The 115,343-nt window shown below is 45.0% G+C and carries 95 protein-coding genes and 3 tRNA genes (2 of these 98 cut by a window edge); 57 read left to right on the top strand and 41 right to left on the bottom strand.

Annotated elements, in window-relative coordinates:
* The 3 genes from lysA to ACTXGJ_RS02110 form a co-directional block, all read left to right on the top strand.
* Positions 1–673: the 3' portion of a diaminopimelate decarboxylase gene (lysA, locus tag ACTXGJ_RS02100; protein ID WP_443564942.1), read on the top strand. Its footprint begins 701 nt before the window's first position; the window shows 673 of its 1,374 coding nt (coding positions 702–1,374); the start codon falls outside the window, past its left edge; it ends in the stop codon at positions 671–673.
* Positions 674–901: 228 nt separating this feature from the next.
* The gene (gene dapF, locus ACTXGJ_RS02105) at positions 902–1,786 is read left to right on the top strand and encodes a diaminopimelate epimerase (RefSeq protein ID WP_439240289.1); all 885 of its coding nucleotides are present in this window, start codon (positions 902–904) and stop codon (positions 1,784–1,786) included.
* Positions 1,787–1,814: 28 nt separating this feature from the next.
* Entirely contained in the window at positions 1,815–2,795 is a 981-nt protein-coding gene (locus tag ACTXGJ_RS02110; protein ID WP_443564943.1) for a tyrosine recombinase XerC, read from the top strand.
* A gap of 173 nt (positions 2,796–2,968) precedes the next feature.
* Here the strand turns inward: ACTXGJ_RS02110 and ACTXGJ_RS02115 are convergent, their stop codons facing one another.
* A complete protein-coding gene (locus tag ACTXGJ_RS02115) occupies positions 2,969–3,841 on the bottom strand; it encodes a carbon-nitrogen hydrolase family protein (protein WP_443564944.1) in 873 nt (290 codons plus the stop codon).
* A 203-nt stretch (positions 3,842–4,044) separates the two neighbouring features.
* On the opposite strand from ACTXGJ_RS02115, the gene rpoN reads away from it, so the two are divergent.
* Positions 4,045–5,724, top strand: a complete 1,680-nt coding sequence (rpoN, locus tag ACTXGJ_RS02120; protein ID WP_443564945.1) for an RNA polymerase factor sigma-54 — start codon at positions 4,045–4,047, stop codon at positions 5,722–5,724.
* A 452-nt stretch (positions 5,725–6,176) separates the two neighbouring features.
* A complete protein-coding gene (hpf, locus tag ACTXGJ_RS02125; RefSeq protein ID WP_439240281.1) occupies positions 6,177–6,557 on the top strand; it encodes a ribosome hibernation-promoting factor, HPF/YfiA family in 381 nt (126 codons plus the stop codon).
* A gap of 351 nt (positions 6,558–6,908) precedes the next feature.
* Here the strand turns inward: hpf and thiS are convergent, their stop codons facing one another.
* The 4 genes from thiS to ACTXGJ_RS02145 all read right to left on the bottom strand — a co-directional run bounded on the left by thiS (position 6,909) and on the right by ACTXGJ_RS02145 (position 9,259).
* Complete coding sequence (gene thiS, locus ACTXGJ_RS02130; protein ID WP_439240279.1) at positions 6,909–7,109, bottom strand: sulfur carrier protein ThiS; 201 nt, start codon at positions 7,107–7,109, stop codon at positions 6,909–6,911.
* Between the two features lie 106 nt (positions 7,110–7,215).
* On the bottom strand, positions 7,216–7,581 hold the full coding sequence (locus ACTXGJ_RS02135; protein ID WP_439240277.1) for a DUF423 domain-containing protein: 366 nt from the start codon (positions 7,579–7,581) through the stop codon (positions 7,216–7,218).
* 69 nt (positions 7,582–7,650) lie between these two features.
* Positions 7,651–8,514, bottom strand: a complete 864-nt coding sequence (gene rpoH, locus ACTXGJ_RS02140; RefSeq protein ID WP_439240665.1) for an RNA polymerase sigma factor RpoH — start codon at positions 8,512–8,514, stop codon at positions 7,651–7,653.
* A gap of 274 nt (positions 8,515–8,788) precedes the next feature.
* Positions 8,789–9,259 carry a sulfurtransferase TusA family protein gene (locus ACTXGJ_RS02145; protein ID WP_443564946.1) on the bottom strand — a complete coding sequence of 157 codons (471 nt, stop codon included), beginning with the start codon at positions 9,257–9,259 and terminating at the stop codon, positions 8,789–8,791.
* A gap of 290 nt (positions 9,260–9,549) precedes the next feature.
* Here ACTXGJ_RS02145 and ACTXGJ_RS02150 point away from each other — a divergent pair, with 290 nt between their 5' ends.
* On the top strand, positions 9,550–11,142 hold the full coding sequence (locus ACTXGJ_RS02150) for a M48 family metalloprotease (RefSeq protein WP_443564947.1): 1,593 nt from the start codon (positions 9,550–9,552) through the stop codon (positions 11,140–11,142).
* Positions 11,143–11,203: 61 nt separating this feature from the next.
* Here the strand turns inward: ACTXGJ_RS02150 and ACTXGJ_RS02155 are convergent, their stop codons facing one another.
* Both ACTXGJ_RS02155 and rpsU read right to left on the bottom strand, forming a co-directional pair.
* Positions 11,204–11,653, bottom strand: a complete 450-nt coding sequence (locus ACTXGJ_RS02155; RefSeq protein WP_439240270.1) for a GatB/YqeY domain-containing protein — start codon at positions 11,651–11,653, stop codon at positions 11,204–11,206.
* Positions 11,654–11,855: 202 nt separating this feature from the next.
* Positions 11,856–12,071, bottom strand: a complete 216-nt coding sequence (gene rpsU, locus ACTXGJ_RS02160; RefSeq protein WP_025645021.1) for a 30S ribosomal protein S21 — start codon at positions 12,069–12,071, stop codon at positions 11,856–11,858.
* A gap of 432 nt (positions 12,072–12,503) precedes the next feature.
* Between rpsU and ACTXGJ_RS02165 the strand changes: the two genes are divergently transcribed.
* The 3 genes from ACTXGJ_RS02165 (at position 12,504) to ACTXGJ_RS02175 (ending at position 14,619) form a co-directional block, all read left to right on the top strand.
* Positions 12,504–13,034, top strand: a complete 531-nt coding sequence (locus ACTXGJ_RS02165) for a c-type cytochrome (RefSeq protein WP_443564948.1) — start codon at positions 12,504–12,506, stop codon at positions 13,032–13,034.
* 143 nt (positions 13,035–13,177) lie between these two features.
* Positions 13,178–14,215, top strand: a complete 1,038-nt coding sequence (gene tsaD / locus ACTXGJ_RS02170; RefSeq protein WP_443564949.1) for a tRNA (adenosine(37)-N6)-threonylcarbamoyltransferase complex transferase subunit TsaD — start codon at positions 13,178–13,180, stop codon at positions 14,213–14,215.
* Between the two features lie 32 nt (positions 14,216–14,247).
* Positions 14,248–14,619 (top strand): CrcB family protein, encoded by a 372-nt coding sequence (locus ACTXGJ_RS02175; RefSeq protein WP_443564950.1) that lies wholly within the window; start codon positions 14,248–14,250, stop codon positions 14,617–14,619.
* Positions 14,620–14,687: 68 nt separating this feature from the next.
* On the opposite strand, the gene ACTXGJ_RS02180 is transcribed toward ACTXGJ_RS02175, so the two are convergent.
* The 5 genes from ACTXGJ_RS02180 to potA all read right to left on the bottom strand — a co-directional run bounded on the left by ACTXGJ_RS02180 (position 14,688) and on the right by potA (position 19,364).
* Positions 14,688–15,068, bottom strand: coding sequence for a hypothetical protein (locus ACTXGJ_RS02180; RefSeq protein ID WP_439240260.1), 381 nt, complete (start codon positions 15,066–15,068; stop codon positions 14,688–14,690).
* Between the two features lie 337 nt (positions 15,069–15,405).
* Entirely contained in the window at positions 15,406–16,296 is an 891-nt protein-coding gene (locus ACTXGJ_RS02185; RefSeq protein ID WP_443564951.1) for a LysR family transcriptional regulator, read from the bottom strand.
* A gap of 79 nt (positions 16,297–16,375) precedes the next feature.
* The gene (potC, locus tag ACTXGJ_RS02190) at positions 16,376–17,182 is read right to left on the bottom strand and encodes a spermidine/putrescine ABC transporter permease PotC (RefSeq protein ID WP_443564952.1); all 807 of its coding nucleotides are present in this window, start codon (positions 17,180–17,182) and stop codon (positions 16,376–16,378) included.
* The gene (gene potB / locus ACTXGJ_RS02195) at positions 17,182–18,069 is read right to left on the bottom strand and encodes a spermidine/putrescine ABC transporter permease PotB (protein WP_443564953.1); all 888 of its coding nucleotides are present in this window, start codon (positions 18,067–18,069) and stop codon (positions 17,182–17,184) included. Before potB ends, potC begins: the two co-directional genes overlap by 1 nt.
* Positions 18,069–19,364: a spermidine/putrescine ABC transporter ATP-binding protein PotA gene (potA, locus tag ACTXGJ_RS02200; RefSeq protein WP_443565081.1), complete on the bottom strand. Its 1,296-nt coding sequence runs from the start codon at positions 19,362–19,364 to the stop codon at positions 18,069–18,071. Before potA ends, potB begins: the two co-directional genes overlap by 1 nt.
* A 449-nt stretch (positions 19,365–19,813) precedes the next feature.
* Here potA and ACTXGJ_RS02205 point away from each other — a divergent pair, with 449 nt between their 5' ends.
* The 4 genes from ACTXGJ_RS02205 to ACTXGJ_RS02220 all read left to right on the top strand — a co-directional run bounded on the left by ACTXGJ_RS02205 (position 19,814) and on the right by ACTXGJ_RS02220 (position 23,478).
* Complete coding sequence (locus ACTXGJ_RS02205) at positions 19,814–20,449, top strand: carbonic anhydrase (protein WP_439240251.1); 636 nt, start codon at positions 19,814–19,816, stop codon at positions 20,447–20,449.
* A gap of 143 nt (positions 20,450–20,592) precedes the next feature.
* A complete protein-coding gene (gene gloA / locus ACTXGJ_RS02210) occupies positions 20,593–21,144 on the top strand; it encodes a lactoylglutathione lyase (RefSeq protein ID WP_439240249.1) in 552 nt (183 codons plus the stop codon).
* Positions 21,145–21,201: 57 nt separating this feature from the next.
* Positions 21,202–22,194 carry a mechanosensitive ion channel family protein gene (locus ACTXGJ_RS02215; protein WP_439240247.1) on the top strand — a complete coding sequence of 331 codons (993 nt, stop codon included), beginning with the start codon at positions 21,202–21,204 and terminating at the stop codon, positions 22,192–22,194.
* 60 nt (positions 22,195–22,254) lie between these two features.
* Positions 22,255–23,478, top strand: a complete 1,224-nt coding sequence (locus tag ACTXGJ_RS02220) for a hypothetical protein (RefSeq protein WP_443564955.1) — start codon at positions 22,255–22,257, stop codon at positions 23,476–23,478.
* 93 nt (positions 23,479–23,571) lie between these two features.
* Here the strand turns inward: ACTXGJ_RS02220 and ACTXGJ_RS02225 are convergent, their stop codons facing one another.
* From ACTXGJ_RS02225 to ribA, 3 genes are all read right to left on the bottom strand, one after another.
* Positions 23,572–24,042 carry a c-type cytochrome gene (locus ACTXGJ_RS02225; protein ID WP_443564956.1) on the bottom strand — a complete coding sequence of 157 codons (471 nt, stop codon included), beginning with the start codon at positions 24,040–24,042 and terminating at the stop codon, positions 23,572–23,574.
* A gap of 384 nt (positions 24,043–24,426) precedes the next feature.
* Positions 24,427–25,422 (bottom strand): oxygen-dependent coproporphyrinogen oxidase, encoded by a 996-nt coding sequence (gene hemF, locus ACTXGJ_RS02230; protein WP_443564957.1) that lies wholly within the window; start codon positions 25,420–25,422, stop codon positions 24,427–24,429.
* A 67-nt stretch (positions 25,423–25,489) separates the two neighbouring features.
* Positions 25,490–26,143, bottom strand: coding sequence for a GTP cyclohydrolase II (gene ribA, locus ACTXGJ_RS02235; protein WP_439240239.1), 654 nt, complete (start codon positions 26,141–26,143; stop codon positions 25,490–25,492).
* A 621-nt stretch (positions 26,144–26,764) separates the two neighbouring features.
* Here ribA and dxs point away from each other — a divergent pair.
* Together dxs and ACTXGJ_RS02245 are read left to right on the top strand one after the other, a co-directional pair.
* Positions 26,765–28,888 carry a 1-deoxy-D-xylulose-5-phosphate synthase gene (gene dxs / locus ACTXGJ_RS02240; protein ID WP_443564958.1) on the top strand — a complete coding sequence of 708 codons (2,124 nt, stop codon included), beginning with the start codon at positions 26,765–26,767 and terminating at the stop codon, positions 28,886–28,888.
* A 75-nt stretch (positions 28,889–28,963) separates the two neighbouring features.
* Positions 28,964–29,791 carry an inositol monophosphatase family protein gene (locus ACTXGJ_RS02245; protein WP_443564959.1) on the top strand — a complete coding sequence of 276 codons (828 nt, stop codon included), beginning with the start codon at positions 28,964–28,966 and terminating at the stop codon, positions 29,789–29,791.
* Positions 29,792–29,956: 165 nt separating this feature from the next.
* On the opposite strand, the gene ACTXGJ_RS02250 is transcribed toward ACTXGJ_RS02245, so the two are convergent.
* Together ACTXGJ_RS02250 and ACTXGJ_RS02255 are read right to left on the bottom strand one after the other, a co-directional pair.
* The gene (locus ACTXGJ_RS02250; RefSeq protein ID WP_439240233.1) at positions 29,957–31,351 is read right to left on the bottom strand and encodes a WS/DGAT/MGAT family O-acyltransferase; all 1,395 of its coding nucleotides are present in this window, start codon (positions 31,349–31,351) and stop codon (positions 29,957–29,959) included.
* 99 nt (positions 31,352–31,450) lie between these two features.
* Positions 31,451–32,284 carry a thiazole synthase gene (locus ACTXGJ_RS02255; protein WP_439240231.1) on the bottom strand — a complete coding sequence of 278 codons (834 nt, stop codon included), beginning with the start codon at positions 32,282–32,284 and terminating at the stop codon, positions 31,451–31,453.
* Between the two features lie 313 nt (positions 32,285–32,597).
* Here ACTXGJ_RS02255 and gspE point away from each other — a divergent pair, with 313 nt between their 5' ends.
* A complete protein-coding gene (gspE, locus tag ACTXGJ_RS02260) occupies positions 32,598–34,121 on the top strand; it encodes a type II secretion system ATPase GspE (protein ID WP_439240229.1) in 1,524 nt (507 codons plus the stop codon).
* 245 nt (positions 34,122–34,366) lie between these two features.
* Here the strand turns inward: gspE and ACTXGJ_RS02265 are convergent, their stop codons facing one another.
* Positions 34,367–34,858 carry a RidA family protein gene (locus ACTXGJ_RS02265; protein WP_443564960.1) on the bottom strand — a complete coding sequence of 164 codons (492 nt, stop codon included), beginning with the start codon at positions 34,856–34,858 and terminating at the stop codon, positions 34,367–34,369.
* A gap of 113 nt (positions 34,859–34,971) precedes the next feature.
* On the bottom strand, positions 34,972–35,727 hold the full coding sequence (locus tag ACTXGJ_RS02270; RefSeq protein WP_439240225.1) for a DUF4442 domain-containing protein: 756 nt from the start codon (positions 35,725–35,727) through the stop codon (positions 34,972–34,974).
* A gap of 141 nt (positions 35,728–35,868) precedes the next feature.
* Between ACTXGJ_RS02270 and ACTXGJ_RS02275 the strand changes: the two genes are divergently transcribed.
* From ACTXGJ_RS02275 to ACTXGJ_RS02390, 24 genes are all read left to right on the top strand, one after another.
* Positions 35,869–37,305, top strand: coding sequence for an McrB family protein (locus tag ACTXGJ_RS02275; RefSeq protein ID WP_443564961.1), 1,437 nt, complete (start codon positions 35,869–35,871; stop codon positions 37,303–37,305).
* Positions 37,306–37,338: 33 nt separating this feature from the next.
* A complete protein-coding gene (locus ACTXGJ_RS02280; RefSeq protein ID WP_443564962.1) occupies positions 37,339–38,865 on the top strand; it encodes an McrC family protein in 1,527 nt (508 codons plus the stop codon).
* A 229-nt stretch (positions 38,866–39,094) separates the two neighbouring features.
* A tRNA-Pro gene (locus tag ACTXGJ_RS02285) sits at positions 39,095–39,171 on the top strand.
* Between the two features lie 99 nt (positions 39,172–39,270).
* Positions 39,271–39,347, top strand: a tRNA-Arg gene (locus tag ACTXGJ_RS02290).
* Positions 39,348–39,386: 39 nt separating this feature from the next.
* A tRNA-His gene (locus tag ACTXGJ_RS02295) sits at positions 39,387–39,462 on the top strand.
* A 415-nt stretch (positions 39,463–39,877) separates the two neighbouring features.
* Positions 39,878–40,813, top strand: a complete 936-nt coding sequence (locus ACTXGJ_RS02300) for a helix-turn-helix domain-containing protein (RefSeq protein WP_443564963.1) — start codon at positions 39,878–39,880, stop codon at positions 40,811–40,813.
* A gap of 376 nt (positions 40,814–41,189) precedes the next feature.
* Positions 41,190–42,179 carry a hypothetical protein gene (locus ACTXGJ_RS02305; protein WP_443564964.1) on the top strand — a complete coding sequence of 330 codons (990 nt, stop codon included), beginning with the start codon at positions 41,190–41,192 and terminating at the stop codon, positions 42,177–42,179.
* 132 nt (positions 42,180–42,311) lie between these two features.
* Entirely contained in the window at positions 42,312–43,514 is a 1,203-nt protein-coding gene (gspF, locus tag ACTXGJ_RS02310; protein ID WP_443564965.1) for a type II secretion system inner membrane protein GspF, read from the top strand.
* A gap of 354 nt (positions 43,515–43,868) precedes the next feature.
* Positions 43,869–44,318, top strand: a complete 450-nt coding sequence (gspG, locus tag ACTXGJ_RS02315; protein WP_443565082.1) for a type II secretion system major pseudopilin GspG — start codon at positions 43,869–43,871, stop codon at positions 44,316–44,318.
* A gap of 151 nt (positions 44,319–44,469) precedes the next feature.
* On the top strand, positions 44,470–44,991 hold the full coding sequence (locus ACTXGJ_RS02320; RefSeq protein WP_443564966.1) for a protein-disulfide reductase DsbD N-terminal domain-containing protein: 522 nt from the start codon (positions 44,470–44,472) through the stop codon (positions 44,989–44,991).
* 55 nt (positions 44,992–45,046) lie between these two features.
* On the top strand, positions 45,047–47,257 hold the full coding sequence (gene dsbD / locus ACTXGJ_RS02325; RefSeq protein WP_443564967.1) for a protein-disulfide reductase DsbD: 2,211 nt from the start codon (positions 45,047–45,049) through the stop codon (positions 47,255–47,257).
* Positions 47,258–47,747: 490 nt separating this feature from the next.
* Positions 47,748–49,172: a phospholipase A gene (locus tag ACTXGJ_RS02330; protein WP_443564968.1), complete on the top strand. Its 1,425-nt coding sequence runs from the start codon at positions 47,748–47,750 to the stop codon at positions 49,170–49,172.
* 22 nt (positions 49,173–49,194) lie between these two features.
* The gene (locus ACTXGJ_RS02335) at positions 49,195–50,043 is read left to right on the top strand and encodes a ComF family protein (RefSeq protein WP_443564969.1); all 849 of its coding nucleotides are present in this window, start codon (positions 49,195–49,197) and stop codon (positions 50,041–50,043) included.
* Between the two features lie 303 nt (positions 50,044–50,346).
* Positions 50,347–50,850, top strand: a complete 504-nt coding sequence (locus tag ACTXGJ_RS02340) for a pilus assembly FimT family protein (protein ID WP_443564970.1) — start codon at positions 50,347–50,349, stop codon at positions 50,848–50,850.
* On the top strand, positions 50,850–51,440 hold the full coding sequence (gene pilV, locus ACTXGJ_RS02345; protein ID WP_443564971.1) for a type IV pilus modification protein PilV: 591 nt from the start codon (positions 50,850–50,852) through the stop codon (positions 51,438–51,440). The genes ACTXGJ_RS02340 and pilV overlap by 1 nt, the downstream gene beginning before the upstream one ends.
* Positions 51,441–51,444: 4 nt before the next feature.
* Entirely contained in the window at positions 51,445–52,527 is a 1,083-nt protein-coding gene (locus tag ACTXGJ_RS02350) for a PilW family protein (protein ID WP_443564972.1), read from the top strand.
* Positions 52,527–53,333 carry a hypothetical protein gene (locus tag ACTXGJ_RS02355; protein WP_443564973.1) on the top strand — a complete coding sequence of 269 codons (807 nt, stop codon included), beginning with the start codon at positions 52,527–52,529 and terminating at the stop codon, positions 53,331–53,333. Before ACTXGJ_RS02350 ends, ACTXGJ_RS02355 begins: the two co-directional genes overlap by 1 nt.
* Before the next feature lie 105 nt (positions 53,334–53,438).
* On the top strand, positions 53,439–57,524 hold the full coding sequence (locus ACTXGJ_RS02360; protein WP_443564974.1) for a pilus assembly protein: 4,086 nt from the start codon (positions 53,439–53,441) through the stop codon (positions 57,522–57,524).
* Between the two features lie 9 nt (positions 57,525–57,533).
* Positions 57,534–58,049, top strand: coding sequence for a prepilin-type N-terminal cleavage/methylation domain-containing protein (locus ACTXGJ_RS02365; RefSeq protein WP_443564975.1), 516 nt, complete (start codon positions 57,534–57,536; stop codon positions 58,047–58,049).
* Positions 58,043–58,495: a type IV pilin protein gene (locus ACTXGJ_RS02370; RefSeq protein ID WP_443564976.1), complete on the top strand. Its 453-nt coding sequence runs from the start codon at positions 58,043–58,045 to the stop codon at positions 58,493–58,495. The genes ACTXGJ_RS02365 and ACTXGJ_RS02370 overlap by 7 nt, the downstream gene beginning before the upstream one ends.
* A 345-nt stretch (positions 58,496–58,840) precedes the next feature.
* A complete protein-coding gene (locus tag ACTXGJ_RS02375; RefSeq protein WP_443564977.1) occupies positions 58,841–59,197 on the top strand; it encodes a prepilin-type N-terminal cleavage/methylation domain-containing protein in 357 nt (118 codons plus the stop codon).
* Positions 59,198–59,272: 75 nt separating this feature from the next.
* Positions 59,273–61,102 (top strand): O-antigen ligase family protein, encoded by a 1,830-nt coding sequence (locus ACTXGJ_RS02380; RefSeq protein ID WP_443564978.1) that lies wholly within the window; start codon positions 59,273–59,275, stop codon positions 61,100–61,102.
* 136 nt (positions 61,103–61,238) lie between these two features.
* Positions 61,239–61,598, top strand: a complete 360-nt coding sequence (locus ACTXGJ_RS02385; protein WP_443564979.1) for a prepilin-type N-terminal cleavage/methylation domain-containing protein — start codon at positions 61,239–61,241, stop codon at positions 61,596–61,598.
* Between the two features lie 102 nt (positions 61,599–61,700).
* Complete coding sequence (locus tag ACTXGJ_RS02390) at positions 61,701–63,203, top strand: fused MFS/spermidine synthase (protein ID WP_443564980.1); 1,503 nt, start codon at positions 61,701–61,703, stop codon at positions 63,201–63,203.
* A gap of 98 nt (positions 63,204–63,301) precedes the next feature.
* Here the strand turns inward: ACTXGJ_RS02390 and fdxA are convergent, their stop codons facing one another.
* Both fdxA and mutS read right to left on the bottom strand, forming a co-directional pair.
* Positions 63,302–63,625 carry a ferredoxin FdxA gene (gene fdxA, locus ACTXGJ_RS02395; protein ID WP_443564981.1) on the bottom strand — a complete coding sequence of 108 codons (324 nt, stop codon included), beginning with the start codon at positions 63,623–63,625 and terminating at the stop codon, positions 63,302–63,304.
* Positions 63,626–63,717: 92 nt separating this feature from the next.
* Positions 63,718–66,693, bottom strand: coding sequence for a DNA mismatch repair protein MutS (gene mutS, locus ACTXGJ_RS02400; protein WP_443564982.1), 2,976 nt, complete (start codon positions 66,691–66,693; stop codon positions 63,718–63,720).
* Between the two features lie 220 nt (positions 66,694–66,913).
* Here mutS and secA point away from each other — a divergent pair, with 220 nt between their 5' ends.
* Together secA and ACTXGJ_RS02410 are read left to right on the top strand one after the other, a co-directional pair.
* Positions 66,914–69,718, top strand: a complete 2,805-nt coding sequence (secA, locus tag ACTXGJ_RS02405) for a preprotein translocase subunit SecA (RefSeq protein WP_443564984.1) — start codon at positions 66,914–66,916, stop codon at positions 69,716–69,718.
* A 363-nt stretch (positions 69,719–70,081) separates the two neighbouring features.
* Positions 70,082–70,612 (top strand): hypothetical protein, encoded by a 531-nt coding sequence (locus tag ACTXGJ_RS02410; RefSeq protein ID WP_443564985.1) that lies wholly within the window; start codon positions 70,082–70,084, stop codon positions 70,610–70,612.
* A 134-nt stretch (positions 70,613–70,746) separates the two neighbouring features.
* Here ACTXGJ_RS02410 and ACTXGJ_RS02415 read toward each other — a convergent pair whose 3' ends face one another.
* From ACTXGJ_RS02415 to ACTXGJ_RS02435, 5 genes are all read right to left on the bottom strand, one after another.
* Positions 70,747–71,409 (bottom strand): YsnF/AvaK domain-containing protein, encoded by a 663-nt coding sequence (locus ACTXGJ_RS02415; protein WP_443564986.1) that lies wholly within the window; start codon positions 71,407–71,409, stop codon positions 70,747–70,749.
* 166 nt (positions 71,410–71,575) lie between these two features.
* Positions 71,576–72,424: a DUF2382 domain-containing protein gene (locus ACTXGJ_RS02420; RefSeq protein WP_443564987.1), complete on the bottom strand. Its 849-nt coding sequence runs from the start codon at positions 72,422–72,424 to the stop codon at positions 71,576–71,578.
* Positions 72,425–72,904: 480 nt separating this feature from the next.
* Positions 72,905–74,086, bottom strand: a complete 1,182-nt coding sequence (locus ACTXGJ_RS02425) for a thiolase family protein (RefSeq protein ID WP_443564988.1) — start codon at positions 74,084–74,086, stop codon at positions 72,905–72,907.
* 187 nt (positions 74,087–74,273) lie between these two features.
* Complete coding sequence (locus ACTXGJ_RS02430) at positions 74,274–75,599, bottom strand: homoserine dehydrogenase (RefSeq protein WP_439240171.1); 1,326 nt, start codon at positions 75,597–75,599, stop codon at positions 74,274–74,276.
* Between the two features lie 385 nt (positions 75,600–75,984).
* Entirely contained in the window at positions 75,985–76,854 is an 870-nt protein-coding gene (locus tag ACTXGJ_RS02435; RefSeq protein WP_443564989.1) for a DsbC family protein, read from the bottom strand.
* 444 nt (positions 76,855–77,298) lie between these two features.
* On the opposite strand from ACTXGJ_RS02435, the gene ACTXGJ_RS02440 reads away from it, so the two are divergent.
* On the top strand, positions 77,299–78,231 hold the full coding sequence (locus tag ACTXGJ_RS02440) for a DUF808 domain-containing protein (protein WP_443564990.1): 933 nt from the start codon (positions 77,299–77,301) through the stop codon (positions 78,229–78,231).
* A 120-nt stretch (positions 78,232–78,351) separates the two neighbouring features.
* Here ACTXGJ_RS02440 and ACTXGJ_RS02445 read toward each other — a convergent pair whose 3' ends face one another.
* A complete protein-coding gene (locus ACTXGJ_RS02445) occupies positions 78,352–82,269 on the bottom strand; it encodes an Rne/Rng family ribonuclease (protein WP_443564991.1) in 3,918 nt (1,305 codons plus the stop codon).
* Positions 82,270–83,331: 1,062 nt separating this feature from the next.
* Here ACTXGJ_RS02445 and ACTXGJ_RS02450 point away from each other — a divergent pair.
* Positions 83,332–84,342, top strand: a complete 1,011-nt coding sequence (locus ACTXGJ_RS02450; RefSeq protein WP_439240162.1) for an RluA family pseudouridine synthase — start codon at positions 83,332–83,334, stop codon at positions 84,340–84,342.
* A gap of 57 nt (positions 84,343–84,399) precedes the next feature.
* Positions 84,400–85,104, top strand: a complete 705-nt coding sequence (locus ACTXGJ_RS02455) for an HAD family hydrolase (RefSeq protein WP_443564992.1) — start codon at positions 84,400–84,402, stop codon at positions 85,102–85,104.
* Positions 85,105–85,217: 113 nt separating this feature from the next.
* Here ACTXGJ_RS02455 and yihA read toward each other — a convergent pair whose 3' ends face one another.
* Positions 85,218–85,976: a ribosome biogenesis GTP-binding protein YihA/YsxC gene (yihA, locus tag ACTXGJ_RS02460; protein ID WP_443564993.1), complete on the bottom strand. Its 759-nt coding sequence runs from the start codon at positions 85,974–85,976 to the stop codon at positions 85,218–85,220.
* A 261-nt stretch (positions 85,977–86,237) separates the two neighbouring features.
* On the opposite strand from yihA, the gene ACTXGJ_RS02465 reads away from it, so the two are divergent.
* The 4 genes from ACTXGJ_RS02465 to ACTXGJ_RS02480 all read left to right on the top strand — a co-directional run bounded on the left by ACTXGJ_RS02465 (position 86,238) and on the right by ACTXGJ_RS02480 (position 89,336).
* Positions 86,238–86,573, top strand: a complete 336-nt coding sequence (locus ACTXGJ_RS02465; RefSeq protein ID WP_439240155.1) for a c-type cytochrome — start codon at positions 86,238–86,240, stop codon at positions 86,571–86,573.
* Between the two features lie 301 nt (positions 86,574–86,874).
* Positions 86,875–87,543: a c-type cytochrome gene (locus tag ACTXGJ_RS02470; RefSeq protein WP_439240153.1), complete on the top strand. Its 669-nt coding sequence runs from the start codon at positions 86,875–86,877 to the stop codon at positions 87,541–87,543.
* Positions 87,544–87,789: 246 nt separating this feature from the next.
* The gene (locus ACTXGJ_RS02475; RefSeq protein ID WP_443564994.1) at positions 87,790–88,953 is read left to right on the top strand and encodes a hypothetical protein; all 1,164 of its coding nucleotides are present in this window, start codon (positions 87,790–87,792) and stop codon (positions 88,951–88,953) included.
* Entirely contained in the window at positions 88,929–89,336 is a 408-nt protein-coding gene (locus ACTXGJ_RS02480) for an RnfH family protein (protein ID WP_443564995.1), read from the top strand. The genes ACTXGJ_RS02475 and ACTXGJ_RS02480 overlap by 25 nt, the downstream gene beginning before the upstream one ends.
* Here ACTXGJ_RS02480 and ACTXGJ_RS02485 read toward each other — a convergent pair.
* Positions 89,333–89,779 (bottom strand): outer membrane protein assembly factor BamE, encoded by a 447-nt coding sequence (locus ACTXGJ_RS02485; protein WP_443564996.1) that lies wholly within the window; start codon positions 89,777–89,779, stop codon positions 89,333–89,335. The genes ACTXGJ_RS02480 and ACTXGJ_RS02485 overlap by 4 nt on opposite strands.
* Before the next feature lie 300 nt (positions 89,780–90,079).
* On the opposite strand from ACTXGJ_RS02485, the gene fur reads away from it, so the two are divergent.
* Positions 90,080–90,511, top strand: a complete 432-nt coding sequence (gene fur, locus ACTXGJ_RS02490; RefSeq protein WP_439240147.1) for a ferric iron uptake transcriptional regulator — start codon at positions 90,080–90,082, stop codon at positions 90,509–90,511.
* Positions 90,512–90,600: 89 nt separating this feature from the next.
* On the opposite strand, the gene ACTXGJ_RS02495 is transcribed toward fur, so the two are convergent.
* Both ACTXGJ_RS02495 and ACTXGJ_RS02500 read right to left on the bottom strand, forming a co-directional pair.
* On the bottom strand, positions 90,601–91,722 hold the full coding sequence (locus tag ACTXGJ_RS02495; protein ID WP_439240145.1) for a PilT/PilU family type 4a pilus ATPase: 1,122 nt from the start codon (positions 91,720–91,722) through the stop codon (positions 90,601–90,603).
* A gap of 126 nt (positions 91,723–91,848) precedes the next feature.
* Positions 91,849–92,886: a type IV pilus twitching motility protein PilT gene (locus ACTXGJ_RS02500; RefSeq protein ID WP_439240655.1), complete on the bottom strand. Its 1,038-nt coding sequence runs from the start codon at positions 92,884–92,886 to the stop codon at positions 91,849–91,851.
* A gap of 248 nt (positions 92,887–93,134) precedes the next feature.
* Here ACTXGJ_RS02500 and ACTXGJ_RS02505 point away from each other — a divergent pair, with 248 nt between their 5' ends.
* Complete coding sequence (locus tag ACTXGJ_RS02505) at positions 93,135–93,845, top strand: YggS family pyridoxal phosphate-dependent enzyme (RefSeq protein WP_443564997.1); 711 nt, start codon at positions 93,135–93,137, stop codon at positions 93,843–93,845.
* A gap of 24 nt (positions 93,846–93,869) precedes the next feature.
* Here ACTXGJ_RS02505 and paeA read toward each other — a convergent pair whose 3' ends face one another.
* On the bottom strand, positions 93,870–95,144 hold the full coding sequence (paeA, locus tag ACTXGJ_RS02510) for a polyamine export protein PaeA (protein ID WP_439240141.1): 1,275 nt from the start codon (positions 95,142–95,144) through the stop codon (positions 93,870–93,872).
* Between the two features lie 146 nt (positions 95,145–95,290).
* A complete protein-coding gene (locus ACTXGJ_RS02515; RefSeq protein WP_443564998.1) occupies positions 95,291–97,003 on the bottom strand; it encodes an NAD+ synthase in 1,713 nt (570 codons plus the stop codon).
* Between the two features lie 989 nt (positions 97,004–97,992).
* Between ACTXGJ_RS02515 and ACTXGJ_RS02520 the strand changes: the two genes are divergently transcribed.
* From ACTXGJ_RS02520 to epmA, 3 genes are all read left to right on the top strand, one after another.
* Positions 97,993–99,135, top strand: coding sequence for an AI-2E family transporter (locus ACTXGJ_RS02520; RefSeq protein WP_439240137.1), 1,143 nt, complete (start codon positions 97,993–97,995; stop codon positions 99,133–99,135).
* An 86-nt stretch (positions 99,136–99,221) separates the two neighbouring features.
* Complete coding sequence (locus ACTXGJ_RS02525; RefSeq protein WP_443564999.1) at positions 99,222–100,325, top strand: 4-phosphoerythronate dehydrogenase; 1,104 nt, start codon at positions 99,222–99,224, stop codon at positions 100,323–100,325.
* Between the two features lie 102 nt (positions 100,326–100,427).
* The gene (epmA, locus tag ACTXGJ_RS02530) at positions 100,428–101,435 is read left to right on the top strand and encodes an EF-P lysine aminoacylase EpmA (protein ID WP_443565000.1); all 1,008 of its coding nucleotides are present in this window, start codon (positions 100,428–100,430) and stop codon (positions 101,433–101,435) included.
* A 73-nt stretch (positions 101,436–101,508) separates the two neighbouring features.
* On the opposite strand, the gene ACTXGJ_RS02535 is transcribed toward epmA, so the two are convergent.
* From ACTXGJ_RS02535 to ACTXGJ_RS02560, 6 genes are all read right to left on the bottom strand, one after another.
* Positions 101,509–102,147: an NAD(P)H-binding protein gene (locus tag ACTXGJ_RS02535; protein WP_443565001.1), complete on the bottom strand. Its 639-nt coding sequence runs from the start codon at positions 102,145–102,147 to the stop codon at positions 101,509–101,511.
* 216 nt (positions 102,148–102,363) lie between these two features.
* On the bottom strand, positions 102,364–102,813 hold the full coding sequence (locus ACTXGJ_RS02540; protein WP_443565002.1) for a YaiI/YqxD family protein: 450 nt from the start codon (positions 102,811–102,813) through the stop codon (positions 102,364–102,366).
* Entirely contained in the window at positions 102,813–104,162 is a 1,350-nt protein-coding gene (locus ACTXGJ_RS02545) for a 5-(carboxyamino)imidazole ribonucleotide synthase (protein WP_443565003.1), read from the bottom strand. Before ACTXGJ_RS02545 ends, ACTXGJ_RS02540 begins: the two co-directional genes overlap by 1 nt.
* Before the next feature lie 240 nt (positions 104,163–104,402).
* Positions 104,403–104,948 (bottom strand): 5-(carboxyamino)imidazole ribonucleotide mutase, encoded by a 546-nt coding sequence (purE, locus tag ACTXGJ_RS02550; protein WP_443565004.1) that lies wholly within the window; start codon positions 104,946–104,948, stop codon positions 104,403–104,405.
* A 143-nt stretch (positions 104,949–105,091) separates the two neighbouring features.
* Positions 105,092–106,036: a metallophosphoesterase gene (locus tag ACTXGJ_RS02555; RefSeq protein ID WP_443565005.1), complete on the bottom strand. Its 945-nt coding sequence runs from the start codon at positions 106,034–106,036 to the stop codon at positions 105,092–105,094.
* A gap of 105 nt (positions 106,037–106,141) precedes the next feature.
* A complete protein-coding gene (locus ACTXGJ_RS02560; protein WP_443565007.1) occupies positions 106,142–106,750 on the bottom strand; it encodes a rhomboid family intramembrane serine protease in 609 nt (202 codons plus the stop codon).
* Positions 106,751–107,222: 472 nt separating this feature from the next.
* Here ACTXGJ_RS02560 and ACTXGJ_RS02565 point away from each other — a divergent pair, with 472 nt between their 5' ends.
* Entirely contained in the window at positions 107,223–108,809 is a 1,587-nt protein-coding gene (locus tag ACTXGJ_RS02565; protein ID WP_443565008.1) for a hypothetical protein, read from the top strand.
* A gap of 383 nt (positions 108,810–109,192) precedes the next feature.
* Positions 109,193–110,872, top strand: coding sequence for an OmpA family protein (locus ACTXGJ_RS02570; RefSeq protein ID WP_443565010.1), 1,680 nt, complete (start codon positions 109,193–109,195; stop codon positions 110,870–110,872).
* Positions 110,873–111,014: 142 nt separating this feature from the next.
* On the opposite strand, the gene nagZ is transcribed toward ACTXGJ_RS02570, so the two are convergent.
* The gene (gene nagZ, locus ACTXGJ_RS02575) at positions 111,015–112,136 is read right to left on the bottom strand and encodes a beta-N-acetylhexosaminidase (RefSeq protein ID WP_443565011.1); all 1,122 of its coding nucleotides are present in this window, start codon (positions 112,134–112,136) and stop codon (positions 111,015–111,017) included.
* 456 nt (positions 112,137–112,592) lie between these two features.
* Here nagZ and ACTXGJ_RS02580 point away from each other — a divergent pair, with 456 nt between their 5' ends.
* Positions 112,593–114,815, top strand: coding sequence for a carboxy terminal-processing peptidase (locus ACTXGJ_RS02580; RefSeq protein ID WP_443565083.1), 2,223 nt, complete (start codon positions 112,593–112,595; stop codon positions 114,813–114,815).
* A gap of 430 nt (positions 114,816–115,245) precedes the next feature.
* On the opposite strand, the gene ACTXGJ_RS02585 is transcribed toward ACTXGJ_RS02580, so the two are convergent.
* Positions 115,246–115,343, bottom strand: the 3' portion of a protein-coding gene (locus tag ACTXGJ_RS02585) for an FKBP-type peptidyl-prolyl cis-trans isomerase (RefSeq protein ID WP_025646448.1). The gene runs 388 nt beyond the window's last position; only the last 98 of its 486 coding nucleotides appear in the window; its start codon lies beyond the right edge, outside the window; its stop codon occupies positions 115,246–115,248.

Consider the following 115,343-nt stretch of genomic DNA (forward strand, 5'->3'; position numbering starts at 1 on the left):
TCATATTGGCTCTCAGCTCACCGAAGTTGCGCCGTTCGTTGCTGCTTTAGATAAAATTATCGAGCTGGTGCATGCTTTAGCCGATCAAGGCATTGATTTGCAGCATGTTGATTTGGGTGGCGGACTAGGTGTGCGCTACATTGATGAGTCGCCAGTGTCTATCGCTGATTTTGCCGCGGCGCTGTTGCCGAAACTCACTGAGCTTGGGCTAAAAGTATTCTTTGAGCCGGGGCGTAGTATGGTCGCTAATGCCGGCGTGCTACTAACCAGTGTTGATGTGCTCAAGCCAACAGAGCATAAGAACTTCGCTATCGTTGATGCGGCGATGAATGATTTGATCCGTCCGGCGCTGTATCAAGCGCAAATGGCAGTGATTCCGCAGAGACTGCCGGATGCTGGTATAGCTACAGCTAACACCCAAGCTTGGGATATCGTCGGCGCTATTTGTGAGACGGGGGATTTTTTAGCTAAGGATAGAGTGCTATCGCTTGCAGCAGCTGATATTCTAGCTATCACTGGTGCTGGCGCTTACGGTTTTACTATGAGTAGTAACTATAATTCGCGCCCGCGTGCAAGCGAGGTTATGGTGGCAAAGGATCAGCATCAATTGATTCGCAAGCGCGAAATGATCGAAGACTTATACCGTGATGAGATGCTTTGGCAAGATCAATAGCGAAACGGCTAGCTTGTGATTAGCTAAGTCATAAAAAGTAGCATCTAAAAATGTCATAGCGATTTAAAAGAACCCATTTTAAAAAACCCACTGTCATGATGACAGTGGGTTTTTTATGGCGACTACTTCATGGCTATCTCTACCATTCATCACACGCTGATAGTTATCATTGTATAGGGTAGCGTGCTAATATAACCGACATATAAAAACAGCATAGGACACAAGGATATGTTAATAGAATTTACAAAAATGCATGGGCTAGGTAACGATTTTATGGTTATCGACTTGGTGACTCAGCGCTTGGATTTAACCAAAGAGTTAGTAGAATTATTGGGAGATCGGCACTTAGGTATAGGCTTTGATCAGCTGCTAGTCGTTGAGCCGCCAATGCGTCCGGATGTTGATTTTAGCTATCGTATTTTCAATACTGATGGTACTGAGGTTGAGCAGTGCGGCAACGGCGCGCGCTGTTTTGCCCGTTTTGTACAAGCACGTAAGCTGTCATTCAAACAGCGGTTGCGGGTTGAGACTGCTAGTGGTGTTATTGCTTTGACCACCGACCGCTATGGCTGGGTTGAAGTTGATATGGGTAAGCCCAAGTTTGAGCCGGACGAGATTCCTTTTACCCCAAAAGCCACTACTAAAATCCAAAACGCTTATCACCTCGATGTGGCAGGCACGCCGGTACAGCTTTATGTGGCCAATATGGGCAACCCGCATGCAGTTATTAAGGTCGATGATGTGCTAGATGCTGAAGTTGCTACTTTAGGTAAAGCTATTGAGTCGCACCGAGCGTTTCCCAATCGGGTCAATGTCGGCTTTATGCAAGTGATGAATCAGCGTCATATTCGTTTGCGGGTTTATGAGCGCGGGGTTGGCGAGACTCAAGCTTGCGGCACCGGCGCTTGTGCGGCAGTCGCTATCGGTATCCGTGAAGGCTGGCTCGATGAAGGCGAGGATATACGAGCGCAGCTTTATGGTGGCAGTATGATTGTGAAGTGGCAACCGGGCTATGCGGTGATGATGACCGGCCCCACCGCCTTTGTATATGAAGGGGTATTCAGTCCCGATGGTATTATGGCGCAAGCGGGCATCAAGCCTAGTACGTCCTAGCTAATACGGCCCAGTTAAGAGAGCATTTATGAGCGTCAAAGACTATGCCAATCCGGCAACGGATATAGAGCCAGATGCGGTATTACGCGAGCTATTGACGCCGGTGAACCGTTGGTTAAATATCTTATCAGTACGCAATCACTCTGAGCATACTTTAGCGGCGTATTTTGCTGGTGTTAATCAGTTGGCATTATATCTGCGCGGTAAGCGTCTGACTTGGACGCGCTGCGATAAGCGGCAATTGGCTCAGCATATCTCTCAGCGCCTCGATGAAGATAAGCTTGCTCTAGCTAGCGTGCAGCAAGAGCTCTCCGCGATTCGTCATTTTTATAGTTGGCTTATCGAAGAGGATATAGCGCGTATCAATCCGACGACTGGCTATCAGCTCAAGCGTAGTCCGCGGCCGCTGCCCTCTATTGCCGATATTGATTTGCTCACCCAACTTCTAGAGCAAGAACTACCCGATACCCCCGAGCAGGCGCGATTGTGGCTGCGTGATAAGGCTATGTTTGAGCTGCTCTATAGCAGTGGTTTACGGGTAGGCGAGCTGGTCGCGCTCGATATGATGGATATCGATTTAGCTGATCTACGCGTTCGGGTGACCGGTAAAGGTAATAAAACGCGTCTGGTTCCTATCGGTAGCAAAGCCGCTGCAGCAATTGAGCGCTACTTACCGCATCGTAACCTTTGGGTCGAACAACAAGATAGCGCCTTATTTATCAGTGAAAAGCTCGGTACGCGGCTGTCCACTCGCGCCGTGCAGCAGCGTTTAAAGGTCGCGGCCAAACGCGCCGGTATCGCGCAAAATCTTTATCCGCATCTACTGCGCCACTGCTTTGCCTCTCATATGCTCTCTGGCAGCGGTGATTTGCGCGCGATACAAGAGATGCTCGGCCATAGCGATATTAGTACCACGCAGATTTATACGCATGTCGACTTTGCTAAGCTGACGCAAGTCTATGATCGCGCCCATCCGCGTGCGACTCATGCTCAGCAAGATAGTGAGTGATAGTAAAATTAAAAATGACACTGCATTTAATATACAAGTTATGTTCGTGGAACTGGGATGAATTTTATGCAGCCTCTGTGATAACAGCACGCCAGTAAAATTTATACCAGTTCTACGTGATAATATAGCGTTTTTAGTTCAATTGAATTTACACCCATTTCTTATAAATACTATTAGGCCAAGCGGTGACATTGAAAAATAGGCATTTTCTCACGGCCTTGTTGCTGCGCTGACTTATCCAAACTAGCAAATACTAAGGCATAGCCTTTGTTATCCTTAGCTTTAATCTCACTACTCTCATAACTATCGATAATCGTGCCGTCAAAAGCGGTAATGGCACTATGTCCCCAAGTCTGCCGCGTTTTATCGTCCTTATAATGATGCTCGCCCCCTTGCGCCGCGCCTATCACTAGACACTGACTATCTAGCGCCCGCGCTCGTAGCAGTAGCTCCCAATGCGCTTGTCCGGTCAGATATGTGAAAGCCGAAGGGGCGCTCAACAGCTCCGCACCGGCTTGGCGTAGGCGCTGAGCAAGCGCTGGGAAGCGCAAATCAAAACATACCATCATTCCTAGTTGATAGATCTCTCCTGCGACTTCTATAGGAGTGACTACTGTCTGGGTTCCTGGCTCAAATGTTGCCGCTTCGTTATAACTGCCTTGCTTATCGGCAACCGTCGCGGTGAATAGATGAATTTTGTCATAACGGGCTACTCGCGTGCCATCGGGCGCAAACAGCTGACTGACTTGACGTAACCTACTATCAGGAACGACAACGCCATCCGGACGAAACGGACAAGGTAGTGAGCCGGCTAACAGATGCACGTTATGCTCGCGGGCATAGCTGGCAAGCGTCGCTGATAACGACTCAAAACGCTCCGCAGTAGCAAACTGACGGCCCATGCTACAACAGTTCTCAGGCAAGACGACGAGCTGCGCGCCTTGAGTACTAGCTTCCCCAATCCCGGCTTTTATAGTGCTAAGATTGGCTTCGATATCTTGCTGACTATTCATTTGCAGCGCCGCGACGCTTAATAATTTATTCATATGGTTTCTCGTTTAATAGCAATAAACATTATTTTCTAGCAATAAAAAAGGCTATGACGCTATATATGTTATAAATTATCATAGCAAGATTACTATGAAAAATGCTATCGTCATGGCCCAATAGGGTTAATAGAGTTATAAGTCAATATCCACTGTTATTATTAAACACAACCACACCGATATTGGAGTGCAATAAACTGCTCATGAGTATGTCATTTGGCTTGGGCGCCACGCTAAACACCTCACAGAAGCTCACCCCGCAGATGCAGCAAGCTATCAAGCTCTTGCAGCTCTCTAGCCTTGAGTTAGCGCAAGAGGTGCAAGCCAAGCTCGAGAGCAACCCATTACTTGAGCGTATTGAGGATGAGGAAGACAGTTACGACAGTGATGATAATAGCGCTCTAGAAACGGCTGAAGATCCGTCAACGCTCGAGATGTGGAACAGTGGCACTAACGATAATGACGATAGTTATGACAGTTATGACGGTTACGATAGTCAAGACAGTGTAGATAGCTTCGATAAATTGCAGCAAGCCCATATCGACGGTAGCGCGATGGATATCGATAATGAAACGATGGCTGACCCTACTCATGATAGCGCCTACGCTGACCAGCACGCTTTCGAGACGACGAGTTTTACGGCAGCACCCTCAGATCAAGCCGCTTCCAGCCATATCGATTTTGATGATTTGGAGCGCTATCAAGGCGCAACAAACGCCAGTATCCAAGACTACATACGTTGGCAGCTCAATTTTAAACGCTTATCAGATACCGATACTATGATTGCCGATTATCTGATCGACGCTATGGATGAGATGGGTTTTATCCGTTTAGATATCGATGAGTTACTGCAGAGCTTTGCAACTATGGCAAGCTTTTATCAGTGGCCAGAGCCAATAGAGTACGATGAAATAACCGTCATGATTAGGGTCATTCAGTCTTGTGACCCCTTAGGGGTAGGAGCGCGTGATCTGAGTGAGTGCTTGGCCATACAGCTCAGCAAGCTTGATCTTAATACAGAACATCTAGCCGACGCGCAAGCCCTACTGTCTGCCAGCGAGCATTTAGTAAGCAATAATATTAAGGCGCTAACGCAGTCAACAGGCCTAAAAGCAGAACAGATCACCCCAGCGCTAAGCTTATTACGCCAGCTCAATCCTGCGCCGGGTCTCGCCTTTCAAAGTAATCAGCCCAGCTACGACCAAACTCCTGAGAGTTATGATATTCCGGATGTTTTGGTTACGCCCATTCGTCGCCACCGAACAGCGGCTCTTGAAGCGGATAGGGCAGTTGATGACGAGCGCTGGCAAGTCAGTCTTAATCCAGAGACGCTGCCGAAACTACGTATTAACAAAGACTACGCCAATCTAGTCAAGCGCGGTGATGATAGCTCGGACAATCAATATCTGCGTGAAAACCTCACCGATGCCAAACTATTTATTCGGAGTATTGAGGAGCGTAACCAAAACCTATTAAAGGTGGCGACCAGTATTGTGAGACGTCAGCAAGAGTTTTTACGTCATGGCGCCTCTGCCATGCAGCCTCTTATCCTAAAGGATGTCGCTGAAGAGGTGGGTTTACATGAATCTACGGTCTCCCGTTTAACCACCAGCAAATCCATCTTAACGCCTCAGGGGCTATTTTCGCTGAAGTACTTTTTTTCATCGCATGTTAGTAGCCGTGAGGGCGATATCTCGTCGACCGCTATCAGCGCTAAGATTCAACAGCTCATCGCTAATGAAGCTCCGAAAAAGCCTCTTTCTGACAGTCGTCTGCAGCAGCATTTGCATGAAGAGGGTATCGACATCGCCAGACGTACGGTAGCCAAATATCGCGAAGCTATGGGAATTGGTTCCTCCACCCAGCGCAAACAAAAATATTAGCGCGGGTGAGGATCAGTTTAGAAGATATAATAATCGCTACGAATAAAAATAAAATTTTTTGATTATATAGACTTTAGCAATAGATAACAGTTAACCTTACATTTAATTACAATATAGCGTCTTGCTACTCTTAGGTATTCATGACAAATTAGAAGGGCATCAACAGCGAAAACTGAGCGATATTTAGCAATTTAGAATCGGCGATTTAAAGCCTTTAAAAGACGGATTCAAAAGTATTCTAGGGCGTTAGTAAGGCCTGATAACGAGTTTTGACAAAAGGAGATTTGAAGAAGCGATACTTTATATAGAATGCAGTATTTGCTATATCGTCATTGATTTCTAGGACTCCCTTTTAACATCAGTTTTTGACAGTTTGATTGCACTAGCTGATAACGGTTCGTTTACCGTACTATCAGTTCACTATAAGTGGTAATAAATATAAGGATAAGTATATGAACGTATCTATTAGTGGTCACCATATCAGTGTTACCGATGCCATGAATACCGCAGTTCGCGAAAAGCTAGAAAAGATTGAACGTCATTTTGATCAAATTCAGAGCATTCAGGTTATTTTGTCTTTAGACAATAGTGGCGCTAGCGATGGTGGTAAAAAAAGCCACAAAGCCGAAGCTATCATGCGGGTCTCAGGTCAAGAAATGTTCGTTCAGGCAAAAGACGATGACATGTACAAAGCCATTAATGAGATGGCTGATAAGCTCGAGCGGCAAGTACGTAAATATAAAACTCGCCAACAGGATAAGAAGACTCGCGCGACTGGACGTGACAGCAGCTATAATAATAGCGAAGCTGCTGACGCTGCATCGGCGATGTAACGATAAACTTGCTATCAAGATAAGTCTATTATACAGATATAAACGCTTTGACTGGTTTGGTTGTACTTATAGCTAATAATAAACATAACAACAAAACTTAGTTATGCTTATGCCAGGCCAGTCAATCAGCTGTATGTAATGGACTACATCATTAATGAGTAGAGAAGTTAACCACAAGACTAGAAGTGAAATAACTAAAGGTGTAGCGCATTTTTAGCGCTAAATTTGTAGAGCAAGTTATTGCAGAAATAAAAAGACCTCAATCGTTTAGTCGGTTGAGGTCTTTTTTAGGCTTAGAATTTATCAATTGAGTTTACAAGAATAGAGCTTTATTTATAGACAATAAACGTTTTAGCCACCACCAACTGCTTGTACCACCTCGATAGTCATCCCTTCTACTACTCGCAGCTGCGCCAACTCGCTTTTAGGAATGAGATCACCATCGACCTCTACCGCATAACGCCCTTTACTTAAGCCAAGCTCATTGACTACTAATTGCACCGTTTGATGCGTGGTTTGTAAGGTCTTACCGTTGACGGTGATAGTGCTCATAAGATGCTCCGTAATCCTATTTTATAATAAGTAACCAGTGCTTTAGCCGTTTTAACCTGTTTATACTCGTATTGATATTGGCAGACAGTTTTAGCTTGCTGCAACGTTATTTACTTAAGTGAAAGGCGTTGACCGCTAGCCATAGCCAACCTGCTATCATTAGCACCCCGCCTATAGGGGTAATAGCGCCAAACCAACGCGGTGCTCCTAGGGTCATAGCGTAGAGACTACCGGCAAAAATGATAACTCCGAGCTGTAACAGCCAAGCCGTCGTCTGAGTGGCGTAATTAAGGCGCAATAATATGCCAACCAATAACAGTCCAAGTGCATGAATAAGCAGATAAAGCGTAGCGGTATGCCACCAAGCGAGCTGCTGCTCATTGACTAAGCTTTTGAGTCCATGAGCACCAAACGCGCCTAGAGCAACTGCGATAGCCATATTTATGGCAGCAATACCTATCCAATTAACCATTCTCAAACTCTTAGTTTTTATAAAAAATAGCGGTATGTATGATAAATAGTTAAACCACTAATTCAATCATTACTGGATATCGTCGGGCAAAATAACACTCTCAATCGTCATGGCATCGCGAATTTTGTCCATCGCGTTCTTTTCGATCTGACGCACACGCTCGGCCGATATAGAATAGACCGCTGCCAATTCATGCAAGGTGGATTTTTGCTCACTAAGCCAGCGCTGCTCAACGATATCACGAGAGCGATCATCCAACGTACCCATCGCTTCTATCAACGCGGATGAGTTATTGGCTTCCCAATCAGACTCTTCTATCATCTCAGCCGGGTCTATCCCGTCCTCTAAGAACAGCTGCGGCGCGTAACGTCCATCGTCATCATCGCTCGATTGGGTCTCAAAAGAGGCGTCATAAGAGGTCAGCCGCGATTCCATCTCTAGCACTTGTTTGCGCGTGACGTTGAGATCGTTAGCAATCGCGTCAGCTTCTTCTAAAGTCAGCTGGTTGTTGGTCTTTTTCAGGCTGCGCAGGTTAAAAAATAACTTACGATGCGCTTTGGTGGTAGCTACTTTGACAATGCGCCAGTTACGAATCACAAACTCATGAATCTCAGCTTTGATCCAATGCACGGCAAAAGATACTAAGCGCACGCCCTTATTTGGATCGAAACGCTTGACCGCTTTCATCAGACCCAAATTCCCTTCTTGAATCAGATCCGCTTGCGGTAGGCCATAGCCTGAATAGCTACGCGCGATATGTATCACGAAGCGCAGATGCGACATCACCAATAACCGCGCCGCCTCGACATCGCCCTCATCATAATAGCGGTGCGCAAGCTCTTGTTCTTGCGTCGGAGTGAGAATAGGGATTTGGTGCACGGTATTAATATAAGCGCCCAAATTTACCCCAGGAGCCGACAGATGAGTTGGCATGGCAGGAACTAAGTCGCGAGTGCTGGTCTTTTCTAAAGCACTAGCATCGTATGGCGGACGCTTAGCCGCTGCCTCCAATGCCGCTTTGCGCGCGGCATTTTGCTCAGTAGTCACCTTGTCATTACTACGAGTTTTTTTGGGTGGTGAAGATTTTTTTGTCGCAGAATCAGTGGTAGGAGTAGTCATATCTTTGACCTTAATCAAGTAAATAGGCAAATAAATAAACAAGTATGCAAAATAAAATAATTATGATAATTGTAAAGGATAGCAGTGCTTAGTTGCTATCGGTTTTGGTAATGATGAAGTGAAATATTGTATCGGCTGCTTGTGTCTTTTTGTCATCGCTAACGGCGTTATCAGTGACTGTATTCACTAAAATAACTAACGAAGCAGCACTATTAGCTTGAGATTGTCGACAAAAAGCAGTGATGTCCGCTTGCGAGTTGGGATCAGTAGCAACGATATATAAAGACTCACCTACCGCTACCTCTCGTAGAGCTACTTTAGTCTTTAATAATGGCATCGGACAAGCCAAACCGCGACCATCAACGAAACCTTTTATAATAATGGTAGAGTCAGTTTTTATGCTTGCTTCATCATTTAAGTTTGACTTTACCTCACTAATATAAGAGTCAGGTAATAGCGCTAACAAATTAGCGATGACTTGTTGCTCATCGGCAGACAAAGCCGATGATACCTTTATGCCATAAGGGGCAGATACAGGAGTTTTAGACGCAGCTGACATAAAACAAACCTTGAACGATAAATGCTTATTATAACAAACTGCTAGGCTAGGAGAGCAGTTGAATATCATCATCACTACGTTTGATAAATATAGCTTTAAATAAGCAAAAATATAAGGCAAAGCATTGCACAATAATGTTACTTAACCGTGACGCTTGCTGAGATATTAGTAGTTAATACTGGCGAATAATTGACGTTATACCGCCAAGCTTATATAGTCGAAAAGAGCCAACATACTTAAAGTAAGCGGCTGGGGCATTTGCTGGCGCTATTCAAAAATAGGATACTCATTTGAAGGTTATTCATCGTCCATCGACTCATAGTTTACTTATGCTGACACTGCTATTTAGTAGTGTTAGTTATGGTGCGAGCGTGCAGCAGAGTCGCTCTGAGCCACTAGCAGCGATACCAGCGGCGCAAACGTCAGCTTTTGGTACCTGGCAACAGCCGTCCAATGAGCTTGAGCTCCCCAACTTACAAGGACAGTCGCTCAGTTTTGCTGATCAATATCAAAATAAACTCATTGGTGAGTGGTCGCTACAAAACATCAATGGCCGTACTAAGATGGAGCATGATCCTTGGATTCAAGAGACGATCAAAGCGATGACTTGGCGACTCAACGCCCAAGCTCGTCAGCAAGCGCCGTTAGCTTTAGTTATTATTGATAATCCAAGTATTAATGCGTTTGCCGCGCCCGGCGGTATCATCGGCATCAATACTGGTACTATATTAGCGGCGGATAGCATGGACGAATTGGCAAGCGTCGTCGCTCACGAAGTAGCCCATATTAGTCAGCGCCATTATGAGAGCGGTGCAGACGCGCGCAAAAAAGCGCTACTGATGCAAATCGGCGGCATGCTAGCAGCGATTGCCGCCTCAGCGGTCGATGGCGATGCGGCCGCGGCAGTGATGATGGGCTCACAGACGGCGACTATGAATAGCAGTATGGCCTTTAGCCGTAGCAATGAGCGCGAGGCGGACCGGGTTGGCATGCAGATTATGACGCAAGCGGGCTACGATCCCCGGGCTATGCCTAGCTTTTTTGCGACGATGAACCAAAAAAGTCAGCTCAATCAAATTGAAAACCGTTATTTGCCAAGCTTTGCGCGCTCGCATCCTTTAAGCAACGAGCGCTTAAGCGAGTCGCAAGCCCGCGCTCAGCGGTATGCGCCTTTATCTTTGACGCAGCAGCAGCGCCATCAAGCTTTATTCGATTTATTGTATTGGCGGGTGCAAGTCATGGGCAAGCATACGTCAGAGACAGCGCTGACCACCGCCGCCAACAGCAGTAATGGCGCCAAGCTAGCATTAATGTATTGGTACAGTCAGCAGCAACGCTTCGACGATGCTGATAAGCTGATGAAAGAGCTTTCAGCGCTACCAGCATCCCAGCTACAAATACTAGAGCCGTTATTGTCTATCACCTATAGCCAAGTGCTCAGTGAACAAAACCGATGGCAGCAAGCGGTCGAAATCTTGAGCGCGCAGCAGCGCCTCTATCCGGAGCGCCGTGATTTGCGGCTATACTTAGCAGAAGCCCTCACCAGTAGTAATCAACCGCTGCAGGCGCAAGCGTTACTCAAGCCATTAACGCAAGAGCAAGCTAGTGACCGTTATGCTTGGCAAAGCTTGCAACTGGCTAACGAAAAACTCGCTAAAATGTCAAATTCAGCTTCTATAAAAGCGATTGCTACTATTAATGCCTTACGTTATCGCAGTCATGATCAGCTCTGGAATGGGCGCTATGACTCCGCGTTGACGTCTTTGACGCAAGCTGAGCAACTGGCTAAACAAATGCCAAACCCCTCTAGCCGCAGCCCTTTATTAGCCAGTATCAAAAAAGAAATCACAGAGGTAAAAACCGCCCAAGACTTTAAGCCTTAGGCGGTTATGATGCGCGCTCTCTAATTTGCTATAAAACCCATACCGTTTGATTGGTATAAATTTAGCCTTGCAGTGCTTCTTTGACAAGTCTTGAGATAACAGCAGGATCCGCGCGGCCTGCGGTTTTGGTTTTTAGGGCGCCCATGACACTACCCATATCGCGCATAGAGGTGGCGCCTTGTTCGCTAATCTCTTTATTAACTAACGCGGCAAGCTCGTCGTCATCCATCTGTTTTGGCATAAACTCATTGATAATATCAATCTCGAACTGCTCTTTACTTGCCAAATCATCGCGGCCATTTTCGGTAAAGATAGCCAAAGACTCTTGACGCTGTTTGAGCTGCTTTTGCAGTATCTCTAACACCCCTGCATCATCTAGCTCAATTTTGCGATCGATCTCGATCTGCTTGACGACAGATTGCACATTACGCATCACTTTGACGCGCTCAAGCTCGCGGGCTTTCATAGAAGTGACGATAGTATCTGCTAATTGTTGTTTTAGTGCACTCATGATGGTGGCTAATCCTTGTTCATGTTTTTATAGAGGTTTTAGTTAATCAGTATTGACCCAAAGTCATTACTAATTGGCAATAATAAAAATTGTAGCATAAAAAACGCCACTGATATCAATCGATAACAGTGGCGCTAGTCGCTGTACTATTATTAGTACTATCAATATTAGTACTAATAGTCAGTCATTCACTGACTTATTATTAGTACATACGCGTGGTACGAATAGTATCGCGTTGCAGTTTTTTCTTATAACGCTTTACGGCAGCCGCTTTTTTGCGCTTGCGCTCTTGCGTTGGCTTTTCATAAAACTCACGCTTACGTACATCTGACAATACGCCAGCTTTTTCACAAGCACGCTTAAAACGACGGATAGCGATATCAACGGGTTCGTTTTCTTTAACCTTAACTGCAGGCATGAAGACTCCTTATAGGGATGAGATACAAAGGCATTAGTTTGGCTGTGTATTAGTATTTAGCGGTAATATCTCAAGATTAACGCATCAGCTCAAACTAGGATAAGCTTGCACAGAAGTACAAGGGCGGTAATTTTACCTAAAATCATCAATAAAGTCAAGGATTTTGGAGCGTTTATCGTCACTCAGCGCTAGCCTATCAAAAGGCAAATTCTTCATTATTAGATTGTTTAGAGCTATATTATTTTATCAGACTTAATTCTCAATACCGTCTGTTTTACTTATTTACTTCATAAAATAATACTCGGCAAGTCACAAAAATGCCGATAAAACACCTTATGACGATAACGGCTTTAGCCGAATTTATGCTATGATAATTGCAATAATCCAGTAAGCTTTATAGGTTTTTATATCAATTTTGGTGAGGATGTTGGAATGAGAAAAACGGCACTAAACACAGCATTGTGGACGACTCTAGTGGTCAGCTTAGGCGTTAGTCTTAGCGCTTGTAGTGGTGGTCATGAAGAGGTAAAAGCGCCAGAGCGAGTCGAGGAGGCTGCTGAGATTGCTCGTGCCAATGCTCCTGAAGCAGAAGATATGGAGTTTGCAGAAACAGAGCCTATGGTCGTCGCGACTGCAGACACCGCCGGCACTGAAGATGAAGATGTAGATATGGCAGCGTCAGCAGTTGCAGAAGAGAGCGCTGGTGATTCTGAGGATCTAGCGGTAAACGTTGGGGCTGAGCTTTATGATAAGCAGTGTATGGCTTGCCATGCTACAGGTTTATTAAACGCGCCAAAATATGGCGACGCTGCGGCTTGGGCCCCGCGTATCGAAAAAGGCGTAGCCACGTTAACGGATCATTCAGCTAATGGTTTCAATCAGATGCCAGCGCAGGCTTATAATGGCGTGACCGAAGATCAGATCAAAGCTGCTGTAGAATATATGATTGCTGCTGCTAGCTAATAGCCATCATTCGCTCTTGAAATTTGTTAAATGAGCCGTCATTGTGTGCTAACAATGGCGGTTTTTTGTCATTAAGATCATGAGTGTTAAAACACTGAGAAACGTAAGTACACCGCGGTTACTTCAGAAATAAAGGCGATGGCATGAAAGTATTAGGCTTAGAGACTTCCTGTGACGAGACCGGTCTGGCTATTTTTGATAGCAAGCAGATCGATAGTGCCAATAAAGGCCTGATCGGGCAAGTGCTGTATTCGCAAATTGAGCTGCATGCGGTCTATGGTGGCGTGGTGCCTGAGCTGGCTAGCCGCGATCATATTCGCAAACTAGTGCCGCTGCTCGATGAGCTATTAGCGCAGTGCGATATGAGTAAAGATGATATTGATGCTATCGCTTATACTAAGGGTCCAGGGCTGATTGGGGCACTGATGACAGGCGCATTATTTGGTCGCAGTTTAGCTTTTGGTTTAGGTATTCCAGCTATTGGCGTGCATCATATGGAAGGCCATTTGCTTGCACCGCTGATGGGCGCTAATCCGCCGCCGTTTCCTTTTGTCTCCTTGCTGGTCTCTGGTGGTCATACTCAGCTTATTGCTGCTCGCGGCATCGGCGAGTATGAGATATTGGGCGAGTCCATCGATGATGCCGCTGGAGAGTGCTTCGATAAAGCGGCTAAAATGCTCGGTTTGCCGTATCCGGGTGGCCCTAATATTGCCAAATTAGCAGAATCGGGCAATCCGCAAGCTTACGATTTACCACGTCCTATGCTACATCGCGGTCTTGATTTCTCTTTTAGTGGGATGAAAACGGCGGTGCATAATCTCATAAAGGATACGGCAGGTTCAGATAGCGATGCACAAGTACGCGCCGATATTGCCGCGAGCTTCCAGCATGCAATGGTTGATACTTTAGTAAAAAAATGCGTAAAAGCGCTTAAACAAGCGGATATGAATCGGCTGGTTATTGCAGGCGGGGTGAGTGCTAATACTCATTTGCGTGAGACCTTAGAGACGGAATTGGCCAAAATCAATGCCACCGTACATTACGCACCGCCCGCTTTGTGTACAGATAATGGCGCGATGATTGCTTATGCAGGCTTTGAGCGCTTGAATGCGGGTCAGAGCGATGATTTGGCAGTGAGCTGCGTGCCGCGTTGGCCGATGACCGAGTTGCCTGCGGTATAAAGTTTAAAAGCTATATAAATTAAGGATAATCTATGCAGTGGCTTGCCATTGGTTTGGGAGCAGCATTTGGTGCGTGTTTGCGTGGCTATTTAGCGCGCTTTAACTCACTGCATCATTGGATACCGCTTGGTACGCTTGGCGCGAATGTGTTGGGAGGTTTACTAATCGGACTGGCGCTCGTTTGGTTTGAGCGCATGGGTAGCAACTTATCTCCCAATATCAGGCTATTTGTGATTACTGGGTTTTTGGGCGGACTGACGACTTTTAGCACTTTTAGTGCTGAGGTATTTACTTTTATTAGCGCCGGTAAACTGTTAGCTGGTTTGGGGTTGGTTGGCTTGCATGTTGGCCTGACTTTATTGGCTACAGCAGTTGGGTTTTATTTATTTAAGTTGGTGCTTTGAGCTTTTATATATATCACTTGCTTAATGAGTGGTCTGATTTAAATAGTTCTGTTGGAATATATGCTTTTTCACACACACATTTTACTGACTGTAATTTCATTTTCGTACTTACCGGTAGGCCCGTAACCACCTTCAGAGCCAATCACTCCAACCACGCAAGTTTCAAACAACTTGTAATACCCATCTTGACCAATTTCAGTAGACTTTTTCATCAAAAGCTGTTTTGGATCTGCTACATAGTAAATTTTGCCATTCGCCTCTAGCTCATGTACTTCAAAGCTTCTTTTAAAACTTCCATGTATCTTTACTTCTTCTGGAATTTGCTTTGCTATAGTTTCTAATGGGTTCTCTTTTACTTCATTGATGCTGTTAGACTCTTTTTTACTGCAACCGACATTTAAAAGCATAAGTGTCGCAAACCCTATTACTACCAATCTGAGGTTAGACATTGAGTCTTCCTTACCAATGTATTAGTGAGTTAGATTTCTTATAGTACAAAGTCAAAAAAGCGTTTTATAAATATAAAAATAGCTCTCCTTTAATAGATTGTTATTGACTAAATTAAGCAGTTGTACAATAAAGTTGACACCTTTTAACGAAAGAAACTTCATAAGTAAATTATAAATTACACTACCAATATCTAAACAGCTCAAACCACTGATACCATTAGCCCACAGTCAAAGGTTCAAGTCCTCACTAGGGAACCATCATTTACCACAACGCTCATCATAAAGTAACAAAGCGGAGGATATCTCATGACCAAAAAAAGTAATAGATAGTGAAATATTAAACCGGCTTAATAATCCCATCAAGCAAACTGGCAAACCCTTGCATATAAGCCGTATCTTGACTAGAAGTACGCGTAGCCGCATATAGCTGACAATGCACGCCTTCTCCTAATGGTCTTGAAACTACCCAGCCTTTTTTCTCATATTCGCTTACCACCCAATCGGGCAGGGCTGCCACGCCGCGTTCACTAGCCACTAACTGAATCAGCATCGCGGTGAGCTCAGTGGTGCGAATATCTTTAAAGCTGACCTCAGATGGCGTCATAAAATTAGCAATAATATCGAGGCGCTTGGCTTCTACCGGATAAGCGATCAAAGTTTCATCGACCAAATCTGTAGGCGTTACAAAGTCTCGTTCAGCCAAATCGTGAGTAGGTGAGAGTACCAAGCGACTCTCATACTCAAATAACGGCTGATAGCTAATACCCTCAAGGGGCAAATTGCTAGTCGTAATCAGCAGGTCAATATCACCTTCCATCAATAAGTGGTGCGGCTCTGGCTCAAAGCCAGTGGCAAAGTCCAGCTCGACATCCGACCACTCGCGGCGATAGTGATTGAGTATCGGCATCAGCCAATCAAAGCAGCTATGACATTCAGAGGCCAGACGCAGGCGACCGGCTTGGCCATGGGCTAAGCGCTTTAAGTCGTTTTTGGTACGCGTCACTTGCGGTATGATACTATCGGCTAAGGCCAGTACCGCTTTACCCGCAGGGGTGAAGGTGAGCGGGCGTGTGCGGCGATTGACGAGGCTGATATCGTAGTAATTTTCCAGCTCTTTGAGTTGATGCGAGACCGCAGAAGCGGTGACATGAAGCTCGTCAGCTGCTGCTGCTAGTGAGCCATGCGCACGTAGTGCGATTAAGGTATTGAGATGGCGAAGCTCTAGCATAAATAACTCAATAGTGAGGATGAAGTGGATTCATTATAGGTGATAAGGTGCTGAAATTCACTCATAAATATCAATAGGGCTAACGACGACGTAATAATAGCTGTGAAATAATTACTAATACTAATGAAGCGGCTAACAACAACGTACCTACGGCATTGACCTCAGGTTTCAGTCCGACACGCACCATAGAATAAATGCGTAGCGGTAAGATCTCATAGCTTGGGCCGGTCACAAAAGTCGAGACTACCACATCATCGAGCGATAAGGTAAAGGCCAATAGCCAGCCTGCCATCACCGCTGGCAAAATTACTGGAATAAGTACGGTGCGCACCATGGTTGCCTCAGACGCGCCCAAGTCACGCGCCGCTTCCATCAGCTTCTCATCTAAGCTACTCAAACGCGCAAAGACGGTAATCACCACAAAAGGCAAGCAAAAAGTGATATGCGCAAGCAATAAAGACACAAAACCAAGCTGCAAACCAATCAATAAAAACAGCGCCAATAACGAAATCGCTAACACAATCTCAGGCGACATCATCAGCACAAATAGTAAGCCATTAAGCAAACCTTTACCGCGAAAGTTATAGCGATGTAGCGCCATAGCGGTCAAAGTACCGATCAACGTAGAAACCGTTGCGGCGACCAATCCCAGAACGATAGAGTGCCAAAAAGCATCGAGCATCGCCTGATTATTAAACAGCGACTCATACCATTTTAGGCTGAAACCGCCCCAATTATAGCCCGTCTTAGACTCGTTAAAAGACATCACGACTAAGACGATAATCGGCAGATAAAGCAGCAGATAGATTAGACTTAGATAGCTCTTGGCAGCGATGCTAGCTAGTTTTAGCGACTTTTTTGGTTTATTCACTGAGTTAGCAGACATTAGGCCACCTCATTAAAATCAGTTTTGCCAATGCGTTTGCTACTAGCGCGATAAGCGAGCAATAATACCGCCATCGCTAGGGTCAATAATACGCTAGCTGCTGCGCCAAACGGCCAATCGCGCGCATCCAAAAACTGGTTTTTGATGATATTACCCACCAGTAAGTTACGCGAACCGCCCAAAATATCAGCGACGTAGAACATACCCATCGCCGGCAATAATACTAGTAGGATGCCGGAGATGATACCAGGGGTGGTCAGTGGCAGCACGACGTGCCAAAAGGTTTGACGTTTTGAGGCGCCTAAGTCCTGCGAGGCAAGTAACATATCATTACGCAAGTCGGTAAACACCGCATATAACGGCAGCACCATAAATGGGAATAATAGATAAGTTAAGCCTGCGATGACCGCGCCTTGGGTATAGAGCATGTTGATAGGCGTCTCGATAATGCCAATAGCAAGCAGCGCTTTATTAATCAGGCCATTAGTCGCAAGCAAAAGCTTGAGCGCATAAACGCGCACTAAGGAGTTGGTCCAAAACGGTAATATCAGTAGCAGCATAAGCAGTGGCTGCCAGCGCGGCTTGGCTCTAGAGACCAGCCAAGCAAAGGGATAACCGAGTAATAAGCACAGCAAGGTTGTGATACCTGCCATCCATAGTGAGTGGACAAACACCTCAAAATACAGCGGATCTAATAAGCGCAGATAGCTCTCAATAGTGACCGGCAGGCTAATAAAGTCGCTGGTATCGCGCGTCAAAAAGCTGACTGCAATCACTAATATGTTAGGCAATAGCGCAAAGATAAGCAGCCAGCCCCAAATCAGCCATAGGGTAACAGTGCGAAAGGGGCTATTAGTGCTAAGACTTTTAGGACTACTACGCGCCATTAGTCTCTATCCTTTTGCATTGTCTTGATAGGATCAGCAGTGTCGGTAGCTAGGCTCTCAGCGGCGGCATGATTAAACTTTACCTCATCGGCCACACCATCAATACTAGCGTCATCGTCCGCCAGCACCCACTCCCAACCATCGACCCAAGATACTTTTACCGCCTCATTGATTTTGTAATCAAAGCTCGGATCATCTTCATCAAAGAACTCTGAAGCTTTGATGATATGGCCGTTTTGCAGCTCGATAATAGAGTCAAGAGTGCTGCCTTTATAATTACTTTCGATCACTCGGCCTAATAATCCAGCATGAGTACTATCGGCGGGATCATAGATACGCAAATCCTCAGGCCGCAGCAGTAAGTTGACGATATCGCCGACTTGCACGGCATTGGCAAAGTCAGGACGGCGCAAATTACGTAAGTTAGTGGCTCCGTCTTGCGCCTGCGCTTCACAAACTTCTACTTCGATACGGCCATTAGAGATCTGGCCATTGCGATCTGGCTGTTCAGGATAGACGCCGCGCACCTCTGCTTTAAAGAGATTGGCCTCGCCGATGAATTTGGCAGTAAATAAGTTCGCTGGGGTCTCGTAGATCTCAATAGGGGTGCCAATTTGCTGAAACCTGCCGTCTTTCATCACCGCAATGCGATCTGACATCGACAGCGCTTCTTCTTGGTCATGAGTGACAAAGACAAAGGTGATACCCAGCTCGCGCTGCAGGCGTTTGAGCTCAGACTGCATCTGCAAACGCAGTTTATGATCAAGAGCGGAGAGCGGCTCATCAAGCAATAATAGTTTAGGACGATTGATGACGGCGCGCGCGATAGCTACGCGCTGCTGCTGACCGCCGGAGAGATCCTGCGGACGCCGATTGGCTAGATGCTCCATCTGCACCATCGCTAGCACCTCGCGCACCCGCGTTTGAATCTCAGCCTTGGGTACTTTTTTGATCTTTAAGCCATAAGCGACGTTTTGCGCTACGCTCATATGCGGAAACAAGGCGTATTGCTGAAACACGGTATTGACCGGACGTTTATCAGCAGGCAAGCCTGCCATTTGTATGCCATCTAGTTGAATTTTGCCAACGCTTGGTTGTTCAAAACCAGCAATCAGACGCAGCAGGGTGGTTTTGCCACAACCAGAAGGCCCAAGCAGAGTCAAAAACTCACCATGCTTGATGTCGAGCGTAATATCGCGCAATACTTCGGTCTGATCGTAAGACTTTTTGATCCCTGTCAGTTGCAGTAGCGTCTTGCCAACAGGGTCGGTGCTATCAATTTGCGCGCTATCCATCTTAGCAGACTGGGTAAAAGTAGAAGCGGCGGTCGCGGGCGAGTCAGTCATGAACGAAAGTCCTGATTATCCAAATCAATCTCATATTTAGCGAGAGACAAGTGTGGGTTATTATAACAAACCCGCTGAGCAAATAAGTGCAAGTTCGTTAGGGTCTGTTGAACATTCGCAAATGAGCACGGCCGAATGGTCAACAGACCCCTATAGATTGCAAGAGAGCGTCAAACTGATCACGTCCGCCGAAAATAGCAAACCGCTGTTAACCATAAAAAGCAAATTTTATTATTAATCGCTTTTTTATTACTATACAATTATTACGGTTACTGGTTTAAAGCAGATACCTTACCAGTTAACACTTTATGATTGAAATGAGCTGGTTTTAGAGCCAATGTTCTAAAGCTAGCTATTCAAATCTAATTATCTACCCGAAGGTTACTGAAGGATATCTTATGACAGCCGAGAACCGCCCAGCAACAGGTGCTGAAGCATTAGAGATGTTGAAACAAGGCAATATTCGCTATGTAGAAAACTTAACCGCCGAACCCTGCACACAAAAGCGACCGGAGCTAGTCAGTATCCAGAATCCTTTAGCTATTATTTTGGGCTGCTCAGATGCGCGCGTACCGGTAGAGATTGTCTTCGATCAAGGTTTAGGCGAACTCTTTGTCATTCGGGTCGCAGGTAATGTCGTGGCACCATCGCAGATAGGTTCAGTCGAGTTTGCGGCTGACAAGTTCGACACTAAGCTGGTCGTGGTGTTAGGACATTCGCACTGCGGCGCTGTTACCGCTTGCGTTGATGCTTTAATCAATCCTGAACAAAACTACTCTCCAAACCTACAATCTATCGTCGATCGTATTCGTCCTAGTGTTTATAATCTGCATGAGCTTGCCACCGCTGATGGTCAAGACGTCGATGCTGATGAGTTAATTGAGCGCTCAATACGCGCCAATGTACGTACTTCAGTGAGTCAGCTCAAGTACGGCTCACGTATTTTAGAGGATTTAGTAGGCAGCGGCCAACTACTAATCGTTGGCGCAGAATATGACTTGCAGACTGGCAAGGTAAGTTTTTTAGAGGAATAATGGTTGGTTATTAAAGTCTGTTGAACGGCCTAAGGACTGTTGAACAGTTGACCATGGCATCGACAGATCCTAATATAAGTACAATTATCATTATATTTTTTAACGTGATAGGGTAATTAACAACATCAATAATAGAGGCTATTATGTCAAACGATATGTCAACTCATCAGCAACCCGATAACAGTGTAAAATCAGCGGGCGTCCAGGCCATTGCTACGCAAACTGACGGCTTTACCTTCAATCACACTATGCTCAGAGTGAAGGATCCGGTCAAAGCTTTGCACTTTTATACTGGCATACTGGGCATGACTTTATTAGCGGTAAAAAAGTTCCCTGAAATGAAGTTTGATTTATATTTTTTGGCTAAGCTGACTGATGAAGAGCGTGACAACCTCCCCACGGGTGATGATTTAGCCATCTATACCTTTCGTCAGCGCGGAATTTTAGAGCTGACCCATAACTATGGCACAGAAGATAAAGCCGATTTTAGCTATCACGATGGCAACGAAGAGCCACAAGGCTTTGGTCATATTTGCTTTACCGTGCCTGACTTAGAAGCAGCGGTCGCTTGGTTTGATCAAAACCATGTCACCTTCAAAAAGCGTCCCGAAGAAGGCGGCATGAAAAACATTGCTTTTATTAAAGATGTCGATGGCTATTGGATTGAGATCGTCCAAGCGGACTTAATGGGCTAGCGTAGCGTTTATAGTGTACTGATCATAGCCAATACTAACTAAAGGATAACCTGTTTTATGTCGAGCCCTGTCGCTACTGCTGAACCCACTGCGGATACCGCAACGGATGTTGTGCCTACTGATGCTATGACTTATCACACTATCGTTGATACCGCCAACGAGCTAGTGATGAGCTTTGTCGAGCGCATTCCTTATTTTGTCGCCGCGATAATCGTTATAGTTATTTTTTGGTTATTATCGCTGTTGTTCAAAAAAGTGGTGCGCAAGATATTAGGAAGTCGGAGTCGCCATCAAAACTTAGTCAAAGTGTTCCAGCGCATAGGCGGCGCGCTGATATTTTTTATTGGTTTTATGATTGCGATGGTGGTTGCTATCCCAGGCTTTACCCCAGCCAAACTGATAGGAGCGCTCGGTATTGGTTCCGTGGCGATTGGTTTTGCCTTCAAAGACATCTTCCAAAACTTGCTATCTGGTATTTTACTGTTGATCTCCGAGCCGTTTCGTATTGGCGATCAGATTGTCTCAGGCGATTATGAAGGAACGGTCGAGGATATTAAGATCCGCGCGACTACAATTAAGACCTATGACGGTCGGCAGGTGGTCATCCCCAACTCTGATTTGTATACTTCAGCGTTGACAGTCAATACCGCTTACAAGCAGCGCCGCTTGCAGGTAGAGGTGGGTATCGGTTATGAGGATGATATCGAAGAAGCCAAGGCAGAGATTATCCAAGCCCTAAAAAAAGCAGATACAGTGTCAGTTAAAGCAGATCCAAGTATCATTGCCACAGGGTTTGGTGGCTCATCTATGGATCTAACGGTACGCTGGTTTATTGAAGATGGTACGCAAGCTAATAAAGTAGCCTCTATCCATCAAGTGATCGTTGAGATCAAAAAAGCGCTCGATGCAGCGGATATCAATATTCCTTTCCCTATACGCACGATAGATTTGAGTGATCCGTCAGTAAAAACTGTCGTCAATGACTTAAATGACTCAAATAAATTGGATCAAACACAAACGAGTGATGCCAATAAAACATCAATAGAATAACAGGATGACTGTAAGATCGCCGGGTCAGTTGCTATTGTCGCCTAACAGAAGCCTCCTTTTATGACCAATAGAACCATCGCCCTTGGTGTCATGAAACTTAGCATTGCTAAGAGGACAGACGATGCTAAGGCAAATGATTTGGTTGGCCTAAACACATCAACAAACACGTTAGATAGCTTGACCGAGGCGGCAATGGTCAAGTTCAATCAAGTCATACAAGAAAGGTTAAACATAGAAGTCGCGTCGTTTTCTTTTGCAGGGCCAGGCCTCACTCCTGATGAGAATGGCTACCGCGCGCTTGATTTTGTACAGATTGGCATCAATGAGAAGACCGAGCGCAAGCTGGCGTTTTTGCTGATTATCACCGATGTAGAGATTGCTGCCGCATCAATGTCCTACCTGCTAGCGCTGCCCTCCCAGCTCACCAATGTGGCAGTGATCTCTACGCGCCGGCTAATCGATAGTAGCGAGGACAAGCGTTCTCAAGAAGCACTACGTACCGAACGGTTGACGACCTTGATGTTGCACTGCTTTGGACGTCTGCTCAATCTAGACTACGCCGCAGATACAAGCAATTATTTGGCTCGCGTACAAGCAGCGGAGGATTTAGATGCTATGCAGCACTTTACAGAGGCTCAGCATCAGCAAATGGTTCAGAACCTGCCGCGCGAGGCCAATGACCGCTACTCCCAAAGCAGCGAAAAGGGCAGCAAACTTGCTTTTATTGTCCGCCATATCTTAGGTAATCTGCCGCGTATCCTACGCGGCGCGATCCGCGCCAACCCGTTACGCATCACTACCAAGCTACCCACTATGATCGCCGCCGCGCTATCGGTGATTATTGTGCTTATCTTTGGCGGCGAGACCTGGGACTTCGCCGCCTCGGTGTCTTATGCGCAGTTGGCTGTTTTTGTGCTGGCCAGTTTTTTGGCTGCCAGCTTTGTCCTTTATCGAGCTTTTTCTTTTCGGTTGATTTCCACACGGCGAGGGCAGACCTCAGAGAGCTCAGTGGTGACTGCTGCCGCCACTTATTTGGCGCTGATGCTGACGCTGATTTGTCTGTTTTTTATGTTCGGCGTGCTGATGTACGGCGTGGTGATCTTTGTCTTCCCAGACCCCTTGATGAGTACTTGGACATCGGATAAGGACGGCTCAACCTTAGGCGCTCACATGCGTCTGGTGATTTTTTTAGCTTCTGTGGGCGTGCTATCGGGCTCACTTGGTGGCTCGGCGGATTCGCGCTCAGTGGTACGCAATGTGCTGTTTGCCGCTGACGAGACTTAATGAGTGGCTTAGCTCAGCACCAAAAAACCGCTATATCAGCTGATATAGCGGTTTTATTTTTTACTCTATCAAGATTAATTTATGGTTGTAGTATTAATCAGTTTTTACTTTAAAGTCAGTATGACAAGATTTACAGCTAGCGCCTACTTCTTTGAAGGCAGGTGCAAAATCATCAACGCTAGTTGCAGTCTGAGCTGCATTATTCAATTCAGCAGTTACTTGTTGAAAGTTCTCTGACTCAGCGACAAAGCTTGGATTATCGCTCCAAACTGCTTCGGTAGCATTACCAATCGCTTCTTGGTTTTCGAAATGGATCCAAGGGTTTTGTGACGCTTCTGCCAAAAATGACGTTTGGTTTTTCAGAATTTCTGCATCAAAGGTGTCAGGCGCTTCCAACATATCGCCCATGATACCCATTGCATCACCATAATCTTTCATAATATCTTGACGAGCTTTTACGTCAGGGTCTACAGGGTCGCTGCAAGCGGTTATGCCTAAGGCGGCAGACATCAAAGCGATGCCAAAGATAGATTTTAGTGAGGTCTTGCGATGAAGGGATAGCATATGCAAACTTCCTTATTTAATGGCTATTGAATTAGGCGCACTATCTAATGCTTTGCCTAAAAATCGGCTGTCGTTAAAGAGGTGCTCTCAGTTAAAAAGTGTTACAAGTTAAAAAGTATGCTAAAAGTACAATGAACTTTTTTTATACTTATTGCTTTAAATATAAAGGGTGCAGCGATGAGTTGTGTAGAGTATTTGTGTAATAAGCCACTATAAAGCTTCTATAACGATAAAGGCCAGCTATAAAAGCTGACCTAAAAGTAAGTTTTCACTAATAGCTGACTGTAATTAGCTAACTACCATATCAACTCTCAATAACACCATATCATGAGCGATCGATAAAACACTTGTTTGTAAAAGTAGCGTTCATTGTAGCGGTAAAAGCTACAAAGTCAACCAATCACGCGGCTTTAAATAATAATCCGTCAGCTCAAATTCAGGCGTACCTTCAGCAGGTTCAAAGCGATAATGCCAGCTGGCAAGCGGCGGCATACTGACTAAGATAGACTCAATACGGCCGTTGCTCTGTAGGCCAAATAGCGTACCACGATCGTAGACTAAGTTATACTCGACATAGCGACCACGGCGATAAAGCTGAAACTGGCGCTGCTCATCGGTAAAAGGGGTGTCTTGACGCTGCTCAAAAATAGGCAAGATACCATCAAGATAGCCGTTACCTACGGCTTTCATAAAGTCAAAGCAGGTCTCAAAATCCCAACCGCGACTCTCAAAGTTGACATCGTCATAAAACAGACCGCCGATACCGCGCTGCTCATCACGATGACGCAGATAAAAGTACTCATCACACCACTGTTTGAAATCAGGGTAGACCGTATCGCCAAAGGGCGCGCACAGATCATGACAGACCCGGTGCCAATGCACACAATCCGCTAGTACCGGATAAAATGGCGTCAGATCGAAGCCGCCACCAAACCACCAAATCGGGTCTTCGCCTTCAGCCTCGGCGACAAACAGACGCACATTAGCATGGCTAGTGGGAACGTTAGGGTTTTTGGGATGGACCACTAAAGAGACGCCCATTGCTTGCGCCCTGCGACCGGCAATATTAGGGTGGCGCGCTGTCGCTGAAGCTGGCAAGTTATGTACGTGGATGTGGCTGAACATCACGCCTGCTTTTTCGATAACCTCACCATCTGCCAAAATACAAGAGCGGCCGCCGCCACCTTCGGGACGTTCCCAATCATCAGGAACAAAAGTGGCACTGCCGCCGCCCTTGCGCTCTTGTGCTTCTAACGCTTGACAGATACGCGCTTGTAGCTCAACTAAGAAGGCGCGTACTCGCGCAATATCATCGTGAGTAGGGGTAACAGGCTCAGTATGAGAATGGCTATTGGGATTAGTGCTATCAGAATAACTCATAAAAATATCTATAATATCTGGTGTGTTTAAGTGTGCCGTTTAAGGTCTGTTTACGCTAGCACAGACCTTATTTATTGAGATGGATTGCAGTATTGAATTCTTTGTCAAATAGATGCCCCATACGGTCGCGTTTGGTAGCCAAATAGTCAGCATTGGCGTCATTGATACCAACGACTAGGGGAATGCGCTTCGCAACTTTGATACCGTTTTCGCTTAGATAAGCGACTTTATCAGGGTTGTTAGTGATGAGATGAACCTCATCGACACCGACGTGCGCAAGCATCGGCTGACACATATCATAAATGCGAGCATCTGCTGGCAAGCCTAACATTAAGTTGGCATCTAAGGTATCATGGCCCTGATCTTGCAGCGCGTAAGCACGAATCTTGTTGGTCAAACCGATACCACGTCCTTCTTGGCGTAGATATAAGATAGCGCCGCAGCCATTTTCTTGAATGGCTTGCATCGCGGTATTGAGCTGCGGACCACAATCGCATTTCAAAGAGCCAAAAGCATCACCAGTTAAGCACTCAGAATGGATACGAACCAGTGGTACCGGCCGATTGGCTGCACTATTTTGCTTATCTTCATTGTGCTTATCTATGGGCAGGCCTATAGTCAGCATCACATGCTCTTGACCGTCTTCGTTCTCAAAGACATGAATATCAAAATCGCCATGATGAGTAGGTAGGGCTGCGCTAGTAATAAATTGGTATGACATTTAGGTCCTGCAAAGGCCAATCATCGGGTAATCAAAAACCGTTAAATCTAAAAGCGGCTTTATTATCAATGAGGGTTTATAATTAAGGTTTGTTTATCTGTTTACGACTTCGTACACAAATTATAAGTAGAGACATGGCAGCAACCATAAATACTGACTATATCCTTGCATAAGATAAGCACTGACTACAGAAATATGTAGAGTATAAAAATAGCTGCGTCTATAGGACTATATAGTTGCTTTTATCCAAAATACTAGGGTAGATGCCGATTGAGCAGAAAAACACATAAAGTTCACAGACAACGCACGATGATTAAAGCGACAGATTAAAAAAAATGCTATTATGCCATACTATTTTAACAGATACAGTGACAAGTCTCTGTCCTCATTCTACTGGCTCGTCAACATTGCTTGCTATAAATCCAAAGTAATGAGGTATGCTATCAGCGCGTGGTGAGACAGTAATGAGTCTATTAAGTCGATATCGAGGGCTGCAGACATAGCGTCGCCATCGCTTGATTGTATTTTATACAGCTCGTAGAGTCACTTGTAACATCTATATAATATAACGGTATGGTAAGGCGATGCCTTGTCAGCAGATTGGTAGGTATAGTACGGTTTATGCAGCAATCCCCTCATTCCTCACAGTCTTATTTATCAGCTGATTCGTCTACGTTACCAGCTCCCCATTCTGCTACGCCACTGTCAGCATTGCAACAGACTTATGCGCAGATTCCGCGTGTGCGTCCGAACACGCCACTGCTCGATGCTATTGACTCGCCAAAAGACATCAAATCATTAAATGCAGCAGAGCTGATAACCTTAGCCGATGAGCTACGACTGTTTTTGTTGTATTCAGCCGGACAAAGCGGCGGTCATTTCGGTGCTAATCTAGGCGTTATTGAGCTGACTATCGTGCTGCACTATTTATTGGATACGCCAAGCGATCAGATCGTGTGGGATGTTGGGCATCAGGCTTATGCTCATAAAGTCCTAACCGGCCGCCGTGAGCAGCTACACAGTATTCGCGCAAAAGATGGGCTAACAGCGTTTCCTGAGCGTGTAGAGTCCGTTTATGACACCTTTGGCGTAGGGCATTCTTCGACGTCTATCTCAGCCGGTTTAGGTATGAGCTTGGCGCTGCGTTATCAAGGCCTTGAGCAGACGGTCGCTTGTGTGATTGGTGATGGGGCGATGACCGGCGGTATGGCTTTTGAAGCGATGAATGATGCCGTACAACAAGATGCTGACTTGTTGGTAATTTTGAATGATAATGATATGTCGATATCTTGCTCTATTGGCGGGTTTTCGCGTCATTTAGCGATGCTATGGGAGTCAGGCTATCAAGTCGATATCTCAGATACTGGCGAGCCTATTTTATGCCATCGCCCTCATATGCAGGGCTTTGATCGCCGTAAACGTCACAAAGAACATCGTGATGTGCCGGTAATAGAAGATAATTTATTCAAAGCGATAGGTTTTACTTACTTTGGCCCTTTTGATGGTCATAATATCCCTGAGCTAGTGCGAGTGTTATCGCTAGCTAAGCAAGTATCAGGTCCAGTACTGGTACATATTTATACCACCAAAGGTAAAGGCTTTGCGCCAGCAGAAGCGGATCCTGTGGGCTATCATGCCATTAGCAAACTTCCTGTTGAGACAAGTCCTGAGGTGAATGCGACTCAAAAAAATGACACTAAAAATAATGAGGCCGATAGCGAAAAGAAAAGTGCCGAGCAAGCGCCTATTGCTACTTCTGCCTTAAAGTATTCGCAAGTTTTTGGGCAGTTTTTGTGCGATAAAGCCGCTACCGACGAGCGTTTACTTGCTATCACGCCTGCGATGGAAGAAGGCTCAGGCATGACTGACTTTGCACGTCAGTTTCCAGAGCGCTTCTTCGATGTGGCTATTGCTGAGCAGCATGCGGTCACTTTAGCGGCTGGTATGGCAACGCAAGGCGTCAAGCCGATCGTCGCTATTTATTCGACCTTCTTGCAGCGCGGTTATGATCAGCTTATCCATGATGTGGCGTTACAAGATCTCGATGTCACCTTCGCTATCGATAGAGCCGGACTCGTCGGTGAAGATGGCGCTACCCACGCTGGGGTCTTTGATTTTGCGTTTTTGCGCTGCGTGCCCAATATGATAATCGCCGCACCAAAAGACGAAAACGAGTGTTATCAGCTCTTGAATACTTGTTATGAGTATAAAGGCGCAGCCGCGGTTCGCTATCCACGGGGGCAGGGCATCGGCGCGGTCATTCAGCGCCCGCTGCAGCAATACAAAGTCGGAGAGGCAGTTATAGAGACTGTGCTGGGAGCCGATAATGCGACGACTAAGCTTACGATTTTAGCTTTTGGTACGACGGTTGCGACAGCACAAGATGCCGCGGTTAATATCATAGAACAAAGCCGCAACAGCGACAGTAACGATACGCTACAAGTACAAGTGGTCAATATGCGCTGGGTCAAACCGCTAGATAGCGAGCTGATTGAGTCAATACTAGCGCAAGGCGTGACTCATATTGCCACAATAGAGGAGCATATGCTTATGGGCGGCGCGGGTAGTGCAGTCAATGAATATCTACTCAACGACTCTACAGCTTTTAAACATCAGCGCCCTCTACTACGCAATATAGGTATTGCCGATCGATTTATCGCTCATGGCTCGCAAGCTGAGCAGTGGGCTGATAGTGGTCTGGATGTCGTAGGAGTCGTCAAGCAGCTTCAGCAGCTTTTATCGTAAGGCGGCTTGTTCTCTCAATATTATTTTCTTCAATGTTTTACATATTATTTTATCACTCAAGTAAATAGGTTATTTATGGAACCCATGGTCGTTATCGCAGCGCGTGCTGCCGAAAAAGTCGGTAAAGAGATACTATACGCGCATCAAAACCGTCACAAAGTCGAGCTAGATACTGAGTCAAAGGGACTCGATGGTTTAGTGACTCGTATTGACCGCTATAGCGAAGAGTTAACGATTGCTACGCTCAAAGCCAGCTACCCTGACCATTCTTTCTTAGGCGAAGAGTTTGGCAGGCAAGACGGGCGCGGTGAAGATGCTGATTGGTGTTGGATTATCGATCCGCTTGATGGCACTAAAAACTTTGTCCACGGTGTGCCGCAGTTTTGTGTGTCTATCGCTGTGCAGTATAAAGGGGTGACGGAGCATGGCGTCGTCTATGATCCAGTTCGTGACGAGATGTTTTCAGCCAGCCGCGGTAAAGGCGCGCGTTTGAACAACCGCCGTATGCAGGTCACCGATCGCAAAACTTTAGAGGGCGGCCTATTTACTACCGGTCATCCCCTAGAGCGCCATCGTGACGGCGAAGTGGTTTCTTATGCCAAGCAGCACTTTGAGAGTTTGCAAAAGGTAAGCGAAGCGGGCGGCCAAGTACGCCGTTTAGGCTCAGCGGCGCTAGATTTATGTTACGTAGCCGCGGGCCGTTTCGATGGCTATTTTGAGATGTCTATTAAGCCTTGGGATATCGCCGCAGGAGAGCTGATTGTGACCGAAGCACGTGGTACTGTGGTCGATCATACCGGTGCTCATAACTCTATGACCTCAGGCTCTATCTTTGCCTGTAACGTCAAGCTGTTAAAACCACTTATGAAAACGGTCGTTCCTTGCTGGAGTGGCGCGCTATAGTAATTAAACAGCGTTAGTTAAATAGCGCCGTACTTAAAAATAGCTAAGAAAAAGTAGTAAGAATTAATAGCAAAAAAGCTGACTTCATTATGAGGTCAGCTTTTTTATTTATTTGACATTGAGCAAATACTTAGCCTCAATAATTAGCGAATTGATGCCGTCAAATCAGTAGCGAACGCCTAAGCGCTTCTCTTCACAGATATCCTCAAGCAAGCTGAGCTCTTCTTCCATTAATAATAAAATATCCTGTACACGGGGTAGCAGCTTACTACAAGCAGTGATACAGAATTCAATCTTATCTAAGTAAGTTGCCAAGGTAATATTCATCGCTTGCCCATCGACCAAAATGGAGGCTGGATATAGTGCTCTTAGCGGCGCGCCGTTCCAGTATAGCGGCTCTTTTGAGCCTGGTACGTTAGAGATAATCAGGTTAAAAGCTTGTTTCTTGGGGAATATCCCGGTCAGAACGTTGAGCCCCTCCCAAGCGTAAGCGATGGCGCTATAGTTGATGACTTGGGCTTTATTCATCCTGCGAAAACGGCGCTTACCACTATTCATACTGTCGTGAATCAGTTGCATACGCTTGACGGGATCCTCTAGATGCGTTCCTAAATTGGCCATCAAAAAGGAGATTTGATTCCCCGAAGCGCTTTCATCTCTGCGTAGAGACATAGGAACGAAAGCAATTAAAGGCTTGCTCGGTAGCGCATCCATAGTCAGTAGATAGCGACGGATGGCACCGGCACAAACTGCGAGTACCACATCGTTTTGATTGACACTAAAGGCGGTAGCGATAGTATGAAAACGCTGTAAATCATAGGACTGAGCCGCAATACGACGTGAGGCGGAGATGCGCTGATTAAGCACACTCATAGGCGCATCAAAAGTACCGACATAATCCGGCTTGCCGTTGTGTTTGAAGTTATCGATAAGTTCCGTAAATACCGGTTTGATAGTCGATAATTGCTCTTTGACTATACGCGAAGCGGAGCGGGCAACGGGAAGCAAGTTTTCAGCTTTTTTGCCATGACGGGTGATGAGTGACCAGATAGGTAGCGTCACCGGCTCATTAGGTGATTGTGACAAAGCCTTTTGTACCAAGCGCATCGCGGCAATGCCATCGACTAATGAGTGGTGGATTTTGAAGTATAAAGCGAAACGCTGAGGCCTACCTTCGGCTTCTGGCAAAATACCTTCGATGACATGACACTCCCACAGTGGCATCGCGCGATCTAATAGACGGCTATGCTCTTTGGAGATGTACATTAGTAGCTCACGCACGCGGCCAGGATTAGGCAGCGCCACATGGCGAAAATGGTGCTCGACATCGAACTGATCATCTGTCTTCCAAAATAGCAAGTTTTCTAATACTTGGTTGAATGGAAAACTTGGCGGCACTTCAGAGTTTTGCAGTTGTTGGACAAGCTGATAAACAAAGTCGCTATCTTCTCCTTGTTCCTCTTCCGGTAACTCAAACAAAAACAAGCCGCCCACATGCATGGGCTGCTTACGAGACTCAAGAAGTAAAAAGAGTTGATCAACTGCTGTCATTAGTCGCATGCTAAATCCTTTTATGGCGATAGGGCAATACATAAGTATTATAACTAACTAAATCAATATTCACTAAAAATAATATAAAACTCAGCAGGCTCAAACTGACTATTGAAAGAAATAACCGGTTTGAGGCGAGCTGGCAGTAGCCATTCTGCGCATCGGCATACGGCCTGCTAAGAAGGCAGCGCGTCCAGCGCGAACCGCTTGTTTCATGGCCTGGGCCATCAAGACTGGGTTTTGTGCATGAGCAATCGCTGAGTTCATCAGCACCCCATCACAGCCCAGCTCCATTGCGATAGCGGCATCGGAGGCGGTGCCTACGCCGGCATCAACTAAGACTGGCACCTTAGCGTTATCAATAATTAAGCTCAAAGTATGGCGATTTAGCAGACCAAGACCTGAGCCAATCAAGCTTCCTAAGGGCATAATGGCGACGCAGCCCATGCTCTCTAACTCTTGGGCGACGATAGGATCATCTGAGGTGTAGACCATCACCTCAAAACCATCATCAATTAATAGTTTAGCGGCCTTTAAGGTCTCAGTGACATTAGGGTATAGGCTTTTTTCATCGCCTAATACTTCAAGCTTGACTAGGTTGTGACCCCCTAGTAGCTCACGAGCCAATTTACAAGTGCGTACCGCGCTATCGGCATCGAAACAACCAGCGGTGTTGGGCAGTATGGTATATTTATCTGGCGAGATGACCTCTAGCAGATTAGGTTCATCGCTGTTTTGACCGATATTGGTGCGGCGAATAGCGACAGTGACGATCTCAGCCTCTGAGGCGGTAATAGCTTTACCCGTCTGGGTTAAGTCTTTATATTTACCAGTACCGACTAGCAGTCTCGATGAAAATGTCCGGCTACCTACAGTGAAAGTATCTAAATCATCTACAGTGGCAGCGCTGTGGTCGTTAGCTGTCGTTATCGCTTGTGACATATCATGAGTCCTGATAGCTTATTCATAAAAGCAGTTTGAAGTATGGAGTTACTGAAATAAAAGTTAAAAAAAGGGATTGTTTAAGGGTTGTGTTGAGCTAAATAAGATAAATGTCATCAACATCGCATAGTGAATAAATAGTATAGTTTAGCTATTACTCACGCGCTCAAAAGTAGCAAAAGTGTTATTATAACAAAATCATAGAAGCTTACTAAAAAACTTTCAACGCTATAAAGTAACTGTTTATATGCAAGTTATACGCAAGCTATTTTATGATCCAGTTTTTAGATCCATTAGTTATTAGGTCACCATTATGACGCCACTGCCGTACAGCTTTGCTAAGCGCCATCAGTTATTGGCAATACCTGCCATCGACCCTGATATGCCGCCGACACTAGTGCTGACTAAAGCCACGCCTTTATCGGCTGTCAATGAAGCGATGCGGTTTTTGCAGCAGCAAGGGCTACGCACAGCTCCTGAGTATAGTAGCGTCAGTCCTGATGAGTTTGAAAAACGTATGAATGCCGCGTATGCAGGCAATACTGGTGAGTCACAGCATATTGCTGCAGGCCTTGAAGATCATCCCGATCTCGATAGTTTAGCGGATAGTGTTCCTGAGACCGAAGACCTTATGGACAGTCAAGACGATGCGCCTATTATTCGGCTGATCAATGCGCTGTTATCAGAAGCTATTCGCTTAAATGCTTCAGATATTCATATCGAGACTTTTGAGAAGCGGTTGGTGGTGCGTTTTCGCGTTGATGGCGAGCTCAAAGAGATTATCACTCCCAAGCGGCAACTGGCCCCATTACTAGTGTCGCGTATCAAAGTTATGGCCAAGCTTGATATCGCCGAAAAGCGCGTGCCACAGGATGGGCGTATCAGTTTGAGACTGGCAGGGCGCGAAGTGGATGTGCGGGTATCGACGCTGCCCTCAAGCTTTGGCGAGCGGGTGGTGATGCGCCTGCTCGATAAACAAGCGGGCCGGCTCAACATGACTTACTTAGGGCTCGCCGATAATGACTACAAACAGCTTGCGCATCTGATTCATCGGCCGCACGGTATTATATTGGTTACCGGCCCGACGGGTTCGGGTAAAACCACGACGCTTTATGCTGCGTTGACTGACCTCAATGATCAGACGCGCAATATTTTGACCGCCGAAGATCCGATCGAGTTTCAGCTCGATGGTATTGGGCAGACGCAGGTCAATAATAAGGTCGATATGACCTTTGCCAAAAGCCTGCGCGCGATGCTACGTCAAGATCCAGATGTGGTGATGGTGGGGGAAATTCGTGATCTTGAGACTGCTGAGATTGCGGTTCAAGCTTCTTTAACCGGTCACTTAGTGCTATCTACTTTGCATACTAATACCGCTATTGGTGCGGTGACCCGCTTGCAAGATATGGGTGTCGAGCCGTTTTTATTATCCTCGTCTTTGATTGGCGTTGTGGCGCAGCGCTTGGTACGTACCTTGTGTAGTCACTGCCATAGTTGGCAAGTCGCTGATATTGAGCAAGCCAAGCTATTTACCGAGATTGGCATTGAGCATCTTAGTACTATCAAGCTACCCAAACCTGTCGGCTGTGATAAGTGTAATCAATCCGGATTTAAGGGACGTACCGCTATTTATGAAGTCGTGCCTATCGATGATACCTTGCGGCGGATGATTCATAGCAATACTGCCGAGTTTGAGCTAGAAGCCTACGCGCGTGCGCAGACGCCATCGATTCGCGCTGATGGTTTGCATAAAGTGATCGCGGGTCGCACGACACTTGAGGAGGTGTTACGCGTCACGAAAGAAAGCGCCCTGCTAGAGGACGCTTTACCGATATAAATAATGACCGATATAAAGAATGCTAAAAAATAACGGTCTTCACACGATTTTTATAACGTACTATAGTTAATACATTTTAAAATGACATAGCATTACTGGGATAAATTTTGTTCAGCCTTTGGAGTGACGAAGTCGCACAGCAAGCAAGTAAGATTTATACCAGTAGCGCGTCTAAATTTATAACAGTTTTATTTTCAACAGACCCTATATTAGAGCGTATTGAACCTTTAAGACTAAGCTATTTACTACTTAGCTGCGATACATTCAATCTCAACGCTAGCATTGGCGGCTAAGTCTGCTACCCCAAAGGCTGAACGTACTGGATAAGGCTTGCTCAGCTCAGCTTTATACACCTCGTTGAAGTCGTCAAAGTCGCCCATATCCGTGAGCATAGCCATACATTTGACTAGGTCTGATTTTTGGTAGCCGTATTGCAACAGCACGCCATTGATATTATCTAGGCTCTGTTTGGCTTCTGCTTTGATGCCGCCTTCGACTAACTTACCGTCTTTAAAGCCAATCTGCCCTGACATATATAAGGTATCACCAACCCGAACCGCGGATGAAAAAGGATAGTCGCCACCATCCCCTAAGAATACAGGTTTCGATTGGCTCAAAGTAGGGTTAGCCGTTGCTGTTGCCGCCTGCGCACTAAAAGCTAAGCCTAGAGCTAGTGCTGCCGTGGGTAATATTTTGCCAAGTTTTGTGGCAGGTGATTTATGATATGTAATCATCATTTTATCCTTATTATTGCAGGTTTGGTTTTAGTCATATTTGACTAGCACTGTAAATGGTAAATTCCGTTGTTAGTGAACGTACTAATCAATAAATTCTAATCCTAGCTCTTGAGTTAAGTATCGGTTTGCTCTTTGTCCGTAGAGTTTGACTCACTATTCTCAGTGTTATTGGCTTTCGTTTCTTGCGCGGATTGCTCGCGGCCTTGACGACGCGCCTCAAGCTCAGATTTGGGTATCCAGGCCCAAGTCATCTCAACGGTGATAGGGTCGCGCGCACTTTCAGACTCGCGATCATTGATCACACAAGGGATAACCATCTCACCCTTTGGCGTATTTAGAATCTCTAAGCGCTGTTCATCAGACAAAGTAGCGATTGCAGCGACTTGGCCTTTTTTTAGCGGACGATAAAAATTGACCGAGTAGGATTTTATCAGCAGCATCCGATCGGTAGGTAAATTAAGCCCTAAGATAAACCCTGTCGCCGTTTCAGCCAGTAAAGTCACGGCGACCGCATGGATGGAGCCGATATGGTTCTGCACGCCTTTGTCGTTTTTTAAACTGACGACCACTTGGTTGGGCTCAACGGTTTCGTAATAAACGCCAGTAGTCCCAACATAAGGCACTACTTTGCCAAAGGCTTTGGATAAAATGGTAGAGCGGGCGCCACTAGGCAGATATTTAGTGACTGATAATAGCTTAGAGAATTGATTATTCACAGGTTTTAAGGTGCTGGTTGGCGCATTGGTCTGGTCGTCTTTATCCGTTACCGTATTGATGGCTTCTGCTACTTTTTCAGGCAGCTGACTGGGAACCTTTTCAGTGACTTTTTTGGTCAATTTACGGGGTAAGTTATTGAATAATCCTGACATATAATATTCCTAGAGTGACACCATTTAAAAGTCATATTGCAGTGAGAGATAAGCAAGATATGATAGCATTAAGCGACTTATCGTTTTGTCTATTAGCATAAACTACCACGCCATCAAAATACAGTGATATACAGTGACGTTATGAGATCTTTGACACCTACCGAAACCTTACCCGCTAACCAAAATCCCGTCAACGTCATCTATAGCGGTGTCGCTGGCACGGGCAAAACGTATCGGCTGCTACAAATCGCTAAACAGTACAGCGATTGTTTGCCCACCGTTGACCAACAAACGTGGGTGACGCAGTTGGTCAGTGAGTTGAGCTGGCGTGAAGTGGTCTGCCTGATCTTATTAGATAAAAAGGCTGAGCAAAAAGAGTTAGTGAAAGTACCAGAAATCGTGGCGCATGAGTTTTTTGTCACAAAAGCGGCGCAGAATGAGCGAATCAAAAATCTTAATAACACCGTCTGGTCGGTACTCCAGACTCATAGTCCGGTCAGTTCACAAACGGTCAGCTGTGATAAGCGCGCCAGCCAAGCTTATTTTGATAAAGATGAGAGCGGTGCTTGGTATTTGTTAGCCGATAGTGTGACTCTGCTAGAGGACTTACAGCAGCAGCTAACGGAGTATCGCCAGGCCCAGCAAACTAGCCAAGCTAGCAGCGCTCAACCCATGCGTAACGAGCGCTTCAGTATGGTGAGCTTTCATCAGGCCTATGGTTATGAGGAGTTTGTCGAGGGCATTCGTCCGGTGCTGGGCGCTCACAGCTCGGGGCAAGTCAGCTATCAAGTACAAGACGGCGCATTCTTGCAGCTGTGTCAGCGAGCAGCTCATGATCCTGAGCAGCGTTACGCTATGCTGATTGATGAGATCAATCGCGCCAACGTCGCTCGCGTGTTTGGCGAGCTTTTGAGTTTAATTGAGCTGGACAAACGTATCGGGATGCCCAATGCTATGTCTGTGACGCTCGCGTATTCTGGGCGCTCCTTTAGCGTTCCGGCCAATGTCGATATCTATGCCACGATGAACACCCAAGACCATTCGTTAGCCCCGCTCGATATGGCACTGCGCCGACGTTTTCGCTTCATTGATTGTCCGACGCAGCCTGAATTGCTAGCGACAATTCGCGTCGATGAGGAGGCTGTTGATTTAGGACAGTTATTGGCTGGGCTTAATCAGCGAATTACGCAGACGCTTGGGCAAGAGGCGCAGTTGGGCCACGCTTTTTTATTAACCGTAAACAACTTGCCGCAGCTACAAGCCGCGCTAGTAGAGCAGATCATTCCGCAGTTAGCACAAGCTACTGGCGGACAGCTAAGGGCGCTACAGTTTCTATTTCGTGATGAGGAGCAGCCTTTGGCGGCGCAGTTCATTCATAATGTACAGATAAGCCGTCAGCATATAGCAGATCATAATGCAGAGGCCCACAACGATATCGCCGCTCATCCTAATGTTTTGGCGTCTAACAGCATTTTTGGCTCACCTAATATCAGCAATAGCGGTTACGTTATCAATACTGACTTGCTAGCTTGTTCTGGCAAGTTTGCCCAAGCGGCAGTGTATCAGCGCTTATATTGAAGCTATAATGCAACCCTATTGAAAGAATAAACGATGGTATCTAAAACAAACATAGATAGTGCGGCCCAAGCAGTGATGAGTGTGTATGAGCACCAACGCCTAACGGTAGAAGATTTTGCTTATGCCAGCGATTTCACGTGGCTGATGGCGCAAGAGTTGCCTGTATTTAGTATCAAGCGTCAGCGCGGTCAATGGCAGCTCAAAGTCGGTCATTATATAGGCGTCATCCTTATGCCTAGTCATATCACTTTAGAGATACTACCAAAAACGCTTGCTAATACTCTCAGTAAAGCGCCTGCTAAAACCTCACACTCGCAGAATAATTCACACTCTGAGAATATAGTACAAACACGCCAGTGGGTTGGGCAAATGCTGAGCGCTTTGATTAATGCCAGTGATGCTCAGCATAATCAGCTGCCAACGCTCAAAAATTTCGGGCAAGCAAGCACAAGTTTGACGCCGCTACCGGTAGCAGACACTCCTATATCGCAATGGCTACTAGAGCAGTTTTTGCAGCTACTCAGTCGTTATCAGCCGAGTCAGCACTATCAAACCAAGGTTGAAAACCAAGCGACTTTACAAGGTAAACTGCTCATCAAAGAGCAGCTGCGAGATAACAGCTATCAGCCGCATAAATTTGTCAGCGAAGTCAGCACCTTAAGCGCTCAGATGCTCAGCAATCGGCTGATTAAAAGCGCTCTTCAGCTCATTGAGCCACTGCTTAACTATCCGCTGTTGCCCAAAGATGGGTTGGCGTGGCGCAGCATCACTGCTCTTAGCGCCCATGAGTATCGGCAGCTTGACTCGTTATACATCAGCGCTAAGCAGCAGCTTAGCCAGCAGCCTATTGGCAGACAGCAACGTCAGGCGTCTCAGCAGCTGCTAGCCTTCGCTCACTGGCTACTCAAGACTCAAGCGGCAACGATGCCGACGGGCAATATCATCAGCAGTCATAAAAGTAGTCGTCAACAGCAAGACCTTAATCATTCATCACCACTACGGCTGTGTTTATTACTCAATATGAACCAAGCCTTCGAGCAGTGGGCGAGCCTAAGTATTGCCGCTAGCTTTGCGAAGCTGCAAGGTCATTATCTGCCCCTTTATCAAGCTCAGCACGTTTGGCTCAAAGATCATTTAGGCCAAGCTCAGCTGTCTATGCGCCCTGATTTATTGATCTATCGGCAGGCGACAGAGCAGGGCGGCGCTCCCGGTATCGCTAGCCGCCATTGTAGCCATGTGATAGATATCAAGTGGAAGCTGTTGGCTAAGACTAGTGATATTAGCGCTAGTGATGCTTATCAGCTGAGTAGTTACGCGCAGGCTTATCAGGCCCAACAGGTGTGGCTGGTCTATCCCGTGACTGATAGCAGCCAGCGGCCGATCGCACTGCATCGTCAGCTTGAATCACGCTTTAGCTCTGTTACTAAGGTAGATAACAGAGCCGCAAACCGCACTCAAAATCAAAGCGCTTCTAGTGCTAAGCCGGTAGAAGGAACCCTTTGGTTGATGCCTTTTAATGTCTTGACGGGACAGATACTAAGCTCCATAGAACCTGTATAGAGCAATAACTATGGCAAAAGGTGGCCTCGATTAAAACAATCAATATGCCCCAAATGACTCTACAAAATAGCGCAAGATAAAATTATTTAAAAATAGGTGTTGACAGTATCGTCATTTCCCCTTAATATGTGCACCTCGATAGCGAGGAACACGAAGTAATTAAAAGCGCAGTTTATCTGATAGCCAATAATTATTTAAATGTTTTAACTGTCGAGACAATAGAGACTTTCGGAGTGTGGCGCAGTTTGGTAGCGCATCTGGTTTGGGACCAGAGGGTCGTAGGTTCGAATCCTATCACTCCGACCATCTATTTTAAGAGCCTTACAGGCTTTTTTTTATGTATAATGGTTTAGTTGCTTATATTTAAATAATAGCTCAGCCTAAATAGATAAAAAGCCCTTAAGAGCGCCTGTAGCTCAGCTGGATAGAGCATCTCCCTTCTAAGGAGGTGGCCGCAGGTTCGAATCCTGCCAGGCGCGCCATTTAGCCTGTAAATCTTGCCTTCCTTGGCAATAGTTATGGCGGTTGTAGCTCAGTTGGTAGAGCCCCGGGTTGTGATCTCGGTTGTCGTGGGTTCGAGTCCCATCAGTCGCCCCATTATTTTCATTTCTTCTTTTTATCTTAGTAAACCTTGTAGCTGACTATTCTGCAGCTTGCAAAGCTTAGTTCTATCTCTCCTTTTAGCTTAAACCCCTAAATATTTAGACCCTAAATAGTATAAAATCTATTAACGCTTGCCTTTTTGGGCATTTTTTTGCGTCTGGATTTTATAGTTTTCTGCTTTTTTATATGTTCGCCAAGCTATCGCGATTATATTTGAGCTTTTATCCAAGCTCTTATATGCTTTGTATAAGTCTAGATTAGTGGTATTGTTTAAGGCTAAGATGTGTTTAGCGTACGTATATTCTTATTTAGAGTCCAAATTGAACGATTTGACTTGTTTGCTAACAGATAGGTAGTTTATTTTGCTACCGCTGACTAATTAGCCATTAGAGTGTTGAAGGAAAAATCGATGGACGCACTAAGCGTGTTATTACAAAACGTGAATTTGTTCGAAACCAAATATCATCGTCTGAATGGCTCTGGCAACTGGTCTTATTCAATCGATAAAAAAGATACCATCTTGTTTTATTTAGTGCTATCTGGTGGGTTTTGTCTTGATGTTGGTAATGAAGTGCGTCAAGCTAACGCCGGTGATATTATTATGATATCTAATGCTGCTCAGCATATTAGTTATGCGCTTAATTATCACGGTAATGAAGCGAAATCTTTGGATACCAGATTGGTTAATGAAGGCAGTAAGGTTATCGAGCTAAACGTTACTGGCGATAACAATGCGTCTTTGATATTGATTGAGTGCCAGTATGATAAAGAGATAATTCGTCCTTTATTGTCAGTGCTACCATCGATTCTGCCTGAGCTGAGCGAATCTTCTGATGCTAGGTTTGGGGTTGTGGATATTGAGGTCAAACTATTAACCTTAGAATCTGAAAAAGAGCGCATGGGTAGGATGGCGGTCATCAATCACTGGGCAGGTATTATGATGATTGAGTGCTTGCGTACTTATATAGAGAGCTTACCTGAGGCGACTGATAACTGGCTAAGGGCACTAAAAGATCCTTATCTTGCTAAAGCGATAGCCGCTATGCATGGTGACCCGAGCCAGAACTGGACAATCCATAAACTCGCTGAAGTGGCCGGTATGTCGCGCTCGAGTTTCGCGCAACGCTTCAAAGAAGTAGTCGGTATGCCGCCTTTGACTTACTTAATTGGTTATCGTCTACGCTTAGCGTCCCGCTACTTGCGTTTGCAGCAAAACAGTATTAGCCGTATCAGTGAGCTGGTCGGTTATGCCTCTGACTCCACCTTCAGTCAAGCTTTTAAACGCGTTTATGGCGTCTCGCCAAAAGCCTATCGCCAGCAGTATCAAAACAAGATAGCGGTCTAAGCAAGTCATAATGCCGGAATATCATGATGCGCCGATACCATAAACGATAGTCGTCTTCAATGCTAAAAGCATCAAGATTAAATCTATAATCTTGGTGCTTTTTTATTGGCGATTTTTAGGATTATAATCAGCAGCAAAAGAAAATCGATACCTCTTAGTGAACTTAAGCGCTACTGGCATAAATTCTTCTAGCGTGTTGTCTTTCGCTACGAGCGCCACTCTTGTCTTGCAATATATAAAACAGTGCGTTATCCCCTTTCAGGGCAGCTGACAACTGCAGTGGGTTAAGGTACTATAGACAGTGACTCGTTTTAGAGTATCAATACCAAAACGATACTGTCTAAACGATATTTATTTTTGTTAGCGAAGATATGCTATGACCCAACCAAATTCTGAGCAACACTTTACTGCGCTAGAGCCTGCAGCTCAAGATAGCAGTGAAAACCATACAAACAAAGAGAGGCTGTATCACGAGCCATTATCCTCTACGACAGCGTCCAATAAGGCTGAGCTATTAGAGCGGTTTTTAGTACCCGTAGCGGATGTCATCGATCAAGACGCAGCTGCGCTCGACACCCAGAGCAATGTGGCGGAGCAGCGAATCGCGCTCTATCGTGCTCAGCATGAGCGCACGCGCCTACTTTATCTAGCTCCCGCAAATATGCGTCCCACTTATTTAGTGCAAACCTTGAAGACGCAGTTCGCTGAATATCAGCAGTTTACGCTCGCCCAGCAGCTTGATAAACGTGGTTTGCTCGAAGTGGAATCTATAGAGCGCCTTTGGCAGCAGCTACATGTGGTCGATGATATTATCGCTGATATCGTCAGCACCATGCCTGCGCAGCAGCCGGCAGGTTGGCAGCTCACCGCGCAAGAGGGTCATAATCCGCTGCGCCTGCCTACTATCGGCAAGCTCAAGCATGGCAAGCCTATTGCCGATCAAGGTAGTCTCAATAGCTATGTCTTAGGTCACTTCGGTGTCAGTAGCTTCACTTATGATCGTGGCTATTATATTGGCCATGTCATTGGCTATTTATTTAGCTGTTATTTCTGCGCGCATCTCTCTATCAGCTACGGCGTGTCGGCATTGGGTGAGCAAGTGGTTGAGGGCTATGATTACGCCAGTCTTGAGACGCCTTATATGGTACGTCTGCTACAAGGCCTAGATGGCTACTGCAAAAAGCGTGTTTATCAGTTGGCGGTGATTTGTGCGCGTTTGAGCGTCTATGCCAGCGACAAGCGTATCGAAAAAATGCTGATTGCCGAGGTCAATGACTTTGATAAAAAACTACAACAGCAGCACTTAGAGGTATTATTGCTACAAGGAATGATGCCTGAGAGTCAAGATTCGACTCCTTTGTTCTAATTCTTGTTCTAATGCTTCAACTAGGTTTGAACGTTAAAAAAGTTTTATAACCGGCGACTTTAAAGTTGTCTTGTTTGCGGTATTGTCACGCTAATTTCCCCCTTTTTTCGCTCATTTAGGATCCTTGCTGTTATGACCGCTTATCATTACAAAGCTTTTGATGACCAAGGAGCGATGCAAAAAGGCCTATTAGAAGGCGATTCTGCGCGGCAGATACGCCAGCAGCTACGTGATAAGCACTGGACACCTGTAGAAGTCAGCGCCGTCAATGACAGACAGAATAAACATAAAAACCGCTATAAAAAACCTTCTGCTTATGAGCTAGCGCTATTAACGCGTCAGCTATCGGTGCTACTAGCGGCCGGTATTCCACTAGAAGAAACGCTAGCGGCCGTCGCCAAACAATCGCCTAAAACCCATATCAAATCCTTAATGCTAGCGGTACGCTCGCATGTATTAGAAGGCTTAAGCTTGGCGCGAGCTTTGCAGCAAGCGGCCAGCTTTCCGCCCCTTTATATCGCCACCATTGCCGCCGGCGAGAAATCCGGTCACTTAGATCTCATCCTCAATCAGCTTGCCGACTACACCGAAAACCGCTTTGCTCTACAAAAGAAGATTCAAGGCGCTATGGTTTATCCCATTATACTGATGGTTATGGCGGCAGCGGTCATCATGGGGCTAATGAGCTTTGTAGTACCCAAAATTGTCAAAGTCTTTGAACAGTCCGAGCAAGCGCTGCCTTGGATTACGCAAGTAGTGCTGACGCTATCGAATGTTATTACTGATTGGTGGTGGCTGATGCTGCTTATGTTAGCGGCGGCCGGGTTTGTCTTGTACCGCTTCGCGCAAACGCAGGCAGGTAAGCTGGCTATCGATAGTGTGGTACTAAAACTACCGATATTGGCGAGACTATCCAAGGGTCTGAACGCCGCTCGCTTCGCTAGTACGCTTGCGATATTGGTGCGCTCCGGAGTGCCCTTGATCGAGGCTTTGCACATAGGAGCGGCGGTGGCGACTAACCTACATATTCAGCAAACCATTATTACCGCAGCCGACCGAGTCACTGAAGGCGCGAGTCTCTCGAGTCAGCTCGAGCGCTCCTCTTATTTTCCACCGATGATGGTACAAATGATCAAGAGCGGGGAGAACTCAGGCGAGCTTGAAAATATGCTCAGCCGCGCCGCCAACATGCAAGAGGCGGAAGCCACTAACTTTATCAGTACTTTATTATCGCTACTTGAGCCGCTGATGCTAGTATTTATGGGGGTTATAGTGATGATCATCGTCATGGCGGTGATGCTACCTATCGTCAATATGAATGACTTGGCAGGATAAACCAGCGCTAGCTTTCTTAAGTTTTGCGCACTGTTGTATATTGTTGACTGACGCCTGTTTACGGTTATGCCAGAGCGCACATTAGGCTATAGTAGCGGTTGTTCCTGATGCCGTTGGTAGGGTAGGTCTAAAAAAGCGCAATACTGAGCTTTAAATAAGAAGCACTAGAAATACAAAGCACTAGAAATACAAAGCACTGAGCATCGCCAGTTCGCTGACGATAGTGGAAAAATAGCAACTCATAGTCTATAGTGATTATTATTAAATTTTTACAGCCTTTTATTACTCACTTTTATTATTAACCCGGTACGGATGCAAGCGATGACTATGATGGACCAAGCGCAAACGATTAGCATGAAAGTACAGCACCAGCGCCACCTGACAAAAACAAGCTCACAAGCAGGCTTTACTTTGATTGAGATTATGGTGGTCATTGTTATTTTGGCGATTTTGGCTGGTTTAGTTGTACCTAGAGTGGTGGGGCAAAGTGACAAAGCAAGAGTCAAAACCACAGAGACGGCGCTCGCTACGGTATCGAACGCGCTAGATATGTATAAAGTGGACAACTCGCGCTATCCCACTTCAGGCCAAGGACTAGATGCGCTGACGACGCCGCCAAGCGATGCCAAAAACTATCCAGAAGGCGGGTACATCAAGGGCGGTTATCCAACAGATGGCTGGGATAATGAGCTACAGTATGCCTCACCCGGTAGCGAAGGGCGTCAGTATGATTTGTTCTCCTTAGGAGCGGACAATCAGCCGGGCGGTGAAGGATTGGACGCGGATATCTACGCGCAAATATAGTTATGTATGGCTCATAGCGCTGCTTAGACTTTTGCCACATCGTCTTTTGTCATCTAGATTTTTGCTGTATAAGCACTCAATATCAATCAATAAGTCGTTATTGGTTGATATTTTTTATTGAATAGCGCCATTGCAAAACAAGGTAATTTTTATGTCAATAATGCGAACTTCTAAAATAACCACTGGCCTAAGCGCGATAGCTACGGCGTCAGTGCTATCAGTGGCTGCTATGAGCACCCAAGCGGCGGGCTTAAATGAGCTGTTTGGTAATAACAGCGCGAGCAAAGCGAAGTTTTTGTCAGTGGATGAGGCCTTTGATGTCTTGACTGACACTAAGGCTAGCGCCAAAGGCACGCGTCTATCGATCACATTTGACATCACACCGGGTCATTATGTCTATAAAGACCAGCTAAAGGTGCGCTTTCCCAAAGGCATCAGCGCGACGCCTTTTACCTACAGTCAAAAGCCGGTGACTATCGATGATCCTACTTTTGGTAAAGTGCCCGTATTTAAACAAAGAACGGTGGTTGCTACCACCACTTTAGCAACCAAAAACGGTAAAGGCGCCAAAAATGCCCCGATCCTTATCGATTGGCAAGGCTGCGCTACCGCAGGACTATGCTACCCACCAGAAAAAGTAAAAACCAAAATCAATATTCCGGCGACTCGTTAATAGCCCTTATCAGTAACATGTTAGTGCAGTAACAGTAATAAAAAGGTAGTCCTTTATGTCTATAAAGACGTCAATAAATCATCCGACGCCAACGAAAAAAGCCCGCTCAAGAGCCGCTTATTTACTGGCGTTAGGACTATCTAGCAGCTCGTTGCTAACGGGTATGGCAGCGACAGGACTGATGGCTGTCTCTAGCACTGCTCAAGCGGCTTCCCTTAGCGATTTATTTGGCAATAGCTCTGAAACTCCTCCTAAGTTCTTGCCCGTCGACGAGGCTTTTCAGGTCACTAGCAGCACAAAAGCTTTAGCTAACGGTACGCGGCTAGCGATTAATTTTGAGATTACCCCTGAGCATTATGTCTATAAAGATCAGCTCAAACTGAAGCTGCCTGCTGGAGTAACCGCAAGCCCCTTTAGTTTTAACCAAAAGCCGGTCTCCATTGACGATCCGACTTATGGGCAAGTGCCAGTGTTTGATCAGGCCAATATGATCGCTAGCACCACGCTGACAAGCACCAACGGCAAAAGCTTGAGCTCTAGTGAGGTGACGATTGGCTGGCAAGGCTGCGCCAAAGCCGGTCTGTGCTATCCTCCTGAAAAAATCAAAACCACCGTGTCTATTAAAAGTGGTAATGGTAGCGAGAATAGTGTTAATAGTAAGGCTGATACGGCTACAACAGTCGCCGCTGACAATACTGCTAGTAGCGATAACTCAGCAGCTGCCCAATCAGCCTCGACGTCTGCAGCAACCACTGACCAAGCTATCGACTATGATGACTTAGACAGCGATGCTATCGATTATGATACTTTAGATAGCGACAGTTTAGAGAGTGGCATGACCGCTACTAGCTCGATCTCTGGCGGCGATAGCAGTGTCAACGGCGAAGAGAGTGCCAGCCTTACCGATGAAAGCACGATATCGAGTACCCAGACTACAAGTAACCAGAATGATAGTGGTGGCGTGGTCAACGGTCTAGATAATAGTGATCCGTTTGGTCTTGCAACGCATCCTTGGCTGGCTTTATTACTATTATTTATAGCAGGGTTAGGGCTAGCACTCACGCCTTGCGTCTTACCGATGCTGCCGATAGTCGCCAATATTGTCGCGCGTCAAGAGAACCCAACGGTCAAAAAGGGCGTTATCTTAACCACTAGCTATGCGCTAGGGGTAGCTATCGCTTACGGTATATTAGGGGCGGTGATTGCAGTATTCGGTGAATCGCTCGGCATCATCGGCTGGCTACAAAACCCTATTATCTTGATTAGCTTTGCGATTGTGTTTGTACTACTGGCGCTGTACATGCTTGGTGTCTTTAGCATTCGTCTACCGCGCGCTATCAGTAGTAAGATGCAGGGCTTAAGCCAAGTCGGCGACAGTAAGCTTGGCAGTACTGGCGGTAGCTTAGTGGCTGGGTTTTTATCGGCGTTAGTGGTTTCGCCTTGTGTGTCTGCGCCATTGTTTGGTGCGCTACTGGCGGTCTCGACCATTGGCAGTCCGCTATTGGGTTTTGCTGCTTTATTTATGCTCGGGTTTGGTTTGTCTGCGCCGCTGATCTTGATTGGTGCGACGCAAGGCAAGATTATGCCCAAAGCGGGCGCGTGGATGAACTGGGTCAAGCAAGGCTTTGCGCTGTTATTATTCGCCGTGGCACTGTTACTGATCGAGCGGGTGTTTATCTCACCGGTGATGTTACTGGTTTGGGCGCTATGGTTTATGGTGGTAGCGACTTGGGCGTGGAGCTGGGTCGGTAGGGCGCGTATGCTGACGCAAGCGCTAGGTCTAGTCGTTGGAGTTTGGGCGATGATGCTCATCATCGGCGCGGCTTTAGGTAATGATGACAGCTTACATCCGCTAGCGTCATTGACTGCAGCACCGATGATGATGTCATCAACAGGTCAGAATAATAGCCAGACCGCAGGAGCTAATAAAGCAACAGATGAGCACATCACTACACTCGCAGAGCTCGATGCGATTACGGCGAAAACCCCTAAAGTCATCGTCGATCTCACTGCCGACTGGTGTATTGAGTGCCGAATCATGGACAAAAACTTATTCACCAACCGTCCCGCGCAGATGCAGGACTGGCAGCTTGTCCGTTTAGATATCACTGAGACTACGGCAGACTCAAAGGCTATCTTAGCGCGCTATCAGCTATTTGGACCGCCTTCGCTGCTATATTATATCGACGGAGAGCTAGTCAATAAGCAAGTCGGTGAGATCGGTCGCCAAGAGTTTGAGCAGACTTTAACGGCTTTGAATAATTGACATTAATTTTAATAAGTTATTCATTAGCGCGATATTCAGCTTTGTAGGTTGGCTATCGCGTTTTTTTTTGACTGGAAATGAGTAGCGTTGTTAAGTCTTTTTTCATTTAACCTTGTCAATATTAAGTAGGGATAATGCTAGTATAATGCGCATAATTTTATTACAATAACGCAACAATATTTGATAGCCGATGCTGCCGCGTTACTTCACTTAGATAAGGCAGTAGCAGCTTTTAAAAGTATTCAATGATTTGTCTCTTATATAGCTGACTATCACCGCTATAGTCGATTCAATTTAAAAAGCATGAGGTGTTACTGAGATAAATCTTGCGCAGCGCCGAAAATGAAGCGTACGCTAGAAGGGTTTATACCAGTAGCACGCCAAAACTCTCGACCCTTTTTATTTTGAACTGAGTATAGTCTCGAATTATTTGTGCTATTGATAGCAGATAATATGCCGGCATCTCTGCCCATTATGACCAAGGACTACTATGTTTGCTCAGGTTATCACCCGATATCAGGCTCAGCGTCACCCGACTTTGAACGTTGCACTAAAGACGCCTCTGAACGTGGCTATAGGCGTCGCTTTAAGTTGCACCGCTCTGCAAGCACAAGCCGCTATAGAAGCGCCTATCTACAACGAGATACCAGTAGCCGGTGCCAATGTAGAGTACGTAAGCGAGGACTCGTCGCAAGGTATGAATGAGCCGATGACAAATCCTGATGGCTCTATTAATCGTAGCAAAATGCCTAGCGATGCTTTTATCGCTCAGCAAGCTCAGCTGTTTCTTGAATGTACGGAAGTACAGACTAGCGCGGCGCGTTTGGCCTGTTTCGATAAAGTAGCAGAGCAAGGCAAAACACCTAGTTATACTATGAGTAAGCAGCCGGTAGATCTCGCTAAAACCTTTAGAACCACTATCTCGGGTAAGCCGCAAGTGATCCTTGCGCAAGATGATTTAGACGATACTAACGACACTCTAGACGCAGAACAAGCGCAGACTACCGGAAGCCTAGATACCGTAGGACTGACACAAAGAGAAGCGAAAGTGTTAGAAGAGGTGGGCGTCACCCAAGAGCAAATAGAGAAATACTCGCCGCTAAGCTTGGCATATGATCTAGACCAAAATAGCGAGCGTGGCACTTGGACGGTCAGACCGTATCGACCGACTTATGTACTGCCGCTGTTTTATACTTTTGATCCCAATCTCAACCCAACCCCTAGTAACCCAGATGAGCCGGGCCGAGACTACGACTCTAATGACATCCGTAATACTGAGCTTAAATTTCAATTATCGCTAAAAACCAAAGTTGGTGAAGATTTATTTGATACCAGCGCTGACTTATGGTTTGGCTACACGCAAGAGTCACATTGGCAGGTCTATAACGAAGACAACTCTAGACCGTTTCGAGCGACGGACTATCAGCCAGAGATATTTTTGACCCAGCCGGTTACCGCTGACCTGCCTTTTGGCGGACGTCTACGTATGCTAGGCGCGGGCGCCATTCATCACTCCAATGGTCAGTCAGATCCTATTTCCCGCTCATGGAATCGCGCCTATCTGATGGCCGGGGCCGAATGGGGCAAGTTCTCTGTGGTACCGCGACTTTGGGTTCGGGTGAATAATGAAGATGACAGTAGCGAGGATAATTCGGATATAGAGGATTTTATGGGTTATGGTGATATCAAGTTCTTGTATGATCTACCCGATCAACAGAGCCTCAGTGGTACACTGCGCTACAACCCGAGCACTAATAAAGGCGCAGCCCAAATCGACTATATCTATCCTTTATCCAAAAACGTCAATGGCTATGTGCAGCTGTTCCAAGGGTACGGCGAATCCATCATCGATTACAATCACGAAAACACCTCTATCGGCTTCGGTATTGTATTAAATGATTGGAAAGGATTTTAGACTATAGGTCAGACTAATGGTTATGCACCGCCCGATGCCTTATCAGTTGGGGTTGTGGCTAGCAGAGTATGTCAATATACGCTGCCAGCTCTGTGGCTGCTACCGTAAAGCGCCCTATAATGACCCTACAAATTCTAATCATGCAGACCCATCAGCCAAACGCTCTTCTAGTCAGTCTGCAACTACTAATAAAAGCCTGCTTTGTAGTCGCTGTCAGCGCAGTATCGCTTGGCTACCGGCGCCTTTTTATGTTGATATTGCAGCATCCGTCACTTTGCCGATTCAAGCCGCTAGCTACTACGATTATCCGCTTCGCCAAGCCATTCGTGCTTTCAAACATAGTGAGGATATGAGCCGCCTACCTTTACTCGTACATATGCTGCGGCAACTGCCCAGGCCGAAAGGCTGTCATGCGGGTAATAGCGTCATTTTGCCGATGCCCACTACCGATAATCGACTGCTCAAACGTGGCTTCGACCCAGTCACTATCCTCTCTATTTACCTCTCCAAGCACTGGCAAATCCCCTTATGGCATGGGGTAGAGCGTCAGGATGATACGGTCAGTCAGCAAGGTCTGAGCCGTAGCGAGCGCCTAACCAATCTAAAGGATGCCTTTGTATTGATAGAAACGCCGCCGGTTAGACGTTTACTTCTATTCGATGATGTCGCAACCACAGGTGCAAGCTTGCAGGCGTTAGCGCGCGCTATCATTCCAACTCAACCTTATCCAACCTCTCCAGAAGCCACTGGAATGACTAATAAGGATGTAAGTCATAGCTCTAATAGCGACAGCCAGCCTGCTGATGTCAAGACAACTAAATACCATATTTCAGCTTACGCCCTCGCCCATGGTAGTCAAAATCAGAAATAGTACCTTCCATCTTCTAAAAGCTACCGTTTATTTATGGTATAACTAGAGTCTTTACGTCTTTAGTGTTATTTTTGTATATAATAAAGGCTAATTGTTTTTGTATTATATAAACTTGTAAAGTTATTGAACTATAGGTCATGACTACTAATAGTCTATACATCACTCTGAGTTCTCAGACTCAGAGAGATGGAACAAATATTGCATATTTAGAATATATAACTGCGTACATAAGTGAGTTAAGATTACAGTAGTAAGCGGATGAATCTTAGCTAACTACAGACTTTAAGAATTTAGGATTTGAATGTGAACGCCGCTATACCTAACTCGTCATATAAGCATCAAGCGCCTCATGCTGCAGGGTTTACCCTGATTGAGCTAATGGTGACTATTGCGGTATTGGCTATCATTGTGAGTATTGCCGCGCCTAGTTTTAATACTCAATTAGCTAACCAACGCGTTAATACTACGACTTCATCTATTGAAAGTGCTCTTAAAGAAGCAAAGGCTGAAAGTATTATTCTTCGTACTAACATAAGAGTCGTCTATGACAATACTGATAATACTATGACCTTGAGAGACGCTAGTAATAATACTGTGTCAACTTTTACTCTCGATGATCGTAGTCAGGTTACGATGAATGTAGTACCTGCAGGTTCAGATGTCATATTTCAGCCAAATAAAGTTATCTCTAATGGCGTAGAAGTGACTTATGGTGTTTGCGATAGTGCTTCTACTGCAGAAACTAGAAGAGAGGTACGAGTTACCAAAATTGCAAATATTAGCACGATAACTAATGGGAGTTGCTAATGAGCATCAAAAACACACAGACTGGGATAGGGTTAGTTGAGGTGATGGTTGCTCTATTGCTTCTGACAGTAGCTGTATTAGGATACAGTGCTTTGCAAGGACAAGCTATAAAGGCAACAAACGAATCCTTTGAGCGTACCCAGTCTTTGGTAGTGATGCGAAATATTGCTGAAAAAATTCATGCAAACCCTGACGCTATATCAATTTATGAAAACCAAATAAACTTAGCAACCAACAGTGTGCCTAGCAAAAAATGCGGACTAGACGGTCAAGCCGTAACAACGGCATCATTCTGTACTCCAGATGAGCTAGCTAGAGCTGAAAGCTTCTATGTCAAAACCGATTTGGCAAACTATGACTTTGAAGTACAAATGCATCCTTGTCCTAATACGGGTGGATCTGGCACGAATGCTGTAAACAATATTATGTTTTCTTATTGTTTGATATCAGCATGGGGACGCACGACTCCAACTATAGGGACAAACGCTCAGGTTGATTGCCTTACTAATCGAGTGAGTGCTAATAACGTTGTAACTGAGGCAGGTGGAAGATATCATCCTAGATCCACATGCTTGATGATGGAGATATAGCGTTATGATGCTCCCGAATCATAGGTCGAAAAAGACATACGAAGCTGATAGTGTTATTTATGCTAAATCCATGCAAGGGTTTACTTTAATAGAGCTAATGATTGCCTTAATATTAGGACTTTTAATTTCAGCAGCTGCTCTACAAATTTTTTATACAAGCTCAGTCAATAGTCGTCGTCAACAGGCAAGCTCGCAGATTCAAGATAATGCCATATTTGGTTTATCTCAAGTAAAGCGTCATCTTAGACGCGCTAACTTTGGTGCACGTTCAACAGCTACTAATGATAAGTATTTTTTAAACCACCAAACCCCTCAAGGTGGTGTGGTGCTAACTGCACCGAATGGTAGCAGTGGAAATTGGTTAGAAAATAACTTATCTGGTTTAGTACTAGATGGTAGCGCTGTTCCAGTCAACTTACTAAGTCGTAATGCGTCATCTAATAGCGTTAGTAACATTGCTGGCACAGCAAATAGCGATCAACTTACAATTCAATATCAAGTAGGCCAAGCTGGATTATTTGATTGCGAGGGAGACTCTATACCCGATAAATTTTATGTAATTGAACGTTATTTTGTACGTTTAGATACAACTACCACACCAAATGTTCCTGCATTAGCCTGTGCCTCCGCAATATATGACTACAATGAGGCTTTAGCTAGTAGTGCAACAGGTATAGACATCGCTAGTTATGAACATCCTGTAGATGGCAACAAAAATAATAATTTAGCTGGTTCAGGTACAATTATCATACCCAACGTTGATTATTTTAGAGTCAAGTTAGGACTAGCAGATAGTAGAGATTTTGCTACTTTCCCTGATAGAGCTAATAGCGCATATATATCAATTCCTAATGCGTCGAATTTGGCTACAGCGATAGGTGCAAACCGTATAGTCAAATTACAGATCGGTATACTTGCTCGCTCAAACGCTCCTACAATTACTGAGCAAGATAATAGTGACTTGCGCTTCACAGTATTGGACAAATCAAACGTAGCTTTGAATACGGTGACTGCAGACGATCAAAAGTTTTTAAGAAATGTTTATGAAGGCACGGTACTGTTACGAAACGCAAGAGGAGGATTGTGATGAAGCAACCAAATATTAGAGAAAGAGCACCGTCTATAGGGTTGCACACACAGTCTGGTGCTGTACTTATTGTCGTCTTGTTAGTGCTGGTGATGATTATAAGCCTAGGGGTTATCGCAGTCAGACAAAGTACGACCGATTTGAAAGTCGCTACAGCAGATCAAGTTGGTAAATTGCTGTTTCAATCTAACGATGCAGCTTTTATGAAGGTAGAAAAAGAAGATCGTATTTTAAGTAGTCAAGTGAGTAGTACTGACACCCTTAACGAATATATGTCTCAGGCAGGTATGGAAGGCTCAGAAGTTAGCTTTTGTGTGAGACCACGTGGTGACAAATTATTCAGTGTTCTTGAAATCAGCAAGCGAAATCAAAGAGGTGGCCTTGAGTCTAGCAATGGTTACTGCGATCCAAACAATAGCGATAGCTACGTAAGCGAGGGTCGTCTAATGACTCAAATGACTTTTGTTAGACCCATCGATCCAGACACGCAACTTGCTTGGATACAAGAAGTAGAAGGCACATCATCTAATGATCTTGAAAAGCCGAATGCTAGTGGTAAAGGCACTATTGAGTGCACTCAAGTGGTCGGGTACGCAACCTCAGTCGTACCAGCGTTATCAAAAGCTCCATTAGGTAATGCTAGTAGCACGGGAACTAACACGCTCTCAGGATGTCTCAAACAGCCTCGTATAGGAACCAATACAGTAGATACGTGCCTTGAAGCATTAGATATACCTTTTCAGACACAAGTACAAACCTATTCCAACCAGTCTGTCGGACCCAATTGTATCTCTAGCACCACTTAAAATACTCGCTAGAGAGTAAGAAAATATTAAACGTTACGGACATCAGAGCGGATGTGACTTTTCTAACATAGCCGTATGTATATAGAAGTAATAGGAGTAGATAGCATGAAAGTCCTAAAAGATAGAAAAGAGCATGTTACATTCGCTGTCACGAAAGGATGGCATTTAAAAGTATTGTCAACAATGGTGTTTGGCTGTATGGCTAGTAGTATGTCTAACAGCTCGGATCTTGAGATATATCAAGGCGCGACCTACGGTAATGCTTCTATTATGATGATGCTAGATAACTCAGGAAGTATGGGAAATGGAAGTATCAGTGATGATTATTCAAATGTCTCATCAAGAGATAGTGTCTACTATACAGATTTGAATCAAAACATTTATAATGATGAAGGTGTTAATACTAATCAAAGCATTGATTATAGAGTTTATTATGCTTATAAGAATAACACTCGGTATTACGACCGTATGTCTCGCTTAAAAATGGCTTTAATACCATTGTTCGCTAATCCAAAAAGTGAAAGCGCTTTCGGTGATCAAGTTGATTTATCAAAGTATAAAATTGGCATGGGTAGTTTCTTCTACCGCTCTGCAAGTAAAGGTGGAGGTAAGATCGAATCGCCAATAGTAGATCTCACCTTAGTGAATCGAAAAAAAATTCTAGATAATATAGTTGGGTTAAAACCAGAAACGAATACTCCAATAGCAAATGCTTATGCTGAAGCGGGAGCTTATATGCTAGGTAACCGATCTTATGCGGTAAGCTTAGAAACTGAAAATTTTAACAATTTAGTAGGCTATTCTACTAGAGAGTGGAATAGATATTACGGAAGATACGAGTATAGTTTATATCAGTGTACTAATAACTATAATTACAAATCTAACATAGGAAGTTTCGAGTATTATGGTTGTAGTGATTACAGAAAAATTCAAAATAATGATCGAGTTTTACGTTTAGAGTTACTAGGTGGCTACAATAATACCTATGATAGCAATGGAAGAACCTATTATTTCAAAGCTTTGACTAAAGTAACAGAAGATAATAAATGGGATGGTTTTGATCTTTCAGCAGATAATACTAAGCAACTACCAAGAAAACTAAATTACCAATCACCTGTCATTAATGATTCAACGCAGTGCGATGGTTACGGTGTATACTTTTTAACAGATGGAGAACCTAATAACTCTTTTGATGAGCAAGTTACTCGTGATCTAATGGATAATAGCCTTACAGGAGGTTCGATCGATATGGGCAGCTCCTGTAATTCGGGATTGACTTCTATCAATACTGGATTTGGGACAGTCACTAATAATAAACCTGCATGGGAATGTATAGGTGAGTATTCAAAAGCTTTATACAATGATAATAATGCTAAAGGTGTCCCTATTGCTACAGCAACAGTAGGCTTCGGTAGTGTATATAAGCAGTTAGCAGCACAAGGCAAAGTACCTCGCACTATTACTAGATCAAATGGTGTGTCTGAAATTATACAAGTCTATCAGTGTGATCATCCAAATGTTACTAGTGTAGATGCACAGAACCTGTGTAAACTTGGCGAAAAAGGCGAAGGCTTTGGAGAAGGCGGGTTCTATTATACTCAAGACTCAGAAGATATTGCTAAAAGCGTTCGAAAGTTTATTGAAGATGTTAGCACCTCTGAGATTGATCCTATATCGAGCGGTACGATGTCCATTCCACTTGATAGCTTAGGTGGACTCAGATCGCGTCAACGTGCTTATCTACCAATACTAGAACCTATTCCAGGATCAAACAATCTTTGGAATGGTAATCTCAAAAAGTATAAAGTTAGTAATGCGACACTAGTAGGCGCTGATGGTAATTTTGTATTTGAAGATAATGAAGGTAACTTTGCTGAAAATACTCATGACTTATGGAACACCATAACTGATACTAGTCGCCCTGATACTCTAAGGCCAGATATGGGATTGCCACAGGTGGGCGGTACATATCAAAAGATATTCGAAAACGCGGGTACGGCTGTTGGTACTCGCAATTTATTCGTCGATAACGGTAACAACTTAACTAACCTAAAAGTTGTGTCAGATAAGCCTGTCAATTTTACTAGTCTGACAGGCTATACCAATCCGCAAAAAGTAGCCTTACTTAAGTTTATGGGCTTTAGTGAGCCTAGCGATGCAGTTATAGCAGATACAACGAGATTAACGTCGACAAAGGATCCTGCACTTAAGAACGTGGGCGGGGTTTTGCATTCTATACCTCAGCTTATTACTAAGAGTATAGAAGTCGATACCTCAGGTAGATTCAATCCTAGTACGCGTAAAGACTATATCATCTATGGCTCTATGGATGGTGCACTGCACATGGTAGATGACAATACAGGAAAAGAGACCTTTACATTTGTGCCAAAACAGATATTAGAGCTACAGCCTGATGCTTTAGCCGGTCAAGGCTCAGCCAAAGATGGTAGCTATCCTTATGGTGTGGATGCGCCTTGGTTGACTTATGTATCTTATAACTCAAACTCTACTACAGCTAATAATGTTACAACCAATACGTATGAAGCAGATCAAAGCTTGGCGTTGGGTGGTCTACGTATGGGCGGTTCGACTTACTATGCGTTAGATGTTACTGATATAACAGCGCCAAAGATGGTGTATAGCATAGGCTCAAACTATGCTAATAAATTACAGAATAATGCAATAGATATTGCTGGTACTGTAAATGGCGTGACTAATGCTACTGCAACCGCAGAACAAAAAGCATTTGCAAAGATGGGTCAGACATGGGGTAAGCCTGCGCTAGGTTATGTGATGAGTGGTGGTAAAAGAGTCATGGTTAGCTTTTTACCAGGCGGCTACGATACCTGCTATGAGGATGCCAAATTTAAGTTAAATACCTCTTATCCTAATAATACACGCTGTAGTAACAAAGCTGATGCACAAGGCAACTCAGTGTATATGGTACAAATGGGCTCTGTGCAGTCTGCGACTAACAAAAAAGACAAAATAAATATCAATGATAATAACGGTAAGCTACTCTGGTGGGCAAGTAATAGCGGCTCAAGTGCTAATAGTACTTCGCGTTCATCAGGTTTACAGTACTCAAAATCATCAGAGCTTAAGCATAGTGTTGTGACACAAGTACGCGCTATGGACCGCAACTATGATGGTCTTACCGATCATATCTATTTTGCTGATTTGGGCGGTCAGGTATGGCGTGCAGATATCAATAACACAGCGGATACCAGTAATTTCAAGGTTGATCGTGTCATAAGAGTGCTAGACGTCAGTGATCAAGCGAGCGGTACTGATGCACCGCCGCGTATTTATGAACGTCCACTAGTAACCTTCTATAATGGTGAATATGCCTATGACGATGTAGCTAGCAATATAGAGCGTAACTACACTGGGGTACAAGTCATGGTCACCGTAGGTACAGGTGATCGTAGTAATCCTGTCAATGCGAGCAGAAAAACGCCTAATGCCTTATACAGTATTATAGATAAGGATATCTCTCGTAGTGATCTATTTCATTATGAGACTACTACGGCCCCAGCTATGAGTCTGCGCACCCCTTTAATTAAGGTCAATGGAAATGATCGCAATGGCAAGCTACAGAAGTTAACTTTTACGAGTGCCGACTTGGGTAACTCTGGCATTGAGACGCGTATGAAAAACAACGATATACAAGGCTGGTATATGCCTCTTACGCATTGGGCTGCTGACACACCGACAGATGCACCAGTAGACTCTAAGACCAATGGTGTCTACAAGCTAAAAATGTTTAATGAGCCAGATGCGCTAGATGGCATACTGATATCGTCCTCATACAATCCTGACAAAGGTCAAGATATCAAAGAATGTAGTGCAGGTATCATCGGTGCTACTCAGCGAGAGAGAACCTGTCTGCCTTACGGTGCGTGTGGTGAGCTGACGCCGCGAGTCAATATAACTTCTGGCTTAGGTATCGTCGATAGCATAGTAGGGCAATATAACAATACACCCATTTTTACTTTAATCAAAAATAGATGTGAAGGGGCTGAGTGTATACCTAAGGTCATCTGCCCAGACGGTAACTGTGATACGAACTATGTAGATGACGATGGTAATGATTTCGCTTTAAATACTTGTACTGGACCAGATTGCGATGCCAATAGCGGAGTCAACACTGATAAGCGCTTAAATCCGTTACAGTGGATGGAATACTAAGGGCTAACCATGACTCATACGCGTAAGCTTAAAACTTTACTAACGTTTAAAGCAGATAGTCAATCAGGTTTTACGCTGATAGAGTTGATGATTATAGTTGTCATCATTGCAATTCTGGCTTCTATCGCTATACCTAGCTACCGCGCGTATCAAGTGCGTAACGCTGAGTCTGACGCTCAGCGAAAAATGTTGGCGCTGAGTGTGGAGCTTGAACAATGGCGTGCCAAAGCGCTCACTTATAGAGGGTTTGAGCCTAGAACTGATACTATAAACAATGCAGGGATGATCAATCTACCAGCAGCCAATCCGCGCTACACTATTCGATTAGGGACGATAAACGGTGGTACTTTTAGTACTTTACAAGGGGCGGGTCAGCTCGCCAATAATTGGGTCATGCTTGCCACCCCAGTCAATATAACAGGAGCAGATAGCTTCTTATTTAATAGTCGCGGTCTACGCTGTGGTAATAACACGGCGATAGTGATAACGGCTGCTAATTGCGGAGCAGGAGCTAACACATGGTAAAACCGACACAAAGAGGCTTTACGCTTATTGAGCTGATGATAGTAGTCGCGATACTAGGAATATTGGCAACTATCGCTTATCCGAGCTATATCGGCTATATCGAAAGAGGTATTCGAGCAGATATGATGAGCGAGATGCAACAGATAGCTTCACGTATTGAGTCGAGTAAGACCACATATAGGCGTTATAATCGTATTCCTTTAAGTGAGATATTCAGTAATACGGTCAACGGAGCAGGTACGACCTATCCTAACGAGGGTACAGCGCTATATACTGTGACTGTAGCGCCAGTTAATGGTAATAACTTAGGTGGTGGAAACTGGACATTGACCGCGACACCAATAGCAGGTACTAGAATGGCTACTGATGGGACGATGACTCTCAATCCTTGGGGTGTAAAATGCCGAAACGCCATTTGTGGTACTGAAGAGGAATGGTCTAGATAGACTAAAAATGTCAGTTCACGATGTTTATTGACAAAAAACGTCAATCAAAGTTACGCTCTGTTATGTTAAGTGACTGAACTGACGATAATTAGTAGGTTGACAGTAACATTATGTTAACGATACACTAACAAGTGGTCGAAATACTGTTATAAACGGTAAAAAATAGGGTGAAACCTATTATGTTTAATAAAGTCAGTGAGTTTTAAGATTTGGCATGCTATATGCAGTTAAAGATTTGGCATGCTATATGCAGTTAATAGTATAAGGCGTCATAGCCAATCTTAATTGAATTAAAGATAAGTCGTATCATAACCGACTGTCTCTATACCACCCTAAGGAGTTCTTATGAACACACAAAAAGGTTTTACCTTAATCGAACTAATGATCGTTGTTGCTATTATTGGTATTCTAGCGGCAATTGCTATTCCGGCTTATCAGAACTATACGCAACGTGCTGGTGAGCGTGCCTGCTTGGCTGAAGCCAAATCATGGATTAATACTGTTGTTGTTGATGTACAAGATCCTGGGACATCTAGTGTAGTTGCCCAAGCTAGCTATAACGAGCGTAATAGTGCATGTGTTGACTTAGATGATGGTAATATAGATATTACAACTACTAGTGTAGTATTCACACCTACAACTGGTACCAAAGAGACTACTTGTAACGTTGCTGGTGGCGGCACATGTGCAGTTGAAGATTAATTTTTTGCTATAATATATTTTAAGAAGCCGACTTTGTCGGCTTTTTTTATATAACTCTATTACAGGTTTTAAGTCATGCAGTCGGATACGCTATCTATTAATCAAGGGCAACCCGAACTTATAGTCAAATTATTGATTACTTTATTACTAATTTTGCCTTTTTTATTACCTTGGTATTATCCTCCATATATAAATTTCTATATGGACATAACAGTAGGGATGTTGAGTGCGCTATTCGCTGTTTATTTACTGTTCAATACTAATAATCTAAAGTCATCTATTGTAACTATTTGCCTTTTGGCATTTGCGCTATATTTACCCCTACAGAACTTAATATTACAGTCTCCTTATCTAGGAAGCTCTTTTTATACTTCTGGTTTTTTTATCTTACTAGCGTTATTGCTTACCGCAATCCTTAGTGTCCCGAAATCTTATTTCAAACTGATTACTTTTAGTGTTTTATGGGGCATTGTCATACTGGCTATTATTCAGCTGGTTTTGTATGTAATTCAATTGTGGATTATAGATCCGGTGTTAAAAGACAAGCTAGGTTGGATATTGTTTTCGGGTAACGGCGGTCAAGTTGGTCAACGCAATAATTTTAGTCACATTATTATGTGGGGGTTTATCGCAAGTATCACTCTGGAGCGTATGGGTAAGCTATCTTCCATAAAAATGTGGCTGCTGATCTTATGCTATTCCCTCGTTATGGCACATGCAGGCTCTCGCACTGTTGTATTGTATATTGTAGGACTATCCGCTATGGCGGGTTATCAGCTACTCATAACGCAAGAAAAAAACACTAAAACATTTTCTCGTAATATACTTATCGCACTTGCTGTCGCATTATTTACTCAGTTTATTTTCCCGTTCATATCTTCAGATGTTAGTAGTGGTACAGACAGACTTCTAGGAGATAGTGAGTACTTATCACGTTGGCTTGAGTGGCAAAAAGCATGGCTAGCATTTTTAGATGCGCCATTATTAGGTCAGGGATGGGGTACGTATGGTTTTCAATCATTTTGGTATCACGACCAAGTGGCTACTATGGGAGTGTCTCGAGCTAATAACTATTTTTCTCACTGTCATAATCTACTATTACAGCTATTGGCAGAAGTAGGGTTGCTGGGTACCTTACTAGTTACGTTGCCATTATTATATATATTATTAAAAGCATTTTTTAAATATACATCAGATGTGATGACATTTGGTCTGGTGATGATATGTACGATTAGCTTACTCCATAGCATGGTAGAGCTGCCTTTGTGGCATAGCAATTTTCTTATCGTATTCTGTCTTGTATTGTCTTTGATCGTTAGACAAGTTTCTCTTGATAATCAAGAGCTTACTGAATCAGATAAGAAGAAAGGTAACTTAAAAAGATTAGGGATATTTTATGCTACTTTAGTTATGTTACTTCTAGTAATCATATTGGTTGACCATGAAAGACAGGTTAACAAAACTTTTGCATTAGGAGGTGATATACATCATGCACAAAGTATAGCTATAGGCGAACAAGGTAGGTATATTCCTTTTTATTATAAGTATGCTGATAAGCTAGATACCTCTAAAGTAAATCCTGATACCGAAAGTAAGGAAGAGATGCTGCTGTCTGATCAATTAATTACTAATAACATGCAAGTATTTCCATACTATACACACACGGCGGCTCATATTATTTATTTGCAGAGGATGGGTAAGGCTGACGAAGCTCGATTATGGCTAGATAAAACGGCTCTCTATTATCCTCGTGTATTACCTGGTTTGATACGTTTGACACAAAAGTATCCAGATGAGCTAGGATATCTACAGCAACATACAATAGGGTTATGTGATAAAGCAGTTGCTTCTGCAATGTATGGTCTACAGTCTGAACACTGCCTAATACCAGTCATTAATAACTAATAATATTCTATACTCAGTAAAGGTCTTAGTTCATCAGATAACAATTATTAAAGAAGGATTAGTGAATATTAAAATGTAGACAAACTGGCACGCTTTCTGCTGTATAAAGAAATCATTAAAAATATTCTCATAAACTATGTTAAATAAGCAGTTAAAAACAGGCTTTACCTTAATAGAAATGATGGTGATAGTTGTGATTATTAGTATAGTAGCTGCAATTGCTATACCTATTTACCGCCAACATATTCAAAAGGCTCAGCAAGACTCCTGCCTTGCTGAGGCGAAAGCGTATAGTAATGATGTATTCTATGTACTTAATAATCAGAACAACGGTAAACCTTCGCGCCCAGTAATAAGTGCATGCGAATCTATTACTAATGCCAAGGAATGGACTACCTTGACACAGCAGAAGATTGAAGCTATTGCAAAATCGCCATCCAATGCTCGTATCGAATGTGATGTTCCAAATGGCTCGCCTTGTCGCGTATTACCTTAATTAATCAAACGCATCCTACCAAACCAAATCAACACTTCCCAAACACGCCAACATCCCAATAGTGTAAACTCACTCTACCAACTAAAAGTGACGAGTTTGTTTATGCAAAAAAAGGTGTTAGGTGTTTGTCTCGCGATCGCCCTGCTTGAGGGTTTTGCCGGTTTGGGGATTGAGATTTATGCCATTCGTATCTCCGCCACTTATATCGGCGCGTCCATCTCAATCACTGGCGTTATCCTCGCCATGGTACTCATCGCCATTGCCGTGGGTTACTGGTATGGCGGTCGTCTCTCGCAAGATATTAAGACGCCAAGACAGGCGTTACTAAAGGCCGGTTATGTGCTGTCACTATCGGCTATCTCTCACGCTATCGCTTGTATTATCCAATTACCACTATTAGCGTTTATGACCGCCAGTATCGATAGCCCCATTATCGCTGCTATCGGGGTGGGTTTATTATTTGGGGTAGGGCTTGCCTTTGGCTCGACCGCTATTCCACTGATTACCCAGTTCTTATCGCTGAAGTATAAGAATGAGGATGATAATAACGGCGTGGATGCCGGTAAAAACGCTGGGATGATGGTAGCCATTACCACTGTGGGTAGCGTACTGGGCTCGACTTTGACGCCGATTTTATTGTTGCCTTATATTGGCTTGATGAGTAGCTTAGCTTTATTTATCGCCGCTTTAGCGATTAGCGCTTATTTATGTACGCGCTTAGCGATACAAGTTGAGAGCACTGAGCCGCTCAGCCTATCGACACATCGCATGAATTATAGCCTTGCAGTAGCGGCGGTTGCGGTGACTTTTATTTTTATATTCTTGAATAAAGTCGATACCGGCCATCAAACGGCGACGGGTACTTGGTTTATTAAGCAGACCGTCATCGATGATCAATTAGCCGTCACTATCACCGATAAGCCCGGTCAAACAACGAGTAGCTGCTGGCTATATCTATCAAAAAAGAACTGCCACTGGTACGGTAAAATCACTGTGGAGACGATTGAACAAGTTGAGCCAAAGAGTTTAGTATTCCTCGGCGGGGCAGGGATGGGCACACCTAGCGAAGTAGCGCATCATAATCCTAATATGGTGTTGACGGTCATCGATATTGATAAAGGTCTGCCGGATATCGTTGAGACGCACTTTCTAAAAGCGCCAATAGCGGAGAATATTGAGTTTATCGGCGATGATGCGCGTGGGTTTTTAACGCGTAACGCGCAGGCGCGTTATGACTTTATGCTGATAGATGCTTTTCAAGGGCGGCATGTAGCGAGCAACTTATATACCCTAGAGGCGCTTGAGCAGTTTCAGAATAACAGCAGGTATATCATGGCAAATATGATCGGCAAGGCCAATATAGAGCACGGCTATAGCCAGACGCTATTTAACAACTGGTACGAGGTTTTTGGCGATGACGCTTATATCCTCACCAAGACGATACCGAATAAGCGTAATCGCGATGAGATACAGAACATTATGCTTTGTAATTTTGAATGTCCGGGCAGCGTCAAGCTTGCGCAAGTGGCATTTTTCAACCCATCACAACCCGTACACACCGATGATATACCAAGATTGGATCGCTATTATTATCAGGCGATGTAGCTGCCACCTTACGCTATAAAAAAAAGGCCGTAGCAAAAGCCACAGCCAAATATACATCGAGATGCTTTATTTATAAGCAATCGCTATTAATAACTCAGCTACTTCTCCAAATACTGAATCTTACCTTCGACGCCGTCCCACTTTTCAGCATCTTCCATTGCCGGCTTCATCTCAGTGATATTCGGCCACTTCTGGGCTAGCTCCGCGTTTAGCTCAATGAATATCTCTTGTCCTTTGGGCACTTCATCTTCTGAGAAGATGGCATTGGCCGGACATTCAGGCTCACAAAGGGCGCAGTCGATGCACTCGTCTGGGTCAATGACTAAGAAGTTGGGTCCTTCATAGAAGCAATCTACCGGGCAGACTTCCACGCAGTCCGTGTGCTTACAAAGGATGCAGTTATCTGCAACGATAAAGGTCATAGAGGGCTACCTGTTATTGGTTGGACTTTTAAATGCTAAATAGCGAAAATAACGCATATTTTAGCGCTTTTATACACATTTAACAAACCCCTTTAGCGACTAATGAGTTGTTTGAGGCAATAGAGCATATCATGCGCTTGCTTGGGTGTTAGGCTATCAGGGTCCATATGATCTAGCTTTTCTTGTAGCGCAAGCCATTGATTTTGTTGCTGAATATCTACGGGTTTAGGTTCTTGCTCAGAAGAATTATTGAGGTTGGTCTTTGCATGAGGGTCATAGCGCTGCTGACGTTTATCCGTTACGGAATGAGTTAAGTCAGTTTTGTCATCAGTGTGATCGCCTTGATTCTGATCATAAGCAGTGGCGGTATTCGCAGTGAGCGTATCGAGCAGGTAGCGCTGGGCATCGGCGAGTACCGCTTGCGGGATACCGGCCATTTTTGCCACATGCAGGCCAAAGCTAGAGCTGGCGGCGCCGTCCTTGATTTTATGTAATAGTAATAATTGACCATCGACTTCGCTGGCGGCGACATGAACGTTACGAATCGCCTTATTTTGCTGTGCCAATTGCGTCAGCTCAAAATAATGAGTGGCAAATAAGGTTAAGCAGCCAATCTCTAACAGCTTATTGACGCAAGCATGGGCAATTGCCAGACCATCGGTGGTGGCCGTACCGCGTCCGACTTCATCCATCAGTACTAATGATTTATCGGTGGCTTGGTTTAAGATATTTGCTGTTTCTATCATCTCCACCATAAAGGTGGATTTGCCGCCAGCCAGATCGTCCGCCGAGCCGATACGGGTAAAGATGCGATCGATATCGCCAATATGGGCACTCTGCGCCGGAACAAAACTGCCACAGTGCGCGAGCAGTACAATCAGTGCAGTTTGGCGCATATAAGTAGATTTGCCGCCCATATTGGGCCCAGTGATCAGTAGTAAGCGCTCAGGATATTCGCTTGCGCCTAATTGACAGTCATTAGCGACGAAACGGTTAGTCGCATGGCTGTGAGGGTTCGCCTTATTTAATACTGCTTCGACCACCACATGACGTCCGGCTTTTATATCAATATGAGCGTTGTCATCCATCATCACCGGACGCTGCCAGTTATAAGTCATTGCCAAGTCGGCCCAGTTGACGAGCACATCGAGCTGCGCTACGGCGGCGCTGAGTTGCTGCAGCTCAGTTAGATGTCCGCTCAGCTCGCTAAGCAGCTGCTGATAGAGCTGCTTTTCACGCGCTAGCGCTAAAGTCTGCGCGCTTAGGTATTCGGTCTCTAGCTCTTTGAGCTCTTCGGTGATAAAGCGCTCGGCGTTTTTGAGGGTTTGCCTGCGGATGAAATGTGTTGGAGCGTGCTGAGCTTGCATCTTTGGCAGCTCAAAATAAAAGCCGCTGACCTTATTGAAGCCGACTTTTAGACTCGGCAGGTTATATTGTTGCCGCGCGCTATCTGCCATCGTATCGAGGGTGGCTTGGATATTATCATGCAAGTGCGTTAGCCGATCGAGGTCAGCATCGAAGCCTGCTGCTAGCATTCCGCCGTCGCGGATATGCGCCGGCGGCTCTTTGATGATAGCGCGCTCGATGCGTTCCGCGACCTGCTGCACGGCAGGTAAGTGGTCGGGCAGCTGTTGCATCAGCATCGGTAATAGACCGCTTTGCTCAGCTTCGATACCAGAGGCAGTTAATAAACGCGCGAGCTGCAGACTACTAGCGATAGCATCAGCGAGTTTACGCAAGTCGCGCGGTTTAGCGCTCATCAGACCGATACGGCTACTTATGCGCTCAATATCGCCAATGGTATTTAGCGTATCGCGCAGCTCAATCACTAAGGCAGAATTGTTTGAATGTGAAGTGGTATGATTGGCTGACAATAGCGCGCTTATCGCCTCCAAACGTAAATTGATACGCGTATGTTGACGTAGCGGCCGCTTCATCTGCTGCACCAGCAAGCGCTTACCCATCGGCGTTTGGCACTGGTTGAGCACGGATATTAGCGAGGTGCCATTGCTACTCACTGGGGTGAATAACTCAAGGTTTTGCTGACTACCGGCATCGATAATCAGATAATCGTCATTATATTCAACGATGAGCTGATTGACCTGCGGTATTTGCCGCTGCTGAGTTTGCCGCGCATAATGAATGAGCGCCGCGCAGCTGGTTTGCGCAAGCGGCGCTTGACTGATACCTAAGCCATCAAGGCGCTGTACAGCAAACTGCTCACAGAGGGTAGCGGCCGCATGATCGGGGTGAAAATCAGTGGCGGCGACTTCGATAATAGGACAGTCTAGCTGACCGCGCAGCCAAGCGAGCCACTGCTCATCGATAGTCTCACTGACTATCGTTTCACTGGGCGCAAATCGTGCTAGTACGGTGAGCATTTGCGTTTGTAGTTGGGCGCTAGCTTCAGCATAGTCCGCTGAGTCCGCGACTGTTAGCGTCTGCGTGGTCAGCGTGCCGGCGGCCAAGTCGAGCTGACTGATAGCGGCTTGTAGTGGTTGTTTGCTGTTCTTAGTCTTTGATGGCGTTAATAAGTCCGCCTTAATATCGATGGCGACAACGGTTGGTGTAGAGCCGGCGCTAATGAGCGCATCATCAGTGATGGTACCTGCGGTCAAGGTCTTGACCACCTCGCGGCGCATGATGCCATTATTCGGCGTAGTAGCGGCATTCTTTTTTTGTTTATCAGCGAGCACGGGCGTATTATGACTGGCTGATTCATCTATTTGCTCGCAGACCACGACGGTTTGCCCAGCGGCAATCAGCCGCGCCATATAGCTATCGGCGGCATGAAAGGGCACGCCTGCCATGGCGATGTTATTACCGGCCTTATCGTTACCACGGCGGGTGAGAGTGATGTCTAATATCTGCGCGGCGCGTTTGGCATCGTCAAAGAACAGCTCATAAAAGTCGCCCATCCGGTACAATAATAAAGCGTTTGGATAGCTGGCTTTCATGGTTAGATACTGCACCATCATCGGTGTATGGTGCGCCAAGTCAAAGACGGTATCGCCAATGGTTAATAGGGCATTGGAGTCAGAACTAGAATCAATGGGTTTAACAGGCATTCATCATCTCTTATTGGGCTTCGCTAAAGTAAAAAATAACCACTATTTTAACACGACACAGGGTAATTGATGGTAGCGAATATCTAGTCATTGCCCTTGTATCCATCAGCAGCATAACCATATATAATGGCGAAACACTTAATTGGGTGATAATAAAACGTCAAGCTAAATGTTGGCTTACACGCTTTAATTATTGAATATTTCCATAGGTTAAAAAATTATGTTATCAAAGATTGTAGGCAGTGTGGTTGGCACCAAAAATGACCGTGAGCTCAAGCGCATGCGCAAAGTGGTCACCAAGATTAATGCCCATGAGGCTGGCGTGCAAGCCCTGTCTGATGAGCAATTACAGCAAAAAACGGCGGAGTTTAAGGATAGGCATAAAAACGGCGAGAGCTTAGATGCGCTATTACCAGAAGCTTTTGCTGTCTGCCGTGAAGCCTCACTGCGTATCACTGGTATGCGTCATTACGACGTACAGCTGATCGGTGGTATTACCTTGCACGAAGGTAAGATCGCTGAGATGAAGACCGGTGAAGGTAAAACTTTGATGGCAACCCTCGCCATGTACCTAAACGCTGTCAGCGATAAAGGCGTGCACTTAGTCACCGTCAACGACTATCTAGCCGCGCGTGATGCTGATTTAAACCGGCCGTTATTTAACTTTTTGGGCCTAAAAGTCGGGGTTATTTACTCGCAGCAGCCCCCGCAAGATAAGGTCGATGCTTATCAAGCGGATATCACTTATGGGACCAATAACGAATACGGCTTTGATTATCTGCGCGATAATATGGTCTTTAGTTTGAGCGAGAAAAAACAACGTCCGCTAAATTTCTGTATTATTGATGAGATTGACTCCATCTTGATCGATGAGGCGCGGACGCCGCTGATTATCTCAGGGCAAGCGGAAGACTCTTCACGCATGTATGCACTGATTAATACCATTATTCCGCTGCTGATACGCTCAAAAGATGAAGAAGCCAATAAAGAGAACGAAGACGAAGACTTCTGGATCGATGAGAAGAACCGTCAGATCGAGATCAGCGAAAAAGGCTATGAGAAGATTGAGCGCTTTTTAATCAAAGTCGGCGAGCTTGGCGAAAACGAGAGTCTCTATAGCCCAAGCCGTCTACCGCTACTCGCGCACGTACAAGCTGCCATTCGCGCCCACCATGTCTTTGTCAAAAACGTCCATTATATCGTTGATGAAGGCGAAGTGGTCATCGTCGATGAAAACACAGGCCGGACGATGCCGGGCCGACGCTGGTCCGAGGGTCTGCACCAAGCGGTCGAGGCCAAAGAAGGGGTTGAGATTCAGGCCGAGAACCAAACACTGGCGACGACGACCTTCCAGAACTTCTTCCGTCTCTATGACAAGCTATCTGGCATGACCGGTACTGCGGACACTGAAGCGGCAGAATTTAAATCGACTTATGATCTAGATGTCATTGTTATCCCAACCCATAAGCCGATCGCGCGTGTCGATATGGATGACCAGATCTATCTGACTAAATTAGGTAAGTATCAAGGCATCATCCGCGAGATTAAAGAGATTCAGGCCAAAGGCGCGCCAGTGCTCGTCGGTACCGCAACCATTGAAGCCTCAGAAGAATTATCCTATTTACTCGATCAAGATGGCGTCAAGCATAACGTGCTAAACGCCAAGCAGCACGAGCGCGAAGCCGACATCATCGCGCAAGCGGGTAGCCCAAAGTCCGTGACTATCGCTACCAACATGGCGGGTCGTGGTACTGATATTATCTTAGGCGGTAACTGGGAGTCGTTTATCGAGGACCCCGAATCTGTATCACCGGATGAGATGCAGCGCCTCAAAGCCCAGTGGCAAGAAAAGCATGATCAAGTCGTCGCTGCCGGTGGCCTACATATTGTCGGCTCTGAGCGTCACGAGTCACGCCGTATCGATAATCAGCTACGGGGTCGTGCTGGTCGTCAAGGCGATCCTGGCATGTCACGCTTCTTCTTATCCTTAGAAGATGATCTGATGCGTATCTTTGCCGGCGACCGCGTGGTCAATATGATGAAGGCGATGGGTCTTAAAGAAGATGAGGCTATCGAGCATAAGATGGTCTCCAAGTCTATCGAAAACGCGCAAGGTAAAGTAGAGAGTCGCGATTTTGATGCTCGTAAAAACCTACTCAAATACGACGATGTCGCCAATGAGCAGCGTAAAGTCATCTATGGTCAGCGTGATGATTTGCTCGCCGATATGGATCTACTAGAAGCTATCGAAGCGATGCATCACGATGTCTATAACGCCATGATCAACCAGTTCATACCGCCAGGTTCTATCGATGACCAGTGGAATATCGATGGGCTAGAAGATGAGCTAGAGGACGAGTTTAAGCTCTATATGCCAGTCAATGATTGGTTAGACGAAGATCGTCGTCTCGATGAAGAGGGTCTACGGGCCAAGATTATTGAGACAGCGTTAGATCATTATCATGGTCGCCGTGAGCAGATGGGCGTCCGTGATGCCGCGCAGCTCGAGCGTCACTTTATGCTGCAAAGCTTAGATAAACACTGGAAAGAGCACTTAACGCAAATGGATCAGCTGCGAAAAGGGATTCATCTGCGCGGTTATGCGCAAAAAAACCCCGAGCAAGAGTATAAGCGCGAATCCTTTGAGCTATTCCAAATGATGCTTGGCGCTATCAAGTCGGAAACGGTACAAGACTTGTCCCGCGTGCACATACCGACTAAGGAAGAAATCGAAGCGTTAGAGGCGCAGCAACGCGCGGACGCCGAACGCATGCAAATGCAGTTTGAGCATAAAGATGCCGGCGGTCTGACCGGTGAAGAGCAACAAGCGGCGGCTCGTAACCCCAATCAAAACCAAAGCCAAAACCAAACCGCGCGGGCGAATCTAGCTGGTGCTGCAGCGGCAGGGGCGGGCGCTGCTAATGGCGCAGAGGGTAATCCTTATGCCAATATGAACGTTAGCCGTAACGCGCCTTGTCCTTGTGGCTCTGGCCTGAAGTATAAGCAGTGTCATGGCAAAATCTAAGCAGTCTAATGCTTAAATCGTTTATTGCTATTATCAACCCTCACCTGTCGTAGATGAGGGTTTTTTGTAGGCGCCGCTTTGTTTACTGATATTTTTACTGAATCTACTTTAAAACTCAGTAAACTATTTGCTAATATAAAGCGGATAGCTAGTGAGATTTATCGTTGGTTTATATTGCGCTAATAGCAATACCGCTTGTTTACAAATCCAATATAGGCGCATAAAGACGGACAAGCTATAGTATTGAACACGTTAAATCATCATAACTTTGATCGTCACAAACCTGATCGTCACTAACCTGATGATTATAAACTTAAGCATTTAACACTTTCAGTTCTCAGCACTTAAATTTAGGAGATAGGCATGAGCCTAAGATTATCAAAATCGTTACGAGCGTCTACCGTTATAACAGGAGTATTCGCTTGCGTCATTGGCCTTAGTGCTTGCCAACAAGAGCCTGAAACTGAGCCAAGCTTAGAAGACGATATTGCCACTGAGCAAGCGGTGCCGATGTCAGCAGATCCTGCCGAGCCTAATGATACCGTCATCGCTCCTGATGCTACGCTCAATGAGGTAGAAGACGACACGGTCGCTAGTGTTAACTCAGGGGTAACCCAAATCACTTATTTATGTGCGCCTGAGCTAAAAGTCGATGTCACTTATAAAGACGAGAGCAACGAAGCGGTGCTGAGCACAACTAAAGGCACTATCACCGTTAATAAAACCAATGAAGGCACGAATCCAGGAGTCTACGAAGGCACCACAACGATCGATGGTAGCGCAGGCTTTACCCAATGGCGGGTCGCGCATCAAGAGCGTGAGACCGGCGTGATTCGTACGTCTAGTGAAGGTGAGCCTGATATCACTACTTATCAATGCGATGAGACTGACTAACCCTCTTAGCTTCAAAGCTATTTGATCTAACGCTATTTTGAAAACTAACAAAGCCACGCTACTTTAAGTCAGCGTGGCTTTGTTAGTTTTACTTTGAGGTATATTTAATCCTTCGATCGTGACAATGGCAGGGGTTATTTGTTGGGTGTCTGTTGATGATCGTGTGCCAAAAATCCTTCTTCATTGACATCGAGCTCTTCGTGCTTCAATTCGACTTGAATACTGTCGGTGTGGGTATGGGTAGTTTTGCTAATATCGATCTCTTGAATCGCATAAGTGTCTTTGGTGATCGTCGCCACTTGTCTGGATAGCACAATCTCCACCGGTGCATCACCGATTTCGACTTGTTTGCCATTGATAGTCACCACCGCTTTGCTGTCCAAAGAAGGTTCCACATGGCGCAATATATCTTTGTCATCGAAGCTGCCTGAGAGCATATCTTGGCTTTCACTATCCTGATGTGCAGTAGTAACGGTAATGTACTCTTCCACCAACTCGATAGGCACCTCAATTCTTCTGGTACGCGCATGCTTAGTAACAGTCACTTTACCGACATCCAAACGCTCTTTATTGACCACCGGACGCTCTTCTAGTAGCTCAAGGTAGCCGCTACCAGTGTTTATCGTAGTCTGTGCCGCATCGGTCAGGCCGTCAGGAGCAGGCAATTTATGCTCATTAGTATGATCTTCTATTTTCTTATCTACACGCTTATCGGCATCGGTTTTATTAACATCAAAGTTATTAATATCAGAGGTGCTGTTACTGGGATTTAATGGTTTATCAGAGTTGTTATTCATAGTCATCTTCCTTGTTATTTTCAGTGGTGTGTCTAACCTAAGTGATATAGATACAAATTAACTTTAAACATAAAAAAAGACCAGAGACTAGCTCTGGCCTTAATTTACTGAGATAACTCAGCTGCTTTTAACTATCATAAAATACTATTATGAGTCGTTTAGCTTATTACATACCACGAGCGCGGCGGACGTCTTCGGCAGTGATGTCGTCACGGTCATACAAGTTACCTTCACGGTCGACGACATTACCTTCATCATTAACATCGAGCTCTTCACGCTGAATGGTTTCAACGATAGTCTCAGTATGACGCTCAGTGGTTTTACCAACACTGACTTCTTCTGTCACATAAGTATCTTTACCCACGCGAGCACGCTCTGCTTCTAGTTCTACTTCGACGGTTTCGCTAGCACCGACATCACCGATCTTACGATCAGAGACACGATCTACGTTGGTGCGCTGGATGTTGGCGTGTTCTTCTTCTAACTCTACATCCACGTTACGCTCTTCGGTAACCACATGCTTACCGACTTTGACTAAGCCTGCTACGATACGATCTTTATTTACGGTTAGACGCTCTTCTAATAGCTCTAAAGTGTTCGGTGCATCATAGTGAGTATCAGCAATCTCTACGTGCTCTTCAGCAGGTACAGTGTCTGCTACAAAAGCTTGACGATCTTTTTCATACTGCTCTTTATAGCTGTACTGATAGTCATGGTCATAGACTTCCATTGCTTCTACTTGTGATTTAGTCAAGCTATCAAAGAATACATCATCACCAACAATACGAGCTAAACCTGCAGGGACTAAGACTTCTTTTGAGCTGAACCAACCGCCTGCATCGACGATTAAGTAGCGAATGCGACCAGTAGTATCTTCTACTAAAGCGCCATCGATTTTACCGATTTTATCTTCGTTGACACCATAAGCAGTTTTGCCAGTTGGGTCATAATAGTCATCACCAATTAGGTCGCGGTGAGTCGCTTGAATATCTTGTAAACGGATAAGTTGGCTCATTATTATCTTCCTTTTTTATGAGTTGATTTTGTTTAAAATAATTTTATTTAAAATAATTACGGTAAATGTGATTCTCTAAACGTAAGATAGAGATACTAAAGACTTAGCACTCATTTCTATAAAAATCTCCGTTTTAGCAAAGCAAATTATTAAATTATTTTGCATAAATTGTTTTAATTGCTTCGCATCAACTGACTATAATATTATCAAGGGTAAATTACAGTTGGTATATGAGCGAAGTAGCAAAGTGTGCGATAGACGTAAAAGCGTGTAATAGGCTGTAAGTGCTATAACATGGCGCAGGTATAAGTTTACGGTTGTTTACAGTAAAGGTTTCATTGCACGGTTTTTCAGAGAACCACTAAAGACAACCGCTAAAAAGAACCATTAGAGAGCACTACTAACATAAAAAAACCGCATAGCCTTAGCTGATGCGGTCATAATATACAAACGGTAAGATAAAAAACCAATCAGCAAGCCTTATGGCAGTTCAATAGCGACCGCCACGGCTTCACCGCCACCGATACAAAGGGTAGCGACGCCTTTTTTGCCGCCTGTACGTTGTAGTGAGTTGATTAAAGTAACCAAAATACGCGCCCCAGAGCAGCCGACCGGATGACCAAGCGCACAAGCACCACCTTCAATGTTGACTTTGCTATGCTCGATATTTAGCTCGTCCATAGCAGCCATAGTCACCATGGCAAAAGCTTCATTAATCTCCCAAAGATCGACATCGGCGACTGACCAGCCCGCTTTATCTAAGACCTTTTCGATCGCACCTATAGGAGCGATAGTGAACTCGCTAGGATGGCGAGAGTTTGAGGCGGTGGCGATAATACGCGCTTGAAACTCTAAGCCCTCTGATTTTGCTTGCGACTCTTTCATCACTACCACTGCCGCGCCGCCATCTGAGATTGAGCTGGCATTAGCTGCGGTGATAGTACCGTCTTTGGCAAAAGCGGGGCGTAGATTTGGGATACGCTCAGCGTTTGCAAGACCAGGCTCCTCGTCAGTATCGACGGTTTGTTCGCCTTTGCGAGTCTCAAAAGTGACTGGGGTGATTTCGTTGTCGAAGTGGCCATCTTTGATAGCGGTTAGCGCACGATTCAAAGACTCAATAGCAAATTCGTCCATTTGTTCGCGGCTATAGCCTTTCTCATTCGCCATCTCTTGCGCGAACTGGCCCATAAGCTTGCCGGTTTCGGCATCTTCTAGACCATCTAGGAACATATGGTCTTTGACTTCTTTATGGCCCATACGGTAGCCTGCGCGTGCACCTGGCATGATATAAGGCGCATTAGTCATCGACTCCATGCCGCCCGCGACGGCGACGTCGAAGCTACCTGCTTTGATACCGTCATAAGCTTGCATCACCGCTTTGAGGCCAGAGCCGCATAGTTTGTTGATAGTGACCGCGCCAGTACTATCTGGCAAACCGGCTTTACGCATGGCTTGGCGGGCAGGGCCTTGACCCAAACCTGCGGTCAAAATACAGCCCATAATCACTTCATCCACACTATCAGCGCTGACGCCAGCACGCTCAATAGCGGCTTTGATGGCCGCAGCGCCCAAATCCGCCGCATTGACATCTTTTAGAGCGCCCTGAAAGCCGCCCATGGGAGTACGCGCGCCATTGACGATTACGATTGCATCATTTGACATAGTTATTCGTCCTTTTTAGTATTCATTTTTGCTATTGGTATTCTTTGTTAATGAAGATTTTACAATAACCTTGCTTTTATTATAGGGGCAAGCTTACTGTTTTAAAACGCTCAGTTTTATACTGATAGAGTGATAAAAAAGCAGCTCAGACATTAAACAAGGTTTTTAGACCAAGTGGTTATAGCCGTTAAGCCAACTCATCCAAGCGAATGCGTACCACTTTGCCGGTGATAGCCTCGAGCTTCTCTATCTTTTCTATCGCGAGGTTCATCTGACTCTCTACCACTGGCAAGGTCAAGATAATGACCGGCACTTGACCAACTTTGTGCGCAGGTTTTTGCAAAATCGCATCGATATTGATACCGGCATCACTCAAGATACGAGTGATATCTGCTAGCACCCCTGGATTATCAAAAGCGTGTACGCGCAGATAATAACCGCTAGTCATCTGCTCAGCGCGTAAGATAGGCGTGTCAGATAGCTGCTCGGGCTGAAATGATAAGTGCGGCACATGTTTGGCAGCAACATCACTGCCGATCACGCGCACCAGATCCATCACATCAGCCATTACCGCAGAAGCGGTCGCTCCAGCCCCAGCCCCATCACCGTAATACAGCGTTTGACCAAGTGGATGCGAATTCACCAATACCGCGTTTTTGACCCCATTGACATTCGCCAGTAAGGCGTCTTGCGGGATAAGTGTTGGATGAACTCGCAGCTCAATACCAGCCTTGTCGTCATCGCCGTCTCCATCACGGCGAACCGCGAAGCCAACGTGTTTGATACGGTAGCCCAACTCCTCAGCGTAGCTGACGTCTTGTAAAGTAATATCAGTGATGCCTTCGCAATACACTTTATCAAACTGTAGCGGAATACCAAAAGCAATAGACGCAAGCAGTGCAAGCTTGTGCGCAGCATCAATCCCTTCAACATCGAAAGTCGGATCCGCTTCAGCGTAGCCAAGCTCTTGTGCCTCGCTTAGCACTTCAGCGAAAGGACGACCCTTATCGCGCATCTCCGTCATGATGAAATTGCCGGTACCATTGATGATACCTGCTAGCCAATCAATTTTATTGGCGGCTAAGGCTTCACGCATAACTTTAATAATCGGAATACCACCAGCGACCGCAGCTTCATAAGCGACATGGACGTTATTGGCTTCTGCCGCCGCAAAAATCTCATTACCGTGCTCAGCAAGTAAAGCTTTATTGGCGGTGACCACATGCTTACCGTTGTTAATGGCTTGCAGAATAACGTCTTTTGCAAGGGTAGTGCCGCCAATGACTTCGATGACAATATCGACATTATCGCTTGCCGCTACTGCCATTAGATCGGCATTTTGGGTAATACTGGCATCAATATCTTCACGCTGACGACGGGTACCGACTTCAGTGATGGTAATATCGCGTCCGCTACGGCGCTTAAGTTCGTCTAAATTGTCATTTATCAAATGGACCACACCAGTACCGACAGTACCGAGTCCAAGTATCGCTAGCTTTATGGATTTACTCACAGTATCCTCAAAAATTAATAAGTGTATAAAAAAGATAAGTCAGGGTTATCAGTGTACTCAGTTAAACTACCAAAAAACGCCCTTAAAAGTGAGATAAAGGCTTAAGTAAGGAGACGCTTAGTTAACTGCTAGGTTCTATTGAGCAGTTACCAATAATCTTTGTCAGTGACACAGCGGAATGTTCAGTGCACCTTACTCTAACGCTGATCTTATTTAACGCTTTATCGTATCATACCGACAAGCAGTCGTTGCGTCTATGCAATGTTGCTGACTTCGATGTTGTTGACTGCAGTGTTATTGATGACATATCGACTGAGCGTTCGTTACTATAACAATCCACTATGAAATATAATACAGTGCTACTAGGATTGATTTTTCGCAGCCGCTACTTAGTGGCATTTATCGCTTGCTCTAGCTGAGCGGCGGGTAGATAACCACCCACTTGATACCCGGTTTCGGTAAAGATAGCTGGCGTACCGCGCACGCCAAGACTCGCCCCTAAAGCCATTTGTTCTTGCACGGGGTTTGCGCAGCTAGGAGCTTGTACGTCAGCGCCCATTTTTGCTTGATTCATAGCTGCCTTGCGATCTTGACTACACCATATAGCTTCCATCTTGGGAATAGATTCTGGACTACGAGGCCAAGCTAAATAACGAACCTCAATACCGCGAGCATTGATATCGGCAATCTCTTCGTGCAACTTACGACAGTAGCCGCAGTCTGCGTCAGTAAAGGCGTACACTACTGATTTGGTTGCACCCGTTGCTGGGAAAATCACCATGTCTTTTTTATCGACGCGCTCTAACGCTTCTTTTGCGGTTCTAGCGACTAAATCTGCACTGATATCGACAGGTGTCTCGCCTCCGACAGCGATGATCTGACCTTGAATGATATGCTTGCCGGCTTTATCCGTGAAGAAGGAGGGCAGACCTTCGGCGCTTACCCAGTAGATACCATCCATATCAGTTGGCACAGCAGAGATAATAGTCTCCTCAATACCAGAGGCATTTAGGTTAGCTTGCAAGGCGCTCACTACTGCCGCATCGTTGTCTTTCGCTGGTGTGCTGGCCGCTACAACGGCTTGTTTATTACTGACAACCTCAGAGCTGGTCGCGTCAGCAGCATTGTTTGAACATCCGGCTGCTATCACTACCAGTAGAGTACTCATCATCGCTCGCGTCAATCTATTGCGTCTGGGACTATTAGCAGATTTGTGGCTAGCCGCGCCATCTGTTGGAAAGGGGAGTAGAGACATATAACATTTCCTATAAGCGCTAGCGCTTATCTATATAACATTTCCTATAAGCGCTAGCGCTTATCTATGGTTTGGTAGTGGATGCAGATAAAGCACAAGTAAAACCGAATAAAACTTAAATAAAACCGAATAAAACATTGTATCTTAACATATTTTATTAAATAGACGCGAAGCTAGATATTTTTACCTTAGCCTCACCTAAGAAACAGACAGCATCAATATGAATATCCGTGTCGAATTTTATACAGCCTTTGTAAGGAAATCAAAAATAAAATACATTCTTACTATGTAATGTCATTCTGGTTATGTCATCATTAGCTAGGTTTTCTATGATTAATCTAATAAAAAGACATAGATAGAAAATAGGCACAGACAGACATAAGTGTCGATATACCGTTATTTGTTAAAGCATAATTATAAATTCATAACTTTTAAGGAATATACATGGCAGGTGCCAGTTTATTAACGCTACTTGATGATATCAGTGTGATATTGGATGACGTATCGGTCATGACCAAGGTCGCCGCAAAAAAGACAGCCGGAGTGTTAGGCGATGATCTAGCGCTGAACGCTGAGCAGGTCACGGGAGTCAAAGCCAATCGTGAGCTACCTGTGGTTTGGGCAGTCGCCAAAGGTTCTTTTATAAATAAGCTCATATTAGTACCAGCCGCGCTGATTATTAGTGCTATCTATCCGCCGTTAGTTACTTTTTTGCTAATGTGTGGTGGTCTGTTCTTGGTTTATGAAGGCGCTGAAAAAGTCATCCATAGATTTTGGCCACATGCATTATCTGATGACGAAGAACACACGGCTCGTCTACAAGCCAATGCGGATGAAAACGTTGATTTGGTGGCTTTTGAGAAACGCAAAATAAAAGGCGCTATCCGTACTGACTTTATTTTATCTGCAGAGATTATTGTGATTGCCTTGGGGTCGACAGCCTCGGCAACGCTTCTTGAGCGCAGTTTAGTATTATCTATTTTAGCCATCGCGATCACGATAGGTATTTATGGTCTAGTGGCGGGTATCGTAAAAATAGACGATCTGGGTTTACATCTAATGGAGAAAGAAGGTAACTTCACCCAAAAAGTCGGTAAAGTATTATTTGCTGCCGCGCCTAAACTGATGAAGTTTCTCTCTATTGCGGGTACCTTAGCGATGTTCTTAGTGGGTGGTGGTATTTTAGTACATGGTATTGGCTTTTTGGATCATGGGGTAGAGGATATCGCCCATTTGACAGGCGTTTTCGAAAGCGTGACTACCGCTATCTTAAACGGAGTCATCGGCTTTATTATCGGCGCTATTATCGTTGGTGTTTTTACTATCGTTAGCAAAATGCGCGGCGGTGATGATGATGCAAAATCAGCCGCACATTGATTTGCCATTAAAAGCACTAAGCAAATAAAAAGCCCTAACAAGCAAAAGCCCCGATAGTTAACTATCGGGGCTTTTGAGTATCGGTGCTGCTACTATTTTCGATAGCACAAGCGACTGTCATTAGCTATCTGCTTCTTTATCGACATTCTCTGCTTCAGCCTTTTCTGCTTGTGTGGGCTTCTTATGCTCAGTCTTTGGCTTACGCGTTCGCGCTTTGGGCACTTTTGGCGTTGTCAGATTAAACATTCCCGTTTGTGGTAATAACTGCTCAGCCACATTTTCGATCATGTTTTTATAACTGGCAATAGTCGTTTTTGACTTTTCAGCCCCGGCACTGTCTGTCGCTGCTGCTTCGCTATCGGCAGTGGCAGGCTCATTAGCCACGCTCGTCTCCAGATTTTCCTGGCTAGCAAGCGCCTGATCTTCCTGCAACAGTTGCTCACTTTCGGCTGCAATGCTTTCAGCTTGCGCCTCTCTTGATAGCGCAGTAGCTTCTACGTCATCAGCGTCCACCTCACTAGTGTCGCCTGCGACTTCAGGCACAGTCAAAGTTGCTTGCTGAGTCGTTCCTTTATAGTCAGGATGCTGACCACGGGGATCATTACTCGCGCGCTGAGCGATAGGACGCGGCGCTACTGCGGTTTTGCCTTGCTCTATTGCCACTTGGCTTGTGGCGGTAGTCATAGCCGAAAAGCGCTGAAGGTACTCGGCACTTAGCGAGTCATAGCCATAGTTGCTAAAGCTAAAGGTGCTGATATCGACAGTAGCAGAGCTAGTGTTTTGCTTAGCAGTACTATCTTCTGCCCCCGCCTTTTGCTGTGAATGCTCAGCTATCGCAGCAATAAAGCAATGGATCACGCCTTCATCGGCTAAGCGCTTCTCAGCCGAAGCTAGAGTCGCTCGAATAAAAGCGCCAACCGAGCCGCGAATGCTAGGCGTAGGACTGACTACAGCAGCAGCTGAGTTGTCCGCTTGTGGCTGAGCATTTGCTAATTGCTGACTGCGTACTACGCGCGGGTCATTGCTGGCTTGACCAAACTTATTGGCGGTGACGTAACGCGCTGCAAATAAACTATCATGGTCAAGAACAAAGGCGCGGCTTGGCTCAGCCGTCTGCTTGTCGCTAGCGACGTCAGCTGCAGCAGTCGCTTCTTTATGCTCGCCAGTAACAGTTTTATCAGCGTTTTGAGTGCTATCCGCCGGCTTCGCGTTTTCAGCTTTTACGCTAGCAGCGTCTTTGTTAGCTTCCAAACTTGCGCTTTTTTCGCTGTTATTCGCACTTTCTTTAGCCGTCGTTTGACTTGCTTTTTGCGCGTCAGTCTTCTTGTCAGACGCTTGCTTATCCGTTTTCGAGGGTCGGGAGGCGGGCGCTTTGCTATCATCTAGTGACAGATGCACGACTTCCGGCGTCTTGAGCTGCACGGGCGCTTCATTGACCTGTAACGTGACTTCGTTAGGATCTTGATTGCGGCGAGCGTGAGTCGCAGCTTGCGTGTCATTATTACGACGCGGCTGGCTGTTTTGCTTGCCATTATTTTGCTTAACGTCCTCACTCTTAACTTGGTCGTCAGAGCTAGATTGTGCTGTAGCGTCTAGCGTCTCGCCGCGCTCAAGCGAACCCCGTGAGCTACGTTTGCTATGCGGCTTGCGCTTAGCAAGGGTTTGCTCATTAGAGTCGGTATTGCGCTGATTGCTTTGACGCTCATTACTGCCATTACGATCATTATCGGTATTACGATCACTATGACGCTTATCAGAGCTGTTTTTATTGTCAGTTCTGCTATCTTGACGACTGCCGTTAGCCGCATTGTTAGTAGCACTGTCGTTATCGCCTTGACTGTGGTTACTACTCGAGCCATCGCGCTGCTCTTTTCTTTGCTGCGACTTCGAAGACTGTGAAGATTTGGGCTTACGGGTCTTACGGCGACGTCTATCATCGCCTTTGCGCTCTTTATCATCATTTTTGTGTTGACGTTCAGACCCTGTATCATCAGCGCTTTGATCTTGGTCTTGCGGGCTTGCAGCTGCGCTTTGGCTTAAAGCACTGCTATCGGTTTGACCGAGTGAGCCTAAGCTCTGCGCGCCAGTATTGACCAAAGCCTCTATCGCTTCTGCGGCATCGCGACTACTGACATTAGCGACTTTAGCTTGCGGGGCTTTCGCAAACAAGTTGGATAACCAAGCGACGGCTTGCGGCTGCGCGGTAGAGCTAGTAGTTGCGGTTTGGCTGGCATTGCTCGAGGCGTTACGGTTGGTTTGATTACGATGCTCGTTACTATGATCGCTGTGGGTTACCGTACGATCAGCCGTGTGTTGCTGGCTTTGAGTCCGGCTCTCACTATTATTTCGGGCGCTACTTTGCGAGCCATTTGCCTGACGAGAGTTTGTGCTGTCGTTTTCAGCCTTATTTTGACTGCTCTGATTAGGGTTATTGGGCTTTGAGTTTTGACGAGGTTGGCGCGTCGGCTGCTGCTCTGGGCGCTCATTTTCGGCCGTTTGCCAATCGACATCGTAGCCCAGATCGTTATGCTCTTGCTGCTGGGTATCGGTGATACGCTCATAGCTTGAGGGCGCAAAACCATCGCGATTGAAGTGCAATTTGAAGTTTGGCGATTCTAAATGCGCGTGCGGCAAGATAGTAATGCGAGTACCGCTGTCTTGCTCAAGATAGACTAAGCTGTCGCGCTTTTCATTTAATAAAAAGGCGGCGATATCAGTCGGTACTTCTGCTTGTACTTCACCTTGACGCTCTTTTAGCGCGATCTGCTCAATCTGACGCATAATCGATAGCGACAGCGAGCGTAAGTCACGAATCATACCGTTACCATGGCAGCGTGGGCAGATATAGCCGGTTGACTCTTCTAATGATGGACGCAGACGCTGACGGCTCATCTCCATCAAGCCAAACTTAGAGATATCGCCGAACTGTACGCGCGCGCGGTCATATTTGGTGGCGTCAACCAGCCGTTTTTCGACTTCTTTTTGATGCTTATTGTCATTCATATCGATAAAGTCAATAACGATAAGACCGCCCATATCACGTAAGCGTAGCTGACGGGCAATCTCATCAGCAGCTTCTAAGTTAGTATGATAAGCGGTTTCAGCGACGTCTGAGCCTTTGGTCGACTTGGCTGAGTTAATATCGATGGAGACCAGCGCTTCGGTTTGATCGATGACGATAGAACCGCCTGAGGGCAGGCGCACTTCACGCTGATAAGCGGTTTCGATCTGCTTTTCGATATTAAAGCGGGAGAACATTGGCTCGTAATCCGTATATTTACGCAGTTTTTCCGCCTGTTTTGGCATCACCGCATCAATGAAACCGGCCGCCTCAACGTAGGCGTTTTCGTTATCAATCCAAATCTCAGAGATATCATCACGCAGATAATCGCGCACCGCACGGGTGACCACGCCAGCTTCTTGATGTACGAGGCGCGGGGAGGGGTATTTTTTATTTTGCTCTTGGATGGCTTGCCAGATGTTGAGCAAGTGGTTGAGATCGTGCTGTAAGTCTTCTTGTGTTTTACCGATACCGGCGGTACGGATGATGACGCTCATGCCTTTGGGCAAATCAAGATTGCCAAGCATACGCTTCATATCTTCACGCAGCTTACCAGATATTTGACGAGAGATACCACCGCCGCGAGGGTTATTGGGCATTAGTACTAAGTAGCGTCCAGCCAGTGACACGTAAGTGGAGAGCGCCGCGCCTTTATTACCGCGCTCTTCTTTCTCGACTTGCACGATAAGCTCATCGCCTTCTTTGATGAGTTTTTTGATATTCTCATCACGTGGATTGCCGCTTAAATATTCGGTGGAGATTTCGCGAATCGGCAAAAACCCTTGGCGCTGTGAACCATATTCCACAAACACCGCTTCTAAGGATGGCTCGACACGAGTGACATGACCTTTATAGATGTTGGACTTTTTTTGTTCGCGGGTACGGTTTTCTAGATCGAAATCGTATAGATGATTGCCTTTACACAGGGCAACACGAATCTCTTCGTTTTGAGTAGCGTTGATCAAAATGCGCTTCATATTAATATCCTATGAGGACGCACAAGCACGACAAGTTAGGTTTCAGGCTGATGGGCAAGTAGAGCTGATTTTCAGCTCAGCGCTTATAATAATGTTTACAAAATAATAGAGGGGGTATAAAGGCATATTTGCTTTGCAAAGTTTGCGCCGCCAGTCGCTATGATAAACGAGCCGTTTAAATACGCTTCTCTTTACGGGACTAAGAGGCTTACTGTCAAGCTGCTGATAAAATCTAGAGGGTGTAAAGCTATAGATTCTATTTTATAGCGTCATTCACAAAACTGTGGTTTAAATATTCTTCTAAAAATTGATTGTTCTGACTTTGGTTGTCCTAATAAGAATTGCCATTGTGAGCAAACCATAAGTTTTTTTGTATTGAGCAATCAATCAATATCCTTGATACAGTGATTGTAAGCGTTCAGTTGACAACAATGGTCGTAAGTCACTGGTTGTCAGTCTAGACCTGCAAAAGAGGTTATCTATTATTTTATAAGTAAAGCATTTATTACAAGGATAGTTTTTTGATAATTTATAACGGTACTTCAGGCTAGCGGGGCGTACTTGGCAAACAAAATAAATATTCAAGTTTCAGTCATCTTATTTCGCAACAAAGTTAAACGCCTTTTTGGGCACATCTTAGGCGTTAATACTAATATTTATCGTTAATACTAATGCTTATACGTTGAGGCGAATAGGGACTAACATAGCTACTAAGCTATAGGTAGGATATCGTCGCTACCAGTTAAATCTGTTTGACCGCCAATAGTTTTTTTAAACTAATTTAGTAAGTCAGCTATTCATTATCAGTTCAAACTACTCTTACTTGCTCAATAGCGCGACCTTAGCTGATGAATAAACAAAGGATTGTAGGTCCTAATTTAAACATAAGTTATTATTTAAGCTGTCGTTATGCGCGTATTAAGTAAATGGTATTTGGTTTATTAGCAAATATCTTGCTTTAAAATCGGATGAGACGCGTAACATTACCGCCACCCGTGCTCAACATGCTAAACTATAACAAATCTTTGTGTAAATACCTAACTAAAAATGACGAATTCTACAATGACCGATGATAAACCTAACCATGAAGCCCCTGTGATATTCAATAGCAAAACCCGTCCGCAAAGCGCTGACGACGAAATTGGTAATTTTGGTAAGGTTAATTACTTAGAAGTCACTCGCCATCAGCACGATCAGCGTTTAGATAACTTTTTGCTGAACCGTCTAAAAGGTCTGCCAAAAGCGCATATCTATAAGATGATTCGCTCCGATGAGGTACGCGTCAATAATAAGCGCTGCAAAGCTCATGATCGGCTGCAGCGCGAGGATGTGGTGCGTATTGCACCGGTACAGCTCGCTACTCGTGATAAGCCTATTATCAGTACTGAGTTTGCTGAAAGTCTGCTTGAGCGCGTGGTCTATGAGGATGAGGGCCTAATGGTATTAAATAAGCCCTCAGGCATCGCTGTCCATGGCGGCAGTGGCCTTGACTTTGGCGTAATCGAAGCCATGCGCGAGGTCACTGGCAAAAAATACTTGGAGCTGATCCACCGCATTGACAAAGATACCTCTGGGCTGCTAATGATCTCCAAAAAACGCTCAACACTCAAGACCTTGCAGCAGCATTTGGTCGATAAAACCATTCAAAAGCATTATCTGTGTATTGCCAAAGGTCAGCCAGTGATGAGCGAGCAGCGTATTGACGCGCCTCTACTGCGCTATACGGTAGCTAACGGTGAGCGCCGCGTCAAAGTCGAGACACAAGATGAGCAAGCCAAAGACAGCCAGACCGATATTATCGTCCATAGCCGCTTCACTATTAATGAGCAGCCCGTCAGCTTAATAGAAGCTAAGCCGCTAACGGGACGTACCCATCAGATACGCGTACATTTAGCACATATTGGTCACGCCATTTTAGGCGATGATAAATACCATGTGCATGATAAATCTGGCGTCCACCGCCTCTGCTTGCATGCCTGGCGTTTGGATATTCCTGGCTATAAGATGATTACCGCGCCATTACCGGAAGATATGGCGGACTGGCTCCCTGAGCAAACTGAGCTGCCAGAATAAACCTAGCTATCCGATTGATTATAGCTGTGAGAAGCAAGTTAAAATAAAGGCCAATTTATGACCCAAGCCACTATTGAGCGTAGTGTTCCCATCAATGACTTACGCCCTGAGCATCATTTAGCCCATAAAGCGCTGATTATCTTTGATTGGGATGGGACGTTAATGGATTCAATCGGGCTGATCGTTGAAACCATGCACATCGCAGGCGAGGCGCACGGTTTTATTACTAACGACAAAGCTATCAAAGATATCATAGGCCTAAGTCTACTAGGCGGTATTGAGATACTCTACCCGCAGGCAAGCGCAGAGCAGCAGTTGGCTATTCAGCAAAGTTATGCCGATTATTATATTGCTAATAGCCCGCGTACGCCGTTTTTTGCGTCGATAGAAGCCATGTTAAAGAATCTAAAGTCTCAAGGTAAACAGCTTGCGGTCGCGACAGGTAAAAACCGTCGCGGGCTTGATCGGGTGATATCAGCCTCTGCTAGTCATGAGTATTTTATAATGACCCGCTGCGCCGATGAAGCAGGCTCGAAACCTGATCCGCAGATGCTTCATGATATTTTAAATTTTAGCAAACAGCCGGTCAGTCGTGCGGTTTATATTGGCGATAGTATCTATGATATCCAAATGGCAAATCGTCTAGGAATGACGAGCATCGCTGTCGATTACGGCACTGCAACTCATGCAGAGCTTGCCGCGCAGCAGCCCACTTATCAGGTGCAGACTCCTGAAGCATTAGCCGAGTTACTGTTTTGTTAGCAAAAGTATAGCAAACGGACCCTAAAAAACAGGCTACCTCATCTTCAATAAGGTAGCCTGTTTTTTTGCTCAATGAACAGTATTTAAATAAGCAGGTTCATCGGTTACTCATTTTAGTGCTCATTACTATTACTGACAGAGTTTTTCACTTCAATCTCATCGGATTGTGTTACAACCGTTTCGCTAGCTTGCTGCTGTAACATACCGTCTGCGTCAAGCTTGTAGTCGTACCAATGCCCCATCACTCCAGCTAGCTCCTCTAACCCTTCTTTTCTGAGCGCTGAAAACAGCTGAATGCTGCAATTTATGCCGATCTTTTTAAGATGCTTACGCATATTTAGCAGCGCATTTTTGGAAGCGCCGTATTTAAGTTTATCTGCTTTAGTTAGCAAGATATGTACGGGCAGCTCGCCTTCTTTTGCCCAGTGCAGCATTTGCTCATCAAAGAACTTCAAAGGATGACGGATATCTGTCAATAGCACGAGCCCCGCAAGGCTCTCACGCGAGACCAGATATTCTTCTAGCTCTACTTGCCATTCTTTTTTCATCTCCAGCGGTACAGCCGCATAGCCATAACCTGGCAAATCTACCAAGCGTCTATCGGTGTCGCCGATTTTGAAAAAGTTAATCATCTGCGTGCGCCCTGGAGTCTTGGAAGAGCGGGCAAGCTGACGCTGATTGGTCAAAGCATTGATAGCGGATGATTTACCAGCGTTTGAGCGCCCTGCAAATGCAATCTCCAACCCAGCATCAGGCGGGCAGAGGCGAAAAGTAGGCGCTGAGGTCATAAACTCAGTTTGCTGAATACGTTGACGCGATTTGGTATTGAATGCGGCGTGCTCACTAGCAACGTCGCTGTAAGGGGTGCTCATAACGGACTCATTATTGAAATAATTAATAAAGGCATTATATCAATAACAGCCCAACATTAAAGCAAATAGGCACTTGAGATTGCTCAAAGCGCGTGAATTAATTAATGGCACTAAATGTTGAGCTATACGAGGGCTTGCTGCTTTTCCTCCTATAACCTGTACCATAATTAAACAGGAGGAAACTATATTAATATGACATATATTGTTACAATACTAGCAAGTGCAGTTGCAAAACAACCAATCCACCAAAGGAGGTGTCTTATGCGTTCATTACTGAAAACGGTTGCAAACACCAGTCGTACTTTGGGCGGTAGTGTCGCTGCGGTGATGCTAAGTAGCATGCTGATGAGCAGTCCTGCTGTGGCTGATATTGCCACTACTTATGATAACTCGTGTGCAGCCTGCCATGATAGCGGTGCGCTAGGTGCTCTAAAGAAAGGCGATAGTGCGGCCTGGGCAAAGCTGAAACAGCAAAAAGGGATGCCAGCCTTAGTTAGCTCAGTAAAAAACGGTATGATTCAGATGCCAGCGGGCGGCTTATGCGATGAGTGTAATGATGATGACTATCGTAAATTAATTGATTACATGAGTAAATAAGGGTTAATTAATGCCTTGTTGTTGGCTTTTTAGGGGGCTAATCTCATGATAAAAACCCTTAGGTATGATGATTAAGTAGGCAAATCCATCAAAGTCTTGCTATAATAATCGCAAATAAACCCTGATGTTAGTAAGTACTTCTGGGCGGCTTGTAATTGAGACCTAAAGAGGCAAGTCACTGTGCTAATAAATAGCATAGTGATAATTGTGCGTCAGATGTCTGTATGTGTCAGATATCTGGCTCCTTCATATTACAAATACTCCAAGCAATGCTTACGCCGAGTTAGTAGGATTCGTATCAATGAAAAAGTTAATCGCTGCCGCCAGCTTATGTGTTGCAAGTTACAGCGTCCAAGCTGCTATTATCGTTCCTGAATATGACGCTAATGCCGGTAAACAAATCGCTGAAACAGTGTGTGCTGCCTGTCACGGTGTCGATGGAGTGAGTGTCGTACCTGCGCAAGCTAACATAGGTGGTCAGAATGTCAAATATCTCTATAAACAACTGGTCAACTTCAAATCAGGTTACCGAGTCAATGGTATTATGCAGTCACAAGTGGCGAACTTGTCACAGCAAGATCTGGCTAACGTAGCAGGTTACTATTCTGAACAACCAGTTTGGGGCGTAGGGTTTGCTAATCCGGCTACTAACCAAGAAGCGACGAAGCTATTCTTAGGTGGTGATAAGTCGCGCGGCGTTATTGGCTGTGCCGGTTGTCATGGTCCTGATGGCGCTGGTAATACTTGGGCCGCTTTTCCGCGTCTAGGCGGGCAACACGCTGAGTATATCTCCAATCAGCTCAAACTGTTCCGTGCTGCTGGTCGTGAAGACGATGTGACCGGTGATGATCAAAAGCGTTATAATGATGCGGATAAAGAAGGCGAAAAAGGCATGATGCAGATGGTATCATCAAGACTATCAGATCGTGATATTCGCATTTTGTCAGACTACATTAGCGCTCTTCATTAAGATTGTTTAGTAGATAGACTGAGTGGATCGCTTACTTTAAATAATAATTGTCAAATGATTAAACCCCGTTTTCGGGGTTTTTTTATAGCTGTATGACCTTTACTATTGTTTAGATGATACCGTTTAAAGGTAAGCGGATTTTTTGTATTATTACTAGGGTCTATTGAACACTCTACCGTGGTACTGACAGTGCCGTCTAATGAATGTTTAACCCGCCCTAACCTTAGATTAGTTTGGATTGAGATTATGATGAGCCGCTATGCTTCTTATTTTATAGCAGCATTACTGCCGCTATTGCTTTTTCGTTGGTTTGCACCGGACTTAGTAGGACAGATTGATTTTTGGCTACTGTGGTTACTGGCGATGGTATTGGTATCGTTACCGGTGGTGTATGCTGAGATTGCCTTAGCCTACCGCAGTGTCGAGGCGCCATTAGCCGGTATGCAAAAGCTGACTCGTGAAGCGGATGCTAGCCCAGTGTGGCGTAGCTTTGGCTGGCTGGCAGCAGGAGTGACTATCGTCATCGCCGCGCTCGTCATATCAGGAGCAAGTAGCGGCGTTTTGGCAGCATTGACGGAGCTAAATAGTGCTCCTAATCTACCCCATTTTGCAGTAGCAGGCGGCTTAGTCGTCATTGTAGTATTACTGAGCTTGCTTGCAGCAACCACTTTACCTATTGGCTTAGGGCTTATTATCCTAGGGTTATTGTTAGGATTTGCTAACGGCTTACCGAGCATTGATTTTGCTATGACTAATATTACGCTAAGCGAGTGGGCACGAGCTGTCGCTTTGGCTTTAGTCAGCGTCGGCGCAGGTACAGGGCTATATTGGTTTGCACAGCACTTAGTGAGTAAAGAGTCTATAACCGCGGTATCTAGCGATCAGCAAAGCAATTCATTCACTAATACTTCAGCTTCTAGCCTCTCTATTGGTAGCACATCAGCTAAGCTACCGGCAACGAAGCGAGTGTTACCGATTTGGATATTGCAGTTAGTGGTCGGGGTCATCGCTTTATTAACGAGTGCCTTAACTTTACCACCTATAGGTCAGTTGTCTTATTGGTTTGGGGTATTGTTTGTCGCCAGCTATTTGCTACATTATAGTACTCAGCAATTGGCGCATAAGTTTGGCTTGCTAGTCAGCTTAGTGCTCGCTTTCATATTAGTCGCGATCTTAGCCGTAGCAGTACCGACTATATGGCTAGTGGGATTACTAGTCATAATAAGCAGTATCGCGGTACTGTTCTTATCTATCTTTGCCGGCTGGCAGATGAAGATTAGCCATTTACGTAAGGCTTTGAATTTTAGTAGCGAAGCCCTATACAACCTTTGGCGTATAGCGATACGTTTAGTGGTGCCGCTAGCGATGGTATTGGCCTTTGTCGGTTGGCTACTGTCGTGGTCAAGCTGATGGATAAGATAGAAGTAGAGGAGGTCACGGCTAGTACGAGAGCCTCGATGCAGGCCTCTATGATCACTGTATATTTGGCGTATGCCGAAACCGCGCAGCGCCAGCATTATAAATCGCTAGCTGTAAACATAGGCACGACGCTATATGAGGCGCTAGCACAAGCAGGGTGGCTCTCGCAGTTTGAGGAGTTGGCAGTGTGGTGTGAGCAGATGGCGGATATAGAGGTGCCAAAAGCCAAGCTCTGGCACGTCGGCGTTTACGCGCAAAAACAGCCTTTAAACTATCAGTTGCAAGCTAGCGATCGCATCGAGGTCTATCGCAGCTTAAACGCTGATCCTATGTCTCAGCGTAAAAGCAAAAGCGTCGTGAAGTCCTCTAATTAAGAGGTGGGTAAAGAGTCAACACCTTCGATACGAGTAACGATACCTTGTTCGTCAAAATAAACGATTAGATGCTGACTGGCATTTTTGACATCAGCAATGCCTTTACGCTTGCCTTCAGTGCCGGCCTGATAGTCATAAATATAATCCCAACGATTGGGCGCGAGGGTATCTCTAATAGCAGGACTGCCCAGGATATAGAGCACTTGGTTCTGATTCATACCCACTTGCAGTTTTTGCGCTTGCGTTTGGGTTATAGGAGTTCCTTGTGGCAAGTCGATCGTATAGACGCTAAATAACGAGCAACCAGATAAGGCGACGCTAGCGCCCAAGGTTAATGTCAGTAGTCCTTTACGCAAAAAGGTTTTTGGTAAAGAAGCTTTGCCAGAAGATAAAAGATTTGGAGTACGGAGAACTAATGACTTTATCATGGTAAGATGACTCATAAAAAATGGGTGGGGCACGGTGCATCGCCATTATGGCGACTCTAGCCGGCAATCTTGAACAAATGATACGTCATTTACTTGCAATTGCCTACCACTTACGACATTATTTACGCAGTGCTTGAGGTTGCTTTTAATGATTTATAGTGTAGATTCATAGACTTGCGTTAGAGTTGCTAGATAATGCTAGCAACTGATAACCGCATTATTTCGGCTTTAAAACTTGTCAGTATAAGGCTAATTGCCTTTAATAATGATTTCTTTATTCTTATTTGTTAAGACTTAACAGTCAGAAGGGATATTATGACGATTACCAATCAAGAATTACGTAAAGCGGGGTTAAAAGTAACCTTACCGCGTGTCAAAATATTAGAGCTACTTGAGCAGGCAGAACGTCACCATATGAGCGCAGAAGAGGTCTATAAAGCGCTGATTGAGCAAGGGGAGGACGTTGGGCTAGCGACCGTGTACCGAGTGCTGACTCAATTTGAGCAAGCCGGTATTGTTGAGCGCCATAATTTTGAAAACAACTTATCGGTGTTTGAGATTACTCAAGAGGAGCATCACGATCACCTGGTTTGCGACATCTGTGGCAAAATCGTTGAGTTTCATAATGAGATCATCGAAGAAGAGCAGCTTAAAGTGGCTAAAGAGTATGGCTTCAAGCTATCAGGTCACTCCTTAGTGTTGTACGGCATTTGTGATAATCAAGAATGCCAAGACAACGCTAGATAAGTCATACTTTCACATCAAAAAAGCGGCTTCTCTTTTTAGTAGCTTATTTCAAAAGAGTAAGCTGCTTTTTTTGTGTTCATTAAATAAAATTAACCGTTATTCAAAGATAAGCTATCACTGTTATCCGTAAAGCTACGTTTATTGTTTTTACTATTGAGTTTGATCTGTAGGCGCAAATCATTCGGGGAGTCGGCGTGCTTAATCGCTTCTTGGTACTCTATTTCCCCGTTTTCGTATAAGTCAAATAGCGCCTGATCAAAAGTCTGCATGCCGCTATCACGCGAACGAGTCATGACATTTTTTATTTCATGAATCTCACCCTTACGAATGTAATCGCTGATTAATTGCGAGTTTAAGAGAATCTCAATAGCCGCGCGCCGACCTTCACCATCAGCAGTCGGAATGAGCTGCTGAGCGACAATCGCTTGCAGGTTCAGGGATAGATCCATAAAGGTCTGGGTATGGCGATTGCTTTCAAAAAAGTGAATAATACGATCGATAGCTTGGTTAGCATTATTAGCATGCAAAGTGGCAAATACTAAATGGCCGGTCTCAGCATACTGGATGGCGTAGCTCATCACCGTTGGGTTACGAATCTCGCCGATCAAAATGACGTCTGGCGCTTGGCGTAGAGTGTTTTTCAGGCCAGCTTCAAAGGACTGCGTGTCGATACCCACTTCACGCTGGGTAATGATACACCCTTGGTGTTCGTGGACAAACTCAATAGGGTCTTCAACTGTGATAATGTGGCCGTGCGAGTGTCTATTACGATGGCCTATCATCGCTGCTAGAGTAGTGGATTTGCCGGTACCGGTAGCGCCTACCAATAAGATAATACCGCGTTTCTTCATAGCCAACTCTTTTAAAGAGTCGGGGAGACCCAGCTCTTCAACGGTTGGAATCTTACTTTCAATCTTACGCAGAACCATGCCAGCCATATCGCGTTGCACAAAGGCGCTGACCCTAAAGCGAGCTTGCTGTGCTTCATCGGTAATGGCAAATTGACACTCGTTCGTGCTCTCAAACTCTTGTTGCTGATTGCCTGTCATCACGCTTTTGACGAGTTTCATGGTCTGTTCACCATTGAGCGGTGTTTTACCAATCGGAAAAATCTGACCATTGACCTTCATTGAAGGCGCGACATCAGCGGTAATAAAGAGATCAGAACCATTTTTTGCAATCATTAATTGCAGCAGTTTCTCGAAGTCCATGGTTTTCCTAAACTATAATGATGAAATGATAAAATTAAAAAATCTCTACGTTTAAAAAGCTTTATAAATCCTTTCCCAAGCTTTGTTACTGGCTAATTTAGCAAAACGCTATTCATCTTTAACTTACTATAAAAAAGTCTCAGGCTGCTTGGCATAAGGGCGCGCCACCTCTCGCGATACCGTACCTCGGCTGACCAAGTTCTTTAAAGTTTGGTCGAGGGTAATCATACCGTCGCCGGCACTCGTCTGAATCGATGAGTACATCTGAGCGATTTTATTTTCGCGAATCAAGTTACGAATAGCAGGGGTGCCGAGCATAATTTCATGAGCAGCGATACGGCCACCGGTCTTACGGCGTAATAAGGTTTGTGAGATAACCGCTTGCAGAGACTCTGAGAGCATAGCGCGAATCATGTCCTTCTCGGCAGCCGGAAAGACGTCAATAACGCGGTCAATGGTTTTAGCCGCTGAGCTGGTATGCAAGGTGCCAAACACTAAATGCCCCGTTTCAGCAGCGGTAAGCGCCAGCCGAATAGTCTCAAGATCACGTAACTCACCAACTAGAATGACGTCGGGATCTTCACGCAAGGCTGAGCGTAGTGCTGGCTCGAAACCTAACGTATCGCGGTGCACTTCGCGCTGATTAATTAAGCTTTTTTTAGACTGATGCACAAACTCGATAGGATCCTCGATAGTCAAGATATGCTCTTTACGCGTCTCATTGATATAATCGATCATAGCCGCTAGAGTCGTTGATTTACCAGAACCTGTCGGGCCAGTAACCAAAACAATACCGCGCTTAAAGTCGGACACTTTTTTGAAGATATCTCCCATTCCTAAATCTTCTAGAGTCAAAACGGTTGAGGGAATCGTCCGAAACACTGCACCTGCGCCGCGATCTTGATTAAAAGCGTTGACCCGAAAGCGCGCTAAGTTCGGTATGGCAAAAGAAAAATCCGTCTCAAAAAACTCTTCAAAATCTGCGCGCTGCTTATCATTCATAATGTCATAAATAAGCTGATGCACGACTTGATGGCTCATCGCTGGCATGTTGATACGGGTCATCTCGCCATCGACTCGAATCATCGCCGGCATTCCTGCTGAGATATGTAGATCAGACGCTTTATGCTTGACGGTGAACTGCAATAAGTCTTCGATACTTATAGCGCTTTTTTCAGTCATAGTGAGGCTTTCCTAGTGATCAGTTCTTGGCAATCAGTTATTCATGACCAGTACAGTTGAGATAAGCGAATCATGCGCTTACGTTAATTCATGTAACAATATAATAACAAGACTGGGCTTATATGACCATCTGCTATATAAATAAAATGCAAAAATAGACTAAGTCGACATTTTTAGTCTACGACGCGAACAAATACTTCTAAAAAATATCTAAAATAACTGAGTCATTTATGAATACTGAAAATAGGGCTACTGGTAAACTAATAAGCAACTGGCGACAAGTCAATGCAGAGGTACAAGAGGCGTGCAAGCAAAGCCATCGCCGTATAGATGATGTTCAGCTGCTAGCGGTTTCTAAGACTAAACCTGTAGAGATGATAAGCGCTTTAGCGGAGAGGGGTCAGCGCGATTTTGGCGAGAACTATCTACAAGAAGCACTGGAGAAAATTACTCAACTGCGAGAATTCGCCGCGACGCAAGATATTGTCTGGCATTACATCGGTAGTATTCAGCGTAATAAGACCCGCGATATCGCCGAGCATTTTGATTGGGTGCAAACGCTTGAGCGCGACATTATCGCCAAGCGCTTAAATGATCAGCGCCCAGATAATATGCCAGCACTCAACGTCCTCATTCAGCTCAATATTGATGATGAAGACAGCAAATCTGGCTGCACGCCTGAGCAATTACCAGAGCTGATAGAGACTGTTAAAGGCTATGAGCGCTTACAATTACGTGGTCTGATGATTATCCCTGCCAAAGCGGACACCGATGCCTTTGCTCGTACACAGCAGCTGTTCGATGAGGTGCAGCAAGCTCATCCAGAGCTGACCTCATGGGATACCCTTAGCATGGGCATGAGCGCCGATATGACGGAGGCGATAGCGCATGGCTCAACGATGGTACGCGTTGGTAGCGCTATTTTTGGCGCCCGTGATTAAGGTCTTTAAGTTGAAGTATCGTCATCAAGCATCCTCATCGAACTTAGTGACTAATAGTTGATTAATCTTTAAGTGCTGTGTTGCCAAAATCTCAAAGCGATAATTGGCGTATTCGATTGTATCGGTCTTTTTGGGGATTTTGCGCAGCATATACATCATAAAGCCGCTGATGGTTTCGTAGTTTTGACTGTGCGGTAAATTGACAATACCCAAAGCCCGAATCACATCTTCAATCGGTGTCATCCCATCGATGAGCCATGAGTTATCAGTGCGCTGCACGATAGGCTGCTCCTCAAGGGTCACGAGCTCACCCATTACGATACTCATGACATCTTTGAGGGTAATCACGCCAACGACGAGCGCATATTCATTTACGATAACTGCAAAGTCAGCGCCGGTCGATTTAAAGGTCTCTAGTACCTCAAATAGTGATAAGGTATTAGGCACATACAGCGCCGGCTTTATCAGCGCCTTATCCAGCAAGCAGACTTCTTGCTGCTCTAGCACAGCAGCCAAAAAGGTACGCGATTCTACATAGCCAACAATATGCTCTAAATCATCATCCTTACAGACCAAAAACTTATTGTGTGGCTGCTTAATCATCACGCTAACGACTTCTTCGGTGCTAGTAGTAGTGTCGAAATAGACAATGTGCTCGCGCGGATTCATCACTGAGGTGACGGTACGCTCTTGCATCTCAAAGATATTTTCGATTAAGTGGTGCTCTTGCCGCTTGATAACACCAGCCTCTGCTCCTGCATCCATTACCGCATAGATATCCTCAGAAGTCATTTCATCTTGACGTATAGTTGACACTCCCATGAGCTTAAAAAGCGAGTTTGCTGCGCCATCGAACACCCAAATAATAGGTTTGAAAATAAAAATCAAAAATATCATCGGCCGGACCATTTTTACCGCGATAGCTTCAGAGTTGGACATAGCCAAACGCTTGGGCATTAGATCGGCAAAGAGGACAAACACGCTCGTCACGACTATGAAAGACACGACAGAAGCAGCAGTTTCATTGCCGAATAAATGTTGTAGATAAGGACTAACGGCTGACTCTCCAATAACCCCGGCTAGGATAGCCACTGCGTTTAGTGCGACTTGTACAACGGTGATAAAGCTACCGGGCTGCTCTTGCATAGCCAGCACGTCAAGGGCGCGTACTTCACCTTCTTTGGCCATGACTTGTAGCTTGATCTTACGGGCGGAGGCCAGCGCCAACTCCGAGCTTGAGACAATAGCGCTCAGCGCAATTAGGATAAAGATAAACACACTAGCAGTTAGCAAGCTCATGACGTACTCGGATATAAAAGAGAAAACAATGATAATAAGAGGGAGGTAAATAAGAACTAAATAAAAAATTATCGATAAAAACTAAAAAAGCTGGGCAAGCACCCAGCTAATGATAAAAGTGAGACGACTATTTTTTAAAAGTGCGCTTAGCCCTTGATAGACCATTTATTGACCAGCGGATAGCGGCGTTCACGGCCAAAGGCTTTATGACTAATCTTGGTACCGATTGGCGCTTGCAGACGCTTGTATTCGCTATTGTCTACCATTTTGATGGTTTTGGCGACTAGCTCTGCCTCAAAGCCTTTATCGATGATTTCTTGATAGCCCATATCTTCATCAATATAAAGTGTCAAGATAGCATCTAAAGTATCGTAGTCCGGCAAGCTATCTTGATCTTTTTGATCAGGACGCAGCTCAGCCGATGGCGGACGCGTAATGACGCGCTCAGGAATAACGGGCGTGTCCTCCAAGCGATTGCGATAACTGGCTAAGTCATAAACCTGTGATTTGTAGACATCTTTTAGCACATCAAAGCCGCCCGCCATATCGCCATACAAGGTTGAGTAGCCTACTGCCAGCTCAGACTTATTACCTGTGGTAATCACTAAATGACCGAACTTATTGGATAGAGCCATCAAGATAACGCCGCGAGCGCGAGCTTGGATGTTCTCTTCGGTAGTATCAGCCGGTGACTTATTGAATAGAGGCGCTAAAGTGTGGCGAATACCTTCGACGGCATCGAAGATCGGGCAGACGGTATAAGAGACATTCAAGCGGCGAGCTTGCGCTTGCGCGTCTTCCAAGCTGATCTTTGAGGTGTACTCATAAGGCATCATCACCGCATAGACTTTGTCAGCACCTAAGGCATCAACGGCGATACATAAGGTCAACGCTGAATCGATACCGCCTGATAAGCCAATAATCACGCCAGTGAATCCTGAATGATTGACATAATCGCGTAGACCGACGACTAAGGCTTGATACATCTCAGACTCACGGCTAAGGCTCAACGGAGCTTTTTGCTGCGTGTTAAATGTAGCAGTATTGACATTCAAACTAGCTAGCAAGAGCTGATCCATAAATCTTGGCGCTTCGTGAGCGATAGTGCCATCGGCTTGCACCGCCATCGAGCCGCCATCAAAGACCAAATCATCTTGGCCGCCGACAGCATTGAGATACAGAATCGGTAACTGTTGCTCGCTGCTGCGCTTAGCTAGCATGGCTTTACGGTTATCTTGCTTATCAAGCTCAAAAGGCGAAGCATTGAGACTAATGACCAGATCAGCACCTTGTTTTTTGAGATCGCTGATAGGCGCTTTTTCCCATAAGTCTTCACAGATTAGCAGGCCAATAGTGAGACCTTTATAGTCAAACAAAACCTGGTTACGGCCTTTATCGAAGTAACGGCGCTCATCAAATACACCATAATTTGGCAGGATTTGCTTGTGATAAAAGCCTTTTTGGTGACCATTATGCAAGATAGCTGCTGAGTTAAAAGTGCCATGATGATCGACATGAGGGTAGCCCACGATCATTACGATGTTTTCAATATCACTGAGCGCCGATAAAGCGTTTTTGACTCGGCCTGAGAGGCTAGGACGCAATAATAAGTCTTGCGGCGGATAGCCAAGCAATGCTAATTCTGGAAAAATGATGACATCCGCGCCTTGTTCGCGAGCCTCGATAGCCAGTTTGCGCATTTTATCGGTATTGGCATTGATATCGCCGACCAAAAAATGCGATTGTGCTAACGCAAAAGTGACACTGTCAGCGGCATTATTGGTGACTGTATCAGCATTCGCAGGAGTATTATTAACTCTACCTTTATCAGCAGAATTTGTGTTGTTGTCTTTTGACATTGTTATTTTCCTATAGATATATTATCTGAGTAGTGAGTTGTTATAAGTCGAGCAAAATAAAGTAAATAAATTCTTATTTTTTTGAGTAGCACTTAAGGTTAGGGCTGTTATTTATCAGTAAAACTGCTAAGCTAAAATAGTTAAAAATAAACCTTAGCAATCTAAAATACTAGATCCAAATACAGAATAAATCCTAGCCACAATATTTAAAAACTATCTTATCGAGTAGTAATTTGATAGCGGTTAAAACACGAGCACAATGCCTTTAGTATAACATCAATTGCCAAGCCTACGAGAATGCTGCGGTCATTTAGCTCAGTAAGTGACTGACTAGTATTCATTATAAGGGTAATGAATTGAGTCAGGTTTATTGACTAGTTGGGCTTATTACCAGAGAGTGGTCCTTCATTAAAAACGCGGCTTATCTTTAGCCTTGAGCAACCTTAGGCATAAAATTGTAAGTAAAAATTACAACATACTATTACTGTTCTATAAAGGGTTGCTGCATAATGGCCATCGACGATTGGGCTTTTACTCCTTCTTGCTGTGACTAAAAGGATTTAGCTTTAAGCAAGTAAAACTAGTTTATTAGGATTCTATCTTTGATTACGAGTGATAGTCGATTCTAAATAAAACAGATACATTATATTTCAACGCGAAACTGGTACAAATTTTCCTGGCGTGCTGTGCCTGCACAGACAGAGGCTGCGTAAAATTCATCTCAGTCCCGCTTTATCGTTTTTATACTGAACTTACTATATCTATTAATAATCACTCTATTTATAGTATCTTCAAGTTGCACTTTGTCTGAAATAGCGCTAGTGGATTCATTAATAACTATCAGTAGTGCTTACGCGTGAAAAAGCAAATACGGCTGATTGAGTCAGTCTTTACGAGCGCCATCCCTTTTAGCGGCGCCATATCGTTATATTTATACACTCTACGATAAAAATCTCGCGGTTTTTATGGTGCCTTCTTGGTTGATAGCTATGATTGAAAACTGGACAAAAGAGTTTATTATTCAGCGCTTGCTGGCTATAACGCTGCTAGTGGTATTGTTTATTTTGTGCTTTCAGGTGATACAGTTTTTTATTATACCAGCGCTATGGGCGGCCATTTTAGCTTACGTTACTTTTCCTATTTATAAGTTTTTTAATGAAAAGGCTCAGTTCAGCTCAGGGGTCAGCGCCGGCATTATGACGGTTAGCATTAGCTTGATTATAGGCGTGCCTTTGCTTGTTGGGGTGTTTATCTTGCAGCAAGAAGCGGTCAGCTTATATAGCAACATCATCTACCGCGTGAAGGCAGGTTATCTAGATGTGCCAGACGCGATCAAAGACTTACCGGTGATTGGTCAGCAGATTAGAGATATCCTTTGGAGTATCAATAAAGATCCTGAGAGCGCGCTTGAAGCGTTCCGGACCTGGATACAGTCGCATTTGTACTATGGTAAAGTGGCATTTGATGTAGTGTTCAGTAGCTTAGCAAAGCTTGGTATGGCATTGATGACACTGTTTTTCTTCTACCGCGATGGTAATAGCCTGATGCGTCAGATCAGACAGGCGCTGCGTAATATCATCGGTAATCGTATCGATGGATATATCGACTCTGTCGGTACCACGACGCAGGCGGTAGTCTATGGGATTGGCTTAACGGCATTGGCGCAAGCTTTGCTCGCAGGTATCGGCTACTATTTTTCAAACTCTCCTAGTCCTATTTCTTTAACCATTATTACCTTTATCGTGGCTTTGATTCCTTTTGGTACGCCATTTGCTTGGGGAGCAGTGTCTATTTGGCTGTTAAGTCAAGGTCATACCACAGAAGGCATTGGTCTGGCGCTGTGGGGGATATTAGTTATCAGTTGGGTCGATAATTTGATTCGACCTATCGTCATTAGCGGCGCTACTAAGATTCCTTTTATTATTATTTTTATCGGCGTATTAGGCGGTTTGACAGCCTTTGGTTTTGTTGGCCTGTTTATCGGTCCAGTGGTATTAGCTATAGGCCTAGCAGTATGGCGAGAGTGGATATCTAATCATAAAAACGAGATCTTTGCGTCGCAAGATGTGGTACTGTCAGGCGATGGTGTTGTTTCCCTAGCAGATAAGCCGGATAACAGAAGTCAAAGCTAGCACTGTAGCCTGGGCACCGCTTAATTGCCAATGGCTTAGAACCTTTTGCCGTAACCTATACCGACTATTTCAAAAGAGGCCTAACCATGCCCAATACTAAAGCCAAGATTGGTACCTTGACTATCATTGCCGATAGTAATATTGCAAGCCTCGATGAGTTTTTTAATGCGCAGACGCTTGGAAAAAACACTCAGCAAGGGGTCAACATTATCCGCGTAGCAGGGCGTGAGATTGATGCGCACTTGCTCGCTGAGCATCAGCCTGAGGTACTATTAATTCGCTCAGTAACGCCCATCAATGAGTCGCTACTAGCAGATAATCATAGCGTAACATTCGTAGGCTCTGCTACTATCGGCACCGATCATGTTGATCAAGCCTATCTGAGCACACGCCATATTCGCTTTGCTAATGCAGCAGGCTCTAGCAAGCATTCAGTCGCCCAATACGTGCTAACCGCGATTTTGACTTTGCGGCCAGAGTACTGGTCACAGAACATAACGCTAGGTATTATCGGCTTAGGTAATATTGGCAAGACGCTGGCGCAATATGCCAATGATTTGGGCTGGCAAGTACTGGGTTATGATCCTTTACTACCGGCCTCGAAGTTCAATAATGCAAGCTTTGAGCAGGTGCTACAAAGTAATGTCGTCAGCTTGCATGTGCCTCTAACGGATAAAGAAGCTAGCGACTATCCTACTTATCATCTCATCGATATGGCAGCTTTGCAGAAAATGCCGGCGGCTACGTTACTGATTAATAGTGCCCGCGGGCCTGTGATAGATACCGCAGCACTAGCCGCTGATATTGAGCATAGCCATCGGCAAGTGGTGCTCGATGTATTCGAGCATGAGCCGCAAGTGACTGAATCATTACTCGACAAGCTCGCTATCGCCACGCCGCATATCGCCGGTTACAGCTTAGAAGGTAAGCTCCGCGGTACGCAAATGATCTATGACGCTCTATGCGATGCGCTCAAGGTCACACCCTCTCAGTCTATGCACAGTTTGCTTCCTGATAATCTCTATTTATGGTCAGAGCTCAAGACAGATCCTGATAAACTGAGCAAGTTCTACGATATCAAACAAGACGATGAGCAGCTGCGCGCAAAAGTGGCAGATGGGCGGGTGAGTGGTAGTGACTTTGATCAGCTCAGGCGCGACTATCATTTGCGCCGGGAATGGCAGTCATAGCCCAAGTAAAGTAGCTATAAATAACAGCAAATAGTAACCCGTAAACGCTATTGATGAGCACCTAAAGTAGGCGATCAGTAATAAAGATTAATGAGTAGAGATATGTCAGATAATAAGCCCGCTTATGCTCCAACCATGACCTTAGACATGGCGCGCAGACGCGGGCAGATACTAGCGACGATTCGCCAGTTTTTCGCCCAGCGTCAAGTATTAGAAGTACAGACGCCGGTACTCTCACAAGCGGCAAATACCGATACCTTTTTGCAGTCGGTTGCTGCTCGGGTCACTTATCAAGATAAACCGCGTCCCTTTTATCTACATACCTCTCCTGAATTTGCGATGAAGCGTTTGCTAGCCAGCTGGCAAGTGGCGATTTATCAGATTTGCTCAGTGTTTCGGGATAATGAGGTCGGCTCGCGGCACAATATCGAGTTTACGATGCTAGAGTGGTATCAGCCGCATTATAGTTTGAACGATTTGGCTGAAGAATTAGGCAAGCTGCTAGAAGCGCTGTATGGCTATCCGGTCATTATGAATCATTATCGTTACATCGATGCTTTTATGGATCATGTCGGTATTCATCCGCTGAGCGCTAGCCTTGAGACCCTAAAAGCGGTAGCAGAAGATAAAGGGCTGGCTAACATAGATGTCGCGACGCCAGAGTCACTCTCTGCAGATAGCGCAGAAAGTCGCCAAGGCTGGCTTGATCTGTTATTTAGCCATTTCGTTGAGCCTAAGCTCGGTCATGATTTGCCCACACTGATTATCGATTATCCACCAGCCACGGCAGCATTGGCGAAAACGAGCCTCGATAAAGAAGGTAATCTAATCGCCAAACGCTTTGAGCTTTATATCGATGGTATTGAGATTGCTAATGCTTATGATGAGCTGGCAGATGGGCAGGCTTTAAGGGAACGTTTCGAGGCGGACAATAAGCAGCGCTTAGCCCATGGTTTAGCGCAGATGCCGATAGATGAGTTCTTACTAGCGGCTTGTGATGATTTGCCGCCATGCAGCGGCATAGCGTTAGGAGTAGATAGACTACTGATGGTGATCACTGGCGCGGACAAGCTCTCAGAGGTGATCGCTTTGCCAAGTGGTTTGGCGTAAATGCAAAAAGGATAAGTTAAATAACTTATCCTTTTTTTGTTGAACTGGTTTTATCTTAGGCTTATTTAAGAGCTTATAGGCTTGCAATCGCTTCTTTGATAAGCGTCTCACCATTTTGCATGTTAAAGACTTTTTTATTGGCGTTATCCGCATTTAGTACCGCAACTAAAGTCGCTGCGACATCTTCGATAGCGTTTTCACCGGCTTCATCTTTATCGATAGCAATTTTACCTGTACCTGCTCGCTCTTTTAGCGCGCCTGCTTGCACGATAGTATAATCAAGGCTGCTATCATCAACTAACCACTGATCGGCATAGTGCTTACCGATATAATAGCCTTTTAGATCTTTAATGCCTTCATTATCCCACTTGCTCGTGTCCAACGAGAACACGGTACTAAGCATGATGTAGCGCTTAATACCTTTATCTTGCACCGCTTGCATCGTTTTTACCGCGCCATGCAAGTCTACTTCTAATATCTCTTTACCGCCGGAACCTGCCACAAAGTATACGGCTTCTATACCATCCTCTAGCTGCTGCTGGATGTTATCTTTATCAGCCATAATATCTAAATCTAGCTGAGAGTAATTGTCATCAGAGAACAGTTTTTCATCTTGACGAGTCGTACCGATGACTTGATGATTCTCGGCTAACAGTTGTTTGACTAAATCACTACCGACACGGCCGCTGGCACCTATCACTAAAATTTTCATATACAGTCCTATTATTATTGATTGATTTTCTTAAAATCTTGCATTCTACTTTCAATGTTTAAGTATCCTAAGTTCAAGTATTTTAAGAAACTAAAACTAGCATAACAAAAATAGCTAATATCTTGGGTTAGCTTAGGTGCCTATTGCATAGTGTTTAGTAGCAGAGTGTATACGCTTTGCAAAACAAGCAAGTAATGTAAAAACTCGCTCTAAGTTTTAGCGCACTAAACGATTAAGGCCATCGGCAAAGGCTTTTTTATCGCGCTCGCCATAAGGCTTTTGACCGCTCATTTCTTGTAGCTCCAGTACCCCCGTACCGCGCATGGTATCCATAAAGTCGCGCATGTTGAGCTTTTGCTTGATGTTGTTTTTATCATAAACTATGCCGCGCGGGGTCAAAACCATCCCGCCTTTTTCTAGTATGTCGTTAGCTAAAGGAATGTCACTAGTGATAGCCAAATCGCCTACTTGAATCTGCTCAACGATATAGTCATCGGCTTTATCAAAGCCATGCGGCACTACTGTCATCAGTAGCAGCGGTGATTTTCGCAGCTTAATGGGCTGATTGGCGACAAATATCGCCATGGTTTGCGTGCGCTCAGCGGTCTTGATAATCAAGTCTTTAGCAATGATCGGCACCGCATCGGCATCCACCCAGATCTGCATTATTTTTTGACCTTAGGGTTAGTTTCTTTAGTTATAGGACTGCTATCAGCATCACTAGGCTCACTAGCTTCTGACGTTGTTTGTGTCTTATCAGCGCTTATAGCGCCTGCCTCTAAGCTTGATTCTTTAGTTTTAGCGGCTAAGTCTGTGGTTTTATCTAGACCGACGTTGTTAGGTAGCACCGCGACTAGCTTAGCTAAGGCAAGATCCAGATCAGCCACATCGTTCGGCATTAGGGTAATGTGCGCAATTTTACGGTCTTCACGCTCTTCTTTATGGTAGCTATGATAATGCGCCCCATCGATAGCTAGTACGTCCTTGATGTTAGGGTATTGTCCCAAGACATTAACCATAATCGCTGGATGAATATTATCAGTATCGCCCAACGGCAAACCAACAACCGCACGGATATGATTCTCAAACTGGCTAGTAATCGCGCCCTCGATGCTCCAGTGTCCGGAGTTGTGCACCCGCGGAGCGATTTCGTTGGCTAGCAGATGGTCGTGACCTTGCGCGTCTTTACTGACGAAGAGCTCGAGCGCCATGACTCCCACATAATCGAGATGATTCATCAGCGTAGTCATAGCAGCCTTTGCCTTAGGAAATAAGTGGCTCGTGCCGACAGCTGGCGCCCGAGTCTTGGCCAATATACCGTGATGATGGTGGTTTTCCACCAGCTCATAACAGCGCACCTCTCCCTCTTGTCCGCGCGCTGCAATGATAGAAACCTCGCGGCTAAAGTGGATAAAGCCCTCAGCGATCAGCGGTGCGGGCGTAGCCGTCAGACTACCTTTGCCCGATACCGCATCTTTTAGAGCTTGCCAAGCCGCCTTAATGTCGCTGTCCTCTTTAATGACATATTGACCTTTGCCATCATAACCGCCGCGACTGGTTTTAAGGACGATAGGCAGCCCTAAGTCTTGGCAAGCTTGCTGTAGCTCTACTAATGACTGGACCGCCATGAACGGCACTGTGGCGATATCCAGCTCATTGAACATCTGCTTTTCTTTTAGGCGATCTTGCGCGACATCTAGAGCAATAGGAGGCGGGAACATGCCTTTATTTTTGCCTGATTTTGCGAGAGTAGCGAGCCTCTGCACCGTTTCTGCCGACGTGTTTTCAAACTCTAAGGTAAAAACGTCAGCAGCAGCGATAAAGTCCTCTAGCTGCTCGCTATGATAGACCGTACCGTAAAGGCTAGCAGGGCAAGCGGCGTTGTCCTCCAGAAATACACATTGATAGCCAAGTGGCAGAGCAGCTTCAGCGAGCATCATGCCGAGCTGGCCACCACCTAAGATACCGATGGTACGAATAGTTTGAGAAGTAGGATAGGCATTAGCGGTGGTCATAACAGGCTCTTTAATTTGGCAGTAGGTACAGTGAGTACAGTGGGTTTAAATTTTCTAACTATTTAAAGTGAGTTATTTAGCTCAGAGTAGGAATAAGAAAAGGTGCGCTATCGTTATAGGCACCTTAGGTTTAGTTAAACGCATCTGATAATAAATATCAAGTGAAACGACTGAAAAAGCAACTTTTCAAATAGTTAATTGTTTTTAGGCATGCGTTTTATTAACGATTTATCGTAAAGATTAGCTATTAATGATACCAGGCGTTGGGCTAGCTAGAATGGTCTGTGTTTGCTGCTGTCTGAGCTCATGTAGTTTATTAGCGATAGCCTCATCATGCAGTGCTAGTATCTGAATAGCTAATAACGCGGCATTGTAAGCGCCAGCGGTACCGATGGCTAAAGTGCCGACTGCAACGCCTTTTGGCATTTGTACGATAGAGAGCAAGCTATCCCAGCCGCTGAGCATAGAGGATTTCACCGGTACACCCAATACGGGTAGGGACGTTTGACTGGCGCACATACCAGGCAAGTGCGCCGCACCGCCTGCGCCTGCAATGATAACTTGTAAGCCTTGGTCTTTGGCACTTTTGGCATAGTCAAATAATCTATCTGGCGTACGATGAGCGGAGACTACTTCACAAGCGAAGGCAATATCGAAATCCGCTAATAGCTGTGCGGCCGCACTCATGGTCGCCCAATCAGACTGCGAACCCATAATAATGCCAACTTTAGGCTGACCGGCTGGGGAGTCAATAGGGCTTGGTTGATCGCTAGATGGTATGCTCATGATGCAATATCCTCAAAAAGCCCATCATACAAAAGTTTCCCTACTGGCGTAAAGACAAGTTTTTATAATAAGCTGGCAGATATAAGTGATAAGATTCTCTACTCTATGAATGCTAATAAACTTGGCTATGGATCATAAGTCATCTACTCATGACGATATTGCACAAAATTAGCATTATCTAACGGCAATGGCTGCTTAGTATCGAGCTGATAACAAGTCAAGTAGCCACTATCGACTGCGGCTGAATAATCGATACAGACCACTTGCGGACTCAGCAGCTGCGGCTCACCAGTTAGCCAGTAGTGACCTACAAATATAGGCTTGTCGGTCTTTAATGCAAAGTCGATATTTTCAGCTAGCGCATCTTTTGGAATTTGCGCCAAGCCTGATTTGGGGGCTCGCGCTACTTCATGAAGAGTCTTTTTGTTGAGCTCATCTAGCCACCACTGTACTCGTACTCGCGAGCGTTCAGTGCCTTCTTTATCGACCATCACTAAACCATCAGGCAACGGCGTTTCCACTCCTTTTAATACCCGCTCTAAGGCGTCAAAATGTAAACTAGGCTGCTGCGAGGTCATGACTAACGCTTTTTTGGTTAAGCAGTTATCAGCTGTCAGCAAGGGCTTGAGTACCGCCATACTATCGACATCCCAGCAAGCATGGACAAAACAAGCGTAATCAGTCTCAAGCCAAAGCGGAATCTCATAGAGGCGCTCAAGCCAATAGCGGTGGCTTACAGAGTCAAACGGCGCTTCTGCTAAGAACGACTCATGCTGGCGAGTATGCAGCTCAGTATGCGAGCGCAAATAGTGACCTTCGTTATGGGGATCAAGAGTAGCAAAAGCTAGCGCATTGTATTCATGATTACCCATAACGGCATCAGCGACATCGGCATCGAGCATCGCAAAGACAATCTCTAGCGTCTGTAGTTGCTGCGAGCCGCGGTCAATCAAATCACCAATGAATAAGGCTCGATGATTGGCAGGCGGTACATAATACTTACCGTTATGCACATAGCCCAACTGAGTCAATAACCCAGTGAGTTTATCTGCATAACCATGAATATCACCAATAATATCTATAATCATAACGGCTAATTTAATTTATCTGTCATTCAATTAAACAAGTCTACTGTAAGTGGTTTGCTTAAAAAGTAGCTTACGATAAAATAACTCACACCCAAATGCTTTATTCTAAAAGCCAGGCGAGAGGAGAGCGTTAATAAAGTGGGGTAGTATCCGCGGTTCTAAGATGATAGTTGCAACTACCCCAAAAGCGCCGCCCCACATGTGTGCCATGTGATTGATATTGGAGCCACCACGCTTATTGGCATAAATACTATAAGTCACATAAGCCACTGCAAACAAGATAGCAGGGATAGGCACGATAGCAAATAAGTAAATCATATCCCATGGCGCTAACAAAATGTAGGCAAATAGTACCGCAGACACCCCGCCCGAAGCTCCTAGACTTAGATAACTGGCGCTGTTTTTATTTTTAAGATAGCTTGGTATCATCGCCACTATAATAGCGAGGATATAAAAAGCGATAAACCCAAAGCCCCCTAAAAAGGGTTGATATAAACCCTCAATGGCGCGCCCAAAAAAGTACAAGGTAAACATGTTGAATAACAAATGCATGCTATCTGCATGAATGAAACCGTGAGTGACAAAGCGGTCCCATTGACCATCGCTGATTGCTGGTGGATAAAAAATAAGCCGATTAAACAGGGCTTTGTTTTGCCAAGCTAATAAGCTGACAATCACCGTAACGAGGATAATAAGAGTGGTATGATTTAGCAAAACACAATCCTTAGGCAACGCCTGATGGATAAAAATATGAGTAAGTGTCAGATACACGACACTAAAAATCAATACCAAAATGGCTAAGCAAAAAACGATTAGATACCAAAAAATTATGCTTTAATAATAAGTAAATGATAACCACTGACATCGGCTTATTAAGGCTAATCAGCATAACTTATGTCATAAAGTATATAGTCGTCAGCACATAAAACAAACTCATCATTCATCATAAAAGCGCAGTAAATCTTTCTTGTTTTTTTTAATTCGTTCTAGCTATCATTAATATATACATCATTTTAAGGTCTTTAATGCTAAAGGACAATTATCTGTCAGTTGAATTTACATAGCTATACAAATTATATTTTATAAGCAAGACACAATAGTATCACAACGATATAGCAATGATATCTTAGTGGTTTCTAAATTAAACGTTTATCACTATTTTCTTAATTCTAGTAAAGATGACTTTATGACTATTATCGAACAGCTTGAGCAGAGTGTCAGCCTGCCGCTTCTAGGAGCGGAGCATAATATTGCTCATATCAGTCTTTTAGAGCAGTTTTATGCACTACTGATTGTGCGTTTGGCCCTACCTAAGGTTTATACTCAGCTATTACAAGCTCCTCCTCTTACCGCGCAGGCTGAACCCTTAACCTCAGCAATATCGACAGCTGCTGAACTATCAACAGCGAATACAGCAGCTAGCTCCTTGTTCAGTCAGTTGTGGCAAGACCCAGAAAAGCGCGAGCTCATTATCGATGAATTAGCTGTGACCCATCACCTTGATAAGAGGGCTACGGCAGCACTAATCACTAGCGCGAGCGCCTTGGCTTATCATGAGCTAAAAATACTAGCGGATGGCCAGTTTTTACCGGCGTTTTTACAGCAGCAGCAATCAGGGATTCGTTATTATTTGCCGGTTTGGGCGGAATCAGTACTGATAGACAGTGACTCTGTTTCGGCTTTGGGTAGGAGTTCAGATTCTGTTAGCCTTCGTAGTGACTTAAACTCTGATGAAGTTGCTATAACGACAGAAGCTGGCAAGCCCATGTCTACAATGGCTAAAGTAGTTACTAGTAATCCAAACGACGCAGCACCGCATGCTGCCATTGTTGATAGCGCTCATAGCCACAGCCATAGTCAATTTAGGCGTACTCGCAGGCGTAATAATAAACATGACTTATGGTGGCGTTTATTATTAATAGTCGCCGCGATAGCCGCTTTGGCACTAGTATGGGTATTGGTGATTCAGCCTAACTATATCAGCACAACCACTACAGATGAGCCAGTAAGCGTAGAGCCGGACATGGTAATCACTGATCCTGAACCAGTCGCTGCGGTGCTGACGCCAACTGAGCTACTGATCGCCGTTGATAATGGTGGCCGCCTTTATACTTGTAACGGCATCGCTGGCAGTGCAACTCTACAAGACGCGCTGAGCCAAGCATTAGTGAGGAGCTTTGGTGAACAAGCGAGTATTTGTGAGGTGCAGCTAAAATCAGGCGTTGCTGATAGCCTTACTGCTATTGATATCGAGCTGCTACCGAGTCTTTTTACCTTGTTGAAATCTGCACCATTTGCGCGATTACAATTACAGAATGACATTATCACCATAGAGTCGCCTGATGAGAGTTTGTCACAGCGTTTGCTAACCGATATGCGTGCTTTGGCGCCCACTGCTAACCTAACGACTAATGCTAGTTTTAGTGCTATAGAAAGTCCGACACCACCAAGCGAGCAGGAAGCATTATTAGCCAATAATTTTGAATGGCAAAATGAAGCGCAGGACAATGGCAGTTTCAGTAACAACAACGCTAATCCCAATGCCAATAATGCGAACAATGCCAATAATAATGTCAGTAGCAACATAAACAATAATGCAAATAACAGCACTTATAATGGTATTAATCCTACTCTAGATACTAACCCTATAGCTAATACTGGAACGATAAGCGGTATGTCTACAGCAGAAGTAGACGACCTAGCCAATAGCGTCATCGTTGCTGAACGTTTAGATAACGAATCTCGAGTTGAATCGAGTATAGGCGCTAATTGATAGTGAGACTTATTTTAGTCGTTACAATGTAAACTAATTCCGCTAAATGGTCACCAAAGTTACGCGTCATACTTGAAACATTACCTATTGTATCATTTGTACAACAGCGCATTTATTGTGATATATAGGCTCACACTCCTATACTGTCTTTAGTAAAACTAAATAGCCATACCGTAATATTCCACATTGTTACTCAAGATAATGATATTGAGAAATGCTGATATTAAGACTATTACCAACATGATAAATAGTAATACAATCGTGATGAATAGTAATACGATAAATTTCAAGGACAGTTGGCTTAATAAAGATTAGCTTAATAAAGATAAGTTAGACCATATAATTTTTATAAATTAAATCATAATAATTGGAGAGAGCTTCTTATGGATATCATCAGTCATTTAACCCGCACGGTTACTCCAGCAGTACTTGGGGATGATAACGACCCTGCAAAACGAAACCTACTAGAGCAGTTCTATGCTATCTTTGCCGCGCGCTTAGCGGACAAGGACACTTATGGGCGTTTTGCTAACGAAAACATCGCTCAAGATGACCAAGGTTTCTACGATAGAGTGTGGACGGACGGTAGCCACCGTGACCAAATCTCTCGTGAGCTAGCAGCTCAACATAATGTCGATGCGACAGCGTCGCGTGGTCTAGTTGCTATGGCAGCACCACTAGCCTTTCATGAAATCAAAAGCTTAGCAGGTACTACCCCTGTACCACAGTTTTTGAATGATAATTTATCTACTTATCAGCATCACATTCCGGCATGGGCGGCAGGGGTTATTCCTGCCGGCATGATTGCTAATGCCCCGGCTGGTGAGCGTATCTCTAACACCACAAGCACTGCGCCCCTAGTTCGTGAAGAGGAGAAAAGTGGTAGCTTTATGAAAGCGCTGCTACCTATTATCGGTCTGATTATATTAGGTGCTCTAGCCTGGGCGCTACTTAGAGGGTGTCAAGAAGACCCAGCTCCAGTAGCTACGCCAGTGGCGACTGAAGAGGTAGTGACCGATGAGCAAACCGTCGTCGCTGCTGATATTGAGCCGGCCTCACTGACGTTAGCTACCGGTGAAGCGAACACGCTATATGCTTGCCGCATGAACGTAGGTGATGAAGCGCTACAAACTAACGTGATGAATGTGCTATCTAATGCTTTTGGTACTGAGACTGACAAGTGCCGCGCTGATGTTGATGATAGCTTTGCAGCTGACATGCCAGCCGCCGCGCAATTGTCTTCGATATTGCCTATTTTCCAAAGCGTACCAGACGCTAATATGATTATCAAAGGTGATGAGATTATCGTTAACGCCGCAGATGCAGGGGTACTCGATCAGTTAGTCAATGACTTGCAAGCTGCAGCTCCTGGAATGACAGTGAGCGCCGAAGGTCCGCTAGATCTACAAGGTGAGATTGATAATAGCTTAGTGGCTACTGATACCGCGATGAATAATCTTGGCGAAAACCCAGATCCAAGAGATGTGGCTCGCGCCCTAAGCTTACAGGTTATTAACTTTGAGCTTGATAAAGCGATCATTCCTGATGCGAACAAGCCTTATCTTGATCGAGCTGCCCAATTGATCACAGAAACTCCAGATGTAGAGCTGATGATTATTGGCCATACGGATAAACTAGCCTCTAACGCTTATAATATGAAACTGTCACAAGAACGCGCTAATGCTGTAAAAGAGTATTTAGTCTCTAAAGGGGTAGATGCCAGTAAGCTTATGACTAAAGGCATGGGCGAGACTGATCCTATCGCGACAAATGCTACTGAGCAAGGTCGCTTTCGTAACCGCCGTATCGAATTTAGTGTTTATGATGAGAGCATGGGCGCTGATGCTGATGGTGTCGTAGTTGGTGATATGACAGATCCTGATCTAAACCCATTAGATGCTAATAACGACGATATTACGGTAGATGGTGATGATCGTATGTTGAATTCAGATGGTACGATGGCAGATCCGGATCTAAACCCGTTAGACAATAATAATGATGATGTATTGCCAGATGGTGATGATCCAAGCCAAGGGACTAGTCTAGATCCTAATGCTCAGTAAACGGACATTGGTAACTGTCTATCAATAGCTATATACAGTATTAAGCGTATAAAAATAAGAAAACTGCATCTTTAAAAGGTGCAGTTTTTTTATGTTCTAATAAAGGTTTTAAAATTAACACTAGGCTGTATTTGCAGAAGTTTTATTTATAATCAGTAGGGTCTCTTAAATCGCTCAAGTTATTGGGGTTGTCTAAATTATTACTATCCTGCATTTGACTACCATCTGCGCTTGGCGTTTGTATATTAAAAAAAGTTTGCATAACATTGTGCCTAGCTTGTTGCCAATGCTCAAACTGCTGGCAAGTAGAGTTCAAATCTCCTCGCCATTCAGGAATCTGGCCGCGCATCGTCTTAAGACGCTGCTGATTAGGGTAGGGTAAGTCTTGTGCTGCTTTTGCCGCTTCGTGCGCTGCTACTCGGTCGTTACAGACCAAAGCAATATCGCAGCCAGCATTGATCGCAGCGCGCACTCGATCGCTGACATCGCCTGCGGCCTGCGCGCCTGCCATCGATAAATCATCGGAGAATAACACACCATCAAACTTTAGTTGATCGCGAATGATGTCCTTCAACCAAACCTTAGAAAACCCTGCAGGTCTGTTATCTACCTGAGAGAAGATTACATGCGCCGGCATCAAGGCATCGAGCCAAGGTAGAGTCTGAGCAAAGGGCTGCATATCATGACTCATAATCTCATCGAGGGAGCGTGTGTCGATAGCTTCAGTAACGTGTGAATCTGGGGCAACTCCGCCGTGACCTGGAAAGTGCTTGCCGGTCGTTGCCATACCTGCTGCGCGCATTCCGCGCATAAACTGGGTCGCTAAGGCGGTGATAACTTGCGGGTCTTTGTGGAAGCTGCGATCACCGATAACTTCACTCACACTATTAGTATCTAACACCGGGGCAAAGCTCAAATCGATACCAACGGCTAAGACTTCAGCGGCCATCAAGTAGCCACAATCATAGGCACCGCTTAGCGCTTCGCTAGGACTTTGATCAAATAATTCGCCTAGCCTCCCCATTGCCGGTAGTGGTGTAAAGCCATCACGCAGTCTTGCGACTCGGCCGCCCTCTTGGTCAACGCCGATCAAGATATCAGGATTATAATAGCGTATGTCATCGCATAGCTGTCGTACTTGCGCTGCATCAACGACATTACGAGCGAACAAAATAATCCCGCCTACCTGAGCTTGTTCAATCAAGCTAACATCATCAGCTGTTAATACACTGCTACCAACATCTGTCATTATTACGCCGTACATACTTTGCTCTCCAAACTGCTTTTTAAAGTAGTATTCATCGCTATATCACTTATTGTAAACTCAGTCTTTTGAGACTTATGCTGAATTTAATTCCTACGTTCGCTGGTTTAAGTGATATAAGTTAAGTGGTATATATTAAGTTGTATATATAAGTGTAAAGGTTAAGTGTGAGACCATTATGCCAGTAATCATCCTACAGTTATAACTTAACCACTCAGTTAATCTCACCACAATGTTTATAAATGAGTATATAAATATAATAGAAAGTTTGCCCATACAGATTGAGACAGCGCAGGTCAATAAATCATGATAATATTGATTGATTTTTGATAATAAACTGATGGTAGTGGTCGGTGAATTGGTAGCCACAAGTCGTTCAAAAATAGTCTCTGTCAGTTCCATAAATGAATGCTATACAGCCCCTCAGATACCCCCTAAGACAACTAGGTAGATATGATGAAAAAACAACCCGCACAATGGTTATTAAGTATTGCCTCAATTGGCGTGGTCGGCGCTATTATGACGCAAAGCTACGGTACGGCAGTGGCAAACACTGATACTGGAAGTTTCGTACAAACCCCTGAGCAAAAAATCACCACTAGACAAGTGGCCGCTTTATTAGATCGCAGTCATTATCTAAATCAGCCGCTCGACACTCAGATGGGTAGCGATATCTTAGATATGTATATCGATAGCTTAGACCCGAACCATACGCTATTTTTGCAAGCTGATGTTGATGAGTTTAAGAAAAAATATGCTGATGATTTTGGTAATCGTCTTAAGCGCGGAGACTTGTCAGCCGGGGTTGATGTATTTGAGCGCTATCGCAAGCGCTCTAATGAGTATTTTGAGATGGCCAAAAAGATGCTCAAAACTGATATTGATTTGACCAGTGATGAGACGATTATTCTTGACCGTGAAGAGCTGCCTCATTTCACAAGCAAAAAAGCTCAGCGCGATTATTGGGCGCGTCAGTTGAAGTTTCAGCTAATGAGTATTACTTTAGGTCAAGAAAGTGAAAAGGCGAAAGAAAAAGTCTTCTTAGATGATCCTGATATTACTCTTGGTCAAGATTTGGTTCGTGATGATCAGCGCACGCCAAGCGAGATCTTACTCAATCGCTTATCGAGACAACAAGGCCAAATGGAGCGTCTCAAAGATGACCAGATCATGGAGACTATCTTAAATACCGCGATGCTCACTTATGATCCGCACAGCAATTATTATGCCCCAATTCAAGCCAACGAGCTACAAATTCAATCAAGCCTGCAACTAGAAGGTATCGGCGTCTCTATTCGCCCTGATCGCAAAAATCCAGATTATACTCGCATTGTTACTTTAGTCGATGGGGGCCCTGCTGCCAAAACAGGACAAATCAAGCCAAACGATTTGATTATCGGTATCGCTGAAGACGGCAAAACTATGACCGACGTGGTCGGTTGGTCCACTCGCGAGATCGTAAGTCTCATTCGTGGTAAGCGCGGTACGTCGGTCACCCTAAAGCTGCGTCAGCCAAACACCCCTGATGCTAGTGCCCGTACCATTACGGTAGTACGAGATATTATCCAACAAGAAGAGTCGGGAGTGACTCAGCGCGTCGTTGAGGTACCATATGCTAGTGGCGCGAAGGATAGTAATGCTGTACTAAAACGTATCGGTGTACTGGAAATACCAAGCTTTTATTTAAACTATAGAGCGCGCCGTAATGGCGAGGATTACCGTAGCGTCAGCATCGATACCGAAAATGCTATCAAGGAGCTCAATAAGCAAAATATCGATGGCTTAGTCATTGATTTACGTAACGATCCAGGCGGATCTTTAGACGAAGTCGCTAAGATGCTTGGGCTGTTTATCAAAAGTGGGCCTTTGGTTCAGATCCGTGATAACCGCGGCAACATCCAAGTCTATCGCGATGATGATGGTGGCAAGCAGCTCTACGATGGCAAGCTGGTGGTTATTACCAACTTAGCCTCAGCCTCAGCGAGTGAGATCTTTGCCGCAGCGATTCAGGATTACGGCCGCGGCTTGGTCGTTGGTAGTACTACTACCGGTAAAGGCTCAGCGCAGATTCAGTTAGATAGTCTCGCATTAGGATCAGCGACTTTGACTCAGCGTAAGTTTTACCGTATCACCGGCGGTAGTACGCAGAATAAAGGCGTAGTACCAGATGTTGAGCTCGTCAATATCTATGATGATGCCACTTTTGGTGAGCGCGCGCAAAAGAATGCGCTACCATGGGATACTATCAAGACCGCCCCGTATAAACCTGAAGGTAAGTTTAGCACTGATATGCTAACCACCTTGAATCAGCAATCCAAAATTCGTCAAGAAAAAAATCCTCAATTTGTCTACTTATCTACGCTTAATGATATTCGAGACATGGATGACGAGAAAAAACCTATCGCCCTAGACATTGACAAGCGTCGCGCCAAGATGAAACTGATTGAGCAGCGCTCCTTAGAAGCTGAGAATAGAAGACAAATAGCGACTGGCTCTAGCCCTTATGCTAACTGGAACACCTATCAAGCAGCGATGGATGCGAAGTTTGAAGAGCGTAGTAAAATGAAAGAAAGTGAGCGTCCAGAGCTGCCAGAAGACGAGGTGTATATCTTTGAAGCGGCGCGTCTCATGTTAGACGCTGAGCCCACTGTTGTAGCTAGTCCAGCGGAGAGTTTATAAGCCCATCTCTATCATGTAAGCATATGCTTACATGCGTTGACGCTTAGACGTCTTACTTATTATCGTCTAATTTGCGATTATAGTGTCACTGCACAGTTTGTTGATACTGTTTATTTACACTAGGGATTGGTGTTATAAGATAGATGGTTTATGAATTGCGTCAGGGATGGACTGCTGATCAAGGAAGATAGGGCTATAAGCCTGAATAGCGATATATCTCGGGATTAGATATGACGTTATATTAACAAGGATGTTAAGTAATAAAGACTGTATAGTGCTCGTCACTATGCAGTCTTTTTACGTTTGGATAAAGCTAGATCCTTAAATAGAATCTACAAAGAAAAAGAGCCAGTAGTATAATAACTACTGGCTCTTGCGCTTTATAGCTCAGCTATAAAGAATAACTCAGCTATAAAAAGCTGATAGCAGATTAATGCTCAACGCCGCCGGCACCGTGGACATGGCCGTGGTTCAGCTCATCTTCAGTAGCAGCGCGTACTTCTTGAATCTCTACATCGAAAGTCAAAC

The organism is Psychrobacter sp. 1Y11 (genome assembly GCF_052259045.1).
Taxonomy (GTDB): Bacteria; Pseudomonadota; Gammaproteobacteria; order Pseudomonadales; family Moraxellaceae; genus Psychrobacter.

Bases quoted from the DNA above. Each gene is read 5' to 3' on its own strand.
- ACTXGJ_RS02355 (WP_443564973.1), top strand. From the start codon at position 52,527: ATGAAGCAACCAAATATTAGAGAAAGAGCACCGTCTATAGGGTTGCAC.
- yihA (WP_443564993.1), bottom strand. From the start codon at position 85,976: ATGAGCACCCCTTACAGCGACGTTGCTAGTGAGCACGCCGCATTCAAT.
- ACTXGJ_RS02360 (WP_443564974.1), top strand. From the start codon at position 53,439: ATGAAAGTCCTAAAAGATAGAAAAGAGCATGTTACATTCGCTGTCACG.
- hpf (WP_439240281.1), top strand. From the start codon at position 6,177: ATGAACGTATCTATTAGTGGTCACCATATCAGTGTTACCGATGCCATG.
- ACTXGJ_RS02145 (WP_443564946.1), bottom strand. From the start codon at position 9,259: ATGTCAGCTGCGTCTAAAACTCCTGTATCTGCCCCTTATGGCATAAAG.
- dsbD (WP_443564967.1), top strand. From the start codon at position 45,047: ATGTCTATAAAGACGTCAATAAATCATCCGACGCCAACGAAAAAAGCC.
- ACTXGJ_RS02515 (WP_443564998.1), bottom strand. From the start codon at position 97,003: ATGTCAAAAGACAACAACACAAATTCTGCTGATAAAGGTAGAGTTAAT.
- ACTXGJ_RS02445 (WP_443564991.1), bottom strand. From the start codon at position 82,269: ATGAAGCGCATTTTGATCAACGCTACTCAAAACGAAGAGATTCGTGTT.
- gspG (WP_443565082.1), top strand. From the start codon at position 43,869: ATGAAAGTACAGCACCAGCGCCACCTGACAAAAACAAGCTCACAAGCA.
- ACTXGJ_RS02115 (WP_443564944.1), bottom strand. From the start codon at position 3,841: ATGAATAAATTATTAAGCGTCGCGGCGCTGCAAATGAATAGTCAGCAA.
- secA (WP_443564984.1), top strand. From the start codon at position 66,914: ATGTTATCAAAGATTGTAGGCAGTGTGGTTGGCACCAAAAATGACCGT.
- ACTXGJ_RS02525 (WP_443564999.1), top strand. From the start codon at position 99,222: ATGCCCAATACTAAAGCCAAGATTGGTACCTTGACTATCATTGCCGAT.
- thiS (WP_439240279.1), bottom strand. From the start codon at position 7,109: ATGAGCACTATCACCGTCAACGGTAAGACCTTACAAACCACGCATCAA.
- ACTXGJ_RS02135 (WP_439240277.1), bottom strand. From the start codon at position 7,581: ATGGTTAATTGGATAGGTATTGCTGCCATAAATATGGCTATCGCAGTT.
- ACTXGJ_RS02255 (WP_439240231.1), bottom strand. From the start codon at position 32,284: ATGTCACAAGCGATAACGACAGCTAACGACCACAGCGCTGCCACTGTA.
- ACTXGJ_RS02335 (WP_443564969.1), top strand. From the start codon at position 49,195: ATGCACCGCCCGATGCCTTATCAGTTGGGGTTGTGGCTAGCAGAGTAT.
- ACTXGJ_RS02540 (WP_443565002.1), bottom strand. From the start codon at position 102,813: ATGCAGATCTGGGTGGATGCCGATGCGGTGCCGATCATTGCTAAAGAC.
- ACTXGJ_RS02425 (WP_443564988.1), bottom strand. From the start codon at position 74,086: ATGTCAAATGATGCAATCGTAATCGTCAATGGCGCGCGTACTCCCATG.
- gspF (WP_443564965.1), top strand. From the start codon at position 42,312: ATGACCGCTTATCATTACAAAGCTTTTGATGACCAAGGAGCGATGCAA.
- ACTXGJ_RS02205 (WP_439240251.1), top strand. From the start codon at position 19,814: ATGACAGCCGAGAACCGCCCAGCAACAGGTGCTGAAGCATTAGAGATG.
- tsaD (WP_443564949.1), top strand. From the start codon at position 13,178: ATGAAAGTATTAGGCTTAGAGACTTCCTGTGACGAGACCGGTCTGGCT.
- ACTXGJ_RS02455 (WP_443564992.1), top strand. From the start codon at position 84,400: ATGACCCAAGCCACTATTGAGCGTAGTGTTCCCATCAATGACTTACGC.
- ACTXGJ_RS02320 (WP_443564966.1), top strand. From the start codon at position 44,470: ATGTCAATAATGCGAACTTCTAAAATAACCACTGGCCTAAGCGCGATA.
- ACTXGJ_RS02565 (WP_443565008.1), top strand. From the start codon at position 107,223: ATGACTATTATCGAACAGCTTGAGCAGAGTGTCAGCCTGCCGCTTCTA.
- ribA (WP_439240239.1), bottom strand. From the start codon at position 26,143: ATGTCATACCAATTTATTACTAGCGCAGCCCTACCTACTCATCATGGC.
- epmA (WP_443565000.1), top strand. From the start codon at position 100,428: ATGTCAGATAATAAGCCCGCTTATGCTCCAACCATGACCTTAGACATG.
- ACTXGJ_RS02520 (WP_439240137.1), top strand. From the start codon at position 97,993: ATGATTGAAAACTGGACAAAAGAGTTTATTATTCAGCGCTTGCTGGCT.
- gloA (WP_439240249.1), top strand. From the start codon at position 20,593: ATGTCAAACGATATGTCAACTCATCAGCAACCCGATAACAGTGTAAAA.
- ACTXGJ_RS02265 (WP_443564960.1), bottom strand. From the start codon at position 34,858: ATGATGATTACATATCATAAATCACCTGCCACAAAACTTGGCAAAATA.
- rpoN (WP_443564945.1), top strand. From the start codon at position 4,045: ATGAGTATGTCATTTGGCTTGGGCGCCACGCTAAACACCTCACAGAAG.
- paeA (WP_439240141.1), bottom strand. From the start codon at position 95,144: ATGAGCTTGCTAACTGCTAGTGTGTTTATCTTTATCCTAATTGCGCTG.
- ACTXGJ_RS02420 (WP_443564987.1), bottom strand. From the start codon at position 72,424: ATGAGCCAACTTATCCGTTTACAAGATATTCAAGCGACTCACCGCGAC.
- ACTXGJ_RS02475 (WP_443564994.1), top strand. From the start codon at position 87,790: ATGATGAGCCGCTATGCTTCTTATTTTATAGCAGCATTACTGCCGCTA.
- ACTXGJ_RS02385 (WP_443564979.1), top strand. From the start codon at position 61,239: ATGTTAAATAAGCAGTTAAAAACAGGCTTTACCTTAATAGAAATGATG.
- gspE (WP_439240229.1), top strand. From the start codon at position 32,598: ATGACGCCACTGCCGTACAGCTTTGCTAAGCGCCATCAGTTATTGGCA.
- ACTXGJ_RS02465 (WP_439240155.1), top strand. From the start codon at position 86,238: ATGCGTTCATTACTGAAAACGGTTGCAAACACCAGTCGTACTTTGGGC.
- ACTXGJ_RS02435 (WP_443564989.1), bottom strand. From the start codon at position 76,854: ATGTCTCTACTCCCCTTTCCAACAGATGGCGCGGCTAGCCACAAATCT.
- potC (WP_443564952.1), bottom strand. From the start codon at position 17,182: ATGTCTGCTAACTCAGTGAATAAACCAAAAAAGTCGCTAAAACTAGCT.
- hemF (WP_443564957.1), bottom strand. From the start codon at position 25,422: ATGAGTTATTCTGATAGCACTAATCCCAATAGCCATTCTCATACTGAG.
- ACTXGJ_RS02250 (WP_439240233.1), bottom strand. From the start codon at position 31,351: ATGCGACTAATGACAGCAGTTGATCAACTCTTTTTACTTCTTGAGTCT.
- ACTXGJ_RS02535 (WP_443565001.1), bottom strand. From the start codon at position 102,147: ATGAAAATTTTAGTGATAGGTGCCAGCGGCCGTGTCGGTAGTGATTTA.
- ACTXGJ_RS02580 (WP_443565083.1), top strand. From the start codon at position 112,593: ATGAAAAAACAACCCGCACAATGGTTATTAAGTATTGCCTCAATTGGC.
- mutS (WP_443564982.1), bottom strand. From the start codon at position 66,693: ATGCCTGTTAAACCCATTGATTCTAGTTCTGACTCCAATGCCCTATTA.
- ACTXGJ_RS02245 (WP_443564959.1), top strand. From the start codon at position 28,964: ATGGAACCCATGGTCGTTATCGCAGCGCGTGCTGCCGAAAAAGTCGGT.
- ACTXGJ_RS02440 (WP_443564990.1), top strand. From the start codon at position 77,299: ATGGCAGGTGCCAGTTTATTAACGCTACTTGATGATATCAGTGTGATA.
- ACTXGJ_RS02375 (WP_443564977.1), top strand. From the start codon at position 58,841: ATGAACACACAAAAAGGTTTTACCTTAATCGAACTAATGATCGTTGTT.
- nagZ (WP_443565011.1), bottom strand. From the start codon at position 112,136: ATGTACGGCGTAATAATGACAGATGTTGGTAGCAGTGTATTAACAGCT.
- fur (WP_439240147.1), top strand. From the start codon at position 90,080: ATGACGATTACCAATCAAGAATTACGTAAAGCGGGGTTAAAAGTAACC.
- potA (WP_443565081.1), bottom strand. From the start codon at position 19,364: ATGGATAGCGCGCAAATTGATAGCACCGACCCTGTTGGCAAGACGCTA.
- ACTXGJ_RS02390 (WP_443564980.1), top strand. From the start codon at position 61,701: ATGCAAAAAAAGGTGTTAGGTGTTTGTCTCGCGATCGCCCTGCTTGAG.
- dxs (WP_443564958.1), top strand. From the start codon at position 26,765: ATGCAGCAATCCCCTCATTCCTCACAGTCTTATTTATCAGCTGATTCG.
- pilV (WP_443564971.1), top strand. From the start codon at position 50,850: ATGAGCATCAAAAACACACAGACTGGGATAGGGTTAGTTGAGGTGATG.
- ACTXGJ_RS02350 (WP_443564972.1), top strand. From the start codon at position 51,445: ATGATGCTCCCGAATCATAGGTCGAAAAAGACATACGAAGCTGATAGT.
- ACTXGJ_RS02470 (WP_439240153.1), top strand. From the start codon at position 86,875: ATGAAAAAGTTAATCGCTGCCGCCAGCTTATGTGTTGCAAGTTACAGC.
- potB (WP_443564953.1), bottom strand. From the start codon at position 18,069: ATGGCGCGTAGTAGTCCTAAAAGTCTTAGCACTAATAGCCCCTTTCGC.
- ACTXGJ_RS02185 (WP_443564951.1), bottom strand. From the start codon at position 16,296: ATGCTAGAGCTTCGCCATCTCAATACCTTAATCGCACTACGTGCGCAT.
- purE (WP_443565004.1), bottom strand. From the start codon at position 104,948: ATGAGCATACCATCTAGCGATCAACCAAGCCCTATTGACTCCCCAGCC.
- fdxA (WP_443564981.1), bottom strand. From the start codon at position 63,625: ATGACCTTTATCGTTGCAGATAACTGCATCCTTTGTAAGCACACGGAC.
- ACTXGJ_RS02180 (WP_439240260.1), bottom strand. From the start codon at position 15,068: ATGTCTAACCTCAGATTGGTAGTAATAGGGTTTGCGACACTTATGCTT.
- ACTXGJ_RS02485 (WP_443564996.1), bottom strand. From the start codon at position 89,779: ATGAGTCATCTTACCATGATAAAGTCATTAGTTCTCCGTACTCCAAAT.
- ACTXGJ_RS02175 (WP_443564950.1), top strand. From the start codon at position 14,248: ATGCAGTGGCTTGCCATTGGTTTGGGAGCAGCATTTGGTGCGTGTTTG.
- ACTXGJ_RS02300 (WP_443564963.1), top strand. From the start codon at position 39,878: ATGGACGCACTAAGCGTGTTATTACAAAACGTGAATTTGTTCGAAACC.
- ACTXGJ_RS02570 (WP_443565010.1), top strand. From the start codon at position 109,193: ATGGATATCATCAGTCATTTAACCCGCACGGTTACTCCAGCAGTACTT.
- ACTXGJ_RS02555 (WP_443565005.1), bottom strand. From the start codon at position 106,036: ATGATTATAGATATTATTGGTGATATTCATGGTTATGCAGATAAACTC.
- ACTXGJ_RS02410 (WP_443564985.1), top strand. From the start codon at position 70,082: ATGAGCCTAAGATTATCAAAATCGTTACGAGCGTCTACCGTTATAACA.
- ACTXGJ_RS02165 (WP_443564948.1), top strand. From the start codon at position 12,504: ATGAGAAAAACGGCACTAAACACAGCATTGTGGACGACTCTAGTGGTC.
- ACTXGJ_RS02270 (WP_439240225.1), bottom strand. From the start codon at position 35,727: ATGTCAGGATTATTCAATAACTTACCCCGTAAATTGACCAAAAAAGTC.
- ACTXGJ_RS02415 (WP_443564986.1), bottom strand. From the start codon at position 71,409: ATGAATAACAACTCTGATAAACCATTAAATCCCAGTAACAGCACCTCT.
- ACTXGJ_RS02275 (WP_443564961.1), top strand. From the start codon at position 35,869: ATGAGATCTTTGACACCTACCGAAACCTTACCCGCTAACCAAAATCCC.
- ACTXGJ_RS02155 (WP_439240270.1), bottom strand. From the start codon at position 11,653: ATGAGTGCACTAAAACAACAATTAGCAGATACTATCGTCACTTCTATG.
- ACTXGJ_RS02505 (WP_443564997.1), top strand. From the start codon at position 93,135: ATGAATACTGAAAATAGGGCTACTGGTAAACTAATAAGCAACTGGCGA.
- ACTXGJ_RS02110 (WP_443564943.1), top strand. From the start codon at position 1,815: ATGAGCGTCAAAGACTATGCCAATCCGGCAACGGATATAGAGCCAGAT.
- ACTXGJ_RS02365 (WP_443564975.1), top strand. From the start codon at position 57,534: ATGACTCATACGCGTAAGCTTAAAACTTTACTAACGTTTAAAGCAGAT.
- ACTXGJ_RS02495 (WP_439240145.1), bottom strand. From the start codon at position 91,722: ATGGACTTCGAGAAACTGCTGCAATTAATGATTGCAAAAAATGGTTCT.
- ACTXGJ_RS02330 (WP_443564968.1), top strand. From the start codon at position 47,748: ATGTTTGCTCAGGTTATCACCCGATATCAGGCTCAGCGTCACCCGACT.
- ACTXGJ_RS02215 (WP_439240247.1), top strand. From the start codon at position 21,202: ATGTCGAGCCCTGTCGCTACTGCTGAACCCACTGCGGATACCGCAACG.
- dapF (WP_439240289.1), top strand. From the start codon at position 902: ATGTTAATAGAATTTACAAAAATGCATGGGCTAGGTAACGATTTTATG.
- ACTXGJ_RS02225 (WP_443564956.1), bottom strand. From the start codon at position 24,042: ATGCTATCCCTTCATCGCAAGACCTCACTAAAATCTATCTTTGGCATC.
- ACTXGJ_RS02380 (WP_443564978.1), top strand. From the start codon at position 59,273: ATGCAGTCGGATACGCTATCTATTAATCAAGGGCAACCCGAACTTATA.
- rpoH (WP_439240665.1), bottom strand. From the start codon at position 8,514: ATGCCAACTCATCTGTCGGCTCCTGGGGTAAATTTGGGCGCTTATATT.
- ACTXGJ_RS02450 (WP_439240162.1), top strand. From the start codon at position 83,332: ATGACCGATGATAAACCTAACCATGAAGCCCCTGTGATATTCAATAGC.
- ACTXGJ_RS02305 (WP_443564964.1), top strand. From the start codon at position 41,190: ATGACCCAACCAAATTCTGAGCAACACTTTACTGCGCTAGAGCCTGCA.
- ACTXGJ_RS02220 (WP_443564955.1), top strand. From the start codon at position 22,255: ATGACCAATAGAACCATCGCCCTTGGTGTCATGAAACTTAGCATTGCT.
- rpsU (WP_025645021.1), bottom strand. From the start codon at position 12,071: ATGCCTGCAGTTAAGGTTAAAGAAAACGAACCCGTTGATATCGCTATC.
- ACTXGJ_RS02370 (WP_443564976.1), top strand. From the start codon at position 58,043: ATGGTAAAACCGACACAAAGAGGCTTTACGCTTATTGAGCTGATGATA.
- ACTXGJ_RS02545 (WP_443565003.1), bottom strand. From the start codon at position 104,162: ATGACCACCGCTAATGCCTATCCTACTTCTCAAACTATTCGTACCATC.
- ACTXGJ_RS02280 (WP_443564962.1), top strand. From the start codon at position 37,339: ATGGTATCTAAAACAAACATAGATAGTGCGGCCCAAGCAGTGATGAGT.